This is a genomic window from Micromonospora sp. NPDC004551, from assembly GCF_040609975.1.
Classification (GTDB): Bacteria; Actinomycetota; Actinomycetes; order Mycobacteriales; family Micromonosporaceae; genus Micromonospora.
On the sequence record NZ_JBEXLM010000007.1, the window covers coordinates 110,799 to 220,127 of the forward strand.

The 109,329-nt window shown below is 73.0% G+C and carries 117 protein-coding genes and 2 pseudogenes (1 of these 119 cut by a window edge); 78 read left to right on the plus strand and 41 right to left on the minus strand.

The genetic code is table 11. The features are described from left to right. Positions 1-470 carry the 3' portion of a hypothetical protein gene (locus ABZW14_RS11250; RefSeq protein ID WP_355343924.1) on the plus strand. The gene continues 274 nt to the left of window position 1, outside the view, so 470 of the gene's 744 nt are visible here — the last part of the coding sequence; its start codon lies beyond the left edge, outside the window; its stop codon occupies positions 468-470. Between the two features lie 57 nt (positions 471-527). Here the strand turns inward: ABZW14_RS11250 and ABZW14_RS11255 are convergent, their stop codons facing one another. Next, entirely contained in the window at positions 528-1,277 is a 750-nt protein-coding gene (locus ABZW14_RS11255) for a lysophospholipid acyltransferase family protein (RefSeq protein WP_355343452.1), read from the minus strand. A 111-nt stretch (positions 1,278-1,388) separates the two neighbouring features. Between ABZW14_RS11255 and ABZW14_RS11260 the strand changes: the two genes are divergently transcribed. Together ABZW14_RS11260 and ABZW14_RS11265 are read left to right on the plus strand one after the other, a co-directional pair. Next, positions 1,389-2,036 (plus strand): alpha/beta hydrolase, encoded by a 648-nt coding sequence (locus ABZW14_RS11260; RefSeq protein ID WP_355343455.1) that lies wholly within the window; start codon positions 1,389-1,391, stop codon positions 2,034-2,036. 19 nt (positions 2,037-2,055) lie between these two features. Continuing rightward, positions 2,056-2,448, plus strand: a complete 393-nt coding sequence (locus ABZW14_RS11265; protein ID WP_355343458.1) for a VOC family protein — start codon at positions 2,056-2,058, stop codon at positions 2,446-2,448. A 55-nt stretch (positions 2,449-2,503) separates the two neighbouring features. Here the strand turns inward: ABZW14_RS11265 and ABZW14_RS11270 are convergent, their stop codons facing one another. From ABZW14_RS11270 to ABZW14_RS11300, 7 genes are all read right to left on the minus strand, one after another. Then, positions 2,504-4,567 carry a glycogen debranching N-terminal domain-containing protein gene (locus ABZW14_RS11270; RefSeq protein ID WP_355343461.1) on the minus strand — a complete coding sequence of 688 codons (2,064 nt, stop codon included), beginning with the start codon at positions 4,565-4,567 and terminating at the stop codon, positions 2,504-2,506. Next, positions 4,567-4,938 (minus strand): SCP2 sterol-binding domain-containing protein, encoded by a 372-nt coding sequence (locus tag ABZW14_RS11275; protein WP_355343464.1) that lies wholly within the window; start codon positions 4,936-4,938, stop codon positions 4,567-4,569. The genes ABZW14_RS11270 and ABZW14_RS11275 overlap by 1 nt, the downstream gene beginning before the upstream one ends. 164 nt (positions 4,939-5,102) lie before the next feature. After that, the gene (locus ABZW14_RS11280; RefSeq protein WP_091269704.1) at positions 5,103-5,519 is read right to left on the minus strand and encodes a CBS domain-containing protein; all 417 of its coding nucleotides are present in this window, start codon (positions 5,517-5,519) and stop codon (positions 5,103-5,105) included. Between the two features lie 76 nt (positions 5,520-5,595). Further along, a complete protein-coding gene (locus ABZW14_RS11285; protein ID WP_355343467.1) occupies positions 5,596-6,036 on the minus strand; it encodes a PPOX class F420-dependent oxidoreductase in 441 nt (146 codons plus the stop codon). Between the two features lie 5 nt (positions 6,037-6,041). After that, a complete protein-coding gene (locus ABZW14_RS11290; protein WP_355343470.1) occupies positions 6,042-7,067 on the minus strand; it encodes an aspartate-semialdehyde dehydrogenase in 1,026 nt (341 codons plus the stop codon). Positions 7,068-7,328: 261 nt separating this feature from the next. Continuing rightward, positions 7,329-8,675: a pitrilysin family protein gene (locus ABZW14_RS11295; RefSeq protein WP_355343473.1), complete on the minus strand. Its 1,347-nt coding sequence runs from the start codon at positions 8,673-8,675 to the stop codon at positions 7,329-7,331. Further along, the gene (locus tag ABZW14_RS11300; RefSeq protein ID WP_355343476.1) at positions 8,672-9,964 is read right to left on the minus strand and encodes a pitrilysin family protein; all 1,293 of its coding nucleotides are present in this window, start codon (positions 9,962-9,964) and stop codon (positions 8,672-8,674) included. Before ABZW14_RS11300 ends, ABZW14_RS11295 begins: the two co-directional genes overlap by 4 nt. Before the next feature lie 81 nt (positions 9,965-10,045). Here ABZW14_RS11300 and ABZW14_RS11305 point away from each other — a divergent pair, with 81 nt between their 5' ends. Further along, complete coding sequence (locus tag ABZW14_RS11305) at positions 10,046-10,768, plus strand: phosphodiesterase (RefSeq protein ID WP_355343479.1); 723 nt, start codon at positions 10,046-10,048, stop codon at positions 10,766-10,768. Here the strand turns inward: ABZW14_RS11305 and ABZW14_RS11310 are convergent. Beyond that, complete coding sequence (locus ABZW14_RS11310; RefSeq protein WP_355343482.1) at positions 10,735-10,950, minus strand: hypothetical protein; 216 nt, start codon at positions 10,948-10,950, stop codon at positions 10,735-10,737. The two genes, ABZW14_RS11305 and ABZW14_RS11310, sit on opposite strands and share 34 nt — an antisense overlap. A gap of 264 nt (positions 10,951-11,214) precedes the next feature. On the opposite strand from ABZW14_RS11310, the gene ABZW14_RS11315 reads away from it, so the two are divergent. Genes ABZW14_RS11315 through ABZW14_RS11325 form a run of 3 tightly spaced genes read left to right on the plus strand, consistent with a single transcriptional unit; the run spans position 11,215 to position 12,818 of the window. Then, positions 11,215-12,300, plus strand: a complete 1,086-nt coding sequence (locus ABZW14_RS11315; protein ID WP_355343485.1) for a 3-deoxy-7-phosphoheptulonate synthase — start codon at positions 11,215-11,217, stop codon at positions 12,298-12,300. 49 nt (positions 12,301-12,349) lie between these two features. Beyond that, entirely contained in the window at positions 12,350-12,574 is a 225-nt protein-coding gene (locus ABZW14_RS11320) for a hypothetical protein (RefSeq protein ID WP_262284663.1), read from the plus strand. 34 nt (positions 12,575-12,608) lie between these two features. Then, entirely contained in the window at positions 12,609-12,818 is a 210-nt protein-coding gene (locus tag ABZW14_RS11325; protein ID WP_355343488.1) for a hypothetical protein, read from the plus strand. Positions 12,819-12,877: 59 nt separating this feature from the next. Here the strand turns inward: ABZW14_RS11325 and ABZW14_RS11330 are convergent, their stop codons facing one another. The 3 genes from ABZW14_RS11330 to ABZW14_RS11340 are packed head-to-tail and all read right to left on the minus strand — an operon-like array spanning position 12,878 to position 14,074. After that, positions 12,878-13,417: a DUF1360 domain-containing protein gene (locus tag ABZW14_RS11330; protein ID WP_355343490.1), complete on the minus strand. Its 540-nt coding sequence runs from the start codon at positions 13,415-13,417 to the stop codon at positions 12,878-12,880. A gap of 34 nt (positions 13,418-13,451) precedes the next feature. Continuing rightward, entirely contained in the window at positions 13,452-13,775 is a 324-nt protein-coding gene (locus tag ABZW14_RS11335; protein ID WP_355343493.1) for a hypothetical protein, read from the minus strand. Next, positions 13,775-14,074, minus strand: coding sequence for a DUF6158 family protein (locus ABZW14_RS11340; RefSeq protein WP_355343496.1), 300 nt, complete (start codon positions 14,072-14,074; stop codon positions 13,775-13,777). The genes ABZW14_RS11335 and ABZW14_RS11340 overlap by 1 nt, the downstream gene beginning before the upstream one ends. Positions 14,075-14,195: 121 nt before the next feature. On the opposite strand from ABZW14_RS11340, the gene ABZW14_RS11345 reads away from it, so the two are divergent. Then, positions 14,196-14,615, plus strand: a complete 420-nt coding sequence (locus ABZW14_RS11345; RefSeq protein WP_355343499.1) for a hypothetical protein — start codon at positions 14,196-14,198, stop codon at positions 14,613-14,615. 25 nt (positions 14,616-14,640) lie between these two features. Beyond that, entirely contained in the window at positions 14,641-14,970 is a 330-nt protein-coding gene (locus ABZW14_RS11350; protein WP_355343502.1) for a DUF3817 domain-containing protein, read from the plus strand. Positions 14,971-14,980: 10 nt separating this feature from the next. Here ABZW14_RS11350 and ABZW14_RS11355 read toward each other — a convergent pair whose 3' ends face one another. Continuing rightward, entirely contained in the window at positions 14,981-15,499 is a 519-nt protein-coding gene (locus ABZW14_RS11355) for a DUF6232 family protein (RefSeq protein ID WP_355343505.1), read from the minus strand. Between the two features lie 490 nt (positions 15,500-15,989). On the opposite strand from ABZW14_RS11355, the gene ABZW14_RS11360 reads away from it, so the two are divergent. After that, positions 15,990-16,958, plus strand: a complete 969-nt coding sequence (locus ABZW14_RS11360; RefSeq protein ID WP_355343508.1) for an NlpC/P60 family protein — start codon at positions 15,990-15,992, stop codon at positions 16,956-16,958. Positions 16,959-17,027: 69 nt separating this feature from the next. Here the strand turns inward: ABZW14_RS11360 and ABZW14_RS11365 are convergent, their stop codons facing one another. The 3 genes from ABZW14_RS11365 to ABZW14_RS11375 all read right to left on the minus strand — a co-directional run bounded on the left by ABZW14_RS11365 (position 17,028) and on the right by ABZW14_RS11375 (position 20,337). Beyond that, entirely contained in the window at positions 17,028-18,017 is a 990-nt protein-coding gene (locus ABZW14_RS11365; protein ID WP_355343927.1) for a sigma-70 family RNA polymerase sigma factor, read from the minus strand. Positions 18,018-18,478: 461 nt separating this feature from the next. Continuing rightward, entirely contained in the window at positions 18,479-19,426 is a 948-nt protein-coding gene (gene murQ, locus ABZW14_RS11370) for an N-acetylmuramic acid 6-phosphate etherase (protein WP_355343511.1), read from the minus strand. Continuing rightward, entirely contained in the window at positions 19,423-20,337 is a 915-nt protein-coding gene (locus tag ABZW14_RS11375; protein ID WP_355343514.1) for a MurR/RpiR family transcriptional regulator, read from the minus strand. The genes murQ and ABZW14_RS11375 overlap by 4 nt, the downstream gene beginning before the upstream one ends. 300 nt (positions 20,338-20,637) lie before the next feature. On the opposite strand from ABZW14_RS11375, the gene ABZW14_RS11380 reads away from it, so the two are divergent. Beyond that, positions 20,638-21,375, plus strand: a complete 738-nt coding sequence (locus tag ABZW14_RS11380; RefSeq protein ID WP_355343517.1) for an SDR family NAD(P)-dependent oxidoreductase — start codon at positions 20,638-20,640, stop codon at positions 21,373-21,375. Here ABZW14_RS11380 and ABZW14_RS11385 read toward each other — a convergent pair. Then, positions 21,360-22,091, minus strand: coding sequence for a dTMP kinase (locus tag ABZW14_RS11385; protein WP_355343520.1), 732 nt, complete (start codon positions 22,089-22,091; stop codon positions 21,360-21,362). The two genes, ABZW14_RS11380 and ABZW14_RS11385, sit on opposite strands and share 16 nt — an antisense overlap. Here ABZW14_RS11385 and ABZW14_RS11390 point away from each other — a divergent pair. From ABZW14_RS11390 to ABZW14_RS11410, 5 genes and pseudogenes are all read left to right on the plus strand, one after another. After that, on the plus strand, positions 22,027-22,824 hold the full coding sequence (locus ABZW14_RS11390; RefSeq protein ID WP_355343523.1) for a nucleotidyltransferase: 798 nt from the start codon (positions 22,027-22,029) through the stop codon (positions 22,822-22,824). The two genes, ABZW14_RS11385 and ABZW14_RS11390, sit on opposite strands and share 65 nt — an antisense overlap. 56 nt (positions 22,825-22,880) lie before the next feature. Next, positions 22,881-23,090 carry a hypothetical protein gene (locus tag ABZW14_RS11395; protein WP_204342491.1) on the plus strand — a complete coding sequence of 70 codons (210 nt, stop codon included), beginning with the start codon at positions 22,881-22,883 and terminating at the stop codon, positions 23,088-23,090. A gap of 10 nt (positions 23,091-23,100) precedes the next feature. Beyond that, positions 23,101-23,878, plus strand: a pseudogene (locus ABZW14_RS11400) (metallophosphoesterase). Further along, the gene (locus tag ABZW14_RS11405) at positions 23,869-24,012 is read left to right on the plus strand and encodes a GPGG-motif small membrane protein (RefSeq protein WP_167537057.1); all 144 of its coding nucleotides are present in this window, start codon (positions 23,869-23,871) and stop codon (positions 24,010-24,012) included. The pseudogene ABZW14_RS11400 and the gene ABZW14_RS11405 overlap by 10 nt, the downstream one beginning before the upstream one ends. Positions 24,013-24,159: 147 nt before the next feature. Continuing rightward, positions 24,160-24,654 (plus strand): TspO/MBR family protein, encoded by a 495-nt coding sequence (locus ABZW14_RS11410; RefSeq protein WP_355343526.1) that lies wholly within the window; start codon positions 24,160-24,162, stop codon positions 24,652-24,654. A gap of 37 nt (positions 24,655-24,691) precedes the next feature. On the opposite strand, the gene ABZW14_RS11415 is transcribed toward ABZW14_RS11410, so the two are convergent. Further along, the gene (locus ABZW14_RS11415) at positions 24,692-25,468 is read right to left on the minus strand and encodes a peptidoglycan DD-metalloendopeptidase family protein (RefSeq protein ID WP_355343529.1); all 777 of its coding nucleotides are present in this window, start codon (positions 25,466-25,468) and stop codon (positions 24,692-24,694) included. Positions 25,469-25,730: 262 nt separating this feature from the next. Here ABZW14_RS11415 and ABZW14_RS11420 point away from each other — a divergent pair, with 262 nt between their 5' ends. The 5 genes from ABZW14_RS11420 to ABZW14_RS11440 all read left to right on the plus strand — a co-directional run bounded on the left by ABZW14_RS11420 (position 25,731) and on the right by ABZW14_RS11440 (position 31,963). Beyond that, positions 25,731-27,071 carry an ABC transporter substrate-binding protein gene (locus ABZW14_RS11420; protein ID WP_355343532.1) on the plus strand — a complete coding sequence of 447 codons (1,341 nt, stop codon included), beginning with the start codon at positions 25,731-25,733 and terminating at the stop codon, positions 27,069-27,071. Between the two features lie 71 nt (positions 27,072-27,142). After that, positions 27,143-28,189, plus strand: a complete 1,047-nt coding sequence (locus tag ABZW14_RS11425) for a sugar ABC transporter permease (protein ID WP_355343535.1) — start codon at positions 27,143-27,145, stop codon at positions 28,187-28,189. A gap of 1 nt (position 28,190) precedes the next feature. Beyond that, positions 28,191-29,150 (plus strand): carbohydrate ABC transporter permease, encoded by a 960-nt coding sequence (locus tag ABZW14_RS11430; RefSeq protein ID WP_355343538.1) that lies wholly within the window; start codon positions 28,191-28,193, stop codon positions 29,148-29,150. 63 nt (positions 29,151-29,213) lie between these two features. Beyond that, complete coding sequence (locus ABZW14_RS11435; protein ID WP_355343541.1) at positions 29,214-30,284, plus strand: LacI family DNA-binding transcriptional regulator; 1,071 nt, start codon at positions 29,214-29,216, stop codon at positions 30,282-30,284. A 35-nt stretch (positions 30,285-30,319) separates the two neighbouring features. Continuing rightward, complete coding sequence (locus ABZW14_RS11440) at positions 30,320-31,963, plus strand: glycoside hydrolase family 13 protein (protein WP_355343931.1); 1,644 nt, start codon at positions 30,320-30,322, stop codon at positions 31,961-31,963. A gap of 58 nt (positions 31,964-32,021) precedes the next feature. Here ABZW14_RS11440 and ABZW14_RS11445 read toward each other — a convergent pair whose 3' ends face one another. Genes ABZW14_RS11445 through xylA form a run of 4 tightly spaced genes read right to left on the minus strand, consistent with a single transcriptional unit; the run spans position 32,022 to position 37,301 of the window. Next, positions 32,022-33,455, minus strand: coding sequence for an MFS transporter (locus tag ABZW14_RS11445; protein WP_355343544.1), 1,434 nt, complete (start codon positions 33,453-33,455; stop codon positions 32,022-32,024). A gap of 54 nt (positions 33,456-33,509) precedes the next feature. Next, positions 33,510-34,619, minus strand: coding sequence for a DUF5925 domain-containing protein (locus tag ABZW14_RS11450; RefSeq protein ID WP_355343547.1), 1,110 nt, complete (start codon positions 34,617-34,619; stop codon positions 33,510-33,512). Between the two features lie 40 nt (positions 34,620-34,659). After that, the gene (gene xylB / locus ABZW14_RS11455) at positions 34,660-36,102 is read right to left on the minus strand and encodes a xylulokinase (protein ID WP_355343550.1); all 1,443 of its coding nucleotides are present in this window, start codon (positions 36,100-36,102) and stop codon (positions 34,660-34,662) included. Positions 36,103-36,113: 11 nt separating this feature from the next. After that, complete coding sequence (gene xylA, locus ABZW14_RS11460; RefSeq protein WP_355343553.1) at positions 36,114-37,301, minus strand: xylose isomerase; 1,188 nt, start codon at positions 37,299-37,301, stop codon at positions 36,114-36,116. A 52-nt stretch (positions 37,302-37,353) separates the two neighbouring features. Between xylA and ABZW14_RS11465 the strand changes: the two genes are divergently transcribed. Next, a complete protein-coding gene (locus tag ABZW14_RS11465; protein WP_355343556.1) occupies positions 37,354-38,613 on the plus strand; it encodes an ROK family protein in 1,260 nt (419 codons plus the stop codon). A 127-nt stretch (positions 38,614-38,740) separates the two neighbouring features. Next, a complete protein-coding gene (locus ABZW14_RS11470; protein WP_355343559.1) occupies positions 38,741-40,381 on the plus strand; it encodes a PP2C family protein-serine/threonine phosphatase in 1,641 nt (546 codons plus the stop codon). Here the strand turns inward: ABZW14_RS11470 and ABZW14_RS11475 are convergent. Next, complete coding sequence (locus tag ABZW14_RS11475) at positions 40,346-40,870, minus strand: MarR family transcriptional regulator (protein WP_355343562.1); 525 nt, start codon at positions 40,868-40,870, stop codon at positions 40,346-40,348. The genes ABZW14_RS11470 and ABZW14_RS11475 overlap by 36 nt on opposite strands. Positions 40,871-40,965: 95 nt before the next feature. On the opposite strand from ABZW14_RS11475, the gene ABZW14_RS11480 reads away from it, so the two are divergent. Further along, a complete protein-coding gene (locus ABZW14_RS11480) occupies positions 40,966-42,096 on the plus strand; it encodes a PP2C family protein-serine/threonine phosphatase (protein ID WP_355343565.1) in 1,131 nt (376 codons plus the stop codon). 22 nt (positions 42,097-42,118) lie between these two features. Here the strand turns inward: ABZW14_RS11480 and ABZW14_RS11485 are convergent, their stop codons facing one another. The 7 genes from ABZW14_RS11485 to ABZW14_RS11515 all read right to left on the minus strand — a co-directional run bounded on the left by ABZW14_RS11485 (position 42,119) and on the right by ABZW14_RS11515 (position 50,741). After that, on the minus strand, positions 42,119-43,603 hold the full coding sequence (locus ABZW14_RS11485; protein ID WP_355343568.1) for a sugar transferase: 1,485 nt from the start codon (positions 43,601-43,603) through the stop codon (positions 42,119-42,121). Between the two features lie 201 nt (positions 43,604-43,804). Next, on the minus strand, positions 43,805-45,559 hold the full coding sequence (locus tag ABZW14_RS11490; RefSeq protein WP_355343570.1) for a substrate-binding domain-containing protein: 1,755 nt from the start codon (positions 45,557-45,559) through the stop codon (positions 43,805-43,807). A gap of 177 nt (positions 45,560-45,736) precedes the next feature. Continuing rightward, complete coding sequence (locus tag ABZW14_RS11495) at positions 45,737-46,771, minus strand: lactonase family protein (protein WP_355343573.1); 1,035 nt, start codon at positions 46,769-46,771, stop codon at positions 45,737-45,739. 126 nt (positions 46,772-46,897) lie between these two features. Beyond that, positions 46,898-47,500 carry an ATP/GTP-binding protein gene (locus tag ABZW14_RS11500; protein WP_355343576.1) on the minus strand — a complete coding sequence of 201 codons (603 nt, stop codon included), beginning with the start codon at positions 47,498-47,500 and terminating at the stop codon, positions 46,898-46,900. After that, positions 47,481-47,867, minus strand: a complete 387-nt coding sequence (locus tag ABZW14_RS11505) for a DUF742 domain-containing protein (RefSeq protein WP_262284692.1) — start codon at positions 47,865-47,867, stop codon at positions 47,481-47,483. Before ABZW14_RS11505 ends, ABZW14_RS11500 begins: the two co-directional genes overlap by 20 nt. Further along, a complete protein-coding gene (locus ABZW14_RS11510; protein WP_355343579.1) occupies positions 47,857-48,273 on the minus strand; it encodes a roadblock/LC7 domain-containing protein in 417 nt (138 codons plus the stop codon). The genes ABZW14_RS11505 and ABZW14_RS11510 overlap by 11 nt, the downstream gene beginning before the upstream one ends. Next, a complete protein-coding gene (locus tag ABZW14_RS11515) occupies positions 48,273-50,741 on the minus strand; it encodes a nitrate- and nitrite sensing domain-containing protein (protein ID WP_355343582.1) in 2,469 nt (822 codons plus the stop codon). Before ABZW14_RS11515 ends, ABZW14_RS11510 begins: the two co-directional genes overlap by 1 nt. A 452-nt stretch (positions 50,742-51,193) precedes the next feature. Between ABZW14_RS11515 and ABZW14_RS11520 the strand changes: the two genes are divergently transcribed. From ABZW14_RS11520 to ABZW14_RS11540, 5 genes are all read left to right on the plus strand, one after another. Then, positions 51,194-51,787, plus strand: coding sequence for a hypothetical protein (locus ABZW14_RS11520; RefSeq protein ID WP_355343585.1), 594 nt, complete (start codon positions 51,194-51,196; stop codon positions 51,785-51,787). Between the two features lie 13 nt (positions 51,788-51,800). Then, a complete protein-coding gene (locus tag ABZW14_RS11525) occupies positions 51,801-52,757 on the plus strand; it encodes a hypothetical protein (RefSeq protein WP_355343588.1) in 957 nt (318 codons plus the stop codon). 132 nt (positions 52,758-52,889) lie between these two features. Continuing rightward, entirely contained in the window at positions 52,890-54,545 is a 1,656-nt protein-coding gene (locus tag ABZW14_RS11530) for a sodium:solute symporter family protein (protein ID WP_355343591.1), read from the plus strand. 16 nt (positions 54,546-54,561) lie between these two features. Continuing rightward, entirely contained in the window at positions 54,562-54,885 is a 324-nt protein-coding gene (locus tag ABZW14_RS11535; protein WP_355343594.1) for a hypothetical protein, read from the plus strand. Between the two features lie 97 nt (positions 54,886-54,982). After that, a complete protein-coding gene (locus tag ABZW14_RS11540; protein ID WP_355343597.1) occupies positions 54,983-55,366 on the plus strand; it encodes a hypothetical protein in 384 nt (127 codons plus the stop codon). 99 nt (positions 55,367-55,465) lie between these two features. On the opposite strand, the gene ABZW14_RS11545 is transcribed toward ABZW14_RS11540, so the two are convergent. Then, a complete protein-coding gene (locus tag ABZW14_RS11545; protein ID WP_355343600.1) occupies positions 55,466-57,244 on the minus strand; it encodes a glycoside hydrolase family 6 protein in 1,779 nt (592 codons plus the stop codon). A gap of 508 nt (positions 57,245-57,752) precedes the next feature. Here ABZW14_RS11545 and ABZW14_RS11550 point away from each other — a divergent pair. Together ABZW14_RS11550 and ABZW14_RS11555 are read left to right on the plus strand one after the other, a co-directional pair. After that, the gene (locus ABZW14_RS11550) at positions 57,753-58,655 is read left to right on the plus strand and encodes a hypothetical protein (protein ID WP_355343603.1); all 903 of its coding nucleotides are present in this window, start codon (positions 57,753-57,755) and stop codon (positions 58,653-58,655) included. Then, complete coding sequence (locus ABZW14_RS11555; RefSeq protein ID WP_355343606.1) at positions 58,642-59,400, plus strand: class F sortase; 759 nt, start codon at positions 58,642-58,644, stop codon at positions 59,398-59,400. Before ABZW14_RS11550 ends, ABZW14_RS11555 begins: the two co-directional genes overlap by 14 nt. A gap of 88 nt (positions 59,401-59,488) precedes the next feature. Here the strand turns inward: ABZW14_RS11555 and ABZW14_RS11560 are convergent, their stop codons facing one another. After that, complete coding sequence (locus ABZW14_RS11560) at positions 59,489-64,552, minus strand: NAD-glutamate dehydrogenase (protein WP_355343609.1); 5,064 nt, start codon at positions 64,550-64,552, stop codon at positions 59,489-59,491. A 288-nt stretch (positions 64,553-64,840) separates the two neighbouring features. On the opposite strand from ABZW14_RS11560, the gene ABZW14_RS11565 reads away from it, so the two are divergent. Further along, positions 64,841-66,808, plus strand: coding sequence for a penicillin-binding transpeptidase domain-containing protein (locus tag ABZW14_RS11565; RefSeq protein WP_355343612.1), 1,968 nt, complete (start codon positions 64,841-64,843; stop codon positions 66,806-66,808). 374 nt (positions 66,809-67,182) lie between these two features. Here the strand turns inward: ABZW14_RS11565 and ABZW14_RS11570 are convergent. The 7 genes and pseudogenes from ABZW14_RS11570 to ABZW14_RS11600 all read right to left on the minus strand — a co-directional run. Next, positions 67,183-68,118 (minus strand): annotated as a pseudogene (locus ABZW14_RS11570) (arginase family protein); the annotation flags it as partial. Positions 68,119-68,184: 66 nt separating this feature from the next. After that, positions 68,185-69,105 (minus strand): tetratricopeptide repeat protein, encoded by a 921-nt coding sequence (locus tag ABZW14_RS11575; RefSeq protein WP_355343615.1) that lies wholly within the window; start codon positions 69,103-69,105, stop codon positions 68,185-68,187. Between the two features lie 115 nt (positions 69,106-69,220). Next, the gene (locus tag ABZW14_RS11580) at positions 69,221-70,909 is read right to left on the minus strand and encodes a methylmalonyl-CoA mutase family protein (protein WP_355343618.1); all 1,689 of its coding nucleotides are present in this window, start codon (positions 70,907-70,909) and stop codon (positions 69,221-69,223) included. Between the two features lie 96 nt (positions 70,910-71,005). Then, positions 71,006-71,419 carry an Asp23/Gls24 family envelope stress response protein gene (locus ABZW14_RS11585; protein WP_355343621.1) on the minus strand — a complete coding sequence of 138 codons (414 nt, stop codon included), beginning with the start codon at positions 71,417-71,419 and terminating at the stop codon, positions 71,006-71,008. Between the two features lie 85 nt (positions 71,420-71,504). Continuing rightward, positions 71,505-72,509: a methylmalonyl Co-A mutase-associated GTPase MeaB gene (gene meaB, locus ABZW14_RS11590; RefSeq protein WP_355343624.1), complete on the minus strand. Its 1,005-nt coding sequence runs from the start codon at positions 72,507-72,509 to the stop codon at positions 71,505-71,507. Between the two features lie 2 nt (positions 72,510-72,511). Beyond that, on the minus strand, positions 72,512-73,705 hold the full coding sequence (locus ABZW14_RS11595) for an acetyl-CoA C-acetyltransferase (RefSeq protein ID WP_355343627.1): 1,194 nt from the start codon (positions 73,703-73,705) through the stop codon (positions 72,512-72,514). 32 nt (positions 73,706-73,737) lie between these two features. Continuing rightward, positions 73,738-73,998, minus strand: a complete 261-nt coding sequence (locus ABZW14_RS11600; protein WP_355343630.1) for a helix-turn-helix transcriptional regulator — start codon at positions 73,996-73,998, stop codon at positions 73,738-73,740. Between the two features lie 123 nt (positions 73,999-74,121). Here ABZW14_RS11600 and ABZW14_RS11605 point away from each other — a divergent pair, with 123 nt between their 5' ends. The 22 genes from ABZW14_RS11605 to ABZW14_RS11710 all read left to right on the plus strand — a co-directional run bounded on the left by ABZW14_RS11605 (position 74,122) and on the right by ABZW14_RS11710 (position 86,188). Further along, the gene (locus ABZW14_RS11605) at positions 74,122-74,349 is read left to right on the plus strand and encodes a helix-turn-helix transcriptional regulator (protein WP_355343633.1); all 228 of its coding nucleotides are present in this window, start codon (positions 74,122-74,124) and stop codon (positions 74,347-74,349) included. Between the two features lie 137 nt (positions 74,350-74,486). Further along, complete coding sequence (locus tag ABZW14_RS11610; RefSeq protein ID WP_355343636.1) at positions 74,487-75,683, plus strand: DUF932 domain-containing protein; 1,197 nt, start codon at positions 74,487-74,489, stop codon at positions 75,681-75,683. Between the two features lie 118 nt (positions 75,684-75,801). Next, positions 75,802-77,256: a hypothetical protein gene (locus ABZW14_RS11615; RefSeq protein WP_355343639.1), complete on the plus strand. Its 1,455-nt coding sequence runs from the start codon at positions 75,802-75,804 to the stop codon at positions 77,254-77,256. A 75-nt stretch (positions 77,257-77,331) separates the two neighbouring features. Then, positions 77,332-77,643, plus strand: a complete 312-nt coding sequence (locus ABZW14_RS11620) for a hypothetical protein (protein WP_355343642.1) — start codon at positions 77,332-77,334, stop codon at positions 77,641-77,643. Next, on the plus strand, positions 77,640-77,984 hold the full coding sequence (locus ABZW14_RS11625) for a hypothetical protein (RefSeq protein WP_355343645.1): 345 nt from the start codon (positions 77,640-77,642) through the stop codon (positions 77,982-77,984). Before ABZW14_RS11620 ends, ABZW14_RS11625 begins: the two co-directional genes overlap by 4 nt. Beyond that, complete coding sequence (locus ABZW14_RS11630; protein ID WP_355343648.1) at positions 77,981-78,265, plus strand: hypothetical protein; 285 nt, start codon at positions 77,981-77,983, stop codon at positions 78,263-78,265. The genes ABZW14_RS11625 and ABZW14_RS11630 overlap by 4 nt, the downstream gene beginning before the upstream one ends. 80 nt (positions 78,266-78,345) lie before the next feature. Beyond that, positions 78,346-79,416, plus strand: a complete 1,071-nt coding sequence (locus ABZW14_RS11635) for a YqaJ viral recombinase family protein (RefSeq protein ID WP_355343651.1) — start codon at positions 78,346-78,348, stop codon at positions 79,414-79,416. 141 nt (positions 79,417-79,557) lie between these two features. Then, on the plus strand, positions 79,558-79,770 hold the full coding sequence (locus ABZW14_RS11640) for a hypothetical protein (protein WP_355343654.1): 213 nt from the start codon (positions 79,558-79,560) through the stop codon (positions 79,768-79,770). After that, entirely contained in the window at positions 79,760-80,686 is a 927-nt protein-coding gene (locus ABZW14_RS11645; protein WP_355343657.1) for a recombinase RecT, read from the plus strand. The genes ABZW14_RS11640 and ABZW14_RS11645 overlap by 11 nt, the downstream gene beginning before the upstream one ends. Beyond that, complete coding sequence (locus ABZW14_RS11650) at positions 80,686-80,898, plus strand: hypothetical protein (RefSeq protein WP_355343660.1); 213 nt, start codon at positions 80,686-80,688, stop codon at positions 80,896-80,898. Before ABZW14_RS11645 ends, ABZW14_RS11650 begins: the two co-directional genes overlap by 1 nt. Next, on the plus strand, positions 80,895-81,173 hold the full coding sequence (locus ABZW14_RS11655; RefSeq protein WP_355343663.1) for a hypothetical protein: 279 nt from the start codon (positions 80,895-80,897) through the stop codon (positions 81,171-81,173). The genes ABZW14_RS11650 and ABZW14_RS11655 overlap by 4 nt, the downstream gene beginning before the upstream one ends. 142 nt (positions 81,174-81,315) lie before the next feature. Further along, positions 81,316-81,495 (plus strand): hypothetical protein, encoded by a 180-nt coding sequence (locus ABZW14_RS11660; protein WP_355343666.1) that lies wholly within the window; start codon positions 81,316-81,318, stop codon positions 81,493-81,495. Next, a complete protein-coding gene (locus ABZW14_RS11665; protein ID WP_355343669.1) occupies positions 81,492-82,061 on the plus strand; it encodes a crossover junction endodeoxyribonuclease RuvC in 570 nt (189 codons plus the stop codon). Before ABZW14_RS11660 ends, ABZW14_RS11665 begins: the two co-directional genes overlap by 4 nt. Continuing rightward, entirely contained in the window at positions 82,058-82,483 is a 426-nt protein-coding gene (locus ABZW14_RS11670) for a hypothetical protein (RefSeq protein ID WP_355343672.1), read from the plus strand. The genes ABZW14_RS11665 and ABZW14_RS11670 overlap by 4 nt, the downstream gene beginning before the upstream one ends. After that, positions 82,480-82,896, plus strand: a complete 417-nt coding sequence (locus ABZW14_RS11675) for a hypothetical protein (protein ID WP_355343675.1) — start codon at positions 82,480-82,482, stop codon at positions 82,894-82,896. Before ABZW14_RS11670 ends, ABZW14_RS11675 begins: the two co-directional genes overlap by 4 nt. Then, complete coding sequence (locus ABZW14_RS11680; protein ID WP_355343677.1) at positions 82,896-83,219, plus strand: hypothetical protein; 324 nt, start codon at positions 82,896-82,898, stop codon at positions 83,217-83,219. Before ABZW14_RS11675 ends, ABZW14_RS11680 begins: the two co-directional genes overlap by 1 nt. Positions 83,220-83,785: 566 nt before the next feature. Next, on the plus strand, positions 83,786-84,202 hold the full coding sequence (locus ABZW14_RS11685) for a hypothetical protein (RefSeq protein ID WP_355343680.1): 417 nt from the start codon (positions 83,786-83,788) through the stop codon (positions 84,200-84,202). After that, positions 84,199-84,687: a hypothetical protein gene (locus ABZW14_RS11690; protein ID WP_355343683.1), complete on the plus strand. Its 489-nt coding sequence runs from the start codon at positions 84,199-84,201 to the stop codon at positions 84,685-84,687. Before ABZW14_RS11685 ends, ABZW14_RS11690 begins: the two co-directional genes overlap by 4 nt. Then, positions 84,684-85,382: a hypothetical protein gene (locus ABZW14_RS11695; RefSeq protein WP_355343686.1), complete on the plus strand. Its 699-nt coding sequence runs from the start codon at positions 84,684-84,686 to the stop codon at positions 85,380-85,382. Before ABZW14_RS11690 ends, ABZW14_RS11695 begins: the two co-directional genes overlap by 4 nt. Before the next feature lie 9 nt (positions 85,383-85,391). After that, positions 85,392-85,706: a hypothetical protein gene (locus ABZW14_RS11700; RefSeq protein WP_355343692.1), complete on the plus strand. Its 315-nt coding sequence runs from the start codon at positions 85,392-85,394 to the stop codon at positions 85,704-85,706. A 3-nt stretch (positions 85,707-85,709) separates the two neighbouring features. Further along, positions 85,710-85,952 (plus strand): hypothetical protein, encoded by a 243-nt coding sequence (locus tag ABZW14_RS11705; protein ID WP_355343695.1) that lies wholly within the window; start codon positions 85,710-85,712, stop codon positions 85,950-85,952. Next, on the plus strand, positions 85,949-86,188 hold the full coding sequence (locus ABZW14_RS11710; protein WP_355343698.1) for a hypothetical protein: 240 nt from the start codon (positions 85,949-85,951) through the stop codon (positions 86,186-86,188). The genes ABZW14_RS11705 and ABZW14_RS11710 overlap by 4 nt, the downstream gene beginning before the upstream one ends. A gap of 29 nt (positions 86,189-86,217) precedes the next feature. Here ABZW14_RS11710 and ABZW14_RS11715 read toward each other — a convergent pair whose 3' ends face one another. Continuing rightward, positions 86,218-86,409, minus strand: coding sequence for a hypothetical protein (locus ABZW14_RS11715; RefSeq protein ID WP_355343701.1), 192 nt, complete (start codon positions 86,407-86,409; stop codon positions 86,218-86,220). A gap of 71 nt (positions 86,410-86,480) precedes the next feature. On the opposite strand from ABZW14_RS11715, the gene ABZW14_RS11720 reads away from it, so the two are divergent. The 24 genes from ABZW14_RS11720 to ABZW14_RS11835 all read left to right on the plus strand — a co-directional run bounded on the left by ABZW14_RS11720 (position 86,481) and on the right by ABZW14_RS11835 (position 108,629). After that, complete coding sequence (locus ABZW14_RS11720; protein WP_355343704.1) at positions 86,481-86,795, plus strand: hypothetical protein; 315 nt, start codon at positions 86,481-86,483, stop codon at positions 86,793-86,795. A gap of 485 nt (positions 86,796-87,280) precedes the next feature. Further along, positions 87,281-88,948, plus strand: a complete 1,668-nt coding sequence (locus tag ABZW14_RS11725) for a hypothetical protein (RefSeq protein ID WP_355343707.1) — start codon at positions 87,281-87,283, stop codon at positions 88,946-88,948. A 20-nt stretch (positions 88,949-88,968) separates the two neighbouring features. After that, complete coding sequence (locus ABZW14_RS11730; protein ID WP_355343710.1) at positions 88,969-89,148, plus strand: hypothetical protein; 180 nt, start codon at positions 88,969-88,971, stop codon at positions 89,146-89,148. A gap of 2 nt (positions 89,149-89,150) precedes the next feature. Continuing rightward, the gene (locus ABZW14_RS11735) at positions 89,151-90,416 is read left to right on the plus strand and encodes a phage portal protein (protein WP_355343713.1); all 1,266 of its coding nucleotides are present in this window, start codon (positions 89,151-89,153) and stop codon (positions 90,414-90,416) included. Beyond that, positions 90,413-92,089 (plus strand): head maturation protease, ClpP-related, encoded by a 1,677-nt coding sequence (locus ABZW14_RS11740; protein ID WP_355343716.1) that lies wholly within the window; start codon positions 90,413-90,415, stop codon positions 92,087-92,089. The genes ABZW14_RS11735 and ABZW14_RS11740 overlap by 4 nt, the downstream gene beginning before the upstream one ends. 132 nt (positions 92,090-92,221) lie before the next feature. Beyond that, positions 92,222-93,652, plus strand: a complete 1,431-nt coding sequence (locus ABZW14_RS11745; protein ID WP_355343719.1) for a cell envelope integrity protein TolA — start codon at positions 92,222-92,224, stop codon at positions 93,650-93,652. Positions 93,653-93,667: 15 nt separating this feature from the next. Continuing rightward, entirely contained in the window at positions 93,668-94,075 is a 408-nt protein-coding gene (locus tag ABZW14_RS11750) for a hypothetical protein (protein ID WP_355343722.1), read from the plus strand. A 15-nt stretch (positions 94,076-94,090) separates the two neighbouring features. Continuing rightward, a complete protein-coding gene (locus tag ABZW14_RS11755; RefSeq protein ID WP_355343725.1) occupies positions 94,091-94,540 on the plus strand; it encodes a hypothetical protein in 450 nt (149 codons plus the stop codon). Between the two features lie 3 nt (positions 94,541-94,543). After that, on the plus strand, positions 94,544-95,383 hold the full coding sequence (locus tag ABZW14_RS11760) for a hypothetical protein (protein ID WP_355343728.1): 840 nt from the start codon (positions 94,544-94,546) through the stop codon (positions 95,381-95,383). Continuing rightward, complete coding sequence (locus ABZW14_RS11765) at positions 95,380-95,844, plus strand: hypothetical protein (RefSeq protein ID WP_355343731.1); 465 nt, start codon at positions 95,380-95,382, stop codon at positions 95,842-95,844. Before ABZW14_RS11760 ends, ABZW14_RS11765 begins: the two co-directional genes overlap by 4 nt. After that, the gene (locus ABZW14_RS11770; protein ID WP_355343734.1) at positions 95,844-96,155 is read left to right on the plus strand and encodes an HK97-gp10 family putative phage morphogenesis protein; all 312 of its coding nucleotides are present in this window, start codon (positions 95,844-95,846) and stop codon (positions 96,153-96,155) included. Before ABZW14_RS11765 ends, ABZW14_RS11770 begins: the two co-directional genes overlap by 1 nt. Beyond that, a complete protein-coding gene (locus tag ABZW14_RS11775) occupies positions 96,155-96,559 on the plus strand; it encodes a hypothetical protein (RefSeq protein ID WP_355343737.1) in 405 nt (134 codons plus the stop codon). The genes ABZW14_RS11770 and ABZW14_RS11775 overlap by 1 nt, the downstream gene beginning before the upstream one ends. Then, positions 96,559-97,152 carry a hypothetical protein gene (locus ABZW14_RS11780; RefSeq protein WP_355343739.1) on the plus strand — a complete coding sequence of 198 codons (594 nt, stop codon included), beginning with the start codon at positions 96,559-96,561 and terminating at the stop codon, positions 97,150-97,152. The genes ABZW14_RS11775 and ABZW14_RS11780 overlap by 1 nt, the downstream gene beginning before the upstream one ends. 2 nt (positions 97,153-97,154) lie before the next feature. Further along, positions 97,155-97,808, plus strand: coding sequence for a hypothetical protein (locus ABZW14_RS11785; protein WP_355343742.1), 654 nt, complete (start codon positions 97,155-97,157; stop codon positions 97,806-97,808). An 11-nt stretch (positions 97,809-97,819) separates the two neighbouring features. After that, a complete protein-coding gene (locus ABZW14_RS11790) occupies positions 97,820-98,059 on the plus strand; it encodes a hypothetical protein (RefSeq protein WP_355343745.1) in 240 nt (79 codons plus the stop codon). Between the two features lie 18 nt (positions 98,060-98,077). Next, complete coding sequence (locus ABZW14_RS11795; RefSeq protein WP_355343748.1) at positions 98,078-100,459, plus strand: hypothetical protein; 2,382 nt, start codon at positions 98,078-98,080, stop codon at positions 100,457-100,459. Beyond that, positions 100,441-100,818 (plus strand): hypothetical protein, encoded by a 378-nt coding sequence (locus ABZW14_RS11800; protein ID WP_355343751.1) that lies wholly within the window; start codon positions 100,441-100,443, stop codon positions 100,816-100,818. The genes ABZW14_RS11795 and ABZW14_RS11800 overlap by 19 nt, the downstream gene beginning before the upstream one ends. Then, on the plus strand, positions 100,818-101,990 hold the full coding sequence (locus tag ABZW14_RS11805; protein WP_355343754.1) for a hypothetical protein: 1,173 nt from the start codon (positions 100,818-100,820) through the stop codon (positions 101,988-101,990). The genes ABZW14_RS11800 and ABZW14_RS11805 overlap by 1 nt, the downstream gene beginning before the upstream one ends. Continuing rightward, positions 101,977-103,083 carry a hypothetical protein gene (locus tag ABZW14_RS11810; RefSeq protein WP_355343760.1) on the plus strand — a complete coding sequence of 369 codons (1,107 nt, stop codon included), beginning with the start codon at positions 101,977-101,979 and terminating at the stop codon, positions 103,081-103,083. Before ABZW14_RS11805 ends, ABZW14_RS11810 begins: the two co-directional genes overlap by 14 nt. 9 nt (positions 103,084-103,092) lie before the next feature. Further along, on the plus strand, positions 103,093-105,816 hold the full coding sequence (locus ABZW14_RS11815; RefSeq protein ID WP_355343763.1) for a hypothetical protein: 2,724 nt from the start codon (positions 103,093-103,095) through the stop codon (positions 105,814-105,816). A gap of 112 nt (positions 105,817-105,928) precedes the next feature. Next, positions 105,929-107,683 (plus strand): hypothetical protein, encoded by a 1,755-nt coding sequence (locus ABZW14_RS11820; protein ID WP_355343766.1) that lies wholly within the window; start codon positions 105,929-105,931, stop codon positions 107,681-107,683. Further along, complete coding sequence (locus ABZW14_RS11825; protein WP_355343769.1) at positions 107,683-108,078, plus strand: hypothetical protein; 396 nt, start codon at positions 107,683-107,685, stop codon at positions 108,076-108,078. Before ABZW14_RS11820 ends, ABZW14_RS11825 begins: the two co-directional genes overlap by 1 nt. After that, positions 108,079-108,363, plus strand: coding sequence for a hypothetical protein (locus ABZW14_RS11830; RefSeq protein ID WP_355343772.1), 285 nt, complete (start codon positions 108,079-108,081; stop codon positions 108,361-108,363). It begins immediately after the preceding gene. Further along, positions 108,360-108,629 (plus strand): hypothetical protein, encoded by a 270-nt coding sequence (locus ABZW14_RS11835; protein WP_355343775.1) that lies wholly within the window; start codon positions 108,360-108,362, stop codon positions 108,627-108,629. The genes ABZW14_RS11830 and ABZW14_RS11835 overlap by 4 nt, the downstream gene beginning before the upstream one ends. Here ABZW14_RS11835 and ABZW14_RS11840 read toward each other — a convergent pair. Next, a complete protein-coding gene (locus ABZW14_RS11840; RefSeq protein ID WP_355343778.1) occupies positions 108,626-109,210 on the minus strand; it encodes a hypothetical protein in 585 nt (194 codons plus the stop codon). The genes ABZW14_RS11835 and ABZW14_RS11840 overlap by 4 nt on opposite strands. Positions 109,211-109,329 lie beyond the last annotated feature (119 nt).

Consider the following 109,329-nt stretch of genomic DNA (forward strand, 5'->3'; position numbering starts at 1 on the left):
GGGGCGGCCGGACGGACGCCCGGCACCGGCGCCCGGTCCGGCTGTCCCGCCTGGTCAGCGGCCAGATCCGCTGGCAGTGGCCGTCGCGGCTGGAGCTGGCCGAGAGCCCCGACGGCACCGGCGAGCTGCGGGTGGTCTGCGACGCGCTGCGCACCATCCGCCAGCCGGCGCTGGCGCTCGCCGGCCCGGTCGACCTGGTCGCCGCGCTGGCCCGGCACGTGCGCCGCTCGGTGGCCGCGTTCCGGCTGGCCCGTCCCGAACTGGTGGACCTCTCCCCGCCGGAGCGGGACACCCTGGCGATCCGGATGGGCCCGGCGCCCGGCTCGGCGCGGGGTGCCGTGACCCTGCCGGGTTCGCTCCCGGTGGAGTTCCTGTCCCGGGACGACTACTACCGCCCGGCCGTGGCGGAGCCGCCGGCGTGGCCCCGCCAGGACGTGCCGGCGCGGGACCGCCCGGGCTCCGCCTGCTGACCCGCGTTCAGCCGGCCGGCCCCGGCACCATGCGGCCGGACGCCCGGCCCCGCCGGATCAGGAGGTCGTGGTGCGGCGCCCCGGGCGGTCCAGCTCGGCGGCCTGTTCCGGGGTGGGGGCGGTGCCGCCCAGGTGGGCCGGCTGCCACCAGGCGTCCTCCGGGCCGGCGGGCCGGTCGGGATACTCCCGCTGGGCGCGATCGACCAGCGCGGTGAGCCGTGCCCGCAGCTCGGCGGTGAGGGCGTTGCCGTCCGGGTGGGCGGCCGGGTCGATGGGCTCGCCGATCAGAATCGTGATCGGGGTGTGCCGGCGGGTGAGGGTGCGCGGCCGGCCCTTGGTCCACAGCCGCTGGGTGCCCCAGAGCGCGACCGGCAGCAGCGGCACGGCCGCCTCCTGTGCCATCCGGGCCGCGCCGTTCTTCAGCTCCTTCACGGTGAAGGAGCGGCTGATCGTCGCCTCCGGGAACACGCCGACCACCTCGCCGCGCCGCAGGGCGCTCACCGCCGAGGCGTACGAGCCGGCGCCGGCGGCCCGGTTCACCGGGATGTGCTTCATGCCGCGCATCAGCGGGCCGGAGACCCGGTGCCGGAAGACCGAGTCCTTGGCCATGAACCGGACGAGCCGGCGGGACTCGTGGGCGCCGTAGCCGCAGAAGATGAAGTCGAGGTAGCTGACGTGGTTCGAGGCCAGCACCGCCCCGCCGGTGCGCGGCACGTGGTGGCTGCCGTCCACGTGCAGGCGCAGGTCGAGAGCGCGGAACATCGTCTTGGCGGCGAGGATGACGGGCGGGTACACGAGTTCCGGCATCCGCCAACTTTACCCCGAGTAGGTTACGGGACCGTAGGGGTGAGAGTCGGCTCCCTCTGCCGTCGGCAGAGGGAGTGGCGGTGGCGCGGGCACAGCGGCCAGCATGGCCGGATGACAGATCGCGCCGTACTGCTCTGGATCCACGGCGGCGGGTGGCGAGCCCGCTCCGACGAGGACGGGGCCGCCCTCGCCCCGCTCGGGCTGCGGGTGGTGCCGGCGACCTACCGCTTCGCGGCCGAGGCCCGCTGGCCGGCCCAGCTCGACGACGTACGCGCCGCGGCCCGGGCCGCCCGGGCCGCGGCGGGCGGGCTGCCGCTGCTGGTCGGCGGCGACTCGGCCGGGGCGATGCTGGCCCTGCACCTCGGCCTGCGCGGGGTGGACCGGCCGGGCGACGTCCAGGGGGTGCTGGCCTACTGGGCGCCGGTGGACCCGCTGGACCCCGAGTGGCGGCGGCTGCGCCGGCACGACGATCCCTGGGCGGACCTGCTCGGCCACCCGCCCGCCGCGGGCGACTCGGCGACCGCGGACGCCACCGTCGCCGGCCACCTGGGTTCGGGCGTACCCGTGCTGCTGGTGCAGGGCCGCGACGACGCCGCCGTGCCGGCCGCCCAGTCGGTCGGGCTGGCGGGCCGCCTGCTCGCCGCCGGGCACCCGGCGCACCTCTGGCTGACCCACGGCGGGCACGCGTTGGACCTCGCCCGGCCCGACATCCGGGCGGTCACCGCCGCGTTCCTGGACAACGTCCTGCCGCCGGCCTGAGCCGACTACGGTGCAGGGCATGCCCGACCTCACCGCGATCGTCATCCACTGCCGCGATCCCTACCTGCTCGCCCCGTTCTGGAGCGCGGTGACCGGGCTGCCCGTGGTCGAGGAGGACCGGGTCAAGCTCGGCGACCGGTCGCTGGAAACGGACGAGTCGGTGCTGCTGCGCGACCCCGCCGGCCGCCGGCCCGACGTCTGGATCAGCCCGGTCGACGACCTGCCCGGCCCCGGCCGGATCCACCTGGACCTGGTGGGCGACGCCGAGGAGCGGGCCGCCGTGCTGGAGGCGGGCGCGACGGTGGTGCGCGAGCTGCCCCGGTGGACCGTGCTGGCCGACCCGGAGGGCAACGAATTCTGCCTGCTCCCCCGCAGCGAGCCACACGGCGACACGCTGTTGCCCGGGCACTGAGCCCGCGGCGGCGCGCCGCGGGCCCCCCGGCCGGCGGCGCGCGGTGTTCCGTGACTCAGGACGCGGCCAGGTTGTCCAGGTCCAGCCGGCCCCGGGCGAAGGCGTCCACCCGCCCCCACCGGCCCGGGATGTCCAGCACCTCGATGCGTCCCATGCCGACCGGCAGCCGCGGGTCGACCGCGAGGTGCCCCTCGTGGGGCTCCAGGCCCAGCATGGTCCGGATCAGCAGCAGCGGGGTCCCGGTCGACCAGGCCTGCGGGCTGCACGCCGTCGGATACTCCACCGGGAACTTGGTCAGCTCCCGCTGGTAGCCGCCGAACGCCTCCGGCAGCCGCCCGTCGAAGTACCGCGCCGCGTCCAGGATGCCGTTGGCGATGGTGGCGGCCTCCTCGGCGAAGCCGTACCGGCGCAGGCCCCAGGCGATGAACGAGTTGTCGAACGGCCAGATCGTGCCGTTGTGGTAGCCGATCGGGTTGTAGCGGACCTCGCCCTCGGCCAGGGTGCGTACCCCCCAGCCGGAGAAGAGCCGCGGCCCGACCAGGTGCGCGGCGATCTGCTCGGCCCGGTCCTCCCGCACGATGCCGCTCCACAGCAGGTGGCCGATGTTGGAGCTGAGCACGTCGCACTGCCGGCCGTTCGGGTCGAGCCCCAGGGCGTAGAAGCCGCCGTCGGCCACCCACCAGTCCCGGTTGAACCGCTCCTTCAGGTCCGCCGCCTCGCGTTCCAGCTGGTCGGCGTACGCCGGGTCGTTCCAGAACTCCCGGGCCAGCCGGGCGGCCCGCATCTTCGCGTCGTACGCGTACCCCTGCACCTCACAGGTGGCCCGGGGGAACGGCGGCAGCGTGCCGTCGGAGTACGAGAGGGAGTCCCACGAGTCCTTCCAGCACTGGTTCTCCAGGCCGGTGTCGGTGTTGCGGCGCTCGTACCAGATGTAGCCGTTGCCGACCAGGTCGGCGTAGTCGTCGATCCACTTCAGCGCGGCCCGGCACTCCCGTTCCAGCTCCTTGACCAGCGCGACGTCGCCGCTCCACTTCTCGTACTCGTCGAGCAGCACGATGAACAGCGGCGTCGCGTCCACCGAACCGTAGTACGGCGAGTGCGGCTGCTCCTCGAAGGCGGCCGTCTCGCCGTAGCGCATTTCGTGCAGGATCCGGCCCGGGTCCTCGTCGCGGAAGTCGTCGAACCGGGTACCCTGCAACGCGCCGAGGATGCGCAGCGTCGTCTTCGACATCTCCGGCGCGAACGGCAGCGCCTGGAGGCAGGTGAAGATGCTGTCCCGGCCGAACATCGTCATGAACCACGGCAGGCCTGCGGCCGGCAGTGTCTGCCCACCGAGCGAGAGCGGCGAGAACCGCAGCGCGGCCAGGTCGATGAGGCTGCGCCGGTAGGTGGAGGCCACCTTGCCGTGCTCGCTGTTCACCTTCGGCGCCTTCGCGATCCACTGTTCCAGGTCGTGCTGGAGGGCCAGCCGCTCGGTGCCGTGCGCCCGCAGCCCCATCCGTAGGTCCCGGCCGCCCGGCCCGATCGCGTAGGTCTGCACATCTATGGACGTGTCCCACTGCTCGTTCGGTTCGAGGTGGATGCTCCAGGCGAACCCGTTGCGGTCGTAGCGGGCCGGCCGGGAGGCGGAGATGACCGTCTCGCGCCGGAAGTTGCCCCGCCGGTAGCCGAGCCGGAGCTTCTCCGGCTCGGCCTCGGAGTAGGTCTCGCCCTTCTTGTTCAGGATCTCGTCCTTGACCTGGAACAGGTCGGCGAAGTCGGCGCCCGCGTCCATCCGGATCTCCAGGTCCACCGCCTTCTCGTCGTGGTTGAGGATGGTCAGCGACTCCCGGAAGCTGCCGCCCACCGCCCGCTCCCGGATGATCGACAACTTGGCGTCGATGTAGTGCGTGGCCATACCCGGCACCAGGAAGAAGCGGGCCTCGTAGTACTGGAGGTCGTCGTAGGAGAGCGCGTTGAGGCGCTCGCCGTTGACGGTCAGCACCCACTTCGACAGGTACCTCATGTCGAGCGAGAAGAGGCCGGTCGGCTCGCTGGGCGTGGCCTCGATGTCACCGGTGTCCTCGGAGACCACGAACGTGTTGCCGTCCAGGATCCGGATGGTGTTGCTCGCGGCCATCAGGCAGCCCTCCTCTGGAACACGTGGTGCGGCCCCCGGGAGTCCGGCGGACCGGGAAAGAGCCGTTCGATCTGCAACACCAGGCGCAGGTCGCCGGAGACCGTCATGTCCCCGCGCAGCAACGCCGCGATGGTGTTCTCCTCACCGCTGACCAGCTGGCCGAACAGCCGCGGCTCGGTACCGACCACGGTGTCGGCCTCCTGGTCCTCCTGGCGGACCCGGAGGTTGCCCCGGTCGATCTCCAGCAGCCAGTGCGTGGTCTGCGGCCCCTCGTGCAGGTCGAACCGGAGGGTTCCGGAGGTCTTGGCCAGCAGCGGTTCGAACCCCCGCCGGTCCAGTTCCTCGAAGAATCTGGTGGTGGACATGTCCATCGGCCGAACTCCTCCCGCGATCCGCGGCCTCCGACGTCCGAGGACGGGTCCCCGCCGGGGTACGGGTCAACCTCGCCCGGTTCGGGTGAGGCACCCGCAGAGGGGTCCGGACACGCGAAACGCCGGCCCCCGAACCGGGGGCCGGCGTCACCGCGGCGGACGGGTCAGTTGTTCGGGTCGTCGGCGCTGACGTCCGCGAGAACGGACTGGGGCTCCCGCTCCACGGCCAGGTCACCCATCGACACCAGGCCGATGAGACGGCCGTCCTCGGTCACCGGCAACCGGCGGACCCCGTAGGTGCGCATCAGGTCGGTGGCGGCCACCGCGTCGTCGTACTGGCTGACCGTCACCACGTCCTTGCTGGTGATCTGGTCGAGCTGAGTGGTGTTGGGATCCAGGTTCTCGGCCACGCCCCGGACCGTGATGTCCCGGTCCGTGACGATGCCGACCACGTTGTCGCCATCGGTCACCACCACGTCGCCGATGGCGCTGTCGCGCATCTCCTGTGCCGCGGCGGTGAGGGTGTCGCTGCCGTTCATCGTCACCAACCGGGTCGTCATGAACTCTCCGACCGTTGTCATGGTGCTCCCCTCTCGGTGTCGGCACCGCGGTCTACCCGGTGCCGCGAACGAGGTAACGCCGGCCGGCACCCGGCGCTCAGCCCCGCGGCGGCATCCCGTAGAGCCGCTCGACGTGCAGCCGGAGCACCAGCCGGCGCTCGGCCACCATGGCCCGCCGGAAGTCGTCCCAGTCCGGGTGTTCGCCCTGCACCGCCCGGTAGAGCCCGACGAGTTCCTCGACGGTCGGGTCGTCCGGTCGCTCCGCCACCGGGGTCAGCTCGGCGCGGGCCTCCGCCACCGCGTACGCCCAACCGTCCTCGCTGCTGACGTGGAAGCTGGCCCGGGGGTCGCGGCGCAGGTTGGCGGTCTTGGCCCGGCCGTCGGTCACCGAGATCCGGATCAGCCCGGCGTCCGGATCGAAGGAGTGGACCACGGTGGACAGTTGGGGCCGGCCGTCGCGCTTCAGGGTGGCGAGCACGCCCAGCCGGCGGCTCGCCACGAGGTCGGTCAGGGCCTGCCTGGTGCGCTCGTCCGTCATTGGAGTCAGCGCCCTTCCGCCGCGACGAGTTCGGCGAGCTGCACGGCGTTGAGGGCCGCACCCTTGCGCAGGTTGTCGTTGGCGCAGAAGAGAGCCAGGCCGTGCTCGACGGTCTCGTCGGCCCGGATCCGCCCGACGTACGTCGGGTCCTGGCCGGCCGCCTGAAGCGGGGTCGGCACGTCGGAGAGCGCCACGCCCGGCGCGCCGTCGAGCAGCTCCCGGGCGCGGGCCGGGGTGATCGGGCGGGCGAAGCGGGCGTTGATCTGGAGCGAGTGGCCGGTGAAGACGGGCACCCGGACGCAGGTGCCGGACACCTTGAGCCCGGGGATCTCCAGGATCTTGCGGCTCTCGTTGCGCAGCTTCTGCTCCTCGTCGGTCTCGTCGGAGCCGTCGTCGACGATCGAGCCGGCCAGCGGGAGCACGTTGAAGGCGACCGGCCGGGCGAACGAGCGCGGCGCGGGGAACTCCACGGCCGACCCGTCGAAGGCGAGCCCGGCGGCGTGCTCGGCGACCTTGCGGACCTGCTCGTCCAGCTCGGCGACGCCGGCCAGGCCGGCCCCGGAGACCGCCTGGTAGGTGGCGACCACCAGGCTGACCAGCTCGGCCTCCTGGTGCAGCGGGCGCAGCACCGGCATGGCGGCCATGGTGGTGCAGTTCGGGTTGGCCACGATGCCCTTGGGCCGGTCGGCGATGGCGTGCGGGTTGACCTCGGCGACCACCAGCGGCACCTCGGGGTCCATCCGGAACGCGGAGGAGTTGTCGATGACGACCGCGCCGGCCTCGGCGACCCGGGGCGCGAGCTCCCGGGCGGTGCCCTTGCCCGCCGAGAAGAGCACGATGTCCAGGCCGCGGTAGTCCGCGGTGGCCGCGTCCTCCACGGTGACCTCGCCGTCGCGCCAGGGCAGCGAGCGCCCGGCCGACCGGGCCGAGGCGAACAGCCGCACCTGCTCCGCCGGGAACTCGCGCTCCGCCAGCACCTGCCGCATCACGCCACCGACCTGGCCGGTGGCCCCCACAATGCCGATCCTCATGCCCGCGAGGCTACCCAGCCGGGCGGGGCCGGTGGGAAGGCTTTCCCAGCGCGCGGGCCGCCGGCCGCCCGCGCACCCTTCGGCGATCGGCCGGTCGGTCTGCAACGACACCGTCGGGCCACGGGCCGCCGACGGAGAATCCCCGGCCGTCCGGGGCCCGGGCCGGAGCATCCGCGCCCGCGGCCCGGGCGCACGCGACCGCCGGACGCGACGGGAATCACATCCCCACGGCCGCGCCGTCGGCACCACACCGGAAGCCGGTCAGGACGTGTGGTCGACCACCTCGCCGAGCCCGGCGGCCACCAGCTCGTCCCGGATCACCGCCGAGTCGCCCTCGACGACCAGAGTGAGCGACTCCGGGTGCAGGTGGGCGGCGGCGGCCGCGGAGACCTCCTCGACGGTCGCGGCGAGCAGCGCCTCACGCAGCCGGGCGTGGTAGTCGTCCGGCAGGTCGTGCACCACCAGCGTGGTCAGCGCCGAGGCGATGGCCCGGGGGCTCTGCAGCTCGACCGAGAGCTGGCCGGCGCGCCAGGAGCGGGCCACCGCCAGCTCGTCCTCCGTGACCCCGGTCAGCTGCGTACGCGACACCTCGCCGACCGCCTCGACCAGGGCCGGCGCGGTCACCGCGGTCTGCACCCCGGAGCTGACCGCGAACCGGCCGAACCGGCGGGACGAGGCGAAGTCGCCGCGGATCCCGTACGTGTAGCCGCGCACCTCGCGGATCAGGTGGTTGAGCCGGGAGGTGAAGGCCCCACCGAGCACCGTGCCGGCCAGCGTCATGGGCACGTGGTCCGGGTGGGCGCGGTGCGGTGACGGGTGCCCGAGGCGGAGCGTGGACTGCACCGAGCCGGGACGGTCGACCAGGATGATCCGCCGGCGGTCGGACAGCGGCACCTCGATCGGGCCACCCTTGTCCGCGGCCGCGCCGCCGGCACCGGTGAACACCGTCGCGGCGAGCGCGTCCAGGTCGATCCGGTCCAGGTCGCCGGCGACGATCAGCGTGCCGGGGCGGATGAACCACTCGGAGTGGAAGACCGTCACGTCGTCCACGTCCAGGGCGGCCACGCTCTCCGGGTCGCCGTACATGGGGCGGCCCCAGCGGTTGCCCGCGCCGAACAGGTCGGCGCGCAGCACGGCGTCGGCCCGCGGGCCCGGGTTCGCCCAGTCCATCCGCAGGGCGGTCACCTCGTCGTCGCGGACCCGGCGCACGTCGGCCGGGTCCAGCTTCGGCGTGCGCACCGCCTCGGCGAGCAGTTCCACGGCAGCGCTCAGCCGGTCCACCGGCACCTGCACGCTCACCTGGAACGAGTCCCAGTCCAGGCCGGTCACCAGCTCGGTGCCGAGCGCCTCGATGGCCAGGGCGTACGCGGTGGCGTCCCGCTGCGCGGTCCCCTCCTCCAGCGCCTTGGCCAGCACCCCGCCGAGCCCCTCCTTGCCGACCGGCTCCCGGCCGGCGCCGCCGTCGAGCAGCAGCAGCGCGACGGCGAGGTTCTGCCCGGGCAGGTGCGCGGCGACGACCTGCCCGCCGGCGGCGGAGCGGCGGACCACCTGCGGGAACCGGTACGGCCGGGCGGCGCCCGGCCCGGGACGGGTGGCGATCAGCGTCATGAGGTCTCCTCGGGCAGGTAGGTGAGGGTCGCCCGGTCGGCCGCGCCGAGCAGCTCGGCGGCCTGGTCGGCGATCTGCTCGGCGGTGACGGCGAGCCAGGCGGGCAGCCGCTCGCCGGCCCGGGCCGGGTCGCCGAACTGGGTGGCGTACCGGCCGAGGGTGTCCGCGCGGCCGTCCACGGTGGACATCTGCCGCCACCACATGGTGCTCAGCAGCGCCTTGGCCCGGTCCAGCTCGGCGGCGGTCACCGGCACGGTGGCCAGCTCGTCGACCACCTCGGCGAGCCCCTCGCGCAGCCGGTCGCCGGACACCCCGGGGCGGGCCGTGGCCGTGGCGATCAGCGGCGCCGGCGCGTGCGCCAGGTCCACCCCGTACGCGCCGACCAGGTCCGGCTGGGCGATCCGCTCGCCGTCGGCGAGCCGCTGGTAGAGCCGGCTGCCCCGGCCGCTGCCCAGCACGGTGGCGAGCACGGTGGCCACGTCGTAGCCGGGGGTGCCGAACGAGTGGGTGCGGTGCGCCACGTAGACCCGGGGAGCGGGCACGTCGGCGGTGACCGTCTCCACCGCGGGCCGGCCGGTGGCCGGGACGGCGCGCCCGTCCGGGGCCGCCGGGATGTCCTCGCGCGGCGGCAGCGCGCCGAAGTACTTGTCGGCCAGTGCGAACACCTCGGCGGCCGTGGTGTCGCCGACCACGGTGAGCACCGCGTTGTTCGGCGCGTAGAAGGTGCTGTGGAACGCCTGGAAGGTGGCCAGGTCGGCGGCGTTCAGGTCGGCCATCGAGCCGATCGTGGCGTGGTGGTAGGGATGCCCCGGCGGGTAGAGCAGCGGCAGCAGCCGCAGCCAGGCGTCGCCGTACGGCACGTTCTCGTAGCGCTGGCGGCGCTCGTTCTTCACCACGTCCCGCTGGTTGTCCAGCGTCTCCTGGGTCAGCGCCGGCACCAGGCCGCCCATCCGGTCGGCCTCCAGCCAGAGCGCCAGCTCCAGGTGCTCGGCCGGGACGGTCTCGAAGTAGTTGGTCCGGTCCGGGTTGGTGGTGGCGTTGAGCGAGCCGCCGGAGCCCTGGATGAGCCGCATGTGCTCGGTCTTCGCCACGTTGACCGAGCCCTCGAACATCAGGTGCTCGAAGAGGTGGGCGAAGCCGGTCTGGCCCTCGGGCTCGTGCCGGGAGCCCACGTCGTACCAGAGGTTCACGGCGACCGCGGGGGCGGTGCGGTCCTCGCTCACCACCACGCGCAGACCGTTGTCCAGTCGGGTCGTCTCGATCGGCCAGGGGTAACCGCTGTCGGGCATGGCACGACGCTATCCGATCTCGCGGGTGGAAAGGTGACGTGCGGGGAGCATCGTCGCCGCGCGCCGGGGTACTCGCCGGGCATGTCCTCCCCCCCATCGGCCGCGGTCGAACGTGCCGCCGCCACGCTGGCCCGGCTCCGGCGGGGCCGGCTGCTGCACCCCGCCGGCCGCACCTTCTCCGCCGAGGTCCTCATCTGGGGTACGCCGGGCCCGCCGGCCGGTGTGCCGCTGCTCGACCTGCCCGGCCGGTGGCCGGCGACGGTCCGCCTGTCCAAGGGCGTGCCGACACCGGGAAGCTGGCCGGACGTGCTGGGGGTGGGGATCCGGCTGCACCGCGACCCGGAGCCGCCGGTGGACCTGCTCGCCAGTTCGAGCGGTGCGGCACCGGTGCTGCGCCACCTGCCGCTGCCCCGGCGCGGCTTCACCGGGACGTACACCTCGATCATGTCCTTCCGCGCGGGCCGGCGGCGGCTGTACCTGGCCGTGCTGGGCGACCCGGAGTCGCCGGAGCTGGGCCGTGGCCTGGCCGGGCTCCCGGCGGTGGCCGGCGACGACGGGCCGCGGCTGGTACTGGCGGTGGCCTCCGCGGTCGGGCCGTGGCGGCCGTTCGGCGAGGTGCGCCTGGAGGGCCGGCGCGGCGCCCGGGAGGACGCCGCGCTGGCCTTCGACCCGATCGGCAACGTGCCGCCGGGCCTGCGGGTGGCCGGGCCGCTCGCCTGGTTGCGGGCGACCACCTACCGGGGTTCCCGCCGGGCCCGCGGCGCCGCCGCTCAGTCGGGGGGCTCGACGGGGGTGACGGTCTGATCGGAGGTCCGGTGCTCCAGCACCGTGTCCGGGGCGGCGTTCCGGTCCTCCTCCCGGATGTCCGATTCGGTGAGGATCGCGTCGGCCTGCGCCTCCGGATCCTCGCTGCCCGCCGCCGCCTCCTCGGGCAGCAGGTGGGCGCGGGACTCGATCCGCTCCTGGTCGCTCTGGTCGTGACTCATGCCGTCCCCCATACCCCCGCCGGGCGTGGCGTACCCGACGAGCGGGTGGGACGCGCTCCGCCCGTCGGGTACGCTGACGGGCGTGACGCGGTCGTATCGATGGTTTAGGCAGCCGGCTGGAGGAGCCGGTGACTCGACCATGAGCTGACGTCACTTCCTCTTAGAGCCGGCCGGGCAGGGATGATTCCCTGCCCTTTCGCGTACGAGCAGCCGGCTCGATCCCGGGCGCCGGCCCCGGGCACGGTCGGCGGAAGGAACCCCACCGTGACGACCCCGGACGCCCATCGGGTCATCGACCAGCGGATCGACCGTGTCGTGCCGCTGACCACCCCGGCCCTGCTGCACCACCACCTGCCCCTGGAGGACGCCCTGGCCGAGGCCGTGGTGGCCGGCCGGCGTGCCGTCGGCCGGGTGCTGGACCGGGCCGACGACCGGCTGCTGGTCGTGGTCGGCCCGTGCTCGGTGCACGACCCCGCCGCCGCCCTGGAGTACGCGGGCCGGCTGCGCGAGCTGGCCGACCGGCTCGCCGACGACCTGCTCGTGGTGATGCGGGTCTACTTCGAGAAGCCGCGCTCGACCGTGGGCTGGAAGGGCCTGATCAACGACCCTGGCCTGGACGGCTCGGGCGACGTGAACACCGGGCTGCGGACCGCCCGGGCGCTCCTGCTCGACGTGCTGCGGCTGGGCCTGCCGGTGGGCTGCGAGTTCCTCGACCCGATCACCCCGCAGTACATCGCGGACACGGTGGCCTGGGGCGCGATCGGTGCGCGGACGGTGGAGAGCCAGGTGCACCGCCAGCTCGCCTCCGGCCTGTCCATGCCGATCGGCATGAAGAACCGCCCCGACGGCAGCATCGCCACGGCGGTGGACGCGATCCGGGCGGCCGGCGTGCCGCACGTCTTTCCCGGCATCGACGTCTCCGGCACCCCGGCGATCATGCACACCCGGGGCAACGCCGACGGGCACCTGGTGCTGCGCGGCGGCGGTGGCCGGCCCAACTACGACGCGGATTCGGTGGCGGGGGCGCTGGACCTGCTGCGCGCGGCGGGACTGCCCGAGCGCGTGGTGGTCGACGCGAGCCACGCCAACAGCGGCAAGGACCACCGCAACCAGCCGCTGGTCGCGGCCGACGTGGCCGCCCAGCTCGCCGCCGGCCAGCGCGGCATCGTCGGCATCATGCTGGAGAGCTTCCTCCAGCCGGGCCGCCAGGACCTGGACCCCACCCGCAGCCTGGAGTACGGCAAGTCGGTGACCGACGCCTGCATCGGCTGGGACACCACGGCCGAGGTCCTCGCCCACCTGGCTGAGGCCGTGCGCACCCGCCGCGCCACCCTCCCCACCCCCGCGTGAGCGGCGGCTGGGGACGTTTGACCGATTCGGGCCCGGGTAGCTGGTCGGCGTGACCGACGACGCGCCCGTGACCGAGCAGCCGGACACCCGGCAGCTCGACGAACTGCTCGACGACATCTTCCGGGGCCAGGAGCGGATGAGCCAGGCGGACATCTACCGAAGGGCGGTGGCGGCCGAGCTCCCCGCCGACCTGCTGTCCCGGATCGACGCGCTGCCCGAGGGCGAGTACGCGGTCGACGAGGCGGCCGACCTGCTCGGCGGGACGGTGGCCTGAGCCCGGCCGGCCTGAGGACGGAGAGGACAGCGCAATGACCGACCGCAACGAGGAACACGAGCACCCCCCGGCGCTCGGCCAGCCACCGGAGGGCACGGACACGCTGCCGGATCCCGACTTCGCCGGCGAGCACGACGAGACCGCGGTCTCCGACGACGTCATCACCGGCGAGGACCGCGACGAGCGGGAACCGGAGGCGTCGCGGGGCTGGGCCGGCGAGGACCACGGCACCACCCCCACCTGACCGGACGGGAGCGGAGAGAGGACCGGCGCAGCGCGCCGGCCCTCTTCGTCTTCGTGCGGTCACTTCTCCTGGTGCCCACCCTCGGCCGCCTGCTGGGCCACCGCGTAGCCCATCTGGAGGAAGTCGGAGGCGGCCACCGCGGTCAGGGCGGTGGCGACCAGCCGGGTCAGCCGGGGCGCCAGCACCAACCCGCCGGTGAGGCCGGTGGCGACCCAGACCGCCAGGCAGAACGGGCAGCTCACCAGCTCGCCGAGCGCGTGCCGGGTCGGGCTGCCCTGGTCGCGGACCTGCTCCATCACCTCGCCGCTGCCGATCGGGTGGTCGTAGCGGGTGAACGGCGCGCGCAGCGGGCTGGTGATCGCGTCCTTGGTGAGCAGGCGGCTCAGCTTGTGGGTCGCGATCGAGAGCAGCACCACGTCGCCGGCCGAGGGCCGCTCGGGCACCGGACGGCCGGTCGCCTTGACCAGCCCGACGAGCGACGCGGTCACCGCGCCGTACGTGCCCATCGCCACCAGGTAGCCGCCCAGCGGCCGGTGCTCGTGCGGCGCGTACGCCTGGCGCAGCCGCGCCACCTTCTGCTTCAGGCCACTCCCGGTCACCCGGCCTCCCTCCTTCTCGTCAGCGCCGCCGGGCTCAGCCGGCGTTCAGGTTGTCGGACACCTCGCGGGCGAGGTTGGCCAGAATCTCGTCGGCCATCCCGTGGTCGGTGCCGGTGAGGTCGAGCCGGACCCGGGCGCCCCCGGCGTCGGCCGGCTCCACGTCGATGTCGGCCGACCAGCCGGCGGCCTCGGAACTCCAGCGGGCCCGCAGGTCCTCGGCGTCGAGCACCTCCACCTGGTGGGTGCCGGAGCGGCGCAGCGCCTCGGGCAGCCAGGCCGACGACCGGTCCGGGTCGGTGGCGGTGTTGAAGACCACCTCGGGCGGCGCGGACATGCCGCGCTCGGCGTGGTTGCTCATCAGGCGTCCCGGAGGCGGCTCGGGTCGACCTCCCGGCCGGGGTGCCGGGCCAGGTACTCGGTCTCCAGCTCGGCGGTGCGGCGCAGGTGGTTGGCGAGCGCCGAGTCGGTGGCGTGCCGGAGGGTGTCCAGCCGGGTCCGGTGCAGGCTCTGCATCTCCCGGATCAGGTCCTCGTCGCCGAGCTCGGCCGGGTCCACCCCCAGCAGGTCACCGTCGACGTCCTGGGTGCGGGCGTGATCGCCGTCCCACTCCGTGACCCGCTGCTCCGGGCTGGCGTCCCGGTGTACTGATTCGGTCATCGTCGCCCCCTCGTCTCGTTCGGGCTGGCATCTAGACGGATGCCCAGCCGGGGTGTCACCAAACCCTCCCACCTACGACACCGCGTCGGAGACGGCCGGCGGGCCCGGTACCCTCGATGGCATGAAGCGGCTCTGGACACCGGCGTGGATCGTCCGCCACGTGGCCATGGTCGTGCTGGTGGTGGGCTTTCTCGGGCTGGGCTGGTGGCAGGTCACCCGGGCCGCCGGGGGCAACACGCTGAGCTTCGGCTACGCGATCGAGTGGCCGGTCTTCGCGGCCTTCGTGGTCTTCGTCTGGTGGCGCGAGCTGCGGCACACGCTGCGGGCGGCGCGCGAGCAGGCGACCAGCCCGGCGCTGCCGGTGGCCGACGGCGCCGAGCCGGCCGTCCCCACCCCGGCGGTACGCCGGCCGGTGCGGGTCAGCCGCGTCCCGGCCGCCCCGGCCGACGGGGTCGACGACGGCGAACTGGCTGCGTACAACAACTACCTCTCCTGGTTGAACGCCAACCCGGGCGCGAAGCCCGGCGACTATCCCGGCTGAGGCCGGTGCGGAAGGACGGACGACGGTGGGCGGAGCCCTTACCCGGTACCGCGTGATCGCCTGGATCGTGGGCGTGGCGCTGGTGGTGCTGGTCCTGATCGGCATGCCGCTGAAGTACGGCTTCGACAACCCGAGCGTGGTGGCCGTGGTCGGCACCGCGCACGGTTGGCTCTACATGATCTATCTGGCGCTCACGTTCGACCTGTCGCGCCGGGCCGACTGGCCGCTGAAGCGGATGCTGCTCGTGATGCTCGCCGGCACCGTGCCGTTCGTCTCGTTCTACGCCGAGCGCCGGGTGAGCCACTGGATGGCCGCCGAGCGGCCGACCCGGACCCCGGAGCCGGTCGCCGGCTGACCCCGCCGGGTCAGCGGTTCGGCCGCCACGCCTCGGCCGCCGGCGGGTCCGTCCAGCCGCCGTGGCGCACCCCCTCGCGGGCGCGCCTCAGGGCCCGGGTGACCTGGCCGAACTGCCGCTCGTCGTCGCTGCTGAAGAGCAGCACCTCGCGCCCGCCGAGGCGGCCCCACAGCTCGTGCGCCGGCGGCCGCCAGCGGTCACCGATCAGCACGAGCAGCAGCGGCAGCAACCCGACCGCGCCCAGCGTGAGGTACGCCGCCGCGGTGAGCCGCTGCAGCCCGCCGGTGAAGCCGAGCAGCACACCTACCGCGCCGATGAGCCCGGCGGAGACGGCGACCGCCCGGAGGGCCAGCCGGTCGTGCGGGCCCCGGGTGGTCCAGAGCTGGGTGATCTCAGCGACCGGCCAGCTGTTGCGGCCGACGGTGAAGCGCTCGCCGGTGACCACGATGCCGGGCCGGGCGTAGAGCAGGGTGGGTGCTGCCGCGCCCGGCGACCGGGGCGGGCGGGTGGTGGAGCCATCGGCTTGCACGGCGGCCTCCCGGGGTTCGCGGGCCGGGCCTCGCGTCGCCGGCGTTGCCGGCCGGCGGGATTCCCGGACTCCGCGCTTCATTGTGTTGGGGGCACGCCAGCCCGCCGGACGTTTTCCCTGGCCACGCGCCTACCGCCGGCCGAATGCTGCGCCGGAAAACGGGGGTGATTTCCGTCTTTGTCGTGACTTTGCGGCGCGTTGCCTGGCGACATCCGCCCAGAACGACGAATCGGGCCACTGGCGTGATCCGCCCATCCGGCACCGGCGCCACGACTGCCCGCCCGCGAACCGGTCACGAAGCGTCACCGGCACCGGCGGCACTTCCTGACGCTTTGCCAACTTTCGCCCCTGCTTCAACACCCCGTCACTCCGGTCACGGGTTAGGTTGGGCAGGCCGGTCCGGTCGACCGCCATCCACCCGGATGGCCCCGGGCCGGTGTCGCCGGGTGCGTTCCGCGCCGGGCGAGAGTCGGAGAGGAGCCTTCCGCTCTTGTCGTCCTTACGGATCCTGCTGCGCTCGCTGGCGGTGGCGGGCCTCTCGGCCGCGCTGCTCGCCCCGGCGTCGGTGGCTCGCGCCGAGCCCACCCCCGCCGAGCTGACGAAGCAGATCGAGAAGTCCTCGACTGAGCTGGAGCGAATCGTCGAGTCGTACAACAAGCTCAACGAGGAGATCAAGGCCAACAAGGCCACCGCGGCCAGGTTGCAGGCCAGGATCGGCCCGTTGCAGGAGCAGGCCGAACGGAGCCGCGCCGACGTCGGTGTCCTCGCCGCCACGGCCTACAAGACCGGGGGCATGCGCACCGTGCAGGCCCTGCTGGAGCCGGGCGGCCCGGCCACGCTGCCGGACCGGCTGGGCACGCTGGACCAGCTGACCCGCCAGCGGCAGCAGACCATCACGGGCTTCACCGAGAACCAGCGCCGGCTGATCGACCAGAAGACCCGGCTCGACGCCACGCTGGCCCGGGAGGCGGCGCAGGCCAAGCAGTTGGTCGCCGGCAAGAAGAAGATCGAGGCGGACCTGGCCCGCCTCTACGAGCTGCGCCGGAAGGCGTACGGACGGGCCACCGAGGCCCCCGTCAAGTCCGGCTCCGCGGGCAGCGCCCCGGCCATCTCGGGCTCCGCCGGCGTGGCCGTGCGCTACGCGTACGGCGCGATCGGCAAGCCCTACGGCTACGGCGACGACGGCCCGAGCAGCTACGACTGCTCCGGGCTGACCCTGGCGGCGTGGCGGGCGGCCAACAAGTCCTTGCCGCACAACGCCGCGATGCAGTGGGACGCCACCTCGCGGATCAGCCGCGGCTCGCTGCAACCCGGCGACCTGGTGTTCTACTCCGGTCTCGGGCACGTGGCCCTCTACGTGGGCGGCGGCCAGATCATCGACGCGCCCAGCGCGGGTCGCAACGTCAACAAGCGGGACATGGACATCATGACCATCGCCGGCTACGGCCGGGTGCGCTGACCCGGAACGGCGAACGGCCGGCGTCCCCCTATCGGACGCCGGCCGTTCGTCGATTCCATTACTACCAGCTCAGGCCGCCTGCAGCCCCTCGGCGCGGGCCAGCTCACGCAGCCGGCCGAGCGCCTGGATCTCCAGCTGGCGGATCCGCTCCCGGGAGAGCGAGAACCGCGAGGCCACCTCGGTCAGCGAGTGCTCGCGCCCGTCCTCCAGGCCGTAGCGGGCCCGCATGATGCCGGCCGAACGGTCGTCGAGGTGGTTGAGCAGACCCTCGATCCGCTGCCGCTCCAGACCGGTGAGGACGATCTCCTCCGGCGACGGGGCGTCACTGTCGGCGACCAGGTCGCCGAGGTTGGTGTCGCCGTCGTCGCCCACCGGGGTGTCCAGCGAGACGGTGTCCTGCGACCAGCGGACCAGCTCGTTGACCCGCTCGACGGTGACGCCGAGCGCCGCCGCGATCTGCTCCGGCTCCGGGTCGCTGCCCAGCTCACGGGTGAGCTGCCGGGCCACGTTGCGCATCCGGTTGACGTCCTCGACCAGGTGCACGGGCAGCCGCACGGTGCGCTCCTGCTGGGCGATCGCCCGGCTGATGGCCTGGCGGATCCACCAGGTCGCGTAGGTGGAGAACTTGTAGCCGCGCTCGTAGTCGAACTTCTCGACGGCCCGGACCAGGCCGGTGTTGCCCTCCTGGATCAGGTCCAGCATGGGCATGCCCGACCGCACGTAGCGGCGGGCGATCGAGACGACCAGTCGCAGGTTCGCGCGGATGAACAGGTCCTTCGCGCGCTCACCCTCGACGACCAGCCGCTCCAGGTCCTCCCGGTCGACGCCGTCGGGGACGCGGTCCTCGCCGAGCAGGTGCTCGGCGTAGAGGCCCGCCTCGATCGCCTTGGAGAGATCGACCTCCTTGGCGGCGTCCAGCAGCGGCGTCCGGGAGATCTCGTGCAGGTAGACGCCGACCAGGTCCCGCTCCTCGGCGACCTCGTCGGTACGCATGCCGATGTTCTTGTCCACGATTGCCACGGTCCCCTCGCTCGCGCCGGTTGCCCGGTTCCTTGCCATCCCCACGTTCATCAGCCCTCCCCGTAACCTCCGCTGTGCCCGTAGGTGCTGACACCTACACAACAGATGAGACGCGTCGGGGATTCCATGTCGTGAGTCGAAACTGTCACGAATGCCTGAGTGGTAGCTGAGAGCCCGGTCCATGTTTGCTGTCAGGGCCCCTGCTCGGGCGGTTCGCGTACGCCCCGGTGGAAGGGCGTCGGAGCAGCGGAATCGTCGTCCGCTCAGGAAATCGCACCATTGCGAATTCCATGAACACAGCGACCCGCGTCACCGCCTCATTGCGATCCTGGTCACTGCGAGATACGCGTCCGCGGACCGGTCGGTTCAGCCACCGGTGAGGATTACCCCACGGCTGGTGGAACAATCCGCAGCGCGCGGGACGTCCCCACCCGCCATGTGATGCGCGTCGCACCGGTGGGGCGGAGGCGGCCGGGAGGGGATCCGGCCGGTGGGGGGCGTCAGGAGGCGAGCAGGGCCAGCGCGCCGCGCACCTGGTCGGCGGAGCGGGCCAGGGCGGCCCGGGCGGCGGAGACCTCGGCGCCGGAGACCAGCGAGACGAGGGCGGTCTTGAGGTCGCCGTCGGCCTCGTTGAGGGCGCTGCGGCAGACCTCCTCGGCGCAGCCGGTGGCCTCCATGAGGATCGAGATCATCCGGCCCCGCAGCTTCGCGTTGGTGGCCACCATGTCGATCATCAGGTTCGAGTAGACGCGGCCGAGGCGCACCATGACGGCCGTGGAGAAGGTGTTGAGCACCAGCTTCTGCGCGGTGCCCGCCTTCATCCGGGTCGACCCGGTGACCACCTCGGGTCCGGTGTCCACCCCGATGAAGACGTCCACCGACGCGGCGGCCTCGGCCTCCGGATTGGCGCAGAGCAGCACGGTCGCGGCCCCCTGCGCCCGGGACGCGGCGAGCGCCCCGAGGACGTACGGGGTGCGTCCGCTGGCGGCCAGACCGACCACCAGGTCGCCGGGGCGTACGCACTCGGCGGCCTCGGCTGCGCCGCCGCGCTCGTCGTCCTCGGCGTCCTCGACGGCCCGCCACATGGCCTCCGGGCCACCGGCGAGGTGCGAGCAGAACCAGTGCCGCGGCGAGTTGAAGGTGGGCGCGAGTTCGGCGGCGTCGAGCACGCCGAGGCGGCCGGAGGTGCCGGCGCCGAAGTAGTGCACCCGGTTCCCGCCGCGCAGCGCGGCGACGGCCAGGTCGACGGTCTCGGCGATCTCGTCGAGGACGGCGGCCACCGCGGCCGGCACCCGCCGGTCCGCCTCGTTGATGACGGTGAGCACGTCCCGGGTCGACATCAGGTCGAGGTCGACGCTGTGCGGGTTGCGCCGCTCGGTGGGGGCACCCACCCGGACCACCGGCCGCACGGCCGCCACCTCGTCCCGCTCCACCCGTCCCGCCGTCATGCCCGCCTCCGGCCGGCGCCCACCCGGTGGGACCGGACCGCCTCGGCGGTCGCCTCCAGGGCCTTCCGGGCCTTCGCCCGGTTCCGTGCGGCCACCCCGACGAAGAGGCAGTCGACAACGGTCAGCTGGGCCAGCCGGCTGGCCATCGCGCCGGAGCGGTAGGTGGTCTCGCGGGCCGCGGTGGTCAGCACGTGGTCGGCGACCTCGGTGATCGGAGAGCGGGGGAAGTTGGTCAGCGCGACCGTCGTGGCGCCCCGGGCGTGGGCCTGTTCGAGAACCTCGATGACGTCCGAGGTGGTGCCGGTGTGCGAGATGCCGACCGCGACGTCGCCCCGGCCGAGCAGCGCGGCCGAGGTGAGCGCGGTGTGCACGTCCGGGAAGTAGAAGGCGGTGCGGCCGATGCGGTGCAGCTTCTGCTGGAAGTCCGAGGCGACGAAGCCGCTGGCGCCCGCGCCGTAGACGTCGATCCGGCCGGCCGCGACGATCGCCTCGACCACCTGCTCGCAGACGGCGGGGTCGAGCTGTTCGGCCGTCTCCTCGACGGCCCGCGCGTCGTTGAAGGCGATGGTGGCGATGATCTGCGCCAGGTCGGCGCCGGGTGGGATGTCACCGCCCACCACGCGGGCGTCCGGTGGCTCGACCCGGCGGGCGGCCTCGGCGGCGAGCCGGATGCGCAGCTGGGGGTAGCCGTCCATGCCGACCGACCGGCAGAACCGGATGACGGTGGCCTCGGATGTCTCGGCGGCGGTGGCGAGGTCGGTGATGGTGCGCCGGGCGGCGTCGGCCGGGTCGGCGACGACCAGCCGGGCCACCCGCTGCTCGGCCGGGGACAGCGAGGGCAGCAGGCCGCTGATGTGGACGATCAGTCCACCGGGCTCGTGACTCGCAGAAATCTTCGGACTCTTCGCCACGGATGAAACTTACTTTCATGAGGCGTGACCGTCAACCATGACGGCGCGTATCCGGAAAAGTACCGCGTTCCGCGCCCGCTTCCCGTGCCAAGGGTCCCATTCCCCCAGCCCGGCTGCCTCCCCCGCTCCGGTCGACTCCGTCGCGCCGGCCGACGGTCGGCTCGGCCGTCGCGCCTGCCGGACCGGCCGGACGGCGGCACCCAGGTCACCGGTCGGCCGGGGCCGTATGACGACCGGCATCGACCGGCCCGGATCGCGCCCCGGTCACCCCCGGCCCGGCCCGGCGGCTAGCGTGTGCCCATGGCGGAGCGCACGGTGCTGGTGACCGGGGGCACGGGCGGGCTGGGCGGCGCGGTGTCGGCCGCCTTCCTCGAGGCCGGCTGGCGGGTGGTCGTACCCGAACGGGAGGGCGGGACGGCGGCGGCCGCGGGGCCGGTCCGGGTCCGACGACAACCTCAGCCCGGCGCGTCCGACGCCACGCAGCGACCCGAAGCCGTCGCCGCGGACCTGCTGGACCCCGCGGGGGTCGCGGCCGCGATCGCCGCGGCCACCGCCGAGCCGGCCGCGCCGCTGCGCGCCGTGGTCAACCTGGTCGGCGGCTACGCCAGTGGCGGCCTCGTGCACGAGACCCCCATCGAGGAGTTCGACCGGATGCTGCGGATCAACCTGCGGCCCACGTACCTGGTGACCCAGGCCGCGCTGCCGCACCTCGTGGCGGCCGGCGGCGGCGCGGTGGTGTCCGTGTCGGCGCGGGCCGCGGTGGCGCCCTTCCCCGGCGCGGCCGGCTACGCCACCGCCAAGGCGGCCGTGCAGGCCTTCGCCAATGCCGTGGCGGTGGAATACCGGCAGCGCGGGGTGCGCAGCAACACCGTGCTGCCCAGCGTGATCGACACCCCGGCCAACCGGGCCGCCCAGCCGGACGCCGACCACGGGCGCTGGGTCCCGCCCGCCGAGATCGCCGCGGTGATCCGCTTCCTGGCCTCCGACGAGTCGGCACCGACCAGCGGGGCGAGCATCCCGGTCTACGGGCGGGCCTGAGCCGGCACCGGCTCGCCGCGCCCCGCCCCGCCCGACGGCGGGCGGGTGCCGCCCGGGCCCGGCCCCGCGGCCGGGGGCGGGTCGCCGGGGAGCCACTCGGTCAGGTGCGCCCGGATCCGGCGGGACACCTCCTCCGGGGTGCCGCTGCCGTCCACCACCACGAAGCTGCCGTACTCCGGGAGGGCACGGTAGGCGGTCGCCGCGTCGCTGAGCCACTGCATGGTCTCGTGGTCGGTGCCGCGCCGCTCGATCCGCCGGTAGGCCTCGGCCGGGTCCAGGGTGAGCAGGAAGGTGACCCGGGGCGGCGGGAAGACCCGGTAGCCGGCCCGGGCCAGCCGCTCCCAGCGCTGCCCGCCGTGCGCCCTGATGCTGGCGTACTGGCAGGCGGACCAGCGGTCCATCACGGCCGTCCGGCCGGTCACCACGCAGGTCAGCAGGGCGAGCGCGATGGCCAGCCAGCGGAGCAGGGACTCCACGGCGAGCAGCCCGTTGCGCCCGACGAGCCGCTGCGCATCGGGCCGGCCGACCCGCTGGGCCAGCCGGCCCAGCCAGCGGCGGCCGCCGGCGTTGCGGTGGTAGGTGGCGGGGTGGCCCGCGGCGGTGAGCGCCTCGGCGAGCCGGTGGGCCTGGGTGGTCTTGCCCGAGCCGTCGATGCCGATCAGGGCGACGGCGCGCAGTCGGGCCCTTCCGCGCCGCACCCGCAGTGACCTGGCCACCCTCCCGAGGCTATCCGACCCACGCTCGCCTTCGGCGGTTTGTCCGCATTGCCACCGCCACGTCGGGCCGCGTCACCAACAGGTGTGGCCGACCCGTTCGCCGGGTACGCAACTTCATTCCCACCGCCACCCACGACGACGGGAGAACCAGATGGCCGAGCGCGGGGACGAGACCCTGGTGCACACCCTGAAGAAGGTCGCCGCCGTGCTCAAGCAGTCCGAGATCCCCTTCGCGCTGGGCGGCAGCTTCGCCGTATACGCACACGGCGGCCACTCCAGCGATCACGACGTCGACTTCCTGATCCGGCAGCAGGACGTGGACCGGGCCCTGGAGGCGCTGGTCGAGGCCGGCTTCACCGCCGAGCGCCCGCCCGAGGACTGGCTGGTCAAGGTCTACGACGAGGGCCGGATGGTGGACCTGATCCACCGGCCGATCGAGACCCCGGTGACCGAGGAGACCTTCGCCGACACGATCGTGCGGCCGGTCGACGCCATCCACATGCCGGTGCTCTCGGCCAGCCAGCTCATGGTGCACAAGCTGCTCAGCTTCTCCCAGCACTACTGCGACTTCGCCCGGGCCCTGCCGCTCGCCCGCTCGCTGCGGGAACAGATCGACTGGGAACGGGTACGGAAGGAGACGCAGCACTCGCCGTACGCCGAGGCGTTCCTGGTGCTGCTCGACCGGCTCGACGTGCTGCCCGGCGGCGCGTCCGGAGGAAGGGAGACCCCGTGACCGGACAGCACGGTGGCGCGCCGCCCGACGAGTACGTCGAGGCGGAGATCCAGAGCATGTTGGCCGAGGACCCGGACGTCGCCGAGCAGGGCATCACCGTGGTGCGCCGCGAACGCGGCCTGGTGCTCTACGGCGAGGTGGAGAGCCCGCACCGGCGGGAGGAGATCCTGCGCCGGGTGGCCGAGCGCTTCCCGGACCTGCCGATCACCAGCGACATCGGTGTGATCCGCACCCAGGCCCCCAGCCAGGTCGAGGAGCTGCCGTGAGGGAGGTTCGATGGTGATCCGCATCGCCGCCGTCGGCGACGTGCACCTGGACGAGGACGTGGTGGGCCGGTTCCGGCCGGCGCTGGAGGAGCTGCCCGACTGCGCCGACGTGCTGCTGCTCGCCGGGGACCTGACCCGGCACGGCACCGAGTCCGAGGCGCGCTGCGTGGCTCAGGAGTTCGGCGACCTCGGCGTGCCGGTGATCACCGTCCTGGGCAACCACGACCACCAGTGCGACCAGGTGCCGCAGGTGGTGAAGGTGCTGGAGGACGCCGGGATCACCGTGCTGGAGGGGACCGGCGTGGTGCTGGAGTGCGCCGGCGGGCGGCTGGGCGTGGCCGGCACGAAGGGGTTCGGCGGCGGGTTCGCCGGGCGGTGCGCCAGCGACTTCGGCGAGCCGGAGATGAAGGCGTTCGTCCAGACCACCAAGGACAGCGCGGACTCGCTCGGGGCCGCGCTGCGCGGGCTGGACTGCGACCTGCTGGTCGCGCTGACCCACTACTCCCCGGTGCCGGACACCCTCGCCGGCGAGCCCCTGGAGATCTACCCGTTCCTCGGCTGCTACCAGCTCGGCCAGGCGATCGACTCGGCGCCCACCGCGCTGGCCCTGCACGGGCACGCCCACCACGGCACCGAGCGGGGCACGACCCCCGGCGGCGTACGCGTCCGCAACGTCGCGCACCCGGTCATCAAGCAGGCGTACAGCATCTTCCACCTGGGAGATCATCTCGACTGAGAACCAGGTTTCCCGGATCCGACGAACGGGTATCCAGCCGACATGGAGCTGATTCTCTGGATTCTCGCAGTCGTACTGGTGGTCGCCGGCATCCTCGCGCTGTTCCGCCGGCAGATCCTGTGGGGCATCGTCCTCATCATCGTCGGCCTGCTGGTCGGGCCGGGCGGCGTCAGCATCTTCAGTTAGCCGTCGACCTCCCACCACCCCTGACCCGCCGGGGTCGTCGGGTCCGGAAACGCCGTCCTCCCAGACAGGCGCCTCCGGGTCCGGCGACCCCGGCGTCGTGCTGCCGTCCGCCGGTTTGTCCGTGGGGCCCGCGGGGCATCCGGTGACATGACGATCTCGGGAACCATCCGGCGGGTGGGCCGGGGCCGGCGGTGGTGGACGCTGCTGGGCTTCGGCGCCGCGGTCACCGTCGCGGCGGCCGTGGGCGCGCTCGGGGTGCGGGGCACCCAGGAGGAGTACGCGAGCCTCGCCCAGCCCTCGTGGGCGCCGCCGGCCTGGCTCTTCGGGCCGGTCTGGACCGTCCTCTACGCGCTCATCGCGGTGGCCGGCTGGCTGGTCTGGCAGCGGGCCGGCTGGGGACCGGCGCTGGGCGCCTGGGTCACCCAACTGGTCCTCAACGCGATCTGGACCCCGCTCTTCTTCGGCGCCGGCCGCTACGGGCTGGCGTTCGCCGAGATCGTGCTGATGTGGCTGGCCATCGGGGTCACCGTGGCGCTGTTCCGGCGGGTCTCCCGGCCGGCGGCCCTGCTGCTCCTGCCGTACTGGGCCTGGGTGACCTTCGCGGCCGCGCTCAACGCCGCCATCCGGCAGCTCAACCGGTGAGCGGCGCGGGACCGGCCGGCCCCGCGCCGCCCCGGGTTCAGCAGCGTGGCACGCCGGGGATGTACCCGTCGTAGCCGGTGTAGACGTACGCGTCGGAGATGAAGCGGCCGGTGCCGATCCGGTCCCAGATCGAGCTGGTCCCGTAGGTGCCGCTGACGCTGGTGCCGCTGGTCTGGCAGTAGATGGTGACGCTGGCGCCGTCGGCCACGGTGCCGACCGCGCTGTAGCCGGTGCCCGGGCCGGACCGCACGGTCAGCGCGACGCCGGAGGTGGTGTTGACGGTGCCGGCGCCGGTGTTCGATCCGGAGCAGCCGTTGTCGCTGGTGTAGGTCTTGGTGCCCCAGTAGAGCGCGAGCGCCCCGTTGAACCGGGCCTGGATGTCGTTGCCGTGCAGCCGCTGCTCGTAGTGCAGGTGCGGGCCGGTCGAGCCGCCGGTGCTGCCCACGTAGCCGATCACCCGGCCGTAGCCGACCACCTGCCCGACCGAGACGTTGAAGCTGCTCAGGTGGGCGTAGTAGGTGGTGTATCCGTTGCCGTGGTCGATCCGCACGTACTTGCCGTAGCTGGTGCCGCCGAGGTCGGTCACCCGGTCGACGGTGCCAGGGGCGCTGGCCACCACGGGGTCGCCGAGGTCGTCGGTGCGGTTGAAGTCGATGGCGTAGGCCGGGCTGTGGTCGGACCGGGTCTGGCCGGACCAGGACTGGTTGCAGGGGAACGGAACCTTGAAGGTCGGCGCGGCCATGGCCGGCGCCGCCGGGACCAGGGCCACGAAGACCGCCGCCACCGCCGCGAGGCTGAACCAGCGTTTGCGCATCCACTGCCTCCTATGTTGAAAGTTTTCGATCCGATAGGGACAGCGTGGCAGAAAGTTCCATCGATGGGAAGGGGGTCTCCGTGGGATTGGTCAGCACAGCGTGGGAGCGCGCCCACGGCCGGTGAGCGGGTTTCGGGATTGTTACCGGGCCGTGTCCGGCAGGGGGTGGACCGGATGAGATGCAAGCGCTTACATGTGGGGACGACCATCGGACCGGCGCGGGTTCGATTTCCCCCACGCGCCGGCAAGGAAGGAGATCGGCATGGCGTTTGCCAGATCGCGCCAGGCTCTCGCGATCGCCGGCGTTCTGGGGCTGGCGCTCGGCGTCACCGCCTGCGGCACCGGCAACGACAAGAAGAGCAGCAACGCGAGCAAGCCCGAGTGCGCCCCGTACGAGAAGTACCAGGGCCACGACGGCAAGAAGGTGACGATCTACTCGTCGATCCGGGACATCGAGGCCGACCGCCTGGAGCAGTCCTGGAAGCAGTTCGAGGACTGCACCGGCATCAAGATCGACCACGAGGGCTCCGGTGAGTTCGAGGCCCAGTTGGGTGTCCGGGTCGATGGTGGCAACGCCCCCGACCTGTCCTTCATCCCGCAGCCGGGTCTGCTCAAGCGATTCGCCGACGCGGGCAAGCTGAAGCCGGCCGGCGCCGACACCAAGGCCATGGCCGAGCAGAACTACTCCCCCGACTGGCTGAAGTACAGCACCGTCGACGGCAAGTTCTACGGCGCGCCGCTGGGCTCCAACGTGAAGTCCTACGTGTGGTACTCGCCGAAGACCTTCAAGGAGAAGGGCTGGAGCGTCCCGACCACCTGGGACGAGATGATCACCCTGAGCGACAAGATCGCGGCGAGCGGCACCAAGCCGTGGTGCGCCGGCATCGAGTCCGGTGACGCCACCGGCTGGCCGGCCACCGACTGGATCGAGGACGTCATGCTCCGGACCGCCGGTCCGGAGGTCTACGACCAGTGGACCACGCACGGCATCCCGTTCAACGACCCGAAGGTCGTCGACGCGGTCAACCGGGCCGGCAGCATCCTCAAGAACGACAAGTACGTCAACGGCGGCTTCGGCGGCGTGAAGAGCATCGCCACCACCTCCTTCCAGGAGGCCGGCACCCCGATCACCACCGGCAAGTGCGCGCTGCACCGGCAGGCGTCCTTCTACGCCAACCAGTGGCCGGAGGGCACCAAGGTGGCCGAGGACGGCGACGTCTTCGCGTTCTACTTCCCGGCCATCGACCCGGCCAAGGGCAAGCCGGTGCTGGGCGGCGGCGAGTTCGTCGCGGCCTTCGCCGACCGTCCCGAGGTCCAGGCGGTGCAGACCTACCTGGCCTCCGGCGAGTACGCCAACAGCCGCGCCAAGATCGGCGACTGGGTGTCGGCGAACAAGAAGCTCGACCTGAACAACGTCCCCAACCCGGTGGACAAGCTCTCCGTGCAGATCCTCCAGGACCCGAAGACCGTGTTCCGGTTCGACGGTTCGGACCTGATGCCGGCCGCGGTCGGCGCGGGCACCTTCTGGAAGGGCATGGTCGACTGGATCAACGGCAAGGACACCACCACGGTGCTCAACGGCATCGAGGGCAGCTGGAAGTGATCTGAGGCGGTGGCCCGGTCCGCGACGTGGACCGGGCCACCGCCCGCAACCGAACCCTTGAGGGAGGGTCGATGGAGTTCGACTTCGCGGCGGAACAGCCGAAGTTCCTCATGCTGATGTACGGGCTGATCGCTTTCGTCGCGGTGGTGGGCGGGCTGCTCCTGCTGCTCGACGTGGTGCCGGCCTGGTTCGCCCGCCGGCGGGAGGCACAGCTCGTCGCCGCCTCCGCCAGCGGCGCCCCGCTGCCCCGGCGACGCAAGCAGCGGGAGGGCGTCTTCGCCTTCTTCTTCCTGCTGCCGACGTTGCTCCTGCTGGTCATCGGGCTGGTGGTCCCGGCGATCCGCACCACGCTGCTCTCCTTCATGGACGCCGGCAGCAACAACTGGGTGGGCCTGCGCAACTACGGCTGGATGTTCGCCGAGGACTCGATCGTCCGGGTCCTCATCAACACCCTGATCTGGGTGCTCCTGGTGCCGCTGGTGGCCACCGCGTTCGGCCTGATCTACGCCGTCCTCGTGGACAAGGCCCGGTTCGAGGCGGTCGCCAAGTCCCTGATCTTCCTGCCGATGGCGATCTCGTTCGTCGGCGCCTCGATCATCTGGAAGTTCGTCTACGCGTACCGCGGCGACGGTGACCAGATCGGCCTGCTCAACCAGATCGTGGTGAGCCTGGGCGGCGAGCCGAAGCAGTGGCTGCTCGACTCGCCGCTGAACACCTTCCTGCTCATCGTGATCATGGTCTGGATCCAGGCCGGCTTCGCCATGGTGGTGCTCTCCGCGGCCATCAAGGCCATCCCGGCCGACATCGTCGAGGCGGCCCGCCTGGACGGTGTCAGCCCGTGGCAGATGTTCTGGCAGATCACCATGCCGAGCATCCGGCCGGCCCTGATCGTGGTGCTGGTGACCCTGTCGATCGCCACGCTCAAGGTCTTCGACATCGTCCGGACCGCCACCAACGGCAACTACGACACCAACGTGATCGCCACCGAGATGTACAACCAGGCGTTCCGTTACCAGGAGAACGGGCAGGGTTCCGCACTCGCGGTCTTCCTCTTCGTCCTGGTCATCCCGATCGTGATCTACCAGATCCGCAACCTGCGTCAGCAGCGGGAGGGCTGAGATGACCACCGCCACGCCCACCGTCGGAGTCGGCGCCCAGGCCACTGGCAAGACGACCCGCGCCGCCCGGGTGCGGAAGCGGCTGAACAGCCGCACCGCCACGCTCGTCTCGATCGTCATCGCACTGCTCTGGACGATCCCCACCTTCGGCCTGTTCGTCTCCTCGTTCCGGCCCGAGGACCAGATCAAGACCACCGGCTGGTGGACGTTCTTCAGCGACCCGCAGTTCACCCTGGAGAACTACCAGGAGGTGTTGTTCAGCACCGGCTCATCGGGGCAGCTGGCCAGCTACTTCATCAACTCGCTGGCGATCACCATCCCGTCGGTGCTCTTCCCGCTCGCCTTCGCCTCGCTGGCCGCGTACGCGCTGGCCTGGATGCGGTTCAAGGGGCGGGACCTGCTCTACATCGCGATCTTCGCGTTGCAGATCGTGCCGCTCCAGATGGCCCTCGTGCCGCTGCTGAAGTTCTTCTCCACCGGCGTGACCGTCGCCGGCATCCAGGTGCTCCCCGCCTGGGACCTGGTCGACGAGCAGAAGTTCGCACAGGTGTGGTTCGCACACACCTGCTTCGCGCTGCCGTTCGCCGTGTTCCTGCTGCACAACTTCATCTCGCAGCTCCCGGGGGACCTCATGGAGGCGGCGCGGGTCGACGGGGCCACCCACCCGAAGATCTTCCGCACCATCGTCCTGCCGCTGATCACCCCGGCACTGGCGGCGTTCGGCATCTTCCAGTTCCTCTGGGTCTGGAACGACCTGCTGGTGGCGCTGATCTTCGCGGGTGGTGGCAACGAGACGGCGCCGCTGACCGTCCGGCTCGCCGAGCTGGCCGGCACCCGGGGCAACGAGTGGCAGCGCCTGACGGCCGGCGCGTTCGTGTCGATCGTCGTACCGCTGATCGTGTTCCTGTCCCTCCAGCGCTTCTTCGTGCGAGGCCTCCTCGCCGGCAGCGTCAAGGGCTGATCCGCTGCTCCGCCGCCGCCGGTCCCCCGGCGGCGGCGGGCGCGGCTCGGAGCGGGGGAACCGATGACGAAGATTGACGATGTCGCCCGCCTGGCCGGGGTCTCCACGGCCACCGTCTCCCGGGCGCTGCGCGGCCTGCCGACGGTCTCGGCCGCGACGCGGCGCCGGGTCCTCGCCGCGGCCGAGCAGCTCCAGTACGCGGTCTCGCCGAGCGCCTCCCGGCTGGCCGGCGGGAGGACCGGCACGGTGGCGGTGGTGGTCCCCCGGATCACCCGCTGGTTCTTCGGCACGGTGGTCGAGGCGGTCGAGGACTACCTCCACCAGAACGGCTACGACCTGCTGCTCTACAACCTGGGCGGGCGGGAGCAGACCCGGCAGCGCGTGCTGCGCCCGGCCAGCCTGCACAAGCGGGTGGACGCGATCATCCTGGTCGCCACCCCGCTGCGCGCGGCCGACCTGACCGCGCTGACCAAGCTGGCCCTGCCCGGCGTGACGATCAGCTCCGGGAGCGGGGTGCCCGGCTGGCCCTGCATCCGCATCGACGACGTGGCCGCGGCGCGGACGGCCACCCGGCACCTGCTCGACCTCGGCCACACCCGGATCGCGCACATCTCCGGCGACCCCGACGACGAGCTGGCCTTCACCACCCACCTCGACCGGCGGCGTGGCTACCAGGAGGCGCTGCGCGCGGCAGGAATCCGGCCCGACCCGAGCCTGGACGTCGAGTCGCAGTTCACCGTCGACGGCGGCACCCGGGCGACCGCCGAGCTGCTGGCCCGGGGCGAGCCGCCGACCGCGATCTTCGCCGCCTGCGACGAGATGGCGATGGGCGCCATGACCGCGCTGCGCGACGCGGGGCTGCGCGTCCCGCAGGACGTCAGCGTGATCGGCATCGACGACCACGACCTGGCCGGCGCGCTCGGGCTCAGCACCATCGCCCAGCCGGCGGCGGAGCAGGGGCTTCTCGCCGCCCGGATGCTGCTCGACCCGCTGGGCGTGCGGGTCGCCGACCCGCACGCCGGGCTGGTGCCGGCGCCCCGCCGCCCGGACACCGACCCGCGGACGCCGTCGTCGGTGATCCTGCCCACTCGGCTGGTGGTGCGTGAATCGACCGCGCCGCCCCGGGCACACTGAAGAATTCGTCCCGTACGCACGACAGGGAGAAGGCGCTGAACACCGACGCGACGCAGGAGACCCCGGCCACCGGCTGGTGGACCGAGGCCGTCATCTACCAGATCTACCCGCGCTCGTTCGCCGACTCGAACGGCGACGGCATCGGCGACCTCCCCGGCATCACGGCCCGCCTCGACCACCTCAGCGAGCTGGGCGTCGACGCGGTCTGGCTGTCGCCGTTCTACCCGTCCCCGCAGGCCGACGCCGGCTACGACGTGGCGGACTACCGGGACGTCGACCCGCTCTTCGGCACGCTGGCCGACGCCGACAAGATGATCGCCGAGGCGAAGGCCCGCGGCCTCCGGGTGATCGTCGACCTGGTGCCCAACCACACCTCGTCGGAGCACCGCTGGTTCAAGGCCGCGGTCGCGGCCGCCCCGGGCAGCCCGGAGCGGGAGCGGTACGTCTTCCGCGACGGCAAGGGCCCGCAGGGCGCCGAGCCGCCGAACGACTGGGAGAGCGTCTTCGGCGGGCCGGCGTGGACCCGGCTGCCGGACGGCCAGTGGTACCTGCACCTCTTCGACACCGGCCAGCCGGACCTCAACTGGGGCAACCCGGAGGTGCGCGCCGAGTTCCTGGACATCCTCCGGTTCTGGCTGGACCGGGGCGTCGACGGGTTCCGGGTCGACGTGGCGCACGGCCTCATCAAGCAGGCCGACCTGGCCGACTGGCAGGAGCCGCAGGAGATCCTCTCGGGTCAGGACGTGGACAAGCCGCGCCCTCCGATGTGGGACCAGGACGGCGTGCACGACATCTACCGGGAGTGGCGGCGGCTGCTCGACTCCTACGACGGCGAGCGGATCCTGGTCGCCGAGGCGTGGGTGGAGCCGGCCGAGCGGCTGGCCCGCTACGTGCGGCCGGACGAGATGCACCAGGCGTTCAACTTCGAGTACCTGCTCGCCGCCTGGACCGCCCCCGCCCAGTACGCGGTGATCACCCGCTCGCTGGAGGCCACCGACAGCGTGGGCGCCCCGACCACCTGGGTGCTCTCGAACCACGACGTGGTCCGGCACGCCTCCCGGCTCGGGCTGGCCGTCGGCGGCGGCCGCCCGAACGGGATCGGCATCGGCGACCCGCAGCCCGACGCCGCGCTCGGCCTGCGCCGCGCCCGGGCGGCCAGCCTGCTGATGCTCGCCCTGCCCGGCTCCGCCTACCTCTACCAGGGTGAGGAGCTGGGGCTGCCGGAGCACACCACGCTGCCCGACGAGGCCCGGCAGGACCCGACCTGGGAGCGCAGCCTGCACACCCAGCGCGGCCGGGACGGCTGCCGGGTGCCGATCCCGTGGGAGGCCGACGCCCCGTCGTACGGCTTCGGGCCGACCGACGCGTCCTGGCTCCCCCAGCCGACGACCTGGGCCGAGTACGCGCTCGACCGGCAGCGCGGGGTCGACGGCTCGACCTACGAGCTGTACCGGACGGCCCTGCGGCTGCGCCGCGAGCACGGTCTGGCCCGGGGGCCGCTGCACTGGCTCACCTCCGGCGACGAGGTGCTGACGTTCACCAACGGCGGGCTCACCGTGCTGACCAACTTCGGCGCGGAGCCCGTGCCGCTGCCCGCCGGCGCCGAGGTGCTGGCGTCCAGCGCCCCGCTGGCCGACGGGACCGTCCCCACCGACGCGACCGTCTGGTTCCGCGCCTGAGCAGTGGCAGGGAGGGGCCCCTTTCTGTCCGGAAGGGGCCCCGTCACTCCGCCGGGCGTCAGGAGGAGGTGCCTTCCTCGAGGCGGTCGGCGCGGGCGTGCAGGAGGTCGTGGACCGACTCGATGTCCCCCGGCGACGTGCGGGCGGCCAGCCAGTACATGACGCCGGTCGGGATGAAGAAGAGCTGGAACGCGGCCAGCCCGACGGCGTAGTTCAGCGGCGGCGGGAAGGCCGCCCGTAGCGCCCCGAAGGCGACCCCGACCAGCCCGTTGCCGGCCGCCCGTCCCACCCCGTTGACGAGGTTGCCGAGGCTGTAGACCGTGCCCCGGTGCTCGGGCGGGTTGACGTCGGCGATCAGCGCGAACCAGTTGGGCGAGTTGGCCGAGGTGAGCGCGAGGGCGAGCACCGCGGTGAGCAGGCTCAGCCCCACCGTGGGCTCGGTGAACACGCTGGCCAGCACCGCCCCGATCACCGCGCCGGCGCTGCCGCCGTCCGGCACGTCGATCCGGATCGGTACGAGGAACAGGACCAGGTAGAACGGCACGGCCGCGAGGATGCCCACCGCCGCGACCAGCGCGCGGCCGCTCGGCGTACGCCGTTGCAGCGCGTCGCCGGCCAGGCCGCCCACGATCGAGAGCACCCCGCCGAGCTGGAACAGGGTGGCGAAGACACTGCCCACCACCACGGCGGTGGCCGCCGAGTAGCCCTGCGCCTCGGCCCGCTGGCTGAACAGCACCGGCAGCCACACCAGCGAGCCGAAGGCGGCCTGCGCGGTAAGCCCCTGGAGGACCAGCCAGCGGTTGGTCCGCCGGGCCAGGATCCGGGGCAGGTCGGCGCGGCTGATCCGGTAGTCGTACTCGCCGCCGGCGTCGAGCGCCGCGGCCAGCTCCGGCTCGCTCTGCCCGCGCCGGATGTCGTAGGTGAACAGGTACGCCACGGTGGCGGCCAGGCCGACCACGGTGAGCACGAGGAACGGCCGCCGCCAGTCGGTGGCGCCGAGCAGGCCCCCGGTGAGCGTGCCGGCGAGCGTGCCGACACCCTGGGACAGGCCCCAGAAGCTCATCACGAGGCCGCGGCGGCGAGGCGAGATCAGGTCGGTGACCACCGAAAAGCCGACCGAGCCGACCGCGCCCAGCCCGATCGCGGCGACGAGCTGGGCGGCCAGGAACGCCGGGTAGTGCTGGGCGAGGGCGCTGCCCCCGGTGCCGGCGGCCCAGATCAGCGTGCCGACCATGAGCAGCGGCTTGCGGTCGGTCCGGTCGCCGACGTACGCCCAGGCCACCGCGGCGACCGCGCTGACCAGGAAGCTGACCGCGGTGACCAGGCCGAGCAGGCGTTGCGAGACCCCCAGCGCGCCGGAGATCGACCCGTACAGCGGCGGCACCAGGCCGATGGCCACGTTGTCCAGCGAGGCGAGCACCACGAACACCACGACGCTGTAGAACCGGTGCGCCGCGTTCCCCCGCCGGGAGACCCTCGTGCCGCTGCTCATGCCCGGCAGCAAATCAGGTGCGGATAACGGCCGGAACACGGGCCCCCGTTCCGGTCAGAGGTAGCCGCCGATCTCGACCGGCACCGCGCCGGCCGGCGCCGTCCCGGCGCGGAGCGCGTACAGCTCGGCGAGGGTGGCGCCCTGCGGCGGGACGCCCGCGGAGGTGCCGAGCCAGTCGGCCGCCTCGGTGTGCGACAGCGGACCGACCTCGATCCGGGCGAGGCAGCGTCCGGACCGGGTCACCGCCGGGTGCAGCCGGGACAGATCCTCGTTGGTGGTGATCGCCACCAGCACGTTGCGCCCCTGGCCGAGCAGCCCGTCGGTCAGGTTCAGCAGGCGGGACAGGGCCTGACCGGTCGCCTGCCGGGCGTCCCCACGGATCAGCTCGTCGCAGTCCTCGAGGATCAGCAGCCGCCAGCGCCGCCGGTCCTCGCCGTCGTCGCCCTCCTCGTGCTCCCCCACCGCCACCTCGGCGAGGTAGGCGGGATCGCCGAAGAGCGCCTCGGGGTCGAGGACGCAGTCCACCTGGCACCAGTCGCGCCACTCGTGGGCGAGCGCCCGCAGCGCCGTGGTCTTCCCGGTGCCGGGCGGCCCGTGCATGAGCAGCAGCCGACCGGCGACCGTCTCGGCGGTCGCCACCATCAGCGCGTCCAGCCGGGTCGCCGCCGCGGCCGGATAGTTCGCCCGGATCTCGGCCCAGGTCGGGGTGGTGATCCGCCGGGTGTCCCGCTGGGCTCCGCGGCGGGGGTTCTGGTGCCAGAAGCCGATCGGACCGCTGTCCGGCTGCACCGGCTCCGCCCCGCTCGTGACGATCTCGTCCAGGACGGCCGCACCGGTCGCCTCGTCGACGGCGGTGACCGTCACCTCCGCGCCCCGGCCACGCCAGTTCACCACCCGTACCGTCCAGCCGTCGCCGTCGGCGAGCCGGGCCACCCGGTTGCGCTCGATGGCGGTCCGGGTCAGCGCCGCCCGCTCGGGCACCAGCGCGGCCCCGGCCCGGACCTTGGCCAGGCGGACCGTTCGTGCCCAGGGGTGGCGGCCGGTGACGAAGTCGGTCAGCAGCAGCGCGTCGATGACGTCGACCGGGCTGTCGGCGTCGTCGTACTGGAAGACGGGCAGCGGACTGCGCCGGGCGGCGTCTCCGGGCGGGGAATTCGGTGGCACGCCACGATGATCCCCACCGGCGGGCCGCCCGGCATCCGGTTTATCCCCGCACCCGGTCGACGACCCGGTCCCCGGCCACCGCGTAGCGCTCGCGGATGGCGGGGACGGCCTCCGCCCCGTACTCCTCGGTGTCGCCGACCGACCAGGTGGGCGGCGCGGCCCCGCCGAGGGCGACCCAGGCGGCCTGGCGGGCGGCCCCGTCGGCGACGTACTCCCCGGGCGGGGGCACGACCACGGGGCGGCCGAAGACCTGCGGGGCGATCCGCCGCACGGCGGCGGAGCGGGCCCCGCCGCCGACCAGGATGATCCGGTCGGCGCGGGCGCCCTGCGCGGTCAGCGCGTCGAGGCCGTCGGCGAGCGCGCAGAGCATGCCCTCGACGGCGGCCCGGGCCAGGTGGGCCGGTGTCGAGGTGCCCAGGGTGAGGCCGTGCAGCGCGCCGGTGGCGGTGGGCCGGTCCGGGGTCCGCTCCCCCTCCAGATAGGGCACCATCACCAGCCCGCCCGCGCCGGGTGGGGCGGCCAGGGCAAGCTCGCTCAGGGTGGCCAGGTCGACGCCGAGCAGCGCGGCGGCCGCGTCCAGCACCCGGGCGGCGTTGAGCGTGCAGACCAGCGGCAGGAACCGGCCGGTGGCGTCGGCGAAGCCGGCCACCGCCCCGCTCGGATCGGCGGCCGGCGTGTCGGCGACCGCGAAGACGGTGCCCGAGGTGCCGATCGAGACGACCACGTCGCCCGGGCCGGCCCCGGCCCCGAGCGCGGCGGCGGCGTTGTCCCCGGTGCCCGGGCCGAGCAGGACCGGGCCGGCGGGGCCTGCGCCGAGCGCCGCCGGGTCGAGGTGGCCGGCCACCTCGGCCGGACCGAGCACGACCGGCACCTCCACCCGCCGGCCGAAGGCGCGTTCCAGCAGGTCGAGGCGGTATTCACCGGTACGCGGCGACCAGTAGCCGGTGCCGCTGGCGTCGCCGCGGTCGGTGCGCAGCGCGGCCGGCCCGGAGGCGCCGGCCAGCCGCCAGGTGAGCCAGTCGTGCGGCAGGCAGACGGCGGCCACGCGGTCGGCGTTGGCCGGCTCGTGCCGGGCCAGCCAGCGCAGCTTGGTGGCGGTGAAGCTGGCCACCGGCACGGAGCCGGTCGCGTCGGCCCAGAAGCGGCGGCCGGTCTCCCCGCCACCGGCCTCCTCGATCAGCTCGCGGGCGGCGTCGGCGGAGCGGGTGTCGTTCCAGAGCAGGGCCGGGCGGACCACCTGCCCCGCCTCGTCGAGGCAGACCATGCCGTGCTGCTGGCCGCCGACCGCGACGGCGGCCACGTCGGCCAGCCCACCGGCCTCGGCGATGGCGGCCCGCAGGGCGTCCCACCAGGCCTGGGGGTCGACCTCGGTGCCCTCCGGGTGGGGCGCGCGGCCCTGCCGGACCAGCGCGCCGGTCTCCGCGTCCCGGACCACCACCTTGCAGGACTGGGTCGACGAGTCGATCCCGGCGACGAGCGGCATGGCGGCCCGCCTCAGCGCGCGCCGAGCAGGTGCTCGACGGCGAGCTGGTTGAGCCGGACGAAGCCGTAGCCCTGCGCCCCGGCCGCCTCCGGGTCGAACTCCTCGAACGCGGCGCGGTCGGCCAGCAGGTCGGCGTAGCTCTCGCCGGCGCCCAGCGTCGGCGCGGCCAGCTCGGTCACCTTGCTGGCGGCCAGCGCCTCGGCCACCTCCGGGTCGGCCCGGAACGCCGCGGTCCGCTCCTTGAGCAGCAGGTACGTGCGCATGTTCGCCTCGGCCGAGGCCCACACGCCGGTGAAGTCCTCGGTGCGGGAGGGCTTGTAGTCGAAGTGCCGGGGCCCGTCGTACGCGGGGCCGCCGTTCGGGCCGCCGTGCTCCAGCAGGTCGACCAGGGCGAACGCGTTGAGCAGGTCGCCGTGGCCGAAGACCAGGTCCTGGTCGTACTTGATGCCGCGCTGGCCGTTGAGGTCGATGTGGAACAGCTTGCCCTGCCAGAGCGCCTGGGCGATGCCGTGCGCGAAGTTCAGCCCGGCCATCTGCTCGTGGCCGACCTCGGGGTTGAGGCCGACCAGCTCCGGGCGGGCCAGGGTGGAGATGAACGCCAGCGCGTGGCCGACGGTGGGCAGCAGGATGTCGCCGCGGGGCTCGTTCGGCTTCGGCTCCAGAGCGAAGCGCAGGTCGTAGCCCTGGTCGACGACGTACTGGCAGAGCAGGTCAACCGCCTCGCGGTAGCGGTCCAGCGCCGCGCGGACGTCCTTGGCCACGTCGTACTCGGCGCCCTCCCGGCCGCCCCACATGACGAAGGTGCGGGCACCCAGCTCGGCGGCCAGGTCGACGTTGCGCAGCACCTTGCGCAGGGCGTAGCGGCGGACCGACCGGTCGTTGCTGGTGAAGCCGCCGTCCTTGAACACCGGGTGGGTGAAGAGGTTGGTGGTGACCATGGGCACCACCAGGCCGGTCTCGTCGAGGGCCTTGCGGAAGCGGGTCAGGTGGGCGTCGCGGGTCGCGGCGTCGGCGCCGAAGGGTACGAGGTCGTCGTCGTGGAAGGTGATCCCGTACGCGCCCAGCTCGGCCAACCGGTGGACGGCCTCGACGGCGTCCAGCTCCGGCCGGGTGGCGTCGCCGAACGGGTCGCGGGCCGGCCAGCCCACCGTCCAGAGACCGAAGGAGAACTTGTCCGCGGGGGTGGGACGGGGCGCCATGGGGACCTCCGGGTGGTGGTGTCGTCCACAATTTGTTCAGTGGTTGAATTAAATGGCGGCACTGTGGCAGTGTCAAGGGGTGACCAGCGCCAGCACCGCCGGCGCGGTCCGCCAGGGCAGCCTCCGCGAACTCAACCTCGCGGTCGTGCTCCGCCGGATCGCCGCGGCCGACCGACCGCCGTCCCGGGCCGGGCTCGCCGCCGGGACCGGGCTGACCCGGGCCACCGTCTCCGCCGTGGTGGACGACCTGATCGCCGGCCGGCTGGTCGCCGAGGCGGAGCCCGCGCCGCGCACCGGGGCCGGGCGACCCGCCCGCGGGCTGGTGCTGGCCGCCGACGGCCCCGCCGGGCTGGGACTGGAGGTGAACGTCGACTACCTGGCCGCCTGCGTGGTCGATCTGACCGGGGCCGTCAGGCACCACCTCGTGCGCCGCGCCGACCTGCGCCCGGTCTCTCCCGCCGACGCCCTGGAGCGGCTCGCCGCGCTGGCCGCCGAGGCCCGTGCCGCCGCCGTACGCGACGGGCTCACCCTGGCCGGCGCGGCGCTCGCCGTGCCGGGTCTGGTCGACGGCGGCGGCCTGGTCCGGCTCGCGCCCAACCTCGGCTGGCGTGACGTCGACGTGCCCGCCCTGCTCGCCGGGCACCCGCTCGCCGAGCCGGTCGACGGCATCCCCCCGCTGGTGGTCGACAACGAGGCCAACCTGGCCGCTTTCGGCGAACTGCACGCCGGCCCACCCGGCTCGACCAGCTTCCTGCACATCACCGGCGAGATCGGCATCGGCGCCGGGATCGTGCTCGACGGGACGCTCTACCGGGGCGCGCGCGGCTGGAGCGGCGAGATCGGTCACATCCCGGTGCAGCCGCAGGGGCGGCCGTGCCGGTGCGGCGGCCAGGGCTGCCTGGAGCGGTACGCGGGCCAGGAGGCCATCCTGGCCGCGGCCGGCCTGGCCGGCGCGGACCTGCCGGCGGACACGGCGGCCACACGGCTGGCCGACCTGGCCGCGGCGGGCGACCCGGCCACCCGGACCGCGCTGGCGGACGCCGGGACCGCTCTCGGGGTGGCCGTGGCGGGCGTGGTGAACCTGCTGGACCTGGACACCGTGGTGCTCGGCGGCGGATACGCCCCGCTCGCCCCCTGGCTGCGCCCGCCGGTGGTCGCGGAGATCTCCCGGCGGGTGCTCACGGCCGCCTGGTCGCCGGTGACGGTACGCCCGGCCGCGCTCGGGGCCCGGTCCGCGGCGGTCGGCGGCGCCGCCTCGGTCATCCGCCGGGTGGTCGACCGGCCGGTCGGCTGGCTGGCCCGTTCCGCGTGACCGGCCGCTCCTCGATGGGCCTACGACCACCGCGCTCGGTACGCTTGCCGTAAGGCAAACGGATGACCGAGGAGTGCACCGACAGCATGCGCACGGTTCGACAGACCGAAGCGCCCGGCCACCGGCGGTGACGACCGCCCCACGGTCGGCCGGGGGCGCGCTGCCGGCCGACTCCCGGCTCGCCCGCGAGTTGCTGGACGGGCTCGCCGAGGCAATCGTGACCGCCGACCCGGCCGGCGTGGTGACCCTGGTCAACGCGATGGCCGCGGAACTCCTCCCCGAGCTCTCCCCCGGCGTCGACCTGGCCGGCTGCCCGGTCCCCGCGCTGGCCGGCGCGGTCCGCGACGGCGCCGGGACCTTCGACGCCGAGCACCACGGCCGCCGGCTGCGGGGCGTGCGGCGCGGCCTGGCCGGCGGCACCTGCGCCTGGTACGTGCGGGACGTCACCGAGGAGCAGGCGCGCGCCGAGGCGCTGCGGGCCGAGCGGTCCCGGACCGCGTTCCTGGCCCAGGCGGGCAGCCGGCTCGGGCTCTCCCTGCACCGGGACCAGACGCTGCGCGCCGCCGTCACCCTGCCGGTGCCCTACCTGGCCGACGCCGCCGTGGTCGTGCACCGCCCGTCCCCGCCGGCCGAGGACCAGCCGCACTGGGTCCGGTACGTCGCCGACGACCCCGCCCCGGCCACCGGCGTCGCCGGCTGGCGGACGATCGAGTCGGTGCCCGGACTGTTCGAGGCTCTCGATGGGGCCGAGCCCGACATCGAGCCGGCCGACCTGGCCGAGGTGCTGCCCGCGGGCTTCGGCCGGCCGGGCAGCGTGCTGATCAGCCCGATGCGCAGCGCCGGCGGCCCGGCCGGCGCGCTGATCCTGGCCCGCCGGGCCGGGCGGAGCGGATTCGACAGGCGGGAGGTCGAGCTGGCCCGGGAGTTCGCCGTCCGCGCGGGCGCGGCACTGGCCGCCGCCGACCTGTACGGCGAACAGGCCCACCTGGCCCGCGTGCTCCAGAACAGCCTCCTCCCCCCGGACCTGCCGCCGCTGCCCGGGATGACGCTGGCCGGCGGTTACCGGGCCGCCGGTGACAGCCTGCGCATCGGGGGCGACTTCTACGACCTCTTCCCCACCTCCGACGGTGGCCTCTTCGCCCTCGGGGACGTCTGCGGCAAGGGCGTCGGCGCGGCGGTGCTGACCGGGCGGGTACGCCAGTCCTTGCAGACCCTGCGGCTGGTCGAGCAGCGCCCGCGAGAGCTGATGGACCTGCTCAACCGGGCGCTGCTGGACGCACCCGACGCGTCCCGCCGGGCCCAGTTCACGACCCTCCTGCTGGGCGCCCTGACCCGCGAGCCGGATGGCGGGCTGCTGGTCCGGGTCGCCGGCGGCGGGCACCCGGCCCCGCTGGTGGTCCGCACCGACGGCCGGATCGAGCCGGTCCGGGTGGGCGGCATGCCGGTCGGGGCGCTGTGTGCGGCCCGCTTCGTCGAGGCGGAGGTACGCCTGGCACCGGGCGACCTGCTGGTGGCGTACACCGACGGGGTGACCGAGGCCCCGGGCGGCCCGACCCGGCTGGAGATGTTCGGCGACGCGCGGCTGCGGCGGGCGCTCGCCTCCGGGGCCGGCCTGCCGCCCCCCGCGCTCATCGACCGGCTGCTCCAGCTCGTGGACGAATGGCTCGGTGGCCAGGTGCACGACGACATCGCCATGCTGGTCGTGGCCGCGGGCGGTGCCGGTCCGGCCGGCTCAGGCGGTGCGGGCCACCGGCGGCTCGCCGGGTGACTCCGGCTCGGCCTCCGGGCCGGCCATCCGCTCCCCCGCGGACTGGAGCACCGGCCAGCCCTCCGGGGCTGCGGCCTCTCCGCGCCGGGCGACCTCGGCGAACTCGCGCATCCCGCGCACCAACGCCGCCCGCCCCTCCGCGCTCATGCCGACCAGGATCCCGTCCAGCCGGTGACGCCGGTCGGCGCGCAGCTCGGCCAGCAGCCGGGTGGCCGCCGGCGTGAGGTGCAGGGCGATCTCGCGCCGGTCGTACCGGCCCGGCTCCCGCTCCAGCATCCCGGCCGCCACGAGGCGGTCGCACAGCCGGCTGGCGGAGGAGAGCAGCATGTCGGTCAGCGTGGCGAGCCGGCGCAGGTTGATCCCGTCGTGCTGCTCGACGACCATGACCGCGCGTAACTGGGCACCGGAGAGCCGGCTCGTGGTCCGCTCCCGGGCCGCCTCCCAGACGGACAGCAGGGTGCCCGCCGCGTCGTCCAGAGCGGCGGCCATACTCGCATCAGGTCCCTGGGGACCGCGTTCTTCGGCCATGGTGCGCCCGAGACTACCCGTCTCACCAGGCCGACGACCTGTGCAAAGGAGCAAAGATGAGCGGACCGGAGGATCGGGCACGGCGGAGCCTCACCGAGGCGCCGACGGATCAGCTCGTCGACCGGCTCGCCGCCGAGCTGAAACGGTCGTACGGGATCTCCCGCGCCGAGCTCTTCCAGGTCGACTACCGGCTGGCCGCGCTGCTGCCGCTGGGCGGGGGTGAGGCGATCGTCACCCCGGGCCATCCCGCCTGGCGCTGCTTCGACCACCAGGAGCCGATCGTCTCGGAGGGGACCGGCTGGTTCCCGGTCGGGATGCGCGGCGAGCGGCGCGGCGTGCTCCAGCTCTCGCCGGTGCCCGGCGACCCGGCCGCCCTGGCCGAGCTGGACGCCGTGGCCACCGCGCTGGGGCACGAGCTGGCCGCCGTGACGGCCACCACCGACATCTACCTGACCGCCCGGCGCAGCCGACGGCTCACCCTGGCCGCCGAGATGCAGTGGGAGCTGCTGCCGGGCCGCAGCCGGATCCGCCCCTCGTTCAGCCTGGCCGGCCAGCTGGAGCCCGCGTACGCGGTGCGCGGCGACGGCTTCGACTGGTCCGACGACGGCCAGCGGCTCTGGCTGTCGGTGGTCAACGGCTCCGGCGAGGGGGTGGCGGCCTCGATGCTCACCTCGCTGGCCACCCACGCGCTGCGCAACGCCCGCCGCGCCAAGCTGGGTCTGGCCGACCAGGCCGCGCTGGCCGACCAGGCGATCTATGCGCTGCACCGGGGGGAGCAGCACCTCTCCGCGCTCCTGCTGGAGCTGGACCTGGCCGGCGGGACGCTGACCGTGGTCGACGCCGGCTCGCCCCGCCTGGTGCTGCTGCGCGACGGCGAGGTGACCGAGCAGGTGCTCGACAAGCAGTTCCCGCTCGGCATGTTCGAGGACACCGACTACCGGGAGCAGCGGTTCGAGCTGCGCCGCGAGGACCGGCTCTTCGTGGTCAGCGACGGGGTGATCGACGCTACCGCCGAGCAGATCCGCTACGGCGAGACTGCGCTGGACCGCTTCCTGCGGCGCACCGGGCCGATGGAGCCGCTGGACGCGGTCCGGTCGCTGCTCGGCGACCTGCGCGCGTTCGTGGCCGGCGACCTCGTCGACGACGCCGTGGTGGTCTGCCTGGACTGGCTCGGCCCGCAGCCCTGACCCGCCCGGGCCGCCCGCCGGGTCAGTACGCCCCGCGGCTGTTGACCACCGCGCCGAACGTCTTCCAGAGGATGGTCAGGTCGGCGGCGAGCGACCAGTTCTCCACGTAGTAGAGGTCGAGCCGGATGCCGTCCTCCCAGCTCAGGTCGGACCGGCCGCTGACCTGCCAGAGGCCGGTCATGCCGGGCTTGACCAGCAGCCGCCGGGCCACGTCGCCGTCGTAACGGGCCACCTCGGAGGGCAGCGGCGGGCGGGGCCCGACCAGGCTCATGTGGCCGAGCAGCACGTTGGCGAGCTGGGGCAGCTCGTCCAGGGACCACTTGCGCAGCAGCTTGCCGACCCGGGTCACCCGGGGGTCGTCGCGCATCTTGAACATGAGGCCGTCGGTCTCGTTGCGCGCGGCCAGCTCGGCGAGCAGGGCGTCGGCGTTGACCACCATCGTCCGGAACTTGAAGACGCCGAACTCCTTGCCGCCCTGGCCGACCCGGGTCTGGCGGAACAGCACCGGCCCGCGGCTGTCCAGCTTGATGGCCAGTGCGATCACCGCCAGCAGCGGTGCCAGCAGGAGCAGGGCGATCAGCGAGATCGAGCGGTCGACCAGGCCCTTGACCAGTTTGCGGGCACCCCGGAACTCGGGCGCCTCGACGTGGATCAGCGGCAGGCCGGCGACCGGCCGGGTGTGGATGCGCGGGCCGGCGACGTCCGTCAGCGCCGGGGCGACCACGAGGTCGACCCCGGTGCCCTCCAGCTGCCAGCCCAGTCGGCGCAGCCGGGTCGCGGTCAGCTCACCGGAGGCGGTGACCGCCACGGTGTCCGCGCCGATCGCGGTGGCCGCCTCGGGGATGCCGCGGAACGAGCCCACCACCGGCACGTCGCCCAGCCGCTGCGGCACCGGGGCGAGCAGCGCGTCCGGGATGCAGGCGCCGACCACCTGGTAGCCGGCGTACGGCTCGCGGCGCAGGGTGTGCACCAGCTCCAGCACGTGCGCGGTGTCGCCGACCACGAGCACCTTGCGGGACCAGCCGGCGCCCCGGTCACGGGCGCGGTGCAGCCGCTTGCGGGCGGCGAACCGGGCCACCTCCAGGCCGATCGTGCCGACCGCGAAGGAGATGGCCAGGAAGCCCCGGGAGACACCCACGTCGGCGATGTAGCCGGCGATGGCGATGCCGCCGGCCAGCCGCAGGCTCGCCGCGCTGACCCGGCGGTACTCGTCGGCGCCGTAGCCGAGCACCTGGTCGTCGTAGCAGCGCATCGCCTTGAGCGAGACCAGCCAGACCAGCAGCAGGGCGGGCGCGACCACCACGTACGGGATCTCGGAGCCGCTCGGCTGCTCGTCGCCGAACCGGGCCACGTAGCCGATCAGGATGGCCACCGACAGCACGGCGGTGTCCAGCACCGCCAGGATCCGGATGTAGGCCCGCTCCGCAGCGCGAGTCGTCGGTCCGGGGCGGTCGCCACCGGGTCGCGACGACGTGCTGGCGGGGGTCAACAGCGTCGCCGAGGTCACCGGCCCTCCCCACTTCGCTCAGGACGACCCCGCGCCGCGCGATCCCGCGGTTCGGAGCACCCGGTCATCTTGCCTCGACAAATATGGTTACCGATTGCTTCGGACGCATTGCCGTCAGTTCTCTCCCGGCCGCTTGAGCCGGAAGCGTTCCGCCGTACCGGATTCTGCCGGTACGGCGGAACGCGTTCGCTGAGTGCCGGATCAGCGCGGCGCCGGCGGCCGCAGCGCGATCGCCTGCAGGAAGATCTCACCGATCTTGCTCGGGTCGGTGGTGACGAAGGAGCCACCACCGGTCACGTCGGTGATCGACTTGAGCTCGGCGCGGCTGACCTCGGTGCCGATGCCGATGATGATCACCTGGACCGGCTGCTCCTCGTCCCGCAGTTCCTTGAGCTGGGCCAGCAGCGCCTTCTGGGAGATGCCGTTGGCGTCGTCGTTCTTGCCGTCGGTGAAGAGCACGATCGAGTTGACCTTGCCCGGCTCCCAGTCCTGCTGGACCTTCTTGTACGCCGCCAGCATCGTGTCGTAGAGGCCGGTGTCGCCGTCGGACGGCCGGACCGAGGCCAGGCTCCGCTGGAGGGGGCCGCGGTTGCTCGACAGCGGCTTGATCCCGAGCAGTTCGCGGTAGTCCTCGCTGCCGTTCAGGTTCGTGGAGAAGGTCCACAGGCCGATCGACCAGGAGTCGTCGAAGAGCCCCAGGCCCTGGCTCGCGGCGGCGACGGTGACCTGCTCCCGGCTGGCGCCGTTGGCCGTCGCCACCGGCTTCTTCATCGAGCCGGAGACGTCGATGACGCACAGCATCCGGCCGGACTGGGTGGCCACCGACCAGGTGGTGGTCGCCGTCTGGATGGCCTTCGGGTCCAGGTCGGCCGCGGCGCCCTGGCCGGACGGCGGGACCGCGGTCGCGCCGCCGTTGGCCGGGCTCGGCGCGCCCTGGGGCGCCTTGAAGCCGTCGCCCCAGTTGCCGTCCGGCGCCCGCAGCGACTGCGCCGCCAGCCGGTTCTTGAAGCTCCCCGTCCGCAGCACGTCGAAGAGCACCCGGGCGGCCGACGCCTTGGTCGGCTCGATGCCGGGCAGCACCGCGAACGGGTAGTCCAGCGGCATCGGCGCCGGCTCCAGGTAGAGCGCGGCCAGCGGGATCGGCGGCTTGGTGTTGTTGTAGGCGATCACGTCCTCCTCGGACAGCGCCGCCGCGCCCAGACCGTTGGCGATGGCCGTCGGATCGGACGAGCGCGGGAAGCGCGCGAGGAGGTCCTGCCGCAGCGAGGAGCGGTTGGTGGCCAGCGCCCGCAGCGCGCCGACCATCGCCTCCTGCGCCTTCGGTGAGCCGGCGGCGCCGGTGGCGCTGGCCGCGGCGGTCAGCGAGAGCAGCCCGGACAGGCCCGCCGCGTCCTGGGTCGGCTCGACGATCCCGGCGCGCAGCGGCTTGCTGCTGGTCACCTGGCCCAGCAGCTCGGTCCACGTGAGCTTCTTGTTCGGCCAGCCGATCCGGGAGGCCACGGGCTCCGGCAGCGCCACCACCACGGGGCTGCGGGCGATCGAGGCGCCGTTGGCCGGGGCGAACGCGGTGGCGCCGCCGCTCTTGAGCCGCAGCAGCCAGGTCGAGGAGTCCGGCACCCAGACGTCCGGCGTGACCGCGGTGCCGCTGGCCTGCCCGACCCCGGCCAGGGTGGCGCCGTGCTTGCTGGCCACCGCGGCGGCCACGTCGACCGACTCGGCCGAGGTGACGTTCACGGCGATGCAGGTCTCGCCGACCGCCGCGCCGTCGGAGACCCACTGGTCGGCCGCCCCGCGCACGGCGGGGGCGATCTCCGGGGCCGCCGCGACGGACAGCTCGATCCGTCCCGAGCAGTTCGGGCCCGCCAGCTGCTGGTAGCCGAACCAGGAGCCGGCTACGACGACGACGAGCGCGGTGGCCGTAGCGGCTGCACCTGCCCCACGGAGGTTCGAACGCATGCGATGGCGGCCAGACACGGTGACCATCTTGCGTATCTCGTGGGGTTAGTGCCACAACCGTTCGGACGAAAGTTACGCAGGAGAAACAGTTGATCGCCAAATCATCACGTTGAGTGAGTGATCAGTCATCACACGTGATCCAGGTCCATTGGGGACGGTGTATGGGTGACCACCCGGTCACGGACGGACACAGGTCGGACTGGCCATCGGCACCGGCTCCCCCACCGCTTCGGGCACCCCCGTGCCCGGATCCACCCGGAAGATCCTGATCATGTCGGCGCGCTCGTCGGCCACGTAGAGGTGCTCACCGGTCAGGACGAAGTGCCGCGGCCACCCGCCCCCGGTGTCCACCTCGGCCACCAGCTCGGGCGCCTCCCCGGCCAGCGCGAAGACCGCGACCGTGCCCACACCCCGGTTGCCGACGTAGAGGAAGCGGCCGTCCGGCCCGACGGCGACCTCGGACGGCTGCACGTGCCCGGCCCGGCCGCTGGCGTCCACCCGGACCCGCTGGTGCAGCCCGTCCGGGGTCACGTCGTACGCGGTCACCGTGCCGTCCAGCTCGCCCACCAGCCAGCAACGCCGCCCGTCGGGGTGCCGGGCCAGGTGCCGGGGACCGGTGCCGGCCGGCGTCCGCAGCCGGGGGGCGCGCGGCACCAGGCGCCCGGAGGCGACGTCGAGGTCGTACCGGTAGACCGAGTCGGTGCCCAGGTCGACGGCGAGCAGCGGGCCACCGGCCGGGTCCGGCGACACCATGTGGCAGTGCGCCTGCGCCTGCCGGTCCGGGTCGGCGCCGTGCCCCTCGTGCCGGACCAGGTCGCTGCGTTCCCCCGGCACCCCGTCGGCGTCGAGCGGGAACACCGCCACGCTCCCCCCGCCGTAGTTCGCCACGAACAGGTGCCTCCCGTCCGGCGCCACCGCCAGGTGGCAGGGCTCCGCCCCGCCGGTCGGACGCACGCCGAGTGGGTCGAGGTCGCCGTCCGGGCCGACCCGGAAGGCGCTGACCTGCCCCTCGGCCAGCTCGTTGACCGCGTAGAGCACCGGCAGCGCGGGGTGCCGGACGAGGAACGACGGCGCCGGGGTGACCGCCACCGTGCCGAGGGGGGTCAGCGCGCCGGTCGCCGGATCGCGCCGGGCGGCGACGATGCCCTCGGCCCGCCCGCCCGTCTCCGCCGTGTAGCCGCCGATGTGGACGATCGCGTCCTGCCCGGTCACCGCTTCCACCTTCCGCCGTCCCACCGTCGATCCAACCAGAGGCTTCCCGGTGAGCCGCCCGGTTAGGCGTCATTCCCGGCACCGGTTTCCGGCGGGGCCCCCGCCGTGCCGGTCGGCGGAGCGGGGTCAGCCCACCGGCACCGGCTCGCCACGATGCCGGGCGACGTGCTCGACCAGCGAGATCAGCACCAGCTTCCCGGACTGCCGGTCCCGGGCGTCGCACAGCACCAGAGGCACGTCCGGGTCCAGGTCCAGGGCGTCGCGGACCGCCTCCAGGCTGAACCGGCGCGACCCGTCGAAGCAGTTCACCCCCACCACGAACGGGATGCCCCGCTGCTCGAAGTAGTCGATCGAGGGGAAGCAGTCGGCCAGCCGGCGGGTGTCGGCGAGCACCACGGCGCCGAGGGCCCCGAAGGCCAGCTCGTCCCAGAGGAACCAGAACCGGTCCTGGCCCGGGGTGCCGAAGAGGTAGACCTGGAGGTCGTCGTTGATGGTGATCCGGCCGAAGTCCATGGCCACGGTGGTGGTCGACTTCTGCTCCACCCCGGAGACGTCGTCGGTGCCGATGCCGGCGCCGGTCAGCACCTCCTCGGTCTGCAACGGCCGGACCTCGCTCAACGCGCTCACCAGCGTCGTCTTGCCCGCGCCGAAGCCACCGGCGATGAGGATCTTCAGAGCCAGCGGCACCCGCGGCGCGGCCGGCTCCCGGTCAAAGCGCACGGAGTCCACTGACCACCGCCTTGAGGATGTTGTCGTCGGGCAGGTGGGCGGCGGCCGGCCGGCGCACCGTGACGAGCCCACGGGCGAGGAGGTCGCCGAGCAGCACCCGGACCACGCCGACGGCGAGATCCAGGTCCGCGGCGAGGTCGGCCACGGCCACCGGCCGGCGGGCCAGCTCGGCGAGGCGCCGGTGCTCCGGCTGGAGGCCGGGCACGCCGGCCGGGTCGGCCCCCGGCGTGGTCAGCACGAACGCCACCAGGTCGAAACCGTCGACCGGCGGGCGCACCCGGCCGCCGGTCACGGTGTACGGGCGCACCACGGGGCCGGCGGCGGCGTCCAGCCACTCGTGCTGAGGGCCTGGCGACTCAGCCCGCATCGGTCGCCGCCGTGCGGGCGGGCGCGCTGAGGTTCTCGCCGACCCGGATGACCAGCATGGCCATCTCGTACGCCACGAGACCGATGTCGGCGTCGGCGTCGCTCACCACCGCCAGGCAGGCGCCCTGCCCGGCGGCCGTGACGAAGAGGTACGCCGACTCCATCTCCACCACGGTCTGCCGGACCGCGCCGCCGCCCACGTGCCGGGTGGCGCCCTTGGCGAGGCTGGAGAAACCGGAGGCCAGGGCGCAGAGGTGTTCGGCGTCGGTGCGGTCCAGGTCGGCGGAGGCGCCGAGCAGGAGGCCGTCCGCGGACAGCACCACCGCCTGGCGGGCGCCCGGCACCCGCTCCACCAGGTCGTCGAGCAACCAGTCGAGATCGGCGTTCTGCCGCGTCGTGTGCACCACTAGGCGTCCCTCTCAGTAGCGGTTCGATGGTCCGGAGCCGCCGCCGGTTCGGGCGGGGAGGGCTCGGCGGCCCGGGTACGGGCCGCGTCGGTGGACGGAGCGCCGGCCCGGTCCGGGGCGGCGGTGCGGTCTTCGGCCGGCCCGCCGGTCGCCGCCGCAGGGGCGGGGCCGCGGCGCGCGGCGGTGGGATCGGCGGCCGGGCCGCCGGTCGCCGCGGGGGCGGTGCCCTGGCGGTCGGCGGCGGCACGGGCGCCGTCGCGGCGGCCCCGGGCGGTGCCGGCCTGGAGCGCCGACATGGCCCGGCGGGCCTCCTCGGGCGGGCGGTTCGCCGGGGTGTCGGCGACGACCGGCCGGGGCCGGGCCGCCGGCCCGCGGCGGCGGACCCGGCGGGGCAGGCCGTCGCCGTCCGCCGGGGTCTCCACCGCCGAGGCTCGACCGGCGGGCAGCGGCACGACCGCCGACTCGGGCCGGTCCCGGCCGGGCCGTGCGGCCCGCGTCCGGGGGACCGTGCCCAGCCGGGTCACCTTGGCCATCCGCCGGTCGTCCCGCCCGGGCGAGCCGGCGCCCGGGCCGGTCGCGCCGATCGCCGGCTCGGCGGTGACCAGGTCCGACGGCACGAACACGGCGGCCGTGATCCCGCCGGGTACGGCCGGCCGCAGCTCGACCCGGACGCCGTGCCGGGCGGCCAGCCGGGCGACCACGAAGTGGCCCAGCCGGGCGCTGTCGGCCGGGTCGAACTCCGGTGCGCGGGACAGCTTGCGGTTGGCCTCCGCCAGGGCCGGCGCCGACATGCCGAGCCCTCGATCGGTGATCTCGATGGTGTAGCCGCCGGGCACGGTGCGGCCGCCGACGTCCACGCGGGTGCCCGGCCGGGAGAAGACGGTGGCGTTCTCGATCAGCTCGGCGAGCAGGTGGATCAGGTCGCCGACGGCACGGCCGAGCACACCGGCGGGCTGGACCTCGCCCACGTCCACCCGGTCGTACGACTCGACCTCCGAGATCGCGCCGCGCATCACGTCGACCGCGGCGACGGGACTGCGCCAGCCCCGGCCGGGGGCCGCCCCGGCCAGGATGACCAGATCCTCGGCGTGCCGCCGGAGCCGGGTGGCGAGGTGGTCGACCTGGAACAGCCCGGCCAGCTCGTCCGGATCCTCGGTGCGCCGCTCCAGCCGGTCCAGCAGCGCGAGCTGCCGGTGCACCAGGCCCTGGCTGCGCCGGGCGATGTTCAGGAAGACCTCGTTGAGGCCGCGGCGCAGGGTGACCTCGTCGACCGCGGCCTGCACGGCGGTGCGGCGCACCTCGTTGAAGGCCCGTCCCACCTGGCCGATCTCGTCGCCGCCGTGGTCCAGCTCGGGCGCCTCGCGGGCGACGTCGACCTCCTCGCCGCGGCGCAGCCGGGCCACCACGTCGGGCAGCCGGTGCTCGGCCATCTCCAGGGCCGCGGTGCGGACGCCGGTGAGCCGGCGGTCCAGCGATCGGCCGACCCGCAGTGCCACCAGGACGCAGACCACGATGGCGAGCAGGCCGAGCACCCCGGCGGCGGCGAGCCGGACCAGGATCCAGACCGCCATCGGCACGGACCGCTCGGCCAGCGTGTCCGCGCCGCGCAGCTCGAAGTCCCGCAGTCCCTGCGCGACCGCCGCGTGGCTGGTGTCCCAGGCCCGTACGTCGAACCCGGCCGGCAGGTCGCGGTCGCGGATCAGGGTGTCCTGGAGGGCACGCAGCCGGACGAAGTCCTCCCCCTCGGTGAGCCGCCGGAAGCCGGTCCGTTCGGCGGGCGGCAGGTCGGCCACCGAGTTCTCGGCCAGGAAGCGCTGGTTCTCGATGGTGCGGACCAGCTGCTCGTGCTCACCGTCGGCGTAGTGGCCGGCGGTGACCGCGCCGGCCAGCAGCGCGTCGGCCTGGCCGAGCAGCTCCCGGGACCGGCCCAGCCCGGTGAGCGCCAGCGCCTGCTGGTTGAGCTGCGGGTCGGGCAGCGTGGCCATGGCGGAGAACGCCTGGAAGGCGGAGCCGATCATTCCGCTGTAGAGCCCGACGGCGCCGGCCTGGTCGACCTTCCGGCCGTCGATGAAGCCGCGACCGGCGGGCAGCGCGTCGAGCGCGGAGACCAGCTGGTCGAGCCGGGCGTCGAGCCGGTCGTCGGCGGCGTCGCGCAGCTTCTCCCCGTCGACGCGCCGGCGCAGCTCGGCGATCGCCTGGTCGGTGCGGGCGCGCTGGTCGGCCAGGGCGGGCAGGGCGGTGTCGCCGGCGAGCTGGACGACCGAGAGCCGGCGTTCCCGTTGCAGCTCGGCGACCACGCTCTCGCCGGGCCGGCCGAGGTCGTAGAGGAGGGTGCGCGCGGCGAGCAGGTCGAGGGCCGGCCCGAAGGTCAGGCTGGTGGCGAAGATCCAGAGTGCCAGCAGCCCGGTAACCGGACCGATGACCAGCGCGGTCAGCTTGGCGCGGATCGGCCAGTCTCGGGTGTTCATCAGACCTCGCCCGGGGGAAGGTGTCGCAGGGGTGGCGCCGGCACCGGCCGGAAGGGCCGCGACGCCGGGCCCCGGCCCGGGCGCCTTGGGCAGGATACGTAATCCCAGCCGGATGCACTACCGGCCGTCTCGCCCCTCACTACGGTCCGGAATGTTCGCTGTGGACACCGTTGGACGGGAACGACCGGCCGGAAGGGACCGGCGGGTCGTTCGTCCAAAGGGGGCGCACGGATCGGGCGGCCGGGGTGGGGCCGAGCCGCCCGGCGGGGCGGCGGCGGTGATGGCCCGGTGCGGGCGGCCGGCCCGCCCCCGCCTCCCACCTGCGGGCCACTTCCTGGAACGAGTCCACTTTTCGTGGCAGGTTCCCGCTGGCGCGATCGCGCAGGAAAGTGCCGCCGATCGGGATTGGCGATCACACGGACGAGGGAATACCAGCGGGCGAAGGAGGAGCCATGTCGCCCACGCAGGTAGTCGTCATAGTCATCGTCGTTCTCGTCCTCGCGGCGCTGGCCGCGGTCGCCGTGGTCGCCAGCCGCCGCCGGGCCCTCCGGCAGCGGTTCGGCCCCGAGTACGACCGGGCCGTCGCCGAGCAGGACAGCCGCGGCGCCGCCGAGCGGGAACTGCGGGAGCGGGAACGCCGCCACGCCGAGCTGGAGCTGACCCCGCTCAGCGAGGAGTCCCGCGCCCGGTACGCCGCCGCCTGGGAGGAACTCCAGGTGCGTTTCGTCGACTCCCCTGCCGAAACCGTCGCCGACGCCGACGAACTGGTCACCCGGCTGATCGCGGAGCGCGGGTACCCCACCGGGGACTTCTCCGAACAGATCGCCCACCTCTCCGTCGAGCACGCCCGCACCCTCACCCACTACCGGGACGCCCACGACATCCGCCTGCGCAACGAGCGCGGCGAGGCGGGTACCGAGGATCTCCGGCAGGCGCTCGTGCACTACCGGGCCCTCTTCGCCGACCTGCTCGGCGAGGACCCGGTCGGGCACCAGCCGCCGGCGCAGCGCCACCCCGACCACGAGCACGACGCCACGAGCCGCTGAGGAGGCCGCCGCCATGCGTCAGGAAGAGCAGCAGGTCACGCAGGACCAGGACCACCCGGAGGCCGTCCGGTCCTCGCCCGTGCCGGTCCCGCCACCGGGCGACCGGACCGCCGGCGACAGGACCCCGGCCGACCGGGCCGAGGTGCCCGAGGACGCGCTCGACGACCGGGGCACCTTCGACGACCCGGCGGTCGCCGGCGAGCGCTCCGGCCGCGAGGAGGCGGAACTCGACGAGACCCGGGCGTACGACGCCCGGGAGCTCCGTGACGCGGAGGCCGCCGACGTCGACGACCGGCCGGTGTACCACGACCCCGCCCCGCTGCCGACCGCCTTCGGGGCGACCACGGTGGGCGACGCGGTGGCCGCCTCGGCGATGGCCAGCGGGCGCCCCGAGGACGAGCGGGACCCGCGCGGCGAGGACACCGCCGTGCCGGGCGACGGCGCTCCGGGCCGGACCGACGCGTTCGACGACGAGCGGGCCGACCCGACGGCGGGCGACCGGCTGCACGACCCGGACCGCTGGGAGGCCGCCCACTCCGGCGCGGCGCGCGACGACGCGGAGGCCGCCGGGGCCGGGTACGGCAGCGCCGAGCCGGCGATGGTCGACCCGGACACCAGCACCGCGGCGGCCGGCGCGGCTGCGGGTGGCGCCGCGGCGCTGGCCGGGGCGGCCCGGCCCACACCGGGCGCGGTGCCGGCCGACGCGGCGACGCTTTTCGCCCCGGAGACCGCCCAGGGCTTCCGGGACCGCTGGCGGGACGTCCAGCTCCGCTTCGTGGACGACCCGCGGGCCGCGGTCGGCGAGGCGCAGTCCCTGGTCGAGGAGGCGATCGAGGCGCTCTCCGCCGCGCTGCGCGACCAGAAGACCAGGCTGGGCGGCTGGCAGGAGTCCGGCTCGGCCGACACCGAGCAGCTCCGGGTGGCCGTGCGCGGCTATCGCGACTTCCTGGACCGGGTCCTCGGCCGCTGACCGGCACCCCGCACGGAGCCCCGGCCGGTGAACGGCCGGGGCTCCGTCGTCCGGGACGGACGGAACTCCCGGCATGAAATTTCGCAAAGTGGGTACCTGCGGGCGCAGCACCGCCGCGGAGGGAGACACGGGATGGGTGACGGTCTTCGGTTGAACATGAACGCCCTGGACTACCTGATCCTGGCGCTCTACTTCATCACGGTGCTCGGCGTCGGCTTCGCCGCGCGGCGGGCCATCCGCACCAGCGTCGACTTCTTCCTCTCCGGGCGGTCCCTGCCCGCCTGGGTCACCGGCCTCGCGTTCGTCTCGGCGAACCTGGGCGCCCTGGAGATCATCGGCATGGCGGCCAACGGCGCCCAGTACGGCGTCATGACGGTCCACTACTACTGGATCGGCGCGGTGCCGGCGATGGTCTTCCTGGGCATCGTGATGATGCCGTTCTACTACGGCTCGAAGGTGCGCAGCGTCCCCGAGTACCTGCGGCTGCGCTTCAACCGCCCGACCCACCTGCTGAACGCGATCAGCTTCGCCGTCGCCCAGGTGCTGATCGCCGGAGTGAACCTCTACGCGCTCGCGCTGATCATGCAGGCGCTGCTGGGCTGGCCGCTCTGGGTGGCGATCGTGGTGGGCGCGCTGATCGTGCTGGCGTACATCACCGTCGGCGGTCTCTCCGGCGCGATCTACAACGAGGTGCTCCAGTTCTTCGTGATCATCGCCGGCCTGGTGCCCATCACCGTGATCGGCCTCGTGAAGGTCGGCGGCGTGAGCGGCCTGATGGACGCGGTGCGGGACTCCAAGCTGGGCGAGGCCGGGCTGCACGCCTGGCAGGGCACCGGCAGCACGGACAACCCGCTCGGCGCGCACTGGCTGGGCATCGTCTTCGGCCTCGGCTTCGTGCTCTCGTTCGGCTACTGGACCACCAACTTCGCCGAGGTGCAGCGCGCGCTGTCCGCCCGGAACATGAGCGCGGCCCGCCGGACGCCGATCATCGGCGCGTACCCGAAGCTGCTCATCCCGCTGGTCACCGTCATCCCCGGCCTCATCGCCCTGGTCACCGTCAAGGGACTCGGCGCCGAGAAGGGCGACCTGGTCTACAACAACGCGATCCCGCTGCTCATGCGCGACCTGCTGCCCAACGGGGTGCTCGGCATCGCGGTCACCGGCCTGGTGGCGTCGTTCATGGCCGGCATGGCCGCCAACGTCAGCGGCTTCAACACCGTGTTCACGTACGACATCTGGCAGGCGTACTTCCGGCGGGACCGCCCGGACGACTACTACGTGCGGATCGGCCGGATCGCCACCGTGGTCGCCGTGGTGATCGGCATCGGCACGGCGTTCATCGCGGCCGGGTTCAGCAACATCATGAACTACATCCAGGCCCTGTTCTCGGTGTTCAACGCCCCGCTCTTCGGCACCTTCATCATCGGCATGTTCTGGAAGCGGATGAGCCCGCTCGCCGGCTTCTGGTCGCTGCTGTCGGGCACCGTGGTGGCGATCACGACCTACCTGCTCCACCTGGCCGACGTCATCCACTTCAACTCGGACCTGGAGGAGAGCTTCTGGGGCGCCGGCCTCGCCTTCGTGACGGTCGCCGTCGTGGCGGCGATCCTCACCCCGCTGACCCGGCCGAAGCGGAACGACGAGCTGACCGGCCTGGTCTACGGCCTGAGCGACACCACGCTGAAGGACGACTCGCTGGCCGGCGACGCCGCCTGGTACCGCTCCCCGGTGCTGCTCGGCGTGATCGCGGTGGTCCTCGCCGCCCTGTTCTACATCCCGGTCTTCTGAGGAAGGGACGCACGCCATGGCAGACAACGCCGACCGGTACCAGCACGGCGAGGCCCACGACCCCCTGGTCGACGAGACCGAGGACTCGCGGGAGGCGCGCTCGGCGGCGGCCCGGCTCTTCGACATCCGCCGGGTGATCGGCGGGCTGTTCGTCGTGTACGGGCTGATCGTCGGCCTCATGGGCCTCTTCGACTCGTCCGCGGAGATCGACAAGGCGCAGGGCGTCCGGATCAACCTCTGGGCCGGCCTGGTGATGCTGGTCTTCGGGCTGCTGATGCTGCTCTGGCAGCGGCTGCGCCCCACCGAGCCGCCCGAGCCGGGCGCCGCCGACGAACGCTGACCACGGCCCCGGGACGCCCGTCCCGGGGCCGTCGGCATGGCCCGGCCCCCACGGGGTACGCCGTGGGGATCACGGAACGGGACAGGAGGGCAGCAGCATGACGGATCGTGACCGCGGTGGCGAGCGGCCGCTGGAGGAGACCCCCGAGGTGGCCGCCGCGGTGGACGACGACAGCACGGTGCCCCAGCTGCGCACCGGTGGCACCGACCCGAACAATCCCGTCTTCACCGAGCCGGACGGCGCGGTGCCCGACACCGGTTCGCCGGACATCCTCGGCGACCCGTACGCGGCCGGGACCGGCGCGACCGGCACCGGCACCGGGGCGGGCGGGGACAACATCCGGACCGGCGCCGAGCAGCCGTGGGAACCCGAGGACCTGGTGATGGCCCGCGGCCAGGATCCCACCCCGGAGAACCTGGAGCAGGCCCGCCGCGACCTGGCCGAGCTGGGCCGGGCGGCGATCGAGAGAACGGTCCCCTGACGCCCGGGGGCCCCTGGTCGACGTGGGGTCGACCAGGGGCCCGGGGAACCCGCGCGGCGGTGCCTCACTCCCGCCGCCGCGGGTGGGCCGTCCGCCGGATCAGGAGAGCGGCGGGTAGGCGTTCGCCATGAGCTCCTGGAACTGGGCCGCGAACCAGGCCCCGGAGATCGGCGCGTTCGGGAGGGCACCGCTCAGGTTGTTGCCGTTGCGGGCGTTGCCGGTGTACGTCGGGTCGCACATCCGGTCGAAGCCCTTGCCCTCGTCGTTCGGGATGGCGGTGCTGGAGCCGTCCGACTCACCCGGGGGCTTCACCCAGACGTACGCGTCGATGCCCGACTCGGGGTTCGCCCGGGGGCGCTCACCGAGACCGGCCCCGGCCTGGTTGCACCAGTTGCCGGCGTGGAGGCGGCGGTCGACGCGGCCGCCGTTGACGTAGGTGTCCACGCTGGTGGTCGCGCCCGGGCCGGTGGGCCGGTTCGGGCCGCCCCAGCCGTTGCGGGACGTGTCGATCAGCATGCCGATGTTGCTGTTGAAGCCGATCGAGACCAGCTTGTTGCGGAACGCCTGGGCGAACGAGAGCTCGTCCACGTACTGGTTCCAGTCGATCCACTTGGACTGCCGGACGCTGGTGCCGTTCACCGAGTCGGTGATCTTGATGTACGGCTCCTTCAGCGCGGAGTAGTTCGCCGTGTTGACGATGAAGCCGGTCACGTTGTTCACCGTGCTGCCGGAGGCGGTGGCCGCGGTCTTCAGGATGTCGGCCACCGGGCCGAAGTTGCTGTCCCAGCCGATCCAGCCGTGGTGCGCCGCGTCGATGTAGTTGTAGACGTTGCCGATCGCGCCCAGCTTGGCCAGCGCGTAGCCGACGCCGTTCACGTAGGCGCCGTTGGCCTTGACGGTGTCGCACATGACGGTCCCGCCGGCGTTGCCCGAGGTGTTGGTCACGATGTTGGGCAGCGAGTCGATCTCGATGATGTTGACGATCCGCAGGTTCTTGTACTTCGGGTCGCTCTGGATCGCGGCGATCGGGTCGATGTACTCGGACTTGTAGCGGGGCAGCTCGTCCGGACCCAGCTCACCGTTGGAGGCCAGCGCGGAACAGTCGCGGCCGGGCAGGTTGTAGATGACGAACTGGATGTAGCCGGCGCCCTGGGCGAGCGCCGCGTCCAGGTGGTCCCGCACGCCCATCGAGCCGTTCGAGCTGCTGCCGTCGGTGCCCTCGATGGCGGCGATCCGGTCCAGCCAGACGGCGGTCGGGTTGTTGGACACCCGGCTACCGCCGCTCACCGACTCGGCCTTGGCCTTCCACTCGGGGTTCACGTACCCCTTGACCCCGGCGTACGGGTTGTCGGCCTTCTGCCCCGGCGGAGGGGTGGTCGGCGGCGGGGTCGTGGGCGGCGGGGTCGTCGGGGGCGGGGTCGTGGTCGGCGGGGTCGAGGTGGGCGGCGTGCCGCCGTTGCAGACCGTGCCGTTCAACGTGAACTGGGACGGCTTCGGGTTGCTGCCGCTCCACGCGCCGTTGAACCCGATGCTGGTGCTGGCGCCGGTGCCCAGCGATCCGTTGTAGGACTCGTTCTGCGCGGTGACGTTCTGGCCGCTCTGCGACCACTTGGCCGACCAGCCCTGCTGCACCTTCTGGCTGCTGTTCGGGAAGGTGAAGCCGAGGTTCCAGGAACTCAGCGGGTCGCCGATGTTTTTGATGATCACCGTGGCGGTGAAGCCACCGGGCCAGTCGCTGGTGGTGTAGTCCACGCTGCACTGGGTCGCGGCCTGCGCCGCCGTGACCGGGAGGGTCACCAGTCCACCGGCGACCAGGACACCCGCGCCGGTGAGCGCGAGGGCCCGGCTGCGGCCGGACAGCCTTCTCCACAGATTCATGCCACTGATCTCCTTGGGCGAGACCGGATCCGCGTACGGCCCGGTGGAAGGGCGCTCGGAGGGCGCCACGGGTTTCTTCGGGGGGTGCCCGACCCGGACGGGCGTGGTGGTGGTGACCGGCCCACGGGACCGGTCGAGGAGTCCGACGCCGTCCGGTGACCCGGCTGCCCTCGACGTCTGAGCTCGCGGTGTGGCTCCCCGAACCGCGTGCAGCGATTCTTGCATGGGAGCGCTTCCATGGCAATGCCTCGATGTGGCGCGCCGGGAACGGTCGAAACGGTACGCGGTGGCCCGGGCCGCGCAGCCCGAGCCGCACCGCCCGAGGCGGCACGGGAGGGCCCGAGCGGCCAGGGTTCCCCCAAAGGGGGCTTAGCACCCGAAGCTCATCGTTCACCGACAAACTCCTAAACACGAATGTTTCCCCGGATAGCTCGCGAAACGGTCTAACGTCGGTCGTAGCTCGAGGGATGTCGGGCTCAGGACAAACAGGGATGGAGTGACGCAGGTCATGGCTAAGAAGATGCTCGGGAAGCTCGTTGCGGGCGCCGCTCTGGGCGGCGCGTCCCTGCTGCTGTTCTCGCCCGGGGCGGCGAACGCAGCCAGCGCGGACGCGGTCGCCAAGCCGCAGATCAGCCTTCCCGGTACCTGCTCCGGGGACCACGAGGACTGGGACCACAAGAACTGGGACCGCAAGGACTGGGACCGCAGCTACGAGGACCGCAAGGACCAGGACCGCAAGGACCAGGACCGCAAGGACGAGGACCGCAAGGACGAGGACCGCAAGGACGAGGACCGCAAGGGCCACGACGGCAAGGACCGGGACGGCAAGCACGACGACGGCAAGCACGAGGACGGCAAGCACGACGACGGCAAGCACGACGACGGCAAGGACCAGGACGGCAAGCACGACGACGGCAAGCACGAGGACGGCAAGGACCAGGAGCACAACGACTGGCAGGGCAGCGACTCGTGGCAGCCGGGCGCCGACGGCCAGGGCGGCGGCATGCTCGCCGACCAGCCGGGCGACGAGCGGGACCGCAAGGACCAGGACCGCAAGGACGAGGACCGCAAGAACGACGAGCGCAACGACCGGGACAACAAGGACCACGACGCCAAGGACCGGGACAAGCGCGACGAGGACATGAAGGACCACGACCGCAAGGACGAGGACCGCAAGGACTGGGACAACCGGAGCTGGGACGGCAAGGACGACAACAAGAAGGACCACGACCGCAAGGACGAGGACCGCAAGGACTGCATGCCGCGCGGCCACGTCGACGGCGGTGACGGTGGCATGACGACCACCAGCCTGGACCGCAACATGGCCGCCAGCGGGGTCGGCGTCATCGGCGCCGCCGCCCTGGGCGGCATGATCCTGCTGCGCCGGCGGCGGGGCGATGACCTCGTCTGACCGGACGGCGACACGGGCCGGCGGCCGTCACGGGAGACCGTGGCGCGCCGCCGGCGCCGCTGTCGTCGTCCTGCTCGCCATGGTGGGCGCCGGCATGATCGGGGCGTCGGTGCGGACCGTGCCGCCACCCCGCCCGCCCCAGCCGCTCGCCCAGGCCGGGCCCGCCGACACGTCCCCGTCGCCGACCGCCATCCCGGGCCCCGGCGGCAGCGGCGCGGAGACCGCCGACCAGGCGTCCGTCGACGACGACTCCGCGGTCACGCCGCACCCGGACCTCACCCCCGCGGGGCTGCCCCGATCGACCCCGACGACCATCTCGATCCCCCGGATCGGCGTACGCGCCGAGATCATGACCCTCGGCCTGAACCCGGACGGCACCGTCCAGGTGCCCCCGCTGGAGCAGGCCATGAAGGCGGGCTGGTACTCCCCCGGGCCCAGTCCCGGCGAGGCCGGCAACTCGGTGATCGTCGGCCACGTCGACTCGGCCAAGCTCGGGCCGGCCGTCTTCTTCAACCTCGGCTCGCTCCAGAAGGGCGACACCATCTCGATCGCCCGGCAGGACGGCTCGACCGCCACGTTCACGGTGACCGAGGTGAAGTCGTACCCGAAGACGGCCTTCCCCACCGAGCTGGTCTACGGCCCCTCCGACGAGCCCGGCCTGCGGGTGGTCACCTGCGGTGGGGCGTTCGACGAGAGCAGCCGCAGCTACGTCGACAACGTCATCGCCTTCGCCAGCATGACGTGACGCGGCGCCGCCCGGTGGGCGCCGCGAACGGGCGCGGCCCGGTGATCGGTCACCCCGATCACCGGGCCGCGCCCGTGTGCGTGTCGCGTCAGGCCGCCGCCGAGGTCCGCACCAGGGTACGGATCTGCCGCAGCAGCACCGACAGGGCGGACAGGTCGGCGCGGGACTCGTCGAACTCCCCCATGGCCCGGTGCGCCCGGTGGATCGAGGTGGCGTTCGCCTGCTCCCACTCCTGCACCCGCTCGACCGGCGGGAGGCTGTCCGGAGTGGAGCCGAGGACCTCCGCGGTGAGCGCGGCCAGCGCGGCGTACAGGTCGTAGCGCAGCGCCATCCGGGCCAGGGTCTGCCAGCGGTCCTCCCGCGGCAGCAGGGAGATCTTCGACAGCAGGGCGTCCACGCGGAACCGGTCGGAGAGGACGAAGTAGACCGAGGCCACCTCGCTCACGTCCCGGTCGGCCGACCGGGCGGTCTCCACCACGTCGAGCAGGCCGAAGCTGTACATCAGCCGGGTCGCCTGCTCGGCCAGGTCGCGGGGCAGCCCCTTGCCGGTCAGCGAGTCGATGTGGGCGGCGATCGCCTCCCGCTCGGTGCCGTAGAAGAGGTTCTCCAGCCCCGGCAGCAGCCGGGCCACGCCGTCCCGCAGCCGGGCGATCTCCCCCGGCACGTCGATCGGCGAGCGCCGGTTGGTGACCAGCCAGCGCACCGCGCGGTCGAGCAGCCGGCGGGTGTCCAGGTAGACGCTGGTCTGGAGCTCGGGCGAGACCTTGTTGTCCAGCGCCTCGACCGCGTCCCACAGCTCGCGCAGCCCGAACACCTCGCGGACCACCACGTACGCCCGCAGCACGTCCGCCGCCGAGGCCGCCGTCTCCTCGACCACCCGGAAGACGAAGGTGATGCCGCCGCGGTTGATCGCCTCGTTGACCAGGACGGTGGTGACGATGTCCCGGCGCAGCCGGTGCTGGCCCATCCGGTCGGCGAACCGCTCCCGCAGCGGGGTCGGGAAGTAGTTGACCAGGACGTCGGTCGTCCACTCCTCGTCCGCCAGCCCCTCGGCGACGATCTCCCGCTCCAGCACGATCTTCACGTACGCCAGCAGCACCGCGAACTCCGGCGCGGTCAGCCCGGTCTCGCCGCGCACCGCCAGTTCCTCGTCCGGCGGCAGCGCCTCCAGCGCCCGGTCGAGCTGACCGGCCCGCTCCAGCTCGTTGATCATCCGGCGGTGCACCGGGAGCAGCGAGGCGGCCTGCGCCTGGGCGTTGTTCAGCGCCCGGGCCTGGTCGTAGTTGTCCCGCAGCACCAGCTCGGCGACCTCGTCGGTCATCTGGGCCAGCACCTCGTCGCGTTCCGGCATGTCGAGCACGCCGTCGGCCACCGCGGTGTTGAGCAGGATCTTGATGTTCACCTCGTGGTCGGAGCAGTCCACCCCGGCCGCGTTGTCGATGAAGTCGGTGTAGATCCGGCCGCCGGCCGCCGCGTACTCGATCCGGCCCTCCTGGGTGAAGCCCAGGTTGCCGCCCTCGCCGACCACCCGGCAGCGCAGGCCCTTGCCGTCCACGCGGATGGCGTCGTTGGACTTGTCCCCGACCTCGGCGTTGGTCTGCGTCGACGCCTTCACGTAGGTGCCGATGCCGCCGTTCCAGAACAGGTCCACCGGGGCGGTGAGGATCGCCTTCATCAGGTCCTGCGGGCTGATCTGCGTGACGTCGTCGTCGAGACCGAGCACCGCGCGCACCTGCGGCGAGACCGGCACCGACTTGGCGGTACGCGAGTACACCCCGCCGCCGGCCGAGATCAGCTCGGCGTTGTAGTCCTCCCAGGACGAGCGGGGCAGGTCGAACAACCGCTTCCGCTCGTCCCACGAGGTGGCCGCGTCCGGGTCCGGGTCGAGGAAGATGTGCCGGTGGTCGAAGGCGGCCACCAGCCGGATGTGCTTGGACAGCAGCATCCCGTTGCCGAACACGTCGCCGGACATGTCGCCGACGCCGACCACCGTGAAGTCCTGGGTCTGGGTGTCGTGCCCCAGCTCCCGGAAGTGCCGCTTCACCGATTCCCAGGCGCCCCGGGCGGTGATGCCCATCTTCTTGTGGTCGTAGCCGGCCGATCCACCGGAGGCGAACGCGTCGCCCAGCCAGAAGTTGTGCGCGGCGGAGATCTCGTTGGCGATGTCGGAGAACGTCGCGGTGCCCTTGTCCGCCGCCACCACCAGGTACGGGTCGTCGGCGTCGTGCCGGACCACGTCCTCCGGCGGCACGATCTCGCCGCTGGCGATGTTGTCGGTGACGTCGAGCAGCGCGCCGACGAACTCCTTGTAGCAGGCCACCGCCTCGTCCCGGTCGCCCGGCTTCTGCTTCAGCACGAAGCCGCCCTTGGCGCCCACCGGCACGATCACGGCGTTCTTCACCATCTGCGCCTTGACCAGGCCGAGCACCTCGGTGCGGAAGTCCTCACGCCGGTCGGACCAGCGCAGCCCGCCCCGGGCCACCGGCCCGAACCGCAGGTGCACGCCCTCGAACCGCGGCGAGTAGACGAAGATCTCGAACTTGGGCCGCGGCGCCGGCAGCTCCGGGATCGCCTGCGGGTCCAGCTTGAACGCGACGTACGACTTGGGCCGCCCCCCGACCGGCTTCTGGTAGAAGCTGGTGCGCAGGGTGGCCTGGATCAACGTCAGGTAGGAGCGCAGGATCCGGTCCTGGTCGAGGCTGGCCACGTCGTCCAGTGCCTCGCCGATCTCGGTGACCAGCTCACCGCTGCGCTGCCGGCGCTCGTCCAGGGTGGACGCGCCCGGCCGGAACCGGGTCTCGAAGAGCTCCACCAGCAGCGAGGCGATCTTCGGGTACGCGATGAAGGTCTGCTCCATGTACTCCTGCGAGAACACGGTGCCCGCCTGCCGCAGGTACTTCGCGTACGCCCGGAGCACCACCACCTGCCGCCAGGTGAGCCCGGCCCGGAGCACCAGCTCGTTGAAGCCGTCCACCTCGGCCTCGCCCCGCCAGGCGGCGGCGAAGGCGTTCTCCACGTGCGGGCGGACCTCGGCCAGCTCCTGGTGCGCCTCGGGCAGTTGCAGCCCGAAGTCGTAGAGCCAGATCCGGCCGTCGACGCGCTCCACCTCGTACGGGTGCTCGTCGACCACCTTGACGCCGAGGGAGTGCAGCACCGGCAGCACGGCGGAGAGCATCATCGGCTCGCCGTACCGGTAGACCTTGAACCGCACGTCCATGGTCTCGTCGACCTGGACCGGCCGCCCCCCGCCGTTCGTACGCGGCGCGAGCTGCTTGCGGAACAGGTGCATCTCCAGCTGGCCCGACTCCTCCAGCAGTTCCAGCTTGGCCAGGTCCTTCATCGCCTCGTACGGCGTGTGCCCGTCCTTGTAGCCCTCCGGGAAGGCGTCGGCGTACCGGGCGAACAGGTGCTTGGCCTGCTCGTCGCCGAGCTTGCGCTCCAGCACCAGCCGGTAGTCGTCGTCCCAGAGCCGGGTGGCGTCGGCCAGCTCCTCGGCGAGCAGGTCGGCGTCGATGTCACCGGGCGGGCTGTTCGGGTCGGTGCGGACGATGAAGTGCACCCGGGCCAGCATCGACTCGGTCACCCGGGTGGTGTAGTCGACCCCGACGCCGTTCAGCTCGCGCAGCAGGATGTCCTGCATGCGCAGCCGGTTCTGCGTCGTGAACCGGTCTCGGGGCAGGTAGATCAGGCAGGAGATGAACCGCCCGTACCCGTCCCGCCGCAGGAACACCCGCAACTGCCGGCGACCGGCCATGCGGAGCACACCGATCACCGCGTGGTAGAGGTCGTCGGTCTTGATCTGGAACAGCTCGTCGCGGGGGTAGGTCTCCAGGATCTGGAGCAGGTCCTTGCCGGAGTGGCTGCGCAGGCTCAGGCCCGAGCGGTCCAGCACCTCGGCGACCTTGCGCCGGACCACCGGCAGCTCCTGCACGCTGGTCCGGTACGCCGCCGTCGAGAACAGGCCCAGGAAGCGCCGCTCCCCGACCACCTCACCGGAGTCGTTGAAGATCTTGAAGCCGATGTAGTCGAGGTAGGCCGAGCGGTGGACGGTGGCCCGCGAGTTGGCCTTGGTGATGATGAGCAGGCGCTTCTCCAGCACCTTCTCGTGCGCCTCGGGCGTCATCGAGTTGAGCGACCGGGCCTCCGGCGAGTCGGACCGCAGGATGCCCAGCCCGGTGCCGAGGACGGCCTCCAGGGCCTGGCCGCCGTCCGCGCCGTCGGTGTCGATCAGCCGGTACTCCCGGTAGCCCAGGAACGTGAAGTGATCGTGCGCCAGCCAGCGCAGCAGCTCCACCGAGTCCGTGATGTCCTTCTCCGGCACCGGCGGGCGGTTGTCCGAGGTGCGGGCCGAGGCCAGCTCGTCGGCCAGGGCCAGGGCACGCTGCCGCATCTTGGGCCAGTCCTCGACGGCCTCCCGCACGTCGGTGAGCACCCGCTGGAGCTCCCGGCGCAGCTTCTCCCGCTCGGCCGCGTCACGGACCGGGTCGATCTCGATCCGCATCCAGCTCTCGACCAGGTCGCCGGCGATCGCGTCGTCCGGCTCCACGTCCGCCGAGACCTCGGTCAGCCGGCCCAACGGCTCGCGCCGGACCACCACCAGCGGGTGCACGAGCAGGTGCACGTCGAGGTGGTGCGAGTTCAGCAGCGCGGTCACCGAGTCGACCAGGAACGGCATGTCGTCGGTGACGATCTCGATCACCGTGTGGTGCTGCTCGGCATCCGGCTCGTGGATGCGCAGCTTCAGCTCCCCCGGCACCCGTTGTTGGGCGAGGTCCCGGTGGGCCCGCGCCGCGTCGAGCATCTCCTCGGCGGTGAAGCCGATCAGCTCCTCGTCCGGCGCGAACCGCCAGAACCGGCCCACCAGGGTGGCCGCGTCATGGTCGTCACCGGCCAGCGCGACCGCCTGGGCGACCAGGCGCTCCGCGTTGGGTACCGGCTCGTCCAGCTCGTCCTCGGACTCGTCGCCCAGCGCCTGCGCGGGCAGGCCCAGGTCGTAGAGGGTATCGATGCTGGAACCGGTCATCCCGGTCACTCCTGTGTCGAGACGGCCGAAACCGTCCCCGTCGGTCGCCGAATCGAAGCTGTCATCGTCCCGGCTGGTGTCAGCCTGCCGGAGGTCGGGTCCCGGTTTGATCGCCGGACGCCGGTCCATCGGTGCCACTCCCCTCGACCCACCGCGTTGTGGGTCACTCTGCCGCCCAGCCTAGGCCCTGCCGCTGTGCCCCTTCGTCGGCGGACCACTGGCCGGACGTCCGGATCGGGACTCTGTCCTTTCACCCGTTGCGGGTCCGTGGTCGGCCGGTCGCGGAGTACCCGGACTGGCGATGTTCATCACACTGCCACACGGCACTCTTTGCCTGCGCAAGGGCCGTGCCGGGGCGGTGGGGAGCCGCGCGTCGTACTAGCGTGCAGGGCAGTTTCACACCGGAGGGACCGCTTCATGCTCCTGTCGTACCCCGTCCGCCGTCGACTCTCCCCTCCCCGCCGGGTCCTCGCCGCGCTGGCCGCCACCGTGCTGGCGGCGGGCACCCTGGTCGGGTGCTCGGGCGAGGACGGGCCGGAGCGGAGCGTCGACGCCTTCCTGAAGGGCTGGCGCTCCGGCGACCTCCAGGCGGTCGGCTTCATCGACCCGACCGGCGCCAAGGTGCCCGCGGCCGAGGTGACCAAGGAGCTCCGGTCGCTCGCCGGCGAGCTGGCCGGCACCCCGCCGCAGCTGGCGCGCACCGGCGAGGTGAAGGTCGAGGCCGACATCGCCACGGCGCGGATCCGGCTCAGCTGGCCGCTGCCGGGCGGCGCCACCTGGACCTATGAGAACCCGCTCCGGCTCCGGCACGGCGACGACGACCAGTGGCAGGTCATCTGGGAGCCGACCGTCGTACACGAGAAGCTGGAGGCCGGCGCACGGTTCGCGCTGCGCCGGGAGCCCGCGCCCCGGGCCGGCGTGCTGGACGGCGCCGGGACGCCGCTCGTCGCGCCCCGCCCGGTGGTCCGGGTGCAGGTGAACCCCGGCGAGGTCACCGACGTCAAGGCCCTGGTCCGGCAGCTCGACGCCGCGTTCAAGGCGGTCCGGCCCGCGCTCACCCCGCCGGTCGACCTCACCGACCTGCCCCAACGCCTCAAGGAGGCGGACCGGGGCGCGCTCGTCGAGGTGGTGACCCTGCGCGACGAGGCCTACCGGCAGATCAAGTCCCGGATCTACGACCTGCCCGGCACCCGGTTCCAGTCCGACAAGCTCTTCCTGGCCCCGACGCGCGAGTTCGCCCGGGCGCTGCTCGGCTCGGTCGACCCGGCCCAGGCCGACGACCTCAAGGCCCACCCCGACAAGTACGTCCGGGGCGACCTGGTCGGCCACGGCGGCCTCCAGGGCGGCTACGACGACCGCCTGCGCGGCGCCCCCGGGGTCACCGTGCTCACCGAGCGGAACCGGCCCGACGAGCCCGGCGTCACCACCGGCGAGGAGGTCTACCGCAGCGAGCCGAAGGCCGGCCAGCCGGTGAAGACCACCCTCGACGTGGCCACCCAGAACGCCGCCGACGCGGCGCTGCGCGGGCAGGCCCGGCGTTCCGCCCTGGTGGCCGTCCGGATCTCCGACGGCGCCGTGCTGGCCGCCGCCAACGGCCCCGGTGCGGCCGGCGAGAACCTCGCCTTCACCGCCCAGGTGCCGCCCGGCTCGACGTTCAAGATGGTCAGCGCCCTGGCGCTGCTCGACCGGGGTGCGGTGACCCCGGAGGCGACCGTGCGCTGCCCGAAGACGTTCGAGGTCGACGGCCGGTCCTTCAAGAACTCCGACAACTTCGAGCTGGGCGACGTCCCGTTCACCACGGACTTCGCGAAGTCCTGCAACACCGCCTTCACCTCGCTGGCACCGAAGCTCGGGGCGGACGGGCTGGCGCAGACCGGCCGCACGCTCGGCCTGGAGGCGCCCTGGGACCTGGGCACCGACGTCTTCACCGGCAAGGTCTCCGCCAACGGCTCGGCCACCGAACAGGCCGCCGCCGCGATCGGCCAGGGCACCACCGTGGTCAGCCCGCTCGCCATGGCCGGCGCCACGGCCGCCGTGGCCCGCGGCCACTGGGAGCAGCCCAAGCTGGTGCTCGATCCGGCGCCGGCGAAGCCCGCCCCGCCCGGTCCGGCCCTCAAGGCGGAGTCGGTGGCGGCGGTCAGGACGATGATGCGCGCCGTGGTCACGAGCGGCACGGCCAGCGCGCTGGCGGACGTCCCCGGCGAGCCGGTCCACGGCAAGACCGGCACCGCCGAATACGACAACAACCCGGCGCACACCCACGCCTGGTTCGTCGGCTGGCAGGGCGACGTCGCGTTCGCGGTCTTCGTCGAGCAGGGCGGGTCCAGCACGACCAGCGCGGTCCCGATCGCCGAGCGCTTCCTCCGCGGCCTCGCGGCCCGCTGAAACGAGGCGGGCGCCGATCAGGCGATGTCGGCGCCCGGCCGGGTCGGATCCGGCGCCGTCCCCTCCGCGTCCTCCGGCTCGGCGACCCGCCGCAACAGCCCGGGCCCGGCCGACGCCAGCGGCCCGACCGGCTCGGGGCCGTCCGAGCCGTCCGCGTCCGACGCCCGACGTAGCAATCCCGGTCCGGACGGGCCGGGAGACGGTTGGGCGCCGTTGGTGTCGGCGGATTCGTCCCCGGTCCGGGTCAGGGCCGGGCCGATCGGCTCCACGGCGACCGCGGGAGCCGGCACGGCCGCGGGGCCGGGCAGCACGTCGCGGGCGGGCAGCCGGCCGTTGCCGGGCCGGGGCGGCGGCGCGACCGGGCCGGGCGGCAGCAGCCGGGGCGGCGTTGCGCCCGGCGCGGCGACCGGCGCGAGCCCGGCCACCACGGTGTTGACGATCTCGGCGGCGTACGACCCGTCGGGGTCGTAGTCCGGGTCGAAGACGGTCAGCTCGACGCCGAGGCAGTGCGGGGTGTCCACCAGGCCGGCGAGCAGGATCTCCAGCTCGGCGAAGGCGATCCCGCCCGGGTCCGGCGCGTCGACCGCGGGCATCACGGCCGGGTCGAGCACGTCCACGTCGATGTGCACCCAGTAGCCGGCGCAGTCGGCCAGCTGCTCGTGGGCCCACTGGGCGGTGCGGGCGGCACCCTCGGCGCGCAGCGCCGGCACGGGGCGGGTGGTGATGCCGGCGGCCTGCAGGTCGAGCCGGTACTCGTCCTGGGCCCGGATGCCGAGCACCACCACGTCGATGTCCCGGAAGTAGGGGCGCCGCCCCTCGATGGCGGCCAGGTCGGCCTGCCCCCGGCCGGTGACCAGGGCCAGGTCCTCCCCCGCCGCCGCGCCCACATAGGAGGCGTTGCCGGGGTGCCGGAAGTCGGAGTGGCCGTCGACGAAGACCAGCCCGATCCGCCCGCCGACCGCCTCGCCGAGCCGGTGCATGGCCAGCGCCGAGCCGAGCAGGACCGAGCAGTCCCCGCCGAGCACGAGCGGGAACTCGCCGCGGTCGATGATCGCGCCGATCCGGTCGGCGAGCGCCACCGAGTAGCCGGAGATCTCCGGGGCGTGGCAGACCCCGTCGCCGGGGCGCCAGTCACCGGGGTCGTACCGGGGCGGGGTGAGGCAGCCGGCGTCGCGGGCCCGCAGCCGGGCGAGCAGGCCGTGGTCGCGCAGCGCGCCGGGCGCCTTGGCGCAGCCCGGGACGGCGGTGGACGTGGGTGGGCGCAGGCCGAGGTTCGTCGGCGCGTCGAGGACGGCGATCCGGCGCATCATGGGCTCCCGTCCTCGGTGGTCGGGCGGGCCGGCCGGTACGCCGGCCCGCGCTGGCGTGCGGTGAACTCAGAACAGGGCGCTGGCCAGGGCGCGTCGGGCGGCCGCCACGGCGGGGTCGTCCGGGCCCGCGATGGTGAACAGCGACACGAGGTGCTGGCGGACCTTCTCCCGGTCGTCGCCGGCGGTGCGGCGGACCAGGCCCACGAGCCGGGCGTACGCCTGCTCGGCCAGCCCGCTGAGCACCTCGATGTCGGCCGCGAGGAGCTGCGCCTCGATGTCGTCGGGGGCCTGCTCGGCGGCAGTGAGCGCGGCGCGCGGGTCGGCGCCGGCCACCCGCCGGGCCACCCCGACCTGGGCCAGGCCGGCCTCGGCCGCGGCGTCCGCCGGGCTCTCGGCGAGGATCTTCCGGTACGCCGCCTCAGCCGCCTCCAGGTCGCCGGACATCAGCGCGTCGTCGGCCTCGGTCAGCCGCGGGTCCTCCGGCTCGGCGACGGTGACGCCACCGGCCTTGAGGATGGCCTGGATCCACTGGCGGAGCTGGGCCTCGGGCACCACGCCGGAGAAGGCGTCGATCGGCTGCCCACCGACCACCGCGTAGACCATCGGGATGCCCTGGACCCGGAACATCTGGGCGAGCCGCGGGTTGGCGTCGACGTCGACCTTGGCGAGCACCCAGGCGCCCGCGCCCTCGGCGGCCAGCCGCTCCAGCACCGGCGACAGCTGCTTGCAGGGCTCACACCACTCGGCCCAGAAATCCACGATCACCGGGGTGCTCAGCGACCGTTCCAACACCTCGGACTGGAAGGTCGCCTCGGTCACGTCGATGACGGCCATACCACCGCCCGCCGGGGGGCCGCCGGGTACGCCGGCCGGCGGGCCGGCCTGGCTCGGGGCGGTGGGACGGGAGGGTTCCGGGGTGCCGCGCAACGCGCTGAGGTCGACCGCGCCGCGGGTGAAGATCGACGAGGTGATCCGTGGGTCGCTCATGGTTATCTAGTCTCGCACGTGTCCCGCAGAACTCAGATCAACCGCCACGGCGGCAGTTGCAACTCTCACGCCTGGTCGGCGCGGGTGCCGGAACGACCGGCACCCGCGCGACGGATCAGAACCGCGCGGGCTCGCGGTAGACGCCCCACTCGGCACGCAGCGCGTCGCAGATCTCGCCCAGCGTGGCCTCGGCCCGGACGGCGTCCAGCATCGCGGGGATCATGTTCTCGCCGCTCCGGCTGACCTCGACCATCCGCTGCACGGCGGCCTTGACCGCGGCGTCGTCGCGGCCCGCCTTGCGCTCGGCGAGCACCCGGCGCTGCTCCAGCTCGACCTCGTGCGAGATCCGCAGGATCTCCAGGTCCTTGGCGACGGTGCCGGTGTGGCAGTTGACCCCGACGATCCGCTTGTCGCCCTTCTCCAGCGCCTGCTGGTAGACGAAGGCCGACTCGGCGATGTGGCCGGTGAACCAGCCGTCCTCGATGCCGCGCAGGATGCCCGAGGTCATCGGGCCGATCTTGTGCGGTCCCTCGCCGCCGAGCTGCCGGATGCGGGCGAAGATCTCCTCCGCCTCGGCCTCGATCTTGTCGGTCAGCGCCTCGACGTACCAGGAGCCGCCGAGCGGGTCGGCGACGTTGACGACCCCGGTCTCCTCCATGAGCACCTGCTGGGTACGCAGGGCGATCTCGGCCGACTCGTCGGTGGGCAGGGCCAGGGTCTCGTCGAGGGCGTTGGTGTGCAGCGAGTTGGTGCCGCCGAGCACGGCCGCCAGGGCCTCCACGGCGGTCCGGACCACGTTGTTGACCGGTTGCTGGGCGGTCAGCGACACCCCGGCCGTCTGGGTGTGGAACCGCAGCCACTGGGCCTTCTCGCTGGTGGCGCCGTAGACGTCGCGCAGCCAGCGGGCCCAGATCCGGCGGGCGGCCCGGAACTTGGCGATCTCCTCGAAGAAGTCCACGTGGGAGTCGAAGAAGAAGCTCAGGCCGGGGGCGAACACGTTGACGTCCAGCCCGCGCGAGAGCCCCAGTTCGACGTAGCCGAACCCGTCGGCCAGCGTGTACGCCAGCTCCTGGGCGGCGGTCGAGCCGGCCTCGCGGATGTGGTAGCCGGAGACCGACAGCGGCTTGTACCGCGGGATCTCCCGGGCGCAGTACTCCATGAGGTCGCCGATGAGGCGCAGGTGCGGCTCCGGGTCGAAGAGCCACTCCTTCTGCGCGATGTACTCCTTGAAGATGTCCGTCTGGAGCGTGCCGTCCAGGGTCGACAGGTCGGCGCCCTGCCGCTCGGCGGCGACCAGGTACATGCAGAAGACCGGCACGGCCGGGCCGGAGATGGTCATCGAGGTGGTCACGCCGGCCAGGTCGATGCCGTCGAAGAGCACCTCCATGTCGGCGGCCGAGTCGACCGCCACGCCGCAGTGGCCGACCTCGCCGAGCGACTGCGGGTCGTCGGAGTCGCGCCCCATCAGGGTCGGCATGTCGAAGGCGACGGAGAGCCCGCCGCCGCCGGCCCCGAGGATCATCTTGTAGCGCTCGTTGGTCTGCTGGGCGTTGCCGAACCCGGCGAACTGCCGGATGGTCCAGGTGCGCCCGCGGTAGCCGGTCGGGTAGAGCCCGCGGGTGTACGGGAACTCGCCCGGCCAGCCGATCCGCTCGAAGCCCGGGTACGGCACCCCCTCCGGCGGCCCGTACACCGGGTCCACGGTCATCCCGGACAGGGTGGTGAAGTCCGCGTCGCGCTTGCGGGCGGCGTCGTAGCGGGCCTGCCAGCGGGCCCGACCGGCGGCGATCTCGTCGGCGTCCATGCGCGGAGCTCCTCCTCGAGTCCTCAGACTGAAGACCGAGTGTAGAACGCCTGCCTGAACGATCGCTAAGTCTGCGCCTACCGGCCGGTAACCAGGTCAGGCCGAGGGGGCCACCGGCCCGCCCAGCGCCACGTCGTCGACCCGGATGTTGATCTCGTCGACCCGCAGCCCGTACGCCTCGACCGCCGCGGTCACCGCGACGCGGACCGCCTCGGTCACCTCGGGCACCGGCCGGCCACCGCCGATCACGATGACCAGGTTGACCACGGCCGCGCCGTCGGTGACGTGCGCCGAGCAGCCGCGCCGGGCGTCGCCGACCTGGTCCAGCCCGACCCGGTCCAGCACCGCGTTGAAGAAGCGGGCCACGTCGCCGCCCAGCTCGGCCACCCCGGGCACCGACTTCGCGGCGGCCACCGCGATCTTCTCCACCACCTCGTCGGAGACGTGCGTCGCACCGCCCGCCACCGCGCTCGGGGTCACCGACAGCTCCTGGGTCGCCTCGTCAGCCATGCTCTCCCACCACAGACGCGCACCGCCCCACGGATCCGTGCGGCGGTGCGAGCGTACTAGGCGGGAGTGCTCCGCAGTGGACCCGTCAGGCGCCGAGCTGGGCCAGCAGCTCACCGGCCGCCGCGTACGGGTCGATGGCGCCCTCGGCGACCTTGGCCGCGAGGGTCGGCAGCTGCGTACCGTCGCGCAGCGAGCCGATCCGGTCCCGCAGGGTGCCCAGCGCGATCGCCTCGATCTCGGCGGCGGCCCGCGCCTCCCGGCGGCGGCGCAGCTCGCCGTGGCGCTCCAGCCAGTCCCGGTGCTTGTCGATGGCGGCGGCGATGTCGTCGATGCCCTCGCCACGTGCGGCGATGGAGCGGACCACCTGCGGCCGCCACTCGCCCGGCCCGCGCTCGCCCAGTGCGATCATGCCCTGGATGTCGCGCACCGTGGCGTCGGCGCCGTCCCGGTCGGCCTTGTTGACCACGAAGACGTCGGCGATCTCCAGGATGCCGGCCTTGACGGCCTGGATCGCGTCGCCCATGCCCGGAGCCAGCAGCACCAGCGTGGTGTCGGCCAGCGAGGCCACCTCGACCTCGGCCTGGCCGACGCCGACGGTCTCGACCAGCACCACGTCGCAGCCGGCACCCTCCAGCACCCGCACGGCCTGCGGGGTGGCGGCGGAGAGCCCGCCCAGGTGCCCCCGGCTGGACATCGAGCGGATGTAGACGCCGGGGTCGGTGGCGTGGTCCTGCATCCGGATCCGGTCACCGAGGATCGCCCCGCCGGTGAACGGGCTCGACGGGTCGATGGCCAGCACGCCCACCCGGTGGCCGCGCGCCCGCAGCGCCCGGACCAGCTCGTTGGTGGTGGTCGACTTGCCCACCCCGGGCGAGCCGGTCAGGCCGACCACCTGGGCGTGCCCGGCGTAGGGCGCGAGGGCCGCCGCGACCTGCGGCAGCACCTCGTCGCCGGACTCGACCAGCGTGATCAGCCGGGCCACCGCGCGGGGGTCGCCCGCGCGGGCCCGCTCGACCAGCAGGGGTACGTCCCGGCTGCGGCGCACCGAGCCGGCGGCCGCCGCCGGGACGTTCTCGACACTGTCGTTCACGGTCAGCTCTCGGCACCGTTCGGTACGTGGATGATCAGCGCGTCGCCCTGGCCACCGCCGCCGCAGAGCGCGGCCGCGCCGGTGCCGCCGCCCCGCCGCTTGAGCTCCAGCGCGAGGGTGAGCACCAGCCGGGCGCCGGACATGCCGATGGGGTGGCCGAGCGCGATGGCGCCGCCGTTGACGTTCACCTTGTCGGTGCTGACGCCGAGGTCCCGCGCGGACTGGATGCCGACCTGGGCGAACGCCTCGTTGATCTCGATGAGGTCGAGGTCGGAGACGCTGAGGCCGCCCTTCTTCAGCGCGTGCTGGATGGCGTTCGACGGCTGCGAGTGCAGCGAGTTGTCCGGGCCGGCCACGTTGCCGTGCGCGCCGATCTCGGCCAGCCAGGTGAGCCCCAGCTCCTTGGCCTTGGCCTTGCTCATCACGACCACGGCGGCGGCGCCGTCGGAGATCGGCGAGGAGCTGCCGGCGGTGATGGTGCCGTCCTTGGTGAAGGCCGGGCGGAGCTTGCCCAGCGACTCGGCGGTGGTGTCCGGCCGGATGCCCTCGTCCTCGCTGATCACCAGCGGGTCACCCTTGCGCTGCGGGATGATCACCGGGGTGATCTCGTCGGCGAAGTGGCCGTTCTTCTGCGCGGCGGCGGCGCGCTGGTGGCTGGCCGCGGCGAACGCGTCCTGCTCCTCGCGGCTGATGCCGTGCTTCGCACCGAGCCGCTCGGTGGACTCGCCCATCGAGCAGCAGTCCCAGGCGTCGGTGAGACCGTCCAGGGCCATGTGGTCCTTGATCGTCACGTCGCCGTACTTGTAGCCGGACCGCTGGCCGAGCAGCAGGTGCGGGGCGTTGGTCATCGACTCCATGCCGCCGGCCACCACGATGTCGAACTCGCCGGCCCGGATGAGCTGGTCGGCCAGGGCGATCGCGTCCAGGCCGGAGAGGCAGACCTTGTTGATGGTGAGCGCCGGAGTGGACATCGGGATGCCCGCCTCGACGGCCGCCTGGCGGGCCGGGATCTGGCCCGCGCCGGCCTGGAGCACCTGCCCCATGATCACGTACTGGACCTGGTCCGGGGCCACGCCGGCGCGCTCCAGCGCCGCCTTGATCGCGACGCCACCGAGCTTCGTCGCCGGGAGGTCCTTGAGGTTGCCCAGCAGTCGCCCCATCGGGGTCCGCGCGCCGCTGACGATCACCGAAGCCATGCCTGCCTCCGAGGGGTGCCGACGTGTACGCCTTAACGATTGTTAGGACGCACCTTATCTGCCGGGAACAGTTCGATCACGGTGACACCTAGCACATCGGCGATGCGCTCCAGGTCGTGAAGGTCGATCGTCTGGTCTCCGCTGAGGCGCCGGGACGTCCACGCCTCGCTGACCCCCAGCTCGCGCGCCAGCTTCGCTGCTGACATGCGCTGACGGCCCATTTCCGCACGGATCTCGCGAGCTACTTGCTCGCTGAGTGTGGGCTTCGCGGTGCCCACTGGCGTTGTGGTCATGCCCGCAGGTTACCCGCTACGCGAGTAAAAGTCATGCGCCATCCGGAGATAATCCGGCCCTGTCCGTGGAGAATCTTGCCCGGCTTGCTTGCACCCTTACGCTGAGCGTAAGACACTTACAACATGGCGGAGAACCTTACCCGGGCAGTGGCATCGGAGATCCGCGCCGAAATGGCGCGGCGCGAAATGACCCAGCAGGCCCTCGCCCCGCTGATCGGCATGTCGCAGCAGGCGCTGTCCCGGCGTCTGCGCGGGGAGCACCCGTTCGACACCGCCGAGCTGGAGCGCGTCGCCAACGCCCTCGGAGTCCCCGTCGCCGAGTTTCTGCCGGCCTCGGAGCGTGTGGCGTGACGCCCGCGCCGGGGCCAACCGGCCCACGCCCGACCGGGCCGGGCCCCCAGACCCCCGGGCCTGTCCGGCCCAACGGGCCTACCCCACCCACCCGGGCCGCCGAGCCCGCCACATCCCACGGAAGGGGATGACCGGAGATGACCGACACCCTGCGGCACAGCGACCTTGCCACCCTCGCTGCCGCCCTCAACGACCAGCGCACCCGCGCCCTCGACCTGGTGGTCCCCGCCCGGGATCTCACCTTCGACGGTGCGGCCCTGCGGCTGCGGGACATGGCCCCCGTCCTCGGCGACGACGGGGTCACCGACCCCAACGGCCGGTACGTGCCGACCGGCGTCGGCGACGAAGGGATCGCCGAGAAGCTGGGCATCCCGGTGCGCTACCTGCGCCGGATGCGCGCCGAGGCCCCCGACCTGTTCGACGCCAACGTCAACGGCTGGCTGTCCCGATCGACCGACTCCTACCTGGTGCGGCTCCTGCGCGGCGACGCCGACGCCGTCGAGACGCGGGGCGTGCTGCGCGCGTTCCTGTCCGACAAGTACCGGGTGATCGACAACTTCGACGTGCTGCTGGCCGCGTTGCAGGGCATCCAGCGCACCGTCGACGTGATGCCGAAGATCTCCGCCGACCTCACCGACCGGCGCATGTACGTGCGGGTCACCCACCCCGGCATCCAGGCGTACGCGCCGTCGCTGCTGGAGGGCTACCGCAGCCCGTTCGACGGCCGCGACGTCGGCCGGGGCTGGACCCCGGAGCGGGTCGCCGGCGCGGCTGGCGGCGAGGGCCACGCCATCCCGGCCGGGCAGGAGCCGATCGTGTTCGCCGGGTTCGTGATCTCCAACTCGGAGACCGGCGGCGGCGCGTTCTCGATCACCCCCCGGCTGGTCGTGAAGGTGTGCAACAACGGCATGACCATCACCGCCGACGCCCTGCGTGAGGTGCACATCGGCGGCCGGCTCGACGCCGGGGTCATCCGCTGGTCCGAGGACACCCAGCGCAAAAACCTCGACCTGGTCACCGCGCAGACCGCCGACGCGGTCGCCACGTTCCTCGACGCCGACTACGTCAAGGCGAAGGTCACCGAGTTGGAGCAGCAGGCCGGCGTCTCGGTGTCCAACCCGCAGCAGACCATCGCCGTCGTCTCCAAGCGGCTCGGGTTCACCGACCAGCAGCAGGCGACCATCCTCGACCACTTCATCCGGGGTGGGCAGGTCACCGCCGGGGGCGTCATGCAGGCCGTGACCTCGGCCGCGCAGCTGGCCGACGGGGACACCGCCTGGGACATGGAGGCCGCCGCGCTGTCCGCGCTGAGCCTCGCCGCCCAGTCCGGCTGACCCACGGGGCCGGCGACGGCCTGGCTGCCGGGCCGCCGCCGGCCCACCTCGTGGTTGTGAACCGCCACCCGGATCCCCCACCCGCCTCCTCGCAAACCTCCAAAGGACGTGATCAGAGATGACCGCCAGCACTGCCCCCGTCGAGGTCGTGTACGACCAGCTGCCCGGCCCCACCGAGGAACCGATCAGCCCTGCGCTGCTCGCCGAGGTGACCGGCATGGGCTACTCCACCGTCACCCGCCACCTGCGCGCCCTGGCCGCCGCCGGCCGCGCCGACAAGGTGGACCCGGCCGAGCGCGGCACGCCGGTGCTGTGGTTCCGGACCGCCAAGACTCCGGCCACCAACCGGCCGGAGCCCGAGCCGGAGGCGTCGACGTCCGCCGGCTCGGGCCACCAGACGCCGGCCCGTCGGGCCACCGCCGAGTTGGCGGATGGCGCACGCCCTGACGGGCCGGTCCAGCACCCGCAGTCGCGAGCGGGTGAGGCCCACGCCGGGCCTGACGCACAGGCCACCTTCCCCCGGCCTGCCGACGAAGCGGAGACGGCTACCCCCGCCGCCGACGCAGGCGACCCGGCCGGTCCGGCGGCGGTGCTTCCCTCGCCGCCGGACCAGCCGGAGCCCGACGACCCGACGCCGGTGTCCAGCGCGCCCGCCTCCGGCGACGTCGCCGAGGTGGCCGAGTGGATGCAGTCGGCCCGCCCCGTGTCCGCCGTACCGGCCCCGATGGCCGCCCCCGCCGACCGGCTCACCGAGGCCGAGGCCCGCGCCCTGACCGCCGAGATCCGCGCCCGGGTCACCGACCTGCTGCCGCTGATCAAGCAGGCGTTCACCCGCCGCGCCGACCTCGCCCTGGGCTACCAGTCGTGGGCGGCCTACTGCGACGCCGAGCTGCGCGGCCTGCGCATGCCCCTCGGGGAGCGGCAGTCCGCGACGGCGGCGCTGCACGCGGAGGGCATGTCGACCCGGGCGATCGCCGGCGCGCTGGGCACGTCCGACGCCACGGTCCGCCGGGACCTGCGCGACGCAGGCGCGACGGATCACGCACCTGAGCGAGTGGTCGGGCTGGACGGCAAGCGGTATGCGTCCAGCCGACCGATGACGGCTGCCGAGGTTGGCGACCTTGCCTCGGCAGATGCGGATGGTGAGGGGCTTTCCTCCAGGGGCCCCGCCCGAGCCTCCGCAGCCCCGGCCGCGCCTGCGGGGGCGGGCGCGGCCGGGGTCACCACCGACGCCGAGCCGGTCGACCCGTACGAGCCGGACCCGGCCGCCCGCGCCGCCTCGGTCGCCGAGGTGGCCCCCGGCTTCGTCCGGGTGATCGACGGTGAGGCCGTCGAGACGCCCGCCGTCGATGACCGGCACGACCCGGGCCCTGTGCCCGAGCCGCCCGCCCTCGACCCCGCCGTGCGCGACCGGATTGAGAACGCCCTCAACCAGGTCGAGCAGCACATCGGGGACCTGGCCACCTGGCTGTACCGGGCTGGTGACCACGGGCCGGCGTGGATCCACGCCGTGCGCAATCAGCGCCAGTCGCTGGACCAGATCATCCGCCGCCTCGACGAGGTCGACGGCTAGCACCCGGAGTGGGCGTCCGCGACGCGTGTGATTCCGGGCGCCCACACCGGCAGAGGAACCGGAAGGCATCAGGCCATGACCCAGCACCCCATTCCCCAGCCGCCCAGCACCATCCGCCGGTCCGAGCAGATCGAGCTGGAGGTGCGCCCGCCGGTGTGTGACCGGCACCCGTCCGCCACCGCCCTGGTCGTCGTGGAGTCCGGCGTGTACGCCGGCCGCTACGGGGCGACCGCCGAGTCCGGGCCCAAGGGCCGGCTGGCGTTCTGCGGGCACTGCTACGAGCAGCACCAGTTGGTGCTGGACCTGCGCGGCTGGTCGGTCATCGCCGACACCCGGCCCCGCCTGTACGCCGACGAGGACGCCCGCCGACGGGGGTGGGTGCGGTGAAGGGCACCAGCCGGCCCCGTCCGACGCGTCCGTTCACCGCACCCCGTCCCGCAGGACGGCCGACCCCGGCGCGCCAGACACATGGGGCCAAGAAGCGCGCCGGGGCGACCGCCACGGCGGCCATCGGCAGCGCCGCCGCGGTGGTGTGGCTGGCCACCCATGACCGGGTAGGGCAGGCCGGCGTCGCCACGGTGTTCATCGTCGCCTACCTGGCGGTCGAGGTGGCCCTGTTCCTGCACGGTCACCCGGCCGGACGACCCACCGCCGCCGGGCCCCTCGCCGACTACACCCCGCAAACCGTCGACCGGCACCGGCAGTGGTGGGAGGCGAGCCGGCGGTGACCGAGCAGCCCACCTACAAGACGTCGCCGTGCGGGTCGTGCCAGCGGCAGGTGATCTGGACGGTCACCGAGAACAACAAGCGGATGCCCGTCGACCCGCAGCCCACCCCTGACGGGTCGGTGGCCCTGACCGCCGACGGGGCCGACGTGCGATCCCGGGTGGTCGAGGCGAAGTTCCGGTTCGGCCGCAAGGACCTGCACCGCAGCCACTTCGCCAACTGCCCCAACGCCGCCCAGCACCGCCGCACCCGCCGAGGTGGCCGAGGTGGCCGCCGTGGCTGAGACAGCGCGCCGGGCGTGGTCTCCGGACCTGGTGGCCGCCTACGGCTACTTCTACGACCCGGACTGGGGGAACGGCCGCTATGACACGTAGCCCGAAGACGGTGGTGCCGCTGTCCAACGGGGACGCGAAGCGGGCGGTGGCCCGGTTCGGCCGGTCCCCGCGCACGGCGGCCGTGCCGCTGCTGCCCGCCGACGTCGATGAGGCGACCTGGCTGGCCGCCCGGCGGGCCGGACCGGACGGCTACCGGGTCGGCGCGTCGGAGATGGCCGCCGTGCTGGGGATCTCCCCGTGGGCGTCCCCGTTCTCCCTGTGGTGGGCCAAGCAGGACGGGTGGGAGGCCGAGGAAACCACCCGCCGGCAGCGCTACGGACACGCGGTGGAGGACGGCATCGCCGGGCTGTTCGCCGAGGACCGGCCGGAGCTGCTGGTGGTGCGGCCCGGCGCGGGCCTGTGGGGCCACCCCGTCGAGCGGTGGCTGGTGGCCACCCCCGACTTCCTCGCGGTCGCCGGCGACGTCGACCCGGGCTGGCGTGACGAAGGCACCGGCCTCACGTCCGGCCCCCTGCCCGGGGTGCACGTCGAGCCGGTCGAGTGCAAGTCGGACAAGGGCGGCAGCGGGTGGGGCAAGCCCGGCACCGACCAGGTGCCCCCGCACCACCGGGTGCAGCTGCTGATCCAGTGCGAAATCCTCGGCGCCCCGCGCGGCTGGCTGGTCCGCGAAGAGCACGCCTACCGGGTCGAGTACGACGACGCGGCCCGCGCCGAGATGGCGCACTGGCTGGTCGAGGGCCGGGCGTTCGTCGCCGGGCTGGAGGCCGGGGTCACCCCGGACATCGACGCCCACGAGGCCACCACCGCCACCCTCACCCGGCTGCACCCGGCCGTCGACGAAGACACCGAAGAGGTCCTGCCCGCCGACCTCGCCCAGGCGTACCAGCGGGCCCACGACGACCTCGACCACGCCAAGGCCCGCGCCCGGGAGGTCGAAAACCGGGTGCGGGACCGGATGGGCCGCGCCCAGCACGCCCTCGACCCCGACGGGCGGCGCATCGCCCAACGGCTGGTCTACAAGCGCCGCGCCTACGAGGTGCCCGCCGGAATGGTCGACCAGCTGCGCCGCAAGCAGACACCGACACGGAAGGAGCCGTGATGAACGAGCACAAGCCCTACCAGCCCGAGGGACGCCACCGCCGACCACGGCGGGCGACCCGAAAGGAACGCCACCAGCTGGCGCAGCTGCGCCGCCTGCGCACCTCGACCGACGCGGCCACCGCGAGGGGCGGTGACCGCCATGGAGACCGACGCGCCGCGTGAGCCGGTGCGGGTGCACCTGGTGGTCGAGCTGGAGCAGCTGGGCCCGGTCGGCAAGCACCGGTCGACGGTGGTGACGGCGCTGATGAAGTCGCTGCGCGCCACCCGGCTGGTGTGGGCCGGCACCGATTTCAAGCAGACGGCCTACAAGGTCGTCTCGATCGAGGAAGAGGTGGCCACCTGTGGCCGGTGAGACGAAGACGGGCGGCGAGGTCGCGGTCAAGAAGAAGGGCACCCTGTCTGACTTCATCGCCAGCTACGAAGGCGACTTCGCCGCGGTGGTGCCCCGGCACGTCAACGTGGAGGCGTTCGTGGGCCTGGCCGCCGCGTACGTGCGCCGCGACCAGTTCCTGCGGGCGGCGGCGAACGTCAACCCGGCGTCGCTGATCCTGGCGCTGCGCGAGTGCGCCGTGCTGGGCCACGTGCCGGTGCCGAAGACGTTCGCGCTGACCGCGTTCAACGACAAGAACGCCCCGGGCGGCAAGACGATCGTCGGGATCGAGACCTACCACGGCGTCATCGAGCGGATGTACCGGGCCGGCGGGGTGCAGGCCGTGCACGTGGAGGTGGGCCGGGACAAGGATCCGGTGCTGCGGTGGAACCCGACCCGGATGCGGCTGCCTGACCACGAGTTCGACGAGTTCGCCGCGCCGGAGGACCGCGGCCCGCTGAAGGCGGTGTACGCGTGGGCGACGTTGATGGGCGGCGCCACCTCGCAGGTGGTGTGGCTGAACCGGCACGAGATCACCCGGATCCGCGCCATGTCCGCCTCGGCGCGCAAGGCCGGCGGCGGCAACTTCTGGGGGCCGCCGTGGCCGGAAGAGGGTCCGAACACGGTGCCGATGTGGAAGAAGTCGGCGCTGCACCGGCTGGAGACGTTCGTGCCCACCTCGGCGGAGTACCGGTGGCAGATCGCGTCGTCGGAGGCCGGCGCGTCGACCGGCTTCGTGGGGATCCCGGACCGTCCGGCTCGCGAGTTCGGCCCCTCCCCGGACGACGTGGTCGACGCCGAGCTGGTCGACGACCCGCCCCCGCCGCCGGGTGACCCGGGCCGCCGGGAGTGGGACGACGTGCAGACCGCGCAGCCCGGATCGGGGGTGAAGCCCTGATGGAGGACTGGACCGTCGAGGACGCCTACGGGCAGACCCGCACCTTCGTCGACAAGGGACCGGCGTGCGCGTACGCCGTCCGCAACGCCCGCGCCGACAAGGCGACCGTCGTGGTCGCCCCGAACGGCGAACGCACGCTGGTGCTGCGCATCGACCCGCAGGTGGAGGTCGTCACGCTGCGCCGCCTGGCCGGAGGGGGGACCACGGCGTGACCGACCGCAGCAACATCGAACCCCGGCAGCTGGCCTACCTCGACCAGCTGAAGGCCGAGGTGGCCGACCTGGTGCGGCGGGTCCACGCCCACCAGGACGGCACCTGCACCTACCCGCCGGGCACCTGCCCCGGCAGCGCTGTCCTGCTGTACGTCGCGTCGGCGGGCCACGGGCACGACATCAACCTGCTCGCCGCCGCGCTGCTGGTCGTCGACGACCGGGACCGGACGATCGCCGAGCTGCGCGCCCAGCTGACCGGAAGGGCGGCCGCATGAAGGCGCGGATGTGCTGCCGGTGCGGGTCCGAGGTGGCACCGCTGGTCGCCTCGCGGCGCAGCGACGGGAAGTGGGTGTGCGTCAACGGCGCCGCCTGCCGCCGCCGCGTGCACCGCAAGGACATCAGGAAGAGGCGGCAGCGGTGAGGGAACTACGCGTGGACGGCGGGTCCGTCACCTCGACCCGGCAGCAGCGGGTCGGCCGCACCCGCAACTGGCCGGCGAACCTCGGGTGGGCCCGCCACGGCTGGAGCGGCCGTCGCTGCGGCCTGGCGCTGCGGCTCGGTAACCGCACCTGGTGGTTCTCGGTGAGGCCGCGATGACCGTGACCACCATCATCGGCATCGACGCCGCCCTGTCGGCCACCGGCGTCGCGGTGTGGCGTGACGGCCGGTTCTACCTCGACACCATCCACACCAGCCCGGAGACGACGCCGCGGCCGGCCCGGTGGCGGCAGATCACCGCCCCGATCTGGCCGTGCATCACCACCAACACCCTCGCCGTGGTCGAGGCGGTGTTCCAAGGCGCGAAGGGCGACACCGCGCTGCGGCTGGCCGAGCTGCACGGCGTCATCCTCGACGGCCTCTACGGGCGGGGCGTGCCCTACGTGGTCGTCAACGACAAGCAGGTGAAGAAGTACGCCACGAACAGCGGGGCGGCGGACAAGGCGCTGATGCTGGCCACCGCCCGCAGCCAGCTACGCCACGTCGCCTACCCGAACGACGACAACCAGGCCGACGCTCTGTGGCTGCTGGCCATGGGACTGCACCGCTACGGGCAGCGGCTGCTGCCCGGCCCCGCCGCCCGCTGGCGCACCAAGGTCCTCGGCGACCTCGACTGGCCCCGCGACTGGCACCTCAACCCGGACAGGAAGGACCTGACCTCATGACCGCTGTCACCATCTCCGGCACGTTCAACAAGGACGAACGGCCCAACAACGGCCTGGAGACCATCGCCGAGGACCTGATCGGCAACCAGCTGGGCCGGCACGTGGTCGTCGGCATCGTCCAGTTCGCCGGCGCGAGCATGGCCGGACCCAACGAACCGCTGGTGCCCCGGGTCAAGTTCCTGGCCATCGAGCCGCTGACCGCCGACGCCGCCGACCAGGGCCGGCAGATCCTCGACCAGGCCCGCAAGCTGCGCGGCCTCGGCCTGATCGCCGAGACGCTGTTCGACGCCGCCGCCGACCCGGTCGACCAGGCCGACGACGCCGGGCCGGCCGCCTCCGGGGAGCCGATCATCCCCGGCACCGGCGATGACGGCCCGGTGTCGGAGCGCAAGCGTGACGAGTGGCTGGACGACCAGAAGTGACCGCCGCCGCCCGCATCGCGACCGTGCTGGTGTCGGCCGGCACGTTCGCCGTCGCCGCCCGCCTCGACCTCGGCGCGGTCGCCGGCACCGGCACCGGCCGGGAGTCGATCGTCGACGACTGGTCAGTCCGGCCCGTGCACGGCCGGCCGGTGTCGGTGCTGGTGGTGCGCACGCCCGGCCGGTACACGCTGACCATCGCGCACCTGCTCGACTTCGCGCTGGTGCACCAGCTGGACGTGACCACCGACCAGCAGGCCCGGGAGGCCGCCCGGCACCTGATCCGCGCGGTGGTCAACGGGGTGGTGCCGGCGGAGCCGCGCACCCCGGATGAGTTGGCCACCTGGCGGGTGGCCGCCACGACCATCGCGCGGATCGTCGCCCGGACCTGGCCCGAGCAGCCGAGGGGACGGTGATGCCCACCCAGGAGACGCTGCCCGGCACGGCCCAGCCCGCCCGTGACCGTGGGCTGTGGGCGCGGTTCGTCGACGCCGACGGGCTGATCATCCACAGCCTGTGGATGCGCGCCTGTGCAGAGCAGACGTACGTCGGCACCTGCCGCCGCTGCGGCGACCACCTGCGGCCGGAACGGCCGATGCAGGTGACCGCCACCAGGCAGGACTACGAGGCCCGCTGCGTGCGCCCCATCGGAACGTGCGGGTGGACGTGCAACGCCCCGGGCGGGCGGGTGTTCCGCGGGTCGAGCAGGGACAGGGAACGGACCAAGGGGGACCGATGATGGGGGCGGGGAACGTCAAGCTGGTGTACCGGCGGTGGGGGCACCTGCCCGCGGCCCCGTTCCGGCTGCTCTGCTACATCGCCGTCACCGTCCCCGACAGGGAGGACCGGCCGCGCTGCGAGCTAAGCCGGGAAGCCCTCGCCTACGGCCTCGGCTACCCCGCGCTGGACGCCAAGGCCGACCGGGCGGTGACCCGCGCCGTTTCGTCACTGACCGTAGCGGGGGCGCTGAGTCAGGCGCAGGCCCGCGCCCCCGGCCGGCGCGCCCACTACTGGGTAGAGCTGTCGATGGATCACCAGACAGATCCGTCCCCTGATCCGAAGACGTCGACCGATGGAACACCAGACGAATCTGTCGGGTGTGACGGTGCCGGTCGGTCGATGGAACAGCGGACAGATCTGTCCGCGACACCCGACAGATCTGTCCGGTGTTCGGCCGCCGCCACTGTTCTACCTACCTCAGGACAAGAACAACAGGACCAAGTACGCACGGGCGCGGCCTCCGAACCCGACCCGCCGCCACCGTCACCACAACCGCAACTGCGCGCCATCCCGGGAGGTGGCCACGTGTCCCGTAAACCCGCATCCGACCAGCCGGCCCTGTGGCCCGCGCCGGTGCCCGACCCGCCGGCCGTCGCCGAGGGTGACAGCACACGGGCGGTCACCGCACAGACCATCGTCGGCGAATGGCTCGACCGCTGCCGCAGGCGCCCACCCCGGCAGGTCGTCGGGCAGGTCGCCAAGCACATCCGCGAGATGCTGACCGAGGGCATCGACCCCGACGATATCCGGCGCGGCACCGCCGCGTGGATGGCCAAGGGCCTGCACCCCGCCGCCCTGCCCTCGGTGGTCAACGAGGTCATGAACCGCGGCCCCCTCCCGCCGACGGACCGGCCCTCCACCACCGACGCGCGGGTGGCCGCCACCCTCGCCCTCGGCGCGAAACTCCAGGCCGCCCACGAGCGGGAGGCGGTCGGGCGATGACCCTCGACGAAGCCGCCGCCGTGCTGGCCAAGGCCCAGGCGTACGACCGGCGCACCGTCGGCGAAGCCGACATCCGCGCCTGGCAGGAAGCCCTGGCCGACGTCGCCCTGGCCGACGCCCTCGCCGCCGTCACCGCCCACTACCGCGACTCCACCGACTGGCTGATGCCCGCCCACGTGCGCGCCCGCGTTGCCCAAGCGCACGCCGCCCGGCAGCAGGCCGAACGCGACGCCGCCCACGACCGGTTCGCCGAGCTACAGGCGGCGCAGCCCACACCCACCCGCAGCTTCGGCACCGTCCGGGAGCTGCTGGACAGCCTTGGCGTGGAGCTGCGCCCCGGCCGGCCCGAGGTGTTCCACCGGGCCGAGTGGGTGCGGCACGCCCGCCCTCGGCAGCACACCGCCGAGGACACACCCAACCCGCACTACCAGGGCCCGCCACCACCCGGCGGCTGGCCGATCCCCACCGAGGACGACGCATCATGACCCACCACGACGACGCCACCTGGCGCGCGATCGCCGCCGGCCGACCCGGCTACGCAACCTACCGCGACACCAAGCCCGGCAACCCCAACCCCTGGCGGCAGCCCACCCTCGACGGCCCGCCCCGCCCCGCCCGCCCCCTCACCTGGCGGCCGCCGCGCCTGGACACCTTCGGCCTGCCGCGCCTGCCGGAGCCGGAGATCCCCGACCTGCTGCCACCTGCGGCGGCCCACCTGGTCGACGCGGTCACCACCTGGCGGGGCCTCGGCGAGATGATCGCCCGTGTCGAGATGCACCCCGCCGCCTGGCAGGTCCTGCACGACAGCCACGCGGACCCGCGCCCACCGGACCGCCCGACCGGCCGGGACCAGCTGGCCGGCGTCCCGGTCACCGTCAACCCGGACCTGCCGGTCGGGGGCTGGCGGGCGATCAGCACCGGCGGCGTGGTCCTGTCCCAGGGCCACATCCGACCGACTGGACCTGACCCGCTGAGAAGCCCTCAGACGCCGCCACCGGCCGCCCCCACCCCGACACCCACGCCCGAACCTGACGACGCGCCCAGCGATGCCACGCCCGCCGCGCCGCCCGCCTCCACCCCGATGGCCACCGGCCCCGACGAAGGCGGGCAGGGCACCGGCCGGCGGCGCCTCGACCCCGGATCACCCTGGCGGTGGCTGCGCGCCATCAGCCCGTTCTAGGAGATCTCCATGCCCGCCACCACCGACCCCGCCGCCCGCCGCCGCCACACCGGCCGCAGCATGGGCGACACCACCCTGGCCGACGACGTGCGCCGCGCCGCCTTCCACGTCGACCGCGCCGCCCGCAACCTCCACGCCCTGACCGGCGACCCGCTGTGGCGGCCCAAGGTCCTCACCGGCCCGACCCTGGCCGACCTGCGCGACGCCCGCGACCGGCTCGACGCCGTCCTGCGGCAGGCCGAGCCCCGTCACCTCCCCGCCACGCCCGCCCCAGACCCGCAGGTCTGGGTGGCCACGGAGAGCGTCAACCAGGCGGAGGGCTGACCGGTGCTGACCGACGCCGAACACGCCGCGATGGACCTCACCGCCCAACTGTGGAACGCCCTGTGCCAGATCGCCGGCGACGGCCCCGCCCGCGCCGGTGACCTCGCCGAGCTGGCCCAGCACATCCACGCCATCCAGCACGCCATCCTCGCCCAGGCCGCCGCCCGCGCCCACCCCGACCAGTACCGGCTGATGGGCGGGCACCCCATGCAGGGCGTGCGGGTCGCCGGACGGACCGTCCCATGACGTGCGACGTGTGCGGCCTGCCCGACCCGTACAACGGCGACGGGGACGGCATCGGCTCCTGCGACTGCCCCCGCTGCGACCACGGCTGCGGCGTCGCCCGTGGCTCCTACCTGTGCTGCGGGGACGACGACCCGGGCGACGACTCCGACGCCGGCTGGGACCACGACGGCGAGCCCTGGCCTGACGACGTCATCGTGCGCAGCGTCGAGACGATTCATCTGCCTGGGGTGAGCTGACCATGCCGACTGCCCACCCCGCCTTCGCCCTATCCGGGCGGCCAGTGGACTCCGTTGCTTTCACGGACGATCGACAACTCGACCCACTCCGCGTCAAGGGCGCGGTCGGGGTCCGGGTCCGGTGTGCCAAGCGGGGCGAAATACATCCGCCCATCGGGGCCGGTGTACAGGAGCACTTGTGCCACACGCAGCCGGTCGGGCATCTCGGCGAAGTCAAGCATGCTTGCCACCTCAGCGCCGGGGATGTCGATGCTAGCAATGGTCAGCGGAAGCCGCCGGAATGGGCACGGCCATGAGCAGCGGACGCAGCGGCACCGGTGCCCGGCCCTACCGGCGCAACCGCGCCACCGTCCTGGCCAACGACGACACCTGCCACCTCTGCGGCCACGGCGACGCCCGCACCGCCGACCACGTCATCACCGACAAGGACTGGCCCCGCGGCCCCGACGGCCGCCGCCTTCCCGGCTTCGACGACCCCGCCAACCTCGCCCCCGCCCACGGCACCATGGGTAACCAGGAACTGAACCCCTGCCCCATGGGCTGCGGCCTGTGCAACCAGCGACGCGGCAGCCAACCCCTACCCCAGATGGATCGACGCCCATGGTGACCCAACGTGAACAGCGACCGACGATCTATGCGGACGTCATGCAGGGCCATGCAGAAGATCCACGCGGCCGAGCCCAGCCACCGCCCACGCCGCCACCGATCAAGGCTCTGAACAGGGCAAACGGAGATCACTGTTTCATGATCAGGGCAACGGAAACGCGCCGGCGCTTCCCGTTTTTCTCTCTCCGCCCGGAAATTCATGCAGCGCACCGTATAGATCACTGCGGATCGGTCACGGTGGGTGGCGGGGTGGGCCGATGACGCGCCGCAAGGAGCCCGAGCGCAAGCCGGGGCCGGTGGAGACCGCGGTCCGCCAGGACCTGGAGCGGCTGGGCAAGCTGGACCAGGGCGTACGCGGCACGCTGGAGCAGATGGCGCTGAAGCTGGCCCGCGCGTTCGACGACTACGGCGGGGCGGACCCGACGAAGCTGGCCCGGCTCAACCAGGAACTACGACAGACCCTCGCGGCGATGGTGGGAGGTGGCGATGACGGCGACGATGACGGAGCTGACCTGCCCACCCCTGCATGGGACCCCCCGCAGCCCGGACCGGCCAACGCTGGGCGGACAGGTGGCGGCGGTCGCCGCCAGGCTGGGAAAGCCGCTGATGCCGCACCAGCGGCACATCGTCGACGTGGCGCTGGAGCTGGACCCGCAGACCGGCCTGCTGGCGTACAACGAGGTCGTCGTGATCGGCCCGCGGCAGGCAACCGGAAAGACCGAGCTGCTGCTGCCGGTGATGACGCACCGGTGCGTGGGGTTCAGCCGGGCGCTGACCGGGTGGATCCGCCAGCAGCTCGGCCACGTCGTGCCCGAGCCCGGACCGCAGACGGTGGTGTACACGGCGCAGACGGCGGATGACGCCCGCAAGAAGTGGCGCGACGTGCACGTGGCCCGGCTGGAGAAGTCGGCCTACCGCCGCCAGTTCACGCCACGGCTGCGGCTGAACGCCGAGGCGATGCTGTGGCGCAACGGCTCCCGGTGGTCCCCGGCGTCGACGACCGGGAAGACCGGCGGTACCGGTGACACCATCGACGTGCCGGTGATCGACGAGGCGTGGTCGCGGCCGGACTCCCGCACGGAGCTGGGGTTGCGGCCGGCGTCGATGACCCGGCCGTGGCGGCAGATGTGGGTGACCTCGATGATCCCGGGCCTGTCCCGTGCGCTGCCGGGCACCTGGCCGTACCTGGCGCACAAGCGGCAGGTGGGCCGCGCCCGGGTGCAGGCCGGCGTCCGCCACGGCACCGCGTTCTTCGACTTCACGGCCGCGCCCGGCCTCGACCCCGGCGACCCGCAGACGTGGTGGTCGTGCCTGCCCGGCCTGGGCCGCACCGTCACCGAGAAGGCCGTGCGCGAGGACTTCGAGGCGATGGACCTGGTCGACTTCTGCGCCGAGTACCTGGGATGGGAACCGATGGCGACGACACCGAAGTGGCGGCTGATCCGGCGGGAGACGTGGGAGAACCTGCACGACCCGACCTCGACGGTGCAGGGCCGCCCGGCCCTGGCCGTGGAGATGGCCGAGGACCGGTCCCGCGGGGTGATCGGGGTGGCCGGGCGCCGCGCGGACCGGCACTGGCACGCGGCGATCGCCGAACCCGGCTACCGGGTGGCTTCGGGTTTGACGGGCGTGGAGTGGATGTTGCCGCGGGTGCTGGACCTGTACGAGGAAGCCGACGCGGTGGCGGTGGTCATCGACCCGCGCCGGCCGGCCGCGTCGCTGATCACCCCGCTGCGCAACCGGGGCGTGAAGGTGCTGACCCCCAACCAGCAGGAGGTCGCCGCGGCGTGCGGCCGGTTCTACGACGCCACCGGCGAGCAGGCTGAGCCAGCCGCGTCGGATGACGCACCTGCCGACCCCACCCGCGTGTTCCACCTGGGACAGCCGCCGCTGGCCCGCGCGTTGGGCGTGGCGGTGAAGCTCGACATAGGCAACAGCGGCGCGTTCACCATCGTCAAGCGGGGCAGCGGCGACGAGCTGATCGACCTGTACTCGGTCATCCTGGCGATGCACGGCCACGAGGTGATGGACCCCGGCGACTACGACCTGGCCGACTCGGTGGATAGTTCCTGGCCATGCCCACTTTGTGGGCGGCAGCTGTACGGGCATGATGGTGCATGGGTGCACTGCGACGACGACAGCCCGCAGTGCTGAGCGGAAGATTCGGTGGTGGTGTGCGTGACGCGGTGACGGCGGCGCTGGATGTGCTGGGCCTGCTGGGCCTCGCTGCCGGTGTGTTCTTCGCTCTGCTGCCGTTCATCGGGTACGCCGCCATCGGGGTCGCCTCCCTGGTGATCCTCGCCGTGTCCGCCTGGTGGCAGACCCGCCGGCCCGCCGACGGGGCCAGGCTGTGAGCATGTGGCGGCGCCCGCAGCGGGCCGCCGGCATCACCGGCCCGGTCATCCCGCCGCGCGGCGGCGGATCCGGCGTCGACCCCGCCTCGATCAACGACGACAAGGCGCTGCGGCACTCCGCGGTGTGGGCGTGCCGCCGGCTGCGCGCCAACCTCATCTCGACGATGCCGGTCGACGTGTTCCGCCGCATCCAGGGCATCCAGGTCGAGATGCCCAAGCCGCCCGTGCTGATCGAGCCCGGCGGCAAGCGGTGGCGGTGGATCCCGTGGGCGCACGCCTCGCAGTGGGAGCTGGACGGATCCGGCAACGCCATCGGCCTGATCACCGAGGTCAACGCGCTGGGCCTGCCCGCCCGCATCGACCTGTATCCGTCGGCGGTGTGTTCCGTGCGCAAGCGCAAGGGCGAGACGGAGCCCCGCTACAAGATCGACGGCAAGGAGTACACCGCCGACAAGGTGTGGCACGAGGTGCAGTACCCGGTGCCCGGCCTGCCGGTGGGCCTGTCCCCCATCGCCTACGCCGCCTGGTCGATCTCCGAGGGCCTGTCCATGCAGCAGTTCGCGCTGGACTGGTTCGGCGGCGCCGGCGTGCCGAAGGCCCGGCTGAAGCACACCCAGCGCCGGGTCGACACGAAGGAAGCCGGGATCATGAAGGACCGGCACAACGCGGCGATCCGCAACGGCGACCTGTTCGTGCACGGCGTCGACTGGGAGTACGACTTCATGCAGGCCCAGCAGGCCGGCATGGAGTTCATCGACGGCCGGCGGATCAACGTGCCGGACATCGCCCGTTACTTCGACTGCCCGGTGGACCTGATCGAGGCGGCGGTGTCCGCGCCCGGGTCGCTGACCTACCAGACCGCGGTGACCCGCAACCTCCAGTTCCTGATCATGGCGCTGGGTCCGGCGATCATCCGCCGGGAGGACGCCTGGTCCGCCGGGCTGCTGCCCCGGCCCCGGTACGTGAAGCTGAACACCGACGCGCTGCTGCGGATGGACCCGGAGACCCAGGCGAAGGTCATCGACCTGCGGATCAAGAACCGGACCCTGACGGTGACGAAGGCCCGGGAGTTCTACAACGAGCCGCCGCTGACCCCGGGCGAGATCGCGGAGTTCGAGACGCTGTTCGGCGCGCCGCGTACCCAGCCGACCACCGCGGCCGCCGCCGACGCGCGGGCGCAGATGTCCGACCAGGTCAACCCGCTATCGGCGGTGCCGTACGACAACTCGGCGGCGTGGGCCGCCGCCTACGGGGAGGGAACGCTGTGACCAGCATCCACACCCGCCGGCTGGAGACCCGGGTCGCCCGGACCGCCGCCCGGTACGTCGAGCTGGCCGCGGCGCGGGACCTGTCGGTGGAGGACCTGCCGACCGCGCGGCTGCCCTGGTACGAGGTCCGCAACGCCGACGGCGGGGACGTCGCCCAGCCGCCGACGGTGCTGATCTTCGACGAGATCGGCGGCAGCCTCGGCGTGAAGGCCAAGGAGTTCGTCGAAACGATCGAGGCCATCCAGGCGCCGACTATCCGGGTGCGGATCAACTCCCCCGGCGGGTCGGTGTTCGACGCGATCGCGATCCACAACGCGCTGCTGCACCACCCGGCGCGGATCGAGGTGTACGTGGACGGCATCGCCGCGTCGGCCGCCTCGGTCATCGCGATGGCCGGCGACGAGATCGTGATGATGCCCGGTGCGCAGATGATGATCCACGACGCGTCGGCGCACGAGGAAGGCAACGCCGACGATCACCGCAAGATGTCGACGTTCCTCGACCGGCAGTCGGACAACATCGCCGACATGTACGCTCGCCGCGGCGGCGGCGAGCCCGCCGAGTGGCGGGACCTGATGCGCGCTGAGACGTGGGCGTTCGCCCGGGAGGCCGTCGACCTCGGCCTGGCCGACCGGGTCGAGGTCGTCGAGATCGACGACGGGGAGGACCCGGAGCTGCGCCGGCGGATGCGCCGCAGCTTCGACCTCGGCGCGTACCGGTACGCCGGCCGCGAGGCCGCGCCGGCGCCGGCCCGCCGGCTGGCCGCCGCGCCGGCCGCCCCCGACCGCCAGCTGCGTACCGCGCCGGCGGTGGTGACGCCGCGGCCGCCCTCGGTCGACCAGTACCGGGAGGCGGCGCAGCGGCGCGCCGCGGCCGCCCTCGACCGGGGCGCAGCACCCGGCGGGCAGGCCCGGTCGGTGTCCACCGCGTGGATGCACCGCAGCCTCGCCGGCCGGGCCCCGGTCACCCAGCTGCCGCCCCGGCTGACCGCCAAGAAGCAGGAACGCGACGGCAAGACGTTCTACGTCGTCGAGGGCTACTACACGGTCCACGAGCGCGGCTACGAGATGTGGGACGAGAACGGCCCGTACGTCGAGATCGTGTCCACCGGCGCCGGCGCGAAGACGATCGCCTCCCAGCCGGATGTGATCTTCCTGGTCAACCACCGGGGCCTGGCGATGGCCCGCACGGTGGCCGGCACGCTGGAGCTGTGGTCAGACCAGGTCGGCGACGGCGATCGGGCGTGGCTGAACCCGCAGCGTCAGGACGTCAAGGACTTGGTGCTGGGGATCGAGGACGGCACGATCACGGAGCAGTCGTTCGCGTTCATGATCGAGACCGGGCACTGGTCGGCTGACTACACGGAGTACCGGATCGACGTCTACGATCTCGACCGGGGAGACACCAGCGCCGTAAACTACGGCGCGAACCCGCACACCTCCATCGCTGCCCGCTCCGCCCGGGAGATTCTGGACGAGCTGGACCGGCTGCCCGCCGGCGCCGCACGTGCGGCGATGGACCGACTGACCCACCGGGTCGACCTGGCGCAGAGGCGAGATCAGCCCGCCGCCCTCGCCGCCCTCGCCGCCCCGGACGTGCCGCAGCCGCAGGACGGCGGCCTGAGTCTGACCGCGCTGGAAGCGTGGGCGGCCTCGGTCGGCGCCGACCTGTAGCGGCACCGCACAACTCCACCCAACCTCCGCAGAGCAGATGACCGCGCGGGAACGCTGAAGCGCGAGCCGAAGATTCGAGCCGCCACCGGCGCATGGGGATCCCTGTCCCTCTGCCCGAGAGGCACGGTCACAATGACCACGACGTTCGACGATCTGATCATCTCCGCGGAGGCGGAGGAAACCCAGGCGATCCGCCGGCGCGAGAAGGCGCTGGCGACGGTCAAGTACATCCACGGCAAGGCCAAGCAGGAGGCCCGCGCCAAGCTGACCCCGGACGAGAACGCCGAGGTCGCCGCGGCGATGGAGACCCACGCCCGCGCCGAGGAAGACGTGGCCGGCGCGAAGGAGAAGATCGCGCAGCTGAAGGCGGCCAAGGCCGCCGAGGAACGCCACGACGCCGCGATGCTGGAGCGCCGGGTCGACCCGGTGACCGCCCAGTCGCAAAAGGCCGCGTACGACCAGGTGGCCCGGGTCGGTCGTGAAGAGCGGACCTACCACAGGGGCAACTGCCGCAAGGGCTCCGAGTTCCTGCGGGATGTGCTCTCCGCGCAGCTGAACCGCGACTTCGAGGCGGAGCAGCGGCTGGCCCGGCACATGCAGGAAGAGCGGGTCGAGCGCGGCCAGTACCTGGAGCGCGCGGTCGGCACCGGCGGCTTCGCCGGCCTGGTCGTGCCGCAGTACCTGACCGAGATGTACGCGCCGGCGGTCGCCGCGCGCCGGCCGTTCGCCGACGCCATGACCAAGCTGCCGCTGCCGGCCAAGGGCATGACGGTCAACATCTCCCGGATCACCACCCCGACCGGCGTCGGCAACCAGGCCACCGAGAACACGACGGTCACGAACACCCCGGAGATCGACGACACCCTGCTGACCATCCCGGTGCAGACCGCGGCCGGTTCGCAGACCCTGTCCCGGCAGGCCATCGACCGGGGCCTGGGCGTCGAGGACGTGACGATGTCGGACATGCAGCGCCGGTACGCCACCAACCTCGACTCGACGATCATCAACCAGGCGTCGACCGGCCTCTCCGCGATCGCGCAGCTGATCACCACCGACGACGCGTCGCCGACCGGCGCGAAGCTGTACCCGAAGATCCTCCAGGGCGCGTCGCAGTCCGAGGCGGCGCTGCTCGGGCAGGCCAACCCGGACATCGCGGTGATGCACTCCCGCCGGTGGTACTGGCTCCAGTCGCAGATGGTGTCGACGTGGCCGCTGATCGGCCAGCCGGGCATCCCGGCGCAGAACGGCGGCGTCAACTACGCCGAGCGGTACGGCGGCGGCTTCCGCGGTCTGCTGCCCAACGGCATGGCCGCGGTGATCGACAACAACATCGTGACCAACCTGGGCGCGGGCACCAACCAGGACGAGATCTACGTGGCGCCGACGGAGGAGTCCTACCTGTGGGAGGACCCGGACGCGCCGCAGTTCATCCGGGTGGACCAGGCCAAGCAGCTGTCCGTCGACCTGGTGCTGTACGGGTACTACGCCTACACCATGGCGCGGTACACCAACAGCCACCAGAAGCTGTCCGGCACCGCGCTGGTCACGCCGGCGTTCACCTGATCCGGCGGGACGCTCATGGCAACCCTGGCAGCGTATGCGCCCGGCCGCACGCCGGAGCTGGTACCGCTGTCGACCGCGCAGGCCGGCAACGGCGTGTCGACGAACATCGCCGACCGCGGGCCGTCCCACAAGGGCGGCATCGTGCGGATCAACGCGGTGGCCGGTGCCACCCCGACCTGCACGTACCTGATCGAGGTGTCGGCGGACGGGGTGGTGTGGACGGCGGCGACGTACGCCGACATCGCCACCCCGACCGTCAACTCCACCGCCACGTTCGTGATCACCACGACCTCGACGGTGCAGAAGATCGTCAAGCAGCCGACGCCGTGGCGGTACCTGCGGGTGACCTACTCGGCGAACACGAACGTAACCAACACCACCGAGCTGCTGTACGACGACACGCAGACCCCGCCGTGGTCCTGATCGAGGGAGCAGCACATGCCGCAGGACAGGAACAAGGCCACCGAGAGGCACGCCGACAACACGCCGGCGTGGGCGACCGGGCCGACCGAGGTGCCGGCCGCCGGCAGCGACCCGGACTCGCGGCTGCGTGACCTGAAGTCGCAGCTGGCCCGCGCCGAGTCGACCGGTGACAGCAGCACCGCCGACGCGGTGCGGAAGGAGATCGACAAGGTGCGCAGGGACGCGACGCGGCAGACGGCCGCCGAGGCGCGCCGCGAGGCCGCCCAGGGCGACCCGGCCGCCCGCACCCGGGCACCGCAGGGCCGCGCGGCGGCGCCGTCAGCCAAGACCCCGACCGGGGGCAGCTCGGGCAGCGGCGCGTCGGGCGCCTCGACCGGGTCCGGCAGCTCGGGCAGCACCTCGACCGGCTCGGGCAGCTCGGGCAGCGGGAAGGCCGGCGACACCTCGACGGGGAAGGCCAAGTAGCCGATGGGGCTGTTCCGGGTCCTGCGCGCGTCGGGGGCGACCCTCACCCACACCTTCCGGGTGGGTGAGACCGCCACCGACGCTACCGGCGCTGTCACCGTGGCGGTCGCCCGCCTCGACGGCACGCCGGTGCAGTCCGGGGCAGCCACCCACCCCGCCGGGCAGACCGGCGTGTACACGTTCGCGCTGAACCCGGTGGCCCAGCTGGACGCCCTCACCGTCACCTGGTCCGGCACGATCGCCGGCGCGGCCCGCGCCGAGCAGGACCTGGTGGAGGTGGTGGGCGGCTTCCTGTTCGAGGTGGCCGACCTGCGCACCGAACACCAGATCGACCCGACGCGGTACCCGACCGCGGTGCTGGAGGCCAGGCGGGTCATCGCTGAGGTGGAGTGTGAGGACATCTGCGGGGTGGCGTTCGTGCCCCGGTTCCGGCGGGTCGCGGTCGACAGCCGCGGCTGCCGGGACCTGCTGCTGCCCGACGCCGAGGTGCGCACGGTGCGGGCGGTGTCCGCCGGCGGCACGGTGTGGCCGCTGGCCGGGGTGACCGCGTCGACGTCGGGGGTCCTGGCCTCGACCGGCGCGCCCTGGCCGGCCGGCCGGGTCGTCGTCGAGTACGAGCACGGGCTGGACGGGCCGCCGCCGGACCTGATCGACGCGGTGATGCTGCGGGCGTTCTCGATGCTGGGCCGCGCTGGGGCGGCCGTGCCGCAGCGGGCCATCACCTGGTCGGCGGCGGAGGGCGGCACGTACCGGCTGGCGCTGCCCGGTGCCCGCAAGACGGGCATCCCCGACGTCGACGGCCCGTACGAGCGGCACACCTTGGACGTGGGAGGGTTCGCGTGACCACGCTGGTGTACCAGGCCAAGGGCGCACTGATCACCCGGCTGACGGCGCTGGCCCAGCCGGCGCAGCCCCTGGCCGGAATTCAGGTGGCGTACGCGTTCCCCGGCTTCGCGGGGCTGCGCCTGGACTGCGTCTACGGCGGCGGGGTGCGGTTCAGCCACGAGGACGCCGTGGCGGAGCGGGGCGTCCTCATCTCCGAGATGTCGCTGGTGTCGCTGTACATCCGGGTGACCCGCAAGCCCTCGGTGCCGGTGGAGGAAACCGACGCCCGCGCCGCGGTCATCTTCGGGCAGATCGCCGGGCAGCTGGTCGCGCAGCCGCACCTGGCCGGGCCGATGTCGTTCGCCGGCATCGCCCAGGGGCAGGGCGACTACGAGATCCTGCCGGACAACAGCCAGTCGGCCAGCATCCTCGCCGTGCAGGTGCGCGTCGAGACCGACCTGAGCTACGGAGCCGGGTGATGGCCGACGTGCGGGTGGACGTCCACGAGCGGGCCGTGCGGGAGGTCGCCTCCAGCGAGGACCTGCGGGACCTGCTGATGGAGACCGGCGAACCGATCGAGCAGCGCGCGGCCGGCCTGGCGCCCAAGCGGACCGGCGCAGGCGCCGCGTCGATCCGGCGGGAGCCGGTGCTGGACGGCTTCGCGTGGACCGTGCGGATCAGCTGGGACCGCGAGCACTACTACATGTACTTCCACGACCGGGGCACCGAGCGATTGCCGGCCCGGCCGTTTCTGGAGCCCGCGTTGGAAGCGGCGATCGGAGGCATCTGATGACCTACCCCGGAATCGAACACGACCCGCAGGCCCCGCAGGCCAACCCGGACCTGGTGGCCGTGGAGGAACGACGCAAGGAGCGGGAGGCCGAGTACGGCGAGTACGTGGCCATCGCCGACATCCCGTGGGGCACGGTCCTGGCGGCCACCCCGGGGATGCGGGTGCCCACCTCGACCGTGGAGCGGCTGAAGTGGGACCAGCTGGGCCTGGTCGCCAAGCGCAGCTCCAAGAAGGGCCGCGAGGTGCTGGAGCGCACCGGCACGGCCACCACCGAGGAACGGGAGCGGTGGGCAGCCGAGGACAAGACCGCCGCCGAACGCGCCCGCGCCGCCGAGCAGGAGAAGACGGCCGCGGCCGACAAGACGGCGGCCGGGCGCACCACGAAGGGAGGGGCTAGCTGATGCCACTGACTCAGGCCACACCGCTGCTGATCCGGGAGCCCGGGTTCCTGTTCCACGCGCTGCTCGCCTCGACGGAGCCGCTGCACGCCGCCGCCGGCTCCACCTACGACGCCGACCCGTGGCCGGCGGCGTGGATCCCGTGGGGGCCGACCCTGGAGGGGTCGGTGTTCGCCAACTCGCAGAACGTCGAGCCCATCCGGGTCGCCGAGCTGTTCGACGCGGTCGCCTACTCGGTGACCGAGGTGACCACCACCCTCGCGTTCGCGGCGAGCAACTACACGCTGCACAACCTGCGCCGGGCGATGAACGCGCCCGGGTCGCTGGTGACCACCGTGTCCGGCACGGCCGCGACCCTGTCCAGCAAGCTGGAGCCCCCGGACCCGCAGGAAATCGTCCGCTGCATGATCGGCTGGGAGTCGCTGGACCACACCCTGCGGCTGGTCGGCCGGCAGTGCATCAACGGCGGCGAGCTCCAGTCCACGTTCGGCCGCGGCGCGGCTGCCGGCATCGCCACCGTGTGGAACTTCGAGCGTCCCGCCTCCGGGAAGGCGTTCGCGTTCTACGGGTCCGGCGTCGCCCGGCTGGGGTCCTGACCGTGGGCCGCAACATCGGCACCCTCGGCCGGCAGCGGGATCCGCTCGATCTGGAGTTCACCTACTTCGGGTCGACGATCCGGGTGCACCCGCAGGCCACCGACGCCGTCGAGCTGGAGTTCCTCCAGGCCGGCCGGGAGCTGGACATGTCCGCGCTGGAGGGCGTCGACCTGGCGAAGGTCGACGCCCTCGACCCCGAGCAGCAGGTGAAGCTGGCCAGGGTGATGGGTCAGGCGGTGGCGGCCACCTACCGGGTCCTGGAAGGGGCGCTGCGGCAGCTGATCCACCCCGACGACTGGGCCCGGTACTGGCGGCTGGGCATGGAGAACGGGCAGCAGATCCGCGACCGGATGGCCGACGTCAAGGCCATCACCGCGGCGGTGGTGGAGGCGACCACGGATTTTCCTACTGGGCCGCCATCCGCCTCGCCGCCTGGGCCCGCGACAACGCCGCCCGCCTCCGGGGACGCCTTGCCCTCGCCGGTGACGGCCCCTCGTGGGTCGGATCTGGAGCGGGCGCTGGCGTTGGAGCGGGGCCGCCCGGACATTCAGGAGTTCTTCGTGATGCAGGCCGAGGCGGAGGAACGGGAGCGGCGCGAGGCCCGGGACCGGGAGGCACGGGATCAGGAGAAGCTGGCGGCGGCCGGGCTGGTCTGAGCCTGGCCGAGGTGCTGGCGGTGGTGTACGTGCTGCGGCTGGAGGATCTGGCCCGCGACGTGCACGCCCACACCATCGCCGGTGCCATCGCCCAGGCCCTCGGCGTGCAGCAGGTCGCCGGTGACCTCGCCGACTGGGACGTGGTGAAGGCCCGGTTCGACACCGAGCTGGCGGCACCGCCCGCCGGTGAGGCCCCGCAGGACGACAGCGCCCGCGGGATCAAGCTGCGGGCCCTCGGGGTGACGGCGTAGCGGAGGGAGGTGCGCGAGGTGGCCAGCAAGAAGCTCGCCGACGCGTACCTGGAGCTGCGCGCCGACGACTCCAAACTGTCCCCCGACGTCAGGGTCAAGGCCACCCGGATCGGTAAGGAGTTCGGCGCCCAGCTCAACCGGACCCTGTCTGCGCTGAAGATCGACCCGATCGACGTCAAGGCCGACCCCAAGGTGGCGCTGGCGTCGATCGAGACGACCCGGCAGCGGCTGCGGGCGATGTCCCGCGACGCCGAGAGCGTCGAGATGCGCATCCGCACGGAGCGGGCCATCGCCCAGGTGGAGCGGTTCCGCAAGCAGCTCGGCACCGTCGACGACCAGCCGGTGGAGGTGAAGGCCGAGACGTCGCCGGCGCAACGACAGATCGAGCAGCTGCGCCGCCAGCTGACCGCCCTCGGCATCGACCCGATCGAGCTGGACGCCGACCCGAAGGCCGCGGTGGCCGCGATCAAGCGCGTCGACGAGCAGCTGCGCCGGATCTCCGGCGACGCCGCGACCGTGCACGTGCGGGTCGACGCGGAGAACGCCCGCGCCAGCCTGTCCCGGTTCCGCAACCTGGTCGGCGACGTCGGCGCGGACGCGGCCACCGGCTTCGTCGCCCAGTTCGGCGGGAAGGTCGGCCCGCTGATGGCGCGACTTCCGCTGTCCCCGCACCTGGCCGCCGCGGTGGCTATCGCGGCCGCGGCCGCCGCCCCGGGCCTGGCCGGCGTCATGTCCGCCGCGGTGGTCGGCGGCGCCGGCGCCGGCGGCATCATCGGCGGCGTCAAGATCGCCTCCACGCACCCGGCGGTGCAGCAGGCCGCCAAGCTGGTCGGCGATGACTTCACCAAGGCCATGCAGCGCGCCGGCGTCAGCTTCGTCCCGGTGGTCATCGACTCCCTCGGCGACGTCCGCTCCGAGATCTACGTCATGGAGCACGACCTGGAGCGGGCGTTCTCCCGGGTGTCGGTGTACGTGCGTCCTTTGACGCAGGACTTCCTGGCCGGCGCCCGCCGCGGCGTCGAGGGCTTCGCCACCGCCGTCGAGCGGTCCGGGCCCATCCTCAACGTCGTCGGCGGCATCGCCGAACGTGCCGGCGACGTCATCGGTGACACCTTCGAGGGCCTGTCCGAACACTCGGTGGAGGCGTCCCACGCCCTCGCCGCCCTGTGGCTTGTCTTCGAGTACGGCATCCGCTCGATCGCCGGCACGATCGAGATGCTGACCGCCGCCTACGGCTGGCTGGAGAAGTTCGGCGCGGCAGCGCGCGGCGACGTCGCCGAGCTGGGCCGCCTGGCCGCCGAGCAGGCAGCCGCGAAGGACTCCGGCGACGGCCTGTCCGAGGGCCTGCAAAACCTGATCGACGGCTTCACCAACACCACCAACTCGGCGGCCGGGCTGACCACCCAGGCGCGGTCGCTGCGGGAGATCCTGGACGAGCTGACCGGACGGTCGATCAGCTCGGAGCAGGCCCAGATCCGGCTGGAGCAGGCCATTGACGACGCCACCGCGGCGGCCAAGCGCAACGGTGATGGCATCGACCGGAACGTGCCCAAGCAGCGGGCCAACCGGGAGGCCCTGATCGCGATCGCCGAGGCGTCGAACACCGCCGCCCAGCGGATCTACGAAGAGACCAACTCGCAGGAGGCCGCCAACGCGGCCAGCGAACGGGGCCGCAAGAAGTTCCTGGAGACCGCGCACGCCATGGGCGTGAAGCGGGAAGAGGCGATCGCCCTGGCCAACAAGCTGTTCGCGATCCCCAACGTCGACCGGACTGTCACCGTGCGGACCAAGCAGGCCCAGGACGCGATCAAGGCGGTGCAGCAGTCCATGGGCAAGATCAAGGACATCCGGGTGGGTGTCTACTTCACCGTCAAGGGCGACCTGAAGCTGCCCGGCGGCACCCAGCTGAAGGGCCTCGCCGGTGGTGGCCCCGTCGACGACGCGCCCGGCCCGAAGGGTGTCGACTCCCGGGCGTACCTGCTGGCCAAGGGCGAGCACGTGTTCACCGCCCCGGAGGTCGACCGGATGGGCGGGCAGGCCGCCGTCGCCGCGTTCCGCCGGCAGATCATGTCCTGGCCCACCGGCTGGCGGCCGGACACCACCACCCTGGCCGCGCCCGCGGCGGCCGCCGCGTCCCGGCCGCTGGTCATGGACACCGGCGGCACCCTGATGCCCGGGTGGAACCCGCCGATCTACAACGGCACCGGCAGGCCGGAGTCGGTCACCACCGCCCACACCATGGACGAGCTGATCATCGAGATCCGGGCGTTGCGCCGCGACGTGCGCGAGGTCGAGGCCGCGGTGCAGTCGGTCGCCCCCGGCGTCGGCCGGGAGATCAACGGGGTGGGGCAGACGCTGGCGCTGAGAGGCAGGACCGGGGCATGGCCATCCTCAACCTGACCCAGGTGTGGATCAACCGGCTGGACACCGGCGAGGCCGTGTCCGCCTACTCCGCGCCCGGCCGCGACCGGTCGCAGTCCAAGCAGGGCGAGGTGCGCACCTACGCCGGCGGACGCCAGCGGGCGATCACCAAGGCCGGAGCCCGGGGTGCCTTCGACTTCACGCTGCGCCGCGTGACCCTCGCCCAGGTCGAGCTGCTGGAGTCGTGGATCGGCATCCCCGTGCAGGTCCGCGACCACCGGGGCCAGCGGTTCTTCGGGGTGTTCTTCGAGGTGCCCGCCGTCGAACACCAGGACGACCGCAACCGCTACGACGTGCCCCTGGCGCTGCGCACCATCACCGCCGCGGAGGGGGTCTGATGCAGCCGCTGACCGCGCCACCCCGCGACGGCCTCACCGCCGCGCAGATCACCACGCTGCTGCGCGACGCCCCCGGCCTGGAGGTCGCCGCCGGCTGCGAGCTGCTGGACATGAACCTGACCGTGCTGGACGACCTCAGCGACGTCCTCGACAGCGGGTCGGTCAGCCGCAACGCGTACGCCGAGCTGCACGGCAGCGCGCAACTGGTCATCGAGCGGGAGCTGGACTGGGGCCGGGCCCTGGTGCGCCCCTACATGCTGGTGTCCAGCCCGACCACCACGGCGCGGTTCAACCTCGGCGCCTACTTCACCAGCACCCCGAAGTCGGCGCTGGGCACCATCGCCCTGTTCGACGTCACCGGCTACGACATCCTCGACGTGCTGAACACGCCCGTGGGCGAGGTGTACGCGGTCGCGAAGGGCGCCAGCTACCTGGCGACCGTGGAGACGATGCTGCGCGACCAGGGCGTCACCCAGTACCTGATCGACCAGGACCGCGCCGACGCGGTGCTGCCCTCGCCGCGGGTGTGGCCCATGGACACGGCCACCACCTGGCTGACCGTGATCAATGACCTGCTGGGCTCCATCGGCTACGCGGGCATCTGGTCGGACTGGGACGGGCGGATGCGGGTGCAGCCCTACCTGGCCCCGTCCTCCCGCGCCTCCGAATGGGCCTACGACGTGGAGCCGGAGACGGCCATGGTGTCCCCGGAGCGGCTGGTCGAGCTGGACCTGTACCGGGCCCCCAACCGGTGGGTGTTCTGGCGCAGCAACAACCTCGACGGGCCGGCGCCGGTGGAGGGCAACGGCGTCTACACCGTCGTCAACACCACCGCCGGCCCCACCTCGGTGCAGGCCCGCGGCGGCCGGGTGATCACCAAGCCGGTGGCCCTCGACGTGGCCGACCACAAGGCGCTGGTGGTCGCCGGCCGCAAGACGGTCGAGGCGGACCTGCGCAGCCCCGCGAAGGTGACCCTGATGACGTCGCCGAACCCGCTGCACTGGCACTTCGACCGGGTCACCATGCGCGACCCGGCCGCGTACCCGATGGCGGAGATGCTGGTCACCTCGTGGTCGCTGCCGCTGGACGGCGGGGACATGCGCCACGAGTGGTCGCAGGTGCTGTACGAGCTGTACACCAAGTTGGAGGCGGCGGCCAGTGACGATCAGTGATGACATCGAGGACTACGTGGCCGCGGCACTGCGGTCCAACGGCGGGCTGATCACTGCGGCCGGCACGGTGGCCAGCAGCCCCTCAGCGGTGTCGACGGACCCGCTGACGGTCGTGCTCGACGGCAGCGCCTACGCCGTGCCGGTCAAGCAGTTCCGGGCCTTCCCCGTCTTCCCCGGGATGCGGGTGGGCCTGATCCTCATCGGCACCGAGTGGGTGGTCATCGGGTCGTTCTCCGACGCTGGCACCGCCACCGCCGGGCAGCGGATGCTGGTCGGGGCGAACATCCCCCCGGAGCTGGCCAGCTTCGGGGTGCAGGTGGCGTTCCTGTTCTACGACACCGACGCGGTCTCGGGCCTGGAGGTCGGCTACTTCTTCATCGGTATCTCCAACATCCTGGACAGCCCGGCCATTCAGAAGGTCATGCTGTTCGGAGCCTGCAAGTACCCGGTACCTGGCGACCCGACCTCGCCCACCACCTCCAACGTGAAGACCGCCCACCAGATCAACCTCGACGGCTTCACCTGGTTTAAGGACTACCCGGTCCGGTTCCTCAGCTCTGTCGGCGTCATCAACGTGGAGCCCACCATCAACCTCCTGGGCACCGTCAACGTGCACGGCGACCTGCTCTACAAAGGCGCGACATCGCCGCCCTGGGGGATCAACTTCGCGTCGGCTGACGTGAACAGCTCCGCGGCGATCGGCACCACCGAGACCGCTGTCATGGGCCTGGCAGGCATCACCTACAGGGCTGGCCGGGCCTACAAGTTCAGCTTCGGCCAGATGTTCCAAGCGAACACGGCCGGGGCGCTGGTGTTCACCCGGGCGCGGGCCGGAGGGGCGAACACCGACCCGGTGTACGGGGAGATGGGCCGGTTCCCCTGCACCGTGGCCAACACGCCCTTCCACGGTGAGGGCCACACCTACGTCGCCAACAGCACCGGCTCGGACATCACCGGCCGGGAGATCTGGCTGCACATCTCGGCCAGCGTCGGCACGGTGCAGCACCGCGCCGTGAACCCGGACACCCCTCGGTGGATCCTGCTGGAGGACGTGGGGCCGGCCAGCGGATACCCGATGGCGCACGCGGTGTAGGAGGCGACCATGGCCCAGATCACCACCACCACCACCAACGCCACCCCGCTGGTGTGGCCCTCCACCTCCCTGATCGAGCGGCACCCGAAGACGGGCCATCTGTACGTGATGGTGAAGTCGCCGACGGCCAACCAGTTCGACCTGTGGCGCTCCACCAACAACGGCGGCACCTGGTCGCTGCTGATGTCGCAGGTGCGCGCCAACGTGCAGGAGATCTCCAGCATCATCATCCCCGTCGACGGCTTCGTGTACTGGGCGTTCCGGACGTACGAGTCAGGGCAGGACCGGGTCTACACGCAGCGGATGGCCGTGGGCTCGACCCTCCAGTGGGGCTCGCAGGTCCTCATCGCCTCGGCCACCGCGGCGTCGGCTGGCGCCGTCTACCAGGGGCTGGACATCACCTCGGCCACCAAGTCGTCGGGCACGATCCGCATGGTGGCCGTCGCGATCGGCACCACCATCGGCGGCAAACGCGGCGTGACGATGGTGGGCGAGACGGTCGATGGCAACTCGAATGCCGTGGCTACCACGTCGATCTTCGGTGGCACCCGGCAGTGGCTGCCCGAGACGGGGACGGGCCGGATCACTCCGTCGCTGGAGATCGAGCACGTCGGCGACAACAAGACCGGCTCGCCCGCCCACCTGTGGATCACCTTCGGCCGTACCGACGTGTACGTGGTGAAGATGGCGTGGAACGGCAGCCAGTGGGTGGGCCCGACGTCGCCGGTCAAGGTCACCCCGGCGCCGCTGACGCCGGCGCAGGACTACACCGCCGGCCGCTGGGATGGCCAACGCTTCCTGATCGTGGCTCCGGACCCCGCAACCACCGACCAGGTGCGGGTGTACGAGCGGAACCGTGCGAACAGCTCGACGATCTCGCGGCTGACGCCGGCGCACCCGGCAGGTGTCATCCGCACCTGCTCGCTGGGCTACAACTCGGTCAACGGTGACCTGCGGGTGTACGCGGTCGGCACCACCGACCCGGACCTGTACTTTGTCGATTTCATCCGAGCGACCGGCACGTGGACGGCCTGGGCGACCGTGTCGACGTCGGACATCATCGGCACCCCGCCCAACAACTACTCGATCCGCCGGGCGACCACCGGCAACGCGAAGTACGACGTGCTGACTGCGCACGCCACCCCGACGCCCAACACGATCGTTCACACCCCCCAGCCGCTGAGTTACGCGCCGAACCCGCCGGCCGCCGACACCGCGGCGATCGGCTACCCCAACGGCGCGGCGGCGGACGTCAACGCCGCGCTGAACCTGGCCTGGCTGTTCTCCGACCCCGACGCGAACGACACCCAGTCGGCGTGGGCGTTGCAGCGGCAGATCGGCAACGGCCCGCTGATGTTCTACCGGGCGTCGGATGGCACGTGGCAGGCGGCCGAGGTCAAGAACATCGGGGCTACGCCGTCGGTGTCCCTGTCGCGGATGGTGGTGGGGGACGCGTTCAACGACCGCACGGTGGCCGGCGGGTGGGGCGGCGGATGGACCACCAACCCGGCCCCGGACGCGTCGGTGACCAACGGGCTGGCCCAGACCAGCCAGGCGACGGTGAACGCCCTGCGGCATGGCTACATCGACACCGGGTCGGCCAACCACGCGTTCTTCATCGACGTCACCATCCCGGTGGTGCCGACGGGCGCCGGCCTCTCGGTGTGGGCCCTCGGCCGCCTGACGGACATCAGCAACTACTACGCGGCGCAGCTCACCATCGGCACGACCGGCGCGGCCACCATCATCATCCAGAAGCGGGTAGCCGGCACCCTCACGGCGGTGGGCACCTCGGTCGCGGCCGGCACCCACACCGCCGGGGCCACCTGGCGAGTCGGCATAAACGTCAACGGCACCACCGTCAAGGGCAAGGCGTGGATGCCCGCCACCCAGGCCGAGCCCAACTGGCAGATCACCCAGACCGACGCGTCACTGGCCACCGGCAACAACGCCGGCGTCGCGGGCCGCCTGGAGACCGGCAACACCAACACCCTGCCGGTCGTTTTCTCCCACGACAACGCGGCCGCCGCCCTCGGCGGCGCCCTGGACCAGCCGTGGGCGGGGCCGGCCGACGCCGCCCACACGTACAAGGTCAAGGTCTGGGATTCCGCGGACGTGGCCAGCCAGTACGGACCCGCCTTCGTCGTGGTGCCCTCGGTGAAGGTCAACCCCACCCTCACCTCCCCCACCGGCGGCGGCACGATCAGCACCGACCAGGTGACCGCGGTCTGGAGCGTGGCCGAGCAGACCGCCTACCGGGTGACCCTGGCCATGAACCCCGGCGGCTTCGTCGTGCACGATTCCGGCTGGAGGACCGGCACCGATACCAGCTACACCGTGCCCACCCGGCTGGCCGACCTGTCCGGCTGGACGCTGACCGTGCAGACCCGCAACACCGCGGGCCTGGCCTCCAACACCGTCACGGCCAACTTCACGGTGGACTACCTGGAGCCACCGACGCCCACGCTGGTCGCGACACCGCTGCCCGCCAGCGGGGTGATCAGCGTGGCGATCACGAACCCAGCCCCAAGCGGTGGGCAGCCCGCTGTCGTCGACCAGGACCTGTGGCGGCGGCCCGTCGGCGACACCAGCGACGGCGTGCGCGTCGCCGAGGGCCTGCTGGGCGGCACGACCTACGGCGACTGGCAGGCCGTCAGCGGTGTGCCGTACGAGTACCGCGTGCTGGCACGGGGCCTCAACGGCACCAGCATCTTCGGCGCTTGGACGACGTGAGGCCCGGCGGCGCGCGCCGAGGGCGGGATTCGTCGTACTGTGGATCACCGGAGGGGAACCATGTGAACGAGGTTCGAGGGGGTGACTGCGGCGCCGACAGGGGCGCGCGGTGATGCCCACCGGGTGGTGTCCGGGCGACCGGGCCATCACCGAGATGCTGGACCTCTACCCGGGGTCGACCGCGGTGCGCGTGTTCTTCGGGCCGGGCGAGGGCCTGCCGCCAGCGGCGTGGACGGATCCGGCGTGGAACCCTCGGCAGCGGCTGTCTGCCCTGCCGGCCAGCTGCACAGTCGTGGTCTCTCACAAGGATCAGCAGGTCGACGCCGCGGCGTTCGCCGACGCGTGGCTGGTCGCCCGCCCCGACGTGCGCCTGGTGCTGGTCGCCCACCACGAGCCGGAGCAGGGCAAGGGCGGCGACCCGACACCGGCGCAGTTCCGGGCCAGCTGGACCCGGCAGCGGCAGCAGGTCGGCGGCCACCCGGCCCGCGCTGACGGGCGGCTGCGGCTGGCGGTCTGCTACACCCTCCAGTGGATCCGCGGCGGCGGTAACTGGCGCACCTGGTGGCCCGAGCACGAGGCGGCCGCCGTCGACCTGGTGCTCTTCGACTGGTACCAGTACGACCCCACCGGGCGGAACCCGTTCCGGCCGGTCCGCTACGAGCCGCCGGCCTCAGCGATCGCGCCGATGACGGCCATCGCCGGCGAGGTCGGCAAGCCGTGGGGCATCGCCGAGATCGACCACCTGCGCATCACCGTCGGCAACGGCTTCACCGCCGACGTCGACCCGGACGGCACCGGGTGCGCCGCCTGGTACCGGCAGATGTACGCCGCCGCCCGGCGGCTCGGCTGCCAGGTGTGGTGCCACTTCCACCGCGGTCACGGCGACCTCACCAGCCGGCGGCCCGAGCAGCAGGCACTGCGCGACCTGATCACCCAGGAGGCGACCGACGTGGGCGCACAACGACGACTCGACTGGATCCGCCGCGGCAGCCCGTTCCGGCTGATGACCCCGGCGGCCGCCCTGCGCGACGTGCTGCGCCGCCACGGCTACACCGTCTACGACATCGGCAACGAGGACCACCTGGAGCACGACCCGCCCGAGGATCACACCCCCTACTCGGCCACCGGCTACCCCGGCAAGGCGCAGTACGGCATCGGCTACGCCGAGGACATCATGCCGCCGAAGGACGGTCAGCGCTCCAAGGTCGACGGCCTCCCGCTGCCCTCGCTCCAGCAGCTCGGCGCCCGACTGCTCGCCGACCGCAAAGCCGGCGTGCCCGGCATCCGCTGGCTGAAGTACATGAACTGGGAGCCGCGCGAGGACAACGGCGGCCCCTGCTACCACGAGTCGTGGCAGCCCGACTACGCCCGCCGCACGTCCACCGACCGCGGGCACATCCACCTGTCCGGCCTGACCGGCTACGAGTCCAGCACCATCGGCGCCGGCTACGACCCGGTGGCCCGCATCCGAGGAGAGGACGACCACATGGACCGCGCAGAGTTCCTGGGGCACTTCAAGGCCGCCCTGGCCGACCCCGGCACCGCCCCGCTGCTGAAGGCCTTGCCGTGGCAGTACAACGGCCGCGGGCTCGCCGACAACGACCTGGCCCCGGAGGGGAACATCTCCACCCTGGGCGCGCTGAGCGAGACGCTGCTGACCGTCCGGGCCATCGCCGGCAAGGTGGACATCGACCCGGCCGAGCTGGAGCAGATCCGGGCCGCCGCCCGCGAGGGCGCCGCGTCGGCCGCCGACGCCCTGGTGGCCGCCGTGCTGGCGAAGCTGCCGCCGGGCACGCTGACCCGGGCCGACGTGGAGGCCGCGGTGCGCGACGCGTTCGCCGGCGGCCTCGCCCCGGACGCCGGCTGATGGTCTCCCGGCCCCGGCGCTGGTCCCGGGTGGTCGGCTACGCCGCCGTGGCCGCCGCCGGGGTCGGCGCCGCCCTGGTGCCCGACCCGAGGGTGGCCGACGCCACCGGCCCGCTGGTGTACCTGTGGTCGGCGTTCCTCATCGCCGGTGGCCTGTCCGCCGGGCTAGGCGCGTGGACGGACCGGTGGCTGGGGGAAGCCCTCGGCTGCCCGCTGCTGTCCACCTCCCTCGCCGCGTACGCCGTGATCCTGTTCGCCACCGGCCGGGCCGCCGCCGTCATCGGCGGGCTGTTCCTGGCCGGCATGGCGTTCCTGATGTGGGCCCGCGCCCGCGACATCGAGCTATTGCGCAGGGAGGCCACCCGGGCCGCCCGCGCCCGAAACGGGAGGGCGTGAGTGACCACCGGGCAGCTTGTCGTCGCGATCGTCACGGCCCTGCTCGGCACCGGCGGGCTGGCCTGGGCGCGCGCCCTGCTGAAGGGCGTCGGCTCCGTACGCGCCGGCGTGCGCGCAACCGAACGGGCCGCCGTAGCGGACCTGGCCCAGCGGGCAGCCGACGCCGAGGACGACCGCGACTTCTGGCGCGACCAGTACAACGACGCCCGCGCCGAGCTGCGGGAGGCGGGCGCCACCCCCAAGCCCTACCCGATTCCACCCAGCCAGCGAAGGAGACAACCGTGACCGCCCCGGCCCAGATCACTCAGGCCCGCCACCCGTGGCGGGCGGTGCTGCGCACCATCGTCGCGTACATCCCGCCGGTCGCCATCATGCTGCCCGAGGCCGCGAAGGGCGCCGGCGTCGAGCGGTGGGCGTGGGTCGCCGCGATCCTCGCCGTCGCCGGCGCCATCACCCGCGTCCTGGCGGTGCCGTCGGTGAACGCGTTCTTTCAGCAGGTGTTCCCGCCTCTCGCGGCAGCGCCGAAGACGGAGGACAAGACCGGCCGTTAGCTGCCCGCTTGCTGCGGCTTTGACGTTGAGTCCACTGCACCATCCGGCCCCGTGGGCTGCCGAGGCGGCAACCCAATCAACCCGCCGGGCACACCCAGGTCGATCCGCATGGCGTTCAGCGCCAGCCGCCAGATGTTCTGGGTACCTTCATCGTCCGGGTCATCAAGGCTGCCATCGAGCAACCGGGCCTGCTTGCTTGCAGCAAGCCTGGCGAGCCTACTCACGTAGTGAACGACCTCCGGAGGTGCCAGAAGGGTGACCCGCTCAAACGATCGGTAGCACTCCCGTTCCAACGAGGCGAGATTCTCCATGATCTCGGTCAGGTCATCGTCAGCTTGTTGAAACCTCCATCCCACAACGATCTCGTCATTCCACCTGTGGAAGGAGTGAAGCATGTCCTGATACGCGCTCTGACGCTCGCTGTAGCTTCGGTACCTATCCTCTCGGGCCTTATCCTGCCGCCGTCGCTGGTCCTCCCGCCGGCCCGCCCACACCTGAGTGAAGATGGCGGCACCGAGAGTGCCGATAATGCCGGCGATGGCCGTCACCAGCGGGAGCCAAAGCGGCGTCGTTGAAGCCATGCAGAGAGCATGACGCAGCAGTCCATGCACCGTGGTGAGCCGCGCGCTGCCCGATGCAGGCTTGCAGCAACCTAACCCAGGCGCTTTAGAACCCGGAGCTGTCGGCTTTGTCGCGTTTG

What these genes read in the sequence shown, in the direction of transcription:
- ABZW14_RS11580 (WP_355343618.1), bottom strand. Translation starts at nt 70,909, where the DNA reads ATGGACGCCGACGAGATCGCCGCCGGTCGGGCCCGCTGGCAGGCCCGC.
- ABZW14_RS11270 (WP_355343461.1), bottom strand. Translation starts at nt 4,567, where the DNA reads ATGGCCGCGAGCAACACCATCCGGATCCTGGACGGCAACACGTTCGTG.
- ABZW14_RS11255 (WP_355343452.1), bottom strand. Translation starts at nt 1,277, where the DNA reads ATGCCGGAACTCGTGTACCCGCCCGTCATCCTCGCCGCCAAGACGATG.
- ABZW14_RS11710 (WP_355343698.1), top strand. Translation starts at nt 85,949, where the DNA reads ATGACGTGCGACGTGTGCGGCCTGCCCGACCCGTACAACGGCGACGGG.
- ABZW14_RS11300 (WP_355343476.1), bottom strand. Translation starts at nt 9,964, where the DNA reads ATGCCCGACAGCGGTTACCCCTGGCCGATCGAGACGACCCGACTGGAC.
- ABZW14_RS11665 (WP_355343669.1), top strand. Translation starts at nt 81,492, where the DNA reads ATGACCGTGACCACCATCATCGGCATCGACGCCGCCCTGTCGGCCACC.
- ABZW14_RS11265 (WP_355343458.1), top strand. Translation starts at nt 2,056, where the DNA reads ATGCCCGACCTCACCGCGATCGTCATCCACTGCCGCGATCCCTACCTG.
- ABZW14_RS11825 (WP_355343769.1), top strand. Translation starts at nt 107,683, where the DNA reads ATGGTCTCCCGGCCCCGGCGCTGGTCCCGGGTGGTCGGCTACGCCGCC.
- ABZW14_RS11815 (WP_355343763.1), top strand. Translation starts at nt 103,093, where the DNA reads ATGGCCCAGATCACCACCACCACCACCAACGCCACCCCGCTGGTGTGG.
- ABZW14_RS11600 (WP_355343630.1), bottom strand. Translation starts at nt 73,998, where the DNA reads ATGACCACAACGCCAGTGGGCACCGCGAAGCCCACACTCAGCGAGCAA.
- ABZW14_RS11445 (WP_355343544.1), bottom strand. Translation starts at nt 33,455, where the DNA reads ATGAGCAGCGGCACGAGGGTCTCCCGGCGGGGGAACGCGGCGCACCGG.
- ABZW14_RS11620 (WP_355343642.1), top strand. Translation starts at nt 77,332, where the DNA reads ATGACCCAGCACCCCATTCCCCAGCCGCCCAGCACCATCCGCCGGTCC.
- ABZW14_RS11640 (WP_355343654.1), top strand. Translation starts at nt 79,558, where the DNA reads ATGGAGACCGACGCGCCGCGTGAGCCGGTGCGGGTGCACCTGGTGGTC.
- ABZW14_RS11435 (WP_355343541.1), top strand. Translation starts at nt 29,214, where the DNA reads ATGACGAAGATTGACGATGTCGCCCGCCTGGCCGGGGTCTCCACGGCC.
- ABZW14_RS11750 (WP_355343722.1), top strand. Translation starts at nt 93,668, where the DNA reads ATGGCAACCCTGGCAGCGTATGCGCCCGGCCGCACGCCGGAGCTGGTA.
- ABZW14_RS11380 (WP_355343517.1), top strand. Translation starts at nt 20,638, where the DNA reads ATGGCGGAGCGCACGGTGCTGGTGACCGGGGGCACGGGCGGGCTGGGC.
- ABZW14_RS11280 (WP_091269704.1), bottom strand. Translation starts at nt 5,519, where the DNA reads ATGACAACGGTCGGAGAGTTCATGACGACCCGGTTGGTGACGATGAAC.
- ABZW14_RS11610 (WP_355343636.1), top strand. Translation starts at nt 74,487, where the DNA reads ATGACCGACACCCTGCGGCACAGCGACCTTGCCACCCTCGCTGCCGCC.
- ABZW14_RS11515 (WP_355343582.1), bottom strand. Translation starts at nt 50,741, where the DNA reads ATGAACACCCGAGACTGGCCGATCCGCGCCAAGCTGACCGCGCTGGTC.
- ABZW14_RS11635 (WP_355343651.1), top strand. Translation starts at nt 78,346, where the DNA reads ATGACACGTAGCCCGAAGACGGTGGTGCCGCTGTCCAACGGGGACGCG.
- ABZW14_RS11525 (WP_355343588.1), top strand. Translation starts at nt 51,801, where the DNA reads ATGCGTCAGGAAGAGCAGCAGGTCACGCAGGACCAGGACCACCCGGAG.
- ABZW14_RS11395 (WP_204342491.1), top strand. Translation starts at nt 22,881, where the DNA reads ATGTTGGCCGAGGACCCGGACGTCGCCGAGCAGGGCATCACCGTGGTG.
- ABZW14_RS11605 (WP_355343633.1), top strand. Translation starts at nt 74,122, where the DNA reads ATGGCGGAGAACCTTACCCGGGCAGTGGCATCGGAGATCCGCGCCGAA.
- ABZW14_RS11520 (WP_355343585.1), top strand. Translation starts at nt 51,194, where the DNA reads ATGTCGCCCACGCAGGTAGTCGTCATAGTCATCGTCGTTCTCGTCCTC.
- ABZW14_RS11725 (WP_355343707.1), top strand. Translation starts at nt 87,281, where the DNA reads ATGACGGCGACGATGACGGAGCTGACCTGCCCACCCCTGCATGGGACC.
- murQ (WP_355343511.1), bottom strand. Translation starts at nt 19,426, where the DNA reads ATGACGGCGGGACGGGTGGAGCGGGACGAGGTGGCGGCCGTGCGGCCG.
- ABZW14_RS11425 (WP_355343535.1), top strand. Translation starts at nt 27,143, where the DNA reads ATGGAGTTCGACTTCGCGGCGGAACAGCCGAAGTTCCTCATGCTGATG.
- ABZW14_RS11735 (WP_355343713.1), top strand. Translation starts at nt 89,151, where the DNA reads ATGTGGCGGCGCCCGCAGCGGGCCGCCGGCATCACCGGCCCGGTCATC.
- ABZW14_RS11560 (WP_355343609.1), bottom strand. Translation starts at nt 64,552, where the DNA reads ATGGACCGGCGTCCGGCGATCAAACCGGGACCCGACCTCCGGCAGGCT.
- ABZW14_RS11715 (WP_355343701.1), bottom strand. Translation starts at nt 86,409, where the DNA reads ATGCTTGACTTCGCCGAGATGCCCGACCGGCTGCGTGTGGCACAAGTG.
- ABZW14_RS11550 (WP_355343603.1), top strand. Translation starts at nt 57,753, where the DNA reads ATGGCTAAGAAGATGCTCGGGAAGCTCGTTGCGGGCGCCGCTCTGGGC.
- ABZW14_RS11310 (WP_355343482.1), bottom strand. Translation starts at nt 10,950, where the DNA reads ATGAGTCACGACCAGAGCGACCAGGAGCGGATCGAGTCCCGCGCCCAC.
- ABZW14_RS11335 (WP_355343493.1), bottom strand. Translation starts at nt 13,775, where the DNA reads ATGAGCAACCACGCCGAGCGCGGCATGTCCGCGCCGCCCGAGGTGGTC.
- ABZW14_RS11565 (WP_355343612.1), top strand. Translation starts at nt 64,841, where the DNA reads ATGCTCCTGTCGTACCCCGTCCGCCGTCGACTCTCCCCTCCCCGCCGG.
- ABZW14_RS11345 (WP_355343499.1), top strand. Translation starts at nt 14,196, where the DNA reads ATGAAGCGGCTCTGGACACCGGCGTGGATCGTCCGCCACGTGGCCATG.
- ABZW14_RS11530 (WP_355343591.1), top strand. Translation starts at nt 52,890, where the DNA reads ATGGGTGACGGTCTTCGGTTGAACATGAACGCCCTGGACTACCTGATC.
- ABZW14_RS11420 (WP_355343532.1), top strand. Translation starts at nt 25,731, where the DNA reads ATGGCGTTTGCCAGATCGCGCCAGGCTCTCGCGATCGCCGGCGTTCTG.
- ABZW14_RS11490 (WP_355343570.1), bottom strand. Translation starts at nt 45,559, where the DNA reads ATGCGTTCGAACCTCCGTGGGGCAGGTGCAGCCGCTACGGCCACCGCG.
- ABZW14_RS11615 (WP_355343639.1), top strand. Translation starts at nt 75,802, where the DNA reads ATGACCGCCAGCACTGCCCCCGTCGAGGTCGTGTACGACCAGCTGCCC.
- ABZW14_RS11690 (WP_355343683.1), top strand. Translation starts at nt 84,199, where the DNA reads ATGACCCTCGACGAAGCCGCCGCCGTGCTGGCCAAGGCCCAGGCGTAC.
- ABZW14_RS11290 (WP_355343470.1), bottom strand. Translation starts at nt 7,067, where the DNA reads ATGAGGATCGGCATTGTGGGGGCCACCGGCCAGGTCGGTGGCGTGATG.
- ABZW14_RS11340 (WP_355343496.1), bottom strand. Translation starts at nt 14,074, where the DNA reads ATGACCGAATCAGTACACCGGGACGCCAGCCCGGAGCAGCGGGTCACG.
- ABZW14_RS11415 (WP_355343529.1), bottom strand. Translation starts at nt 25,468, where the DNA reads ATGCGCAAACGCTGGTTCAGCCTCGCGGCGGTGGCGGCGGTCTTCGTG.
- ABZW14_RS11275 (WP_355343464.1), bottom strand. Translation starts at nt 4,938, where the DNA reads ATGGACATGTCCACCACCAGATTCTTCGAGGAACTGGACCGGCGGGGG.
- xylA (WP_355343553.1), bottom strand. Translation starts at nt 37,301, where the DNA reads ATGGCGCCCCGTCCCACCCCCGCGGACAAGTTCTCCTTCGGTCTCTGG.
- ABZW14_RS11780 (WP_355343739.1), top strand. Translation starts at nt 96,559, where the DNA reads ATGCCACTGACTCAGGCCACACCGCTGCTGATCCGGGAGCCCGGGTTC.
- ABZW14_RS11535 (WP_355343594.1), top strand. Translation starts at nt 54,562, where the DNA reads ATGGCAGACAACGCCGACCGGTACCAGCACGGCGAGGCCCACGACCCC.
- ABZW14_RS11540 (WP_355343597.1), top strand. Translation starts at nt 54,983, where the DNA reads ATGACGGATCGTGACCGCGGTGGCGAGCGGCCGCTGGAGGAGACCCCC.
- ABZW14_RS11585 (WP_355343621.1), bottom strand. Translation starts at nt 71,419, where the DNA reads ATGGCTGACGAGGCGACCCAGGAGCTGTCGGTGACCCCGAGCGCGGTG.
- ABZW14_RS11680 (WP_355343677.1), top strand. Translation starts at nt 82,896, where the DNA reads ATGCCCACCCAGGAGACGCTGCCCGGCACGGCCCAGCCCGCCCGTGAC.
- ABZW14_RS11840 (WP_355343778.1), bottom strand. Translation starts at nt 109,210, where the DNA reads ATGGCTTCAACGACGCCGCTTTGGCTCCCGCTGGTGACGGCCATCGCC.
- ABZW14_RS11745 (WP_355343719.1), top strand. Translation starts at nt 92,222, where the DNA reads ATGACCACGACGTTCGACGATCTGATCATCTCCGCGGAGGCGGAGGAA.
- ABZW14_RS11650 (WP_355343660.1), top strand. Translation starts at nt 80,686, where the DNA reads ATGGAGGACTGGACCGTCGAGGACGCCTACGGGCAGACCCGCACCTTC.
- ABZW14_RS11760 (WP_355343728.1), top strand. Translation starts at nt 94,544, where the DNA reads ATGGGGCTGTTCCGGGTCCTGCGCGCGTCGGGGGCGACCCTCACCCAC.
- ABZW14_RS11295 (WP_355343473.1), bottom strand. Translation starts at nt 8,675, where the DNA reads ATGACGCTGATCGCCACCCGTCCCGGGCCGGGCGCCGCCCGGCCGTAC.
- ABZW14_RS11800 (WP_355343751.1), top strand. Translation starts at nt 100,441, where the DNA reads ATGGCCATCCTCAACCTGACCCAGGTGTGGATCAACCGGCTGGACACC.
- ABZW14_RS11365 (WP_355343927.1), bottom strand. Translation starts at nt 18,017, where the DNA reads ATGGCAAGGAACCGGGCAACCGGCGCGAGCGAGGGGACCGTGGCAATC.
- ABZW14_RS11770 (WP_355343734.1), top strand. Translation starts at nt 95,844, where the DNA reads ATGGCCGACGTGCGGGTGGACGTCCACGAGCGGGCCGTGCGGGAGGTC.
- ABZW14_RS11475 (WP_355343562.1), bottom strand. Translation starts at nt 40,870, where the DNA reads ATGGCCGCCGCTCTGGACGACGCGGCGGGCACCCTGCTGTCCGTCTGG.
- ABZW14_RS11285 (WP_355343467.1), bottom strand. Translation starts at nt 6,036, where the DNA reads ATGACGGACGAGCGCACCAGGCAGGCCCTGACCGACCTCGTGGCGAGC.
- ABZW14_RS11465 (WP_355343556.1), top strand. Translation starts at nt 37,354, where the DNA reads ATGGCGGCACTGTGGCAGTGTCAAGGGGTGACCAGCGCCAGCACCGCC.
- ABZW14_RS11505 (WP_262284692.1), bottom strand. Translation starts at nt 47,867, where the DNA reads ATGCGGGCTGAGTCGCCAGGCCCTCAGCACGAGTGGCTGGACGCCGCC.
- ABZW14_RS11260 (WP_355343455.1), top strand. Translation starts at nt 1,389, where the DNA reads ATGACAGATCGCGCCGTACTGCTCTGGATCCACGGCGGCGGGTGGCGA.
- xylB (WP_355343550.1), bottom strand. Translation starts at nt 36,102, where the DNA reads ATGCCGCTCGTCGCCGGGATCGACTCGTCGACCCAGTCCTGCAAGGTG.
- ABZW14_RS11305 (WP_355343479.1), top strand. Translation starts at nt 10,046, where the DNA reads ATGTCCTCCCCCCCATCGGCCGCGGTCGAACGTGCCGCCGCCACGCTG.
- ABZW14_RS11430 (WP_355343538.1), top strand. Translation starts at nt 28,191, where the DNA reads ATGACCACCGCCACGCCCACCGTCGGAGTCGGCGCCCAGGCCACTGGC.
- ABZW14_RS11410 (WP_355343526.1), top strand. Translation starts at nt 24,160, where the DNA reads ATGACGATCTCGGGAACCATCCGGCGGGTGGGCCGGGGCCGGCGGTGG.
- ABZW14_RS11325 (WP_355343488.1), top strand. Translation starts at nt 12,609, where the DNA reads ATGACCGACCGCAACGAGGAACACGAGCACCCCCCGGCGCTCGGCCAG.
- ABZW14_RS11595 (WP_355343627.1), bottom strand. Translation starts at nt 73,705, where the DNA reads ATGGCTTCGGTGATCGTCAGCGGCGCGCGGACCCCGATGGGGCGACTG.
- ABZW14_RS11405 (WP_167537057.1), top strand. Translation starts at nt 23,869, where the DNA reads ATGGAGCTGATTCTCTGGATTCTCGCAGTCGTACTGGTGGTCGCCGGC.
- ABZW14_RS11390 (WP_355343523.1), top strand. Translation starts at nt 22,027, where the DNA reads ATGCCGATCAGGGCGACGGCGCGCAGTCGGGCCCTTCCGCGCCGCACC.
- ABZW14_RS11720 (WP_355343704.1), top strand. Translation starts at nt 86,481, where the DNA reads ATGAGCAGCGGACGCAGCGGCACCGGTGCCCGGCCCTACCGGCGCAAC.
- ABZW14_RS11480 (WP_355343565.1), top strand. Translation starts at nt 40,966, where the DNA reads ATGAGCGGACCGGAGGATCGGGCACGGCGGAGCCTCACCGAGGCGCCG.
- ABZW14_RS11555 (WP_355343606.1), top strand. Translation starts at nt 58,642, where the DNA reads ATGACCTCGTCTGACCGGACGGCGACACGGGCCGGCGGCCGTCACGGG.
- ABZW14_RS11695 (WP_355343686.1), top strand. Translation starts at nt 84,684, where the DNA reads ATGACCCACCACGACGACGCCACCTGGCGCGCGATCGCCGCCGGCCGA.
- ABZW14_RS11700 (WP_355343692.1), top strand. Translation starts at nt 85,392, where the DNA reads ATGCCCGCCACCACCGACCCCGCCGCCCGCCGCCGCCACACCGGCCGC.
- ABZW14_RS11775 (WP_355343737.1), top strand. Translation starts at nt 96,155, where the DNA reads ATGACCTACCCCGGAATCGAACACGACCCGCAGGCCCCGCAGGCCAAC.
- ABZW14_RS11805 (WP_355343754.1), top strand. Translation starts at nt 100,818, where the DNA reads ATGCAGCCGCTGACCGCGCCACCCCGCGACGGCCTCACCGCCGCGCAG.
- ABZW14_RS11820 (WP_355343766.1), top strand. Translation starts at nt 105,929, where the DNA reads ATGCCCACCGGGTGGTGTCCGGGCGACCGGGCCATCACCGAGATGCTG.
- ABZW14_RS11545 (WP_355343600.1), bottom strand. Translation starts at nt 57,244, where the DNA reads ATGAATCTGTGGAGAAGGCTGTCCGGCCGCAGCCGGGCCCTCGCGCTC.
- ABZW14_RS11670 (WP_355343672.1), top strand. Translation starts at nt 82,058, where the DNA reads ATGACCGCTGTCACCATCTCCGGCACGTTCAACAAGGACGAACGGCCC.
- ABZW14_RS11575 (WP_355343615.1), bottom strand. Translation starts at nt 69,105, where the DNA reads ATGAGCGACCCACGGATCACCTCGTCGATCTTCACCCGCGGCGCGGTC.
- ABZW14_RS11755 (WP_355343725.1), top strand. Translation starts at nt 94,091, where the DNA reads ATGCCGCAGGACAGGAACAAGGCCACCGAGAGGCACGCCGACAACACG.